General features: G+C 67.3%; 84 protein-coding genes, 1 tRNA gene and 2 pseudogenes (2 of these 87 running past the window's edge). 33 read left to right on the top strand and 54 right to left on the bottom strand.

All coding sequences use genetic code 11. The features are described from left to right. The 3 genes in view from JQX13_RS34590 to JQX13_RS34580 are tightly spaced (at most 19 nt apart) and all read left to right on the top strand, a layout consistent with a single transcriptional unit that may run on beyond the window. A protein-coding gene (locus JQX13_RS34590) for a response regulator (protein ID WP_203403728.1) crosses the window boundary here: on the top strand, positions 1-669 show its 3' portion. It extends 12 nt beyond the left edge of the window; only the last 669 of its 681 coding nucleotides appear in the window; its start codon lies off the left edge, out of view; its stop codon occupies positions 667-669. Positions 670-688: 19 nt separating this feature from the next. Continuing rightward, positions 689-2053, top strand: coding sequence for a sensor histidine kinase (locus JQX13_RS34585; RefSeq protein ID WP_203403727.1), 1365 nt, complete (start codon positions 689-691; stop codon positions 2051-2053). Positions 2054-2065: 12 nt separating this feature from the next. Further along, positions 2066-3010, top strand: coding sequence for a metallophosphoesterase family protein (locus JQX13_RS34580; RefSeq protein ID WP_203403726.1), 945 nt, complete (start codon positions 2066-2068; stop codon positions 3008-3010). Between the two features lie 57 nt (positions 3011-3067). Here JQX13_RS34580 and JQX13_RS34575 read toward each other — a convergent pair whose 3' ends face one another. Continuing rightward, positions 3068-4444 (bottom strand): porin, encoded by a 1377-nt coding sequence (locus JQX13_RS34575; protein ID WP_203403725.1) that lies wholly within the window; start codon positions 4442-4444, stop codon positions 3068-3070. A gap of 228 nt (positions 4445-4672) precedes the next feature. Here JQX13_RS34575 and JQX13_RS34570 point away from each other — a divergent pair, with 228 nt between their 5' ends. From JQX13_RS34570 to JQX13_RS54665, 11 genes are all read left to right on the top strand, one after another. Then, positions 4673-5362: a response regulator gene (locus tag JQX13_RS34570; protein WP_203403724.1), complete on the top strand. Its 690-nt coding sequence runs from the start codon at positions 4673-4675 to the stop codon at positions 5360-5362. Positions 5363-5448: 86 nt separating this feature from the next. Beyond that, complete coding sequence (locus tag JQX13_RS34565) at positions 5449-6270, top strand: phosphate ABC transporter substrate-binding protein (protein ID WP_203403723.1); 822 nt, start codon at positions 5449-5451, stop codon at positions 6268-6270. A gap of 52 nt (positions 6271-6322) precedes the next feature. Next, positions 6323-7342 carry a phosphate ABC transporter permease subunit PstC gene (pstC, locus tag JQX13_RS34560; RefSeq protein WP_203403722.1) on the top strand — a complete coding sequence of 340 codons (1020 nt, stop codon included), beginning with the start codon at positions 6323-6325 and terminating at the stop codon, positions 7340-7342. After that, positions 7339-8250 (top strand): phosphate ABC transporter permease PstA, encoded by a 912-nt coding sequence (pstA, locus tag JQX13_RS34555; protein WP_203403721.1) that lies wholly within the window; start codon positions 7339-7341, stop codon positions 8248-8250. The genes pstC and pstA overlap by 4 nt, the downstream gene beginning before the upstream one ends. Before the next feature lie 45 nt (positions 8251-8295). Then, the gene (gene pstB / locus JQX13_RS34550; RefSeq protein ID WP_203412340.1) at positions 8296-9039 is read left to right on the top strand and encodes a phosphate ABC transporter ATP-binding protein PstB; all 744 of its coding nucleotides are present in this window, start codon (positions 8296-8298) and stop codon (positions 9037-9039) included. 20 nt (positions 9040-9059) lie between these two features. Beyond that, positions 9060-9752, top strand: a complete 693-nt coding sequence (gene phoU / locus JQX13_RS34545; protein WP_203403720.1) for a phosphate signaling complex protein PhoU — start codon at positions 9060-9062, stop codon at positions 9750-9752. A gap of 146 nt (positions 9753-9898) precedes the next feature. After that, positions 9899-11122, top strand: a complete 1224-nt coding sequence (locus tag JQX13_RS34540) for a ceramide glucosyltransferase (RefSeq protein WP_203403719.1) — start codon at positions 9899-9901, stop codon at positions 11120-11122. A gap of 90 nt (positions 11123-11212) precedes the next feature. After that, positions 11213-12046 carry a metallophosphoesterase family protein gene (locus JQX13_RS34535; RefSeq protein ID WP_203403718.1) on the top strand — a complete coding sequence of 278 codons (834 nt, stop codon included), beginning with the start codon at positions 11213-11215 and terminating at the stop codon, positions 12044-12046. Positions 12047-12141: 95 nt separating this feature from the next. Further along, complete coding sequence (locus JQX13_RS34530) at positions 12142-12522, top strand: response regulator (protein ID WP_203403717.1); 381 nt, start codon at positions 12142-12144, stop codon at positions 12520-12522. A gap of 70 nt (positions 12523-12592) precedes the next feature. After that, on the top strand, positions 12593-13873 hold the full coding sequence (locus JQX13_RS34525) for a hemolysin family protein (RefSeq protein ID WP_203412339.1): 1281 nt from the start codon (positions 12593-12595) through the stop codon (positions 13871-13873). Between the two features lie 302 nt (positions 13874-14175). Continuing rightward, a complete protein-coding gene (locus JQX13_RS54665) occupies positions 14176-14340 on the top strand; it encodes a helix-turn-helix domain-containing protein (protein ID WP_343211029.1) in 165 nt (54 codons plus the stop codon). A gap of 1162 nt (positions 14341-15502) precedes the next feature. On the opposite strand, the gene JQX13_RS34515 is transcribed toward JQX13_RS54665, so the two are convergent. From JQX13_RS34515 to JQX13_RS34465, 12 genes are all read right to left on the bottom strand, one after another. Next, entirely contained in the window at positions 15503-17593 is a 2091-nt protein-coding gene (locus JQX13_RS34515) for an AAA family ATPase (protein ID WP_203403715.1), read from the bottom strand. 173 nt (positions 17594-17766) lie between these two features. Then, positions 17767-18162, bottom strand: a complete 396-nt coding sequence (locus JQX13_RS34510) for a hypothetical protein (protein WP_203403714.1) — start codon at positions 18160-18162, stop codon at positions 17767-17769. A gap of 863 nt (positions 18163-19025) precedes the next feature. Then, a complete protein-coding gene (locus JQX13_RS34505) occupies positions 19026-20933 on the bottom strand; it encodes an AAA family ATPase (protein ID WP_203403713.1) in 1908 nt (635 codons plus the stop codon). Between the two features lie 162 nt (positions 20934-21095). Then, positions 21096-21221, bottom strand: a complete 126-nt coding sequence (locus JQX13_RS55635; RefSeq protein ID WP_275424892.1) for a hypothetical protein — start codon at positions 21219-21221, stop codon at positions 21096-21098. Between the two features lie 411 nt (positions 21222-21632). Beyond that, positions 21633-21983, bottom strand: a complete 351-nt coding sequence (locus JQX13_RS34500; protein ID WP_203403712.1) for a hypothetical protein — start codon at positions 21981-21983, stop codon at positions 21633-21635. Then, entirely contained in the window at positions 21973-22428 is a 456-nt protein-coding gene (locus JQX13_RS34495; protein ID WP_203403711.1) for a hypothetical protein, read from the bottom strand. Before JQX13_RS34495 ends, JQX13_RS34500 begins: the two co-directional genes overlap by 11 nt. Next, positions 22425-24284, bottom strand: coding sequence for a dynamin family protein (locus JQX13_RS34490; RefSeq protein WP_203403710.1), 1860 nt, complete (start codon positions 24282-24284; stop codon positions 22425-22427). Before JQX13_RS34490 ends, JQX13_RS34495 begins: the two co-directional genes overlap by 4 nt. Beyond that, complete coding sequence (locus tag JQX13_RS34485; RefSeq protein WP_203403709.1) at positions 24281-26101, bottom strand: dynamin family protein; 1821 nt, start codon at positions 26099-26101, stop codon at positions 24281-24283. The genes JQX13_RS34490 and JQX13_RS34485 overlap by 4 nt, the downstream gene beginning before the upstream one ends. Positions 26102-26106: 5 nt before the next feature. Next, positions 26107-26538 carry a hypothetical protein gene (locus tag JQX13_RS34480; protein WP_203403708.1) on the bottom strand — a complete coding sequence of 144 codons (432 nt, stop codon included), beginning with the start codon at positions 26536-26538 and terminating at the stop codon, positions 26107-26109. Then, on the bottom strand, positions 26535-29072 hold the full coding sequence (locus tag JQX13_RS34475; RefSeq protein ID WP_203403707.1) for a dynamin family protein: 2538 nt from the start codon (positions 29070-29072) through the stop codon (positions 26535-26537). The genes JQX13_RS34480 and JQX13_RS34475 overlap by 4 nt, the downstream gene beginning before the upstream one ends. A gap of 896 nt (positions 29073-29968) precedes the next feature. Then, entirely contained in the window at positions 29969-30223 is a 255-nt protein-coding gene (locus tag JQX13_RS34470) for an amidohydrolase family protein (protein ID WP_203403706.1), read from the bottom strand. A 30-nt stretch (positions 30224-30253) separates the two neighbouring features. Continuing rightward, the gene (locus JQX13_RS34465) at positions 30254-30703 is read right to left on the bottom strand and encodes a helix-turn-helix domain-containing protein (protein WP_203403705.1); all 450 of its coding nucleotides are present in this window, start codon (positions 30701-30703) and stop codon (positions 30254-30256) included. Positions 30704-30895: 192 nt separating this feature from the next. Between JQX13_RS34465 and JQX13_RS34460 the strand changes: the two genes are divergently transcribed. Next, positions 30896-31795, top strand: coding sequence for a protein kinase domain-containing protein (locus JQX13_RS34460; protein WP_203403704.1), 900 nt, complete (start codon positions 30896-30898; stop codon positions 31793-31795). Between the two features lie 2 nt (positions 31796-31797). Continuing rightward, a complete protein-coding gene (locus JQX13_RS34455) occupies positions 31798-32118 on the top strand; it encodes a hypothetical protein (protein ID WP_203403703.1) in 321 nt (106 codons plus the stop codon). Positions 32119-32272: 154 nt separating this feature from the next. On the opposite strand, the gene JQX13_RS34450 is transcribed toward JQX13_RS34455, so the two are convergent. Together JQX13_RS34450 and JQX13_RS34445 are read right to left on the bottom strand one after the other, a co-directional pair. Further along, positions 32273-35242 (bottom strand): helicase-related protein, encoded by a 2970-nt coding sequence (locus JQX13_RS34450; protein WP_239014027.1) that lies wholly within the window; start codon positions 35240-35242, stop codon positions 32273-32275. Beyond that, entirely contained in the window at positions 35229-35369 is a 141-nt protein-coding gene (locus tag JQX13_RS34445; RefSeq protein ID WP_203403702.1) for a hypothetical protein, read from the bottom strand. Before JQX13_RS34445 ends, JQX13_RS34450 begins: the two co-directional genes overlap by 14 nt. A 218-nt stretch (positions 35370-35587) precedes the next feature. Between JQX13_RS34445 and JQX13_RS34440 the strand changes: the two genes are divergently transcribed. Next, on the top strand, positions 35588-36226 hold the full coding sequence (locus tag JQX13_RS34440) for a hypothetical protein (RefSeq protein WP_203403701.1): 639 nt from the start codon (positions 35588-35590) through the stop codon (positions 36224-36226). Positions 36227-36255: 29 nt separating this feature from the next. Here the strand turns inward: JQX13_RS34440 and JQX13_RS34435 are convergent, their stop codons facing one another. The 13 genes and pseudogenes from JQX13_RS34435 to JQX13_RS54660 form a co-directional block, all read right to left on the bottom strand. Continuing rightward, entirely contained in the window at positions 36256-37512 is a 1257-nt protein-coding gene (locus JQX13_RS34435) for an imm11 family protein (RefSeq protein WP_203403700.1), read from the bottom strand. Between the two features lie 15 nt (positions 37513-37527). Beyond that, positions 37528-38868 carry an AHH domain-containing protein gene (locus tag JQX13_RS34430; RefSeq protein ID WP_203403699.1) on the bottom strand — a complete coding sequence of 447 codons (1341 nt, stop codon included), beginning with the start codon at positions 38866-38868 and terminating at the stop codon, positions 37528-37530. 148 nt (positions 38869-39016) lie between these two features. Next, a complete protein-coding gene (locus JQX13_RS34425) occupies positions 39017-39940 on the bottom strand; it encodes a DUF2381 family protein (RefSeq protein WP_203403698.1) in 924 nt (307 codons plus the stop codon). Positions 39941-40050: 110 nt separating this feature from the next. Beyond that, positions 40051-42186 carry a serine/threonine-protein kinase gene (locus JQX13_RS34420; protein ID WP_203403697.1) on the bottom strand — a complete coding sequence of 712 codons (2136 nt, stop codon included), beginning with the start codon at positions 42184-42186 and terminating at the stop codon, positions 40051-40053. Positions 42187-42250: 64 nt separating this feature from the next. Next, positions 42251-42628, bottom strand: a complete 378-nt coding sequence (locus JQX13_RS34415) for a helix-turn-helix domain-containing protein (protein WP_203403696.1) — start codon at positions 42626-42628, stop codon at positions 42251-42253. Positions 42629-42686: 58 nt separating this feature from the next. Beyond that, on the bottom strand, positions 42687-43097 hold the full coding sequence (locus JQX13_RS34410; RefSeq protein WP_203403695.1) for a helix-turn-helix domain-containing protein: 411 nt from the start codon (positions 43095-43097) through the stop codon (positions 42687-42689). A 13-nt stretch (positions 43098-43110) separates the two neighbouring features. Then, a complete protein-coding gene (locus tag JQX13_RS34405; RefSeq protein ID WP_203403694.1) occupies positions 43111-43533 on the bottom strand; it encodes a helix-turn-helix domain-containing protein in 423 nt (140 codons plus the stop codon). 8 nt (positions 43534-43541) lie between these two features. Continuing rightward, on the bottom strand, positions 43542-44726 hold the full coding sequence (locus tag JQX13_RS34400; RefSeq protein WP_203403693.1) for a protein kinase domain-containing protein: 1185 nt from the start codon (positions 44724-44726) through the stop codon (positions 43542-43544). Between the two features lie 48 nt (positions 44727-44774). Then, on the bottom strand, positions 44775-45923 hold the full coding sequence (locus tag JQX13_RS34395; RefSeq protein ID WP_203403692.1) for a protein kinase domain-containing protein: 1149 nt from the start codon (positions 45921-45923) through the stop codon (positions 44775-44777). A gap of 32 nt (positions 45924-45955) precedes the next feature. Further along, positions 45956-46480 carry a hypothetical protein gene (locus JQX13_RS34390; protein WP_203403691.1) on the bottom strand — a complete coding sequence of 175 codons (525 nt, stop codon included), beginning with the start codon at positions 46478-46480 and terminating at the stop codon, positions 45956-45958. Between the two features lie 680 nt (positions 46481-47160). Continuing rightward, positions 47161-47346: a hypothetical protein gene (locus tag JQX13_RS34385; protein ID WP_203403690.1), complete on the bottom strand. Its 186-nt coding sequence runs from the start codon at positions 47344-47346 to the stop codon at positions 47161-47163. A 636-nt stretch (positions 47347-47982) separates the two neighbouring features. Continuing rightward, positions 47983-48207, bottom strand: coding sequence for a hypothetical protein (locus tag JQX13_RS34380; protein WP_203403689.1), 225 nt, complete (start codon positions 48205-48207; stop codon positions 47983-47985). Positions 48208-48876: 669 nt separating this feature from the next. Beyond that, positions 48877-49397: pseudogene (locus JQX13_RS54660) on the bottom strand (ISL3 family transposase). 808 nt (positions 49398-50205) lie between these two features. On the opposite strand from JQX13_RS54660, the gene JQX13_RS54655 reads away from it, so the two are divergent. Genes JQX13_RS54655 through istB form a run of 4 tightly spaced genes read left to right on the top strand, consistent with a single transcriptional unit; the run spans position 50206 to position 52466 of the window. Next, the gene (locus JQX13_RS54655; protein ID WP_239014026.1) at positions 50206-50691 is read left to right on the top strand and encodes a hypothetical protein; all 486 of its coding nucleotides are present in this window, start codon (positions 50206-50208) and stop codon (positions 50689-50691) included. Further along, on the top strand, positions 50580-51536 hold the full coding sequence (istA, locus tag JQX13_RS54650; protein WP_239014025.1) for an IS21 family transposase: 957 nt from the start codon (positions 50580-50582) through the stop codon (positions 51534-51536). Before JQX13_RS54655 ends, istA begins: the two co-directional genes overlap by 112 nt. Beyond that, positions 51533-51718: a hypothetical protein gene (locus JQX13_RS54645; RefSeq protein ID WP_239014024.1), complete on the top strand. Its 186-nt coding sequence runs from the start codon at positions 51533-51535 to the stop codon at positions 51716-51718. Before istA ends, JQX13_RS54645 begins: the two co-directional genes overlap by 4 nt. Then, on the top strand, positions 51699-52466 hold the full coding sequence (istB, locus tag JQX13_RS34360; RefSeq protein WP_203403356.1) for an IS21-like element helper ATPase IstB: 768 nt from the start codon (positions 51699-51701) through the stop codon (positions 52464-52466). The genes JQX13_RS54645 and istB overlap by 20 nt, the downstream gene beginning before the upstream one ends. A gap of 3 nt (positions 52467-52469) precedes the next feature. Here istB and JQX13_RS34355 read toward each other — a convergent pair whose 3' ends face one another. The 3 genes from JQX13_RS34355 to JQX13_RS34345 form a co-directional block, all read right to left on the bottom strand. Then, entirely contained in the window at positions 52470-53216 is a 747-nt protein-coding gene (locus JQX13_RS34355) for a transposase (protein ID WP_203403686.1), read from the bottom strand. Between the two features lie 1095 nt (positions 53217-54311). Then, entirely contained in the window at positions 54312-55094 is a 783-nt protein-coding gene (locus tag JQX13_RS56560; protein WP_203403685.1) for a ParA family protein, read from the bottom strand. Positions 55095-55578: 484 nt separating this feature from the next. After that, positions 55579-55716, bottom strand: a complete 138-nt coding sequence (locus JQX13_RS34345; RefSeq protein WP_203403684.1) for a hypothetical protein — start codon at positions 55714-55716, stop codon at positions 55579-55581. A gap of 809 nt (positions 55717-56525) precedes the next feature. Here JQX13_RS34345 and JQX13_RS34340 point away from each other — a divergent pair. The 6 genes and pseudogenes from JQX13_RS34340 to JQX13_RS56555 all read left to right on the top strand — a co-directional run. Continuing rightward, positions 56526-57017 carry a transposase gene (locus JQX13_RS34340; protein WP_203403352.1) on the top strand — a complete coding sequence of 164 codons (492 nt, stop codon included), beginning with the start codon at positions 56526-56528 and terminating at the stop codon, positions 57015-57017. Next, positions 56957-57475: a transposase gene (locus tag JQX13_RS34335; RefSeq protein WP_203403353.1), complete on the top strand. Its 519-nt coding sequence runs from the start codon at positions 56957-56959 to the stop codon at positions 57473-57475. The genes JQX13_RS34340 and JQX13_RS34335 overlap by 61 nt, the downstream gene beginning before the upstream one ends. After that, positions 57463-57843, top strand: a complete 381-nt coding sequence (locus JQX13_RS34330) for a hypothetical protein (RefSeq protein WP_239013989.1) — start codon at positions 57463-57465, stop codon at positions 57841-57843. The genes JQX13_RS34335 and JQX13_RS34330 overlap by 13 nt, the downstream gene beginning before the upstream one ends. After that, positions 57831-57962, top strand: a complete 132-nt coding sequence (locus JQX13_RS55630; protein WP_275424885.1) for a hypothetical protein — start codon at positions 57831-57833, stop codon at positions 57960-57962. The genes JQX13_RS34330 and JQX13_RS55630 overlap by 13 nt, the downstream gene beginning before the upstream one ends. Before the next feature lie 181 nt (positions 57963-58143). After that, positions 58144-58287, top strand: a complete 144-nt coding sequence (locus tag JQX13_RS34325) for a helix-turn-helix domain-containing protein (RefSeq protein WP_203403683.1) — start codon at positions 58144-58146, stop codon at positions 58285-58287. A gap of 92 nt (positions 58288-58379) precedes the next feature. Further along, positions 58380-59438, top strand: a pseudogene (locus JQX13_RS56555) (tyrosine-type recombinase/integrase); the annotation flags it as partial. Positions 59439-59736: 298 nt separating this feature from the next. On the opposite strand, the gene JQX13_RS34315 reads toward JQX13_RS56555, so the two are convergent. Continuing rightward, positions 59737-59810 (bottom strand) — tRNA-Arg (locus JQX13_RS34315). Positions 59811-60227: 417 nt separating this feature from the next. Then, positions 60228-60986 carry a hypothetical protein gene (locus tag JQX13_RS34310; protein ID WP_203403682.1) on the bottom strand — a complete coding sequence of 253 codons (759 nt, stop codon included), beginning with the start codon at positions 60984-60986 and terminating at the stop codon, positions 60228-60230. 272 nt (positions 60987-61258) lie between these two features. On the opposite strand from JQX13_RS34310, the gene JQX13_RS34305 reads away from it, so the two are divergent. The 3 genes from JQX13_RS34305 (at position 61259) to JQX13_RS34295 (ending at position 67945) form a co-directional block, all read left to right on the top strand. Beyond that, positions 61259-64948 carry an AAA family ATPase gene (locus JQX13_RS34305; RefSeq protein WP_203403681.1) on the top strand — a complete coding sequence of 1230 codons (3690 nt, stop codon included), beginning with the start codon at positions 61259-61261 and terminating at the stop codon, positions 64946-64948. 68 nt (positions 64949-65016) lie between these two features. Then, complete coding sequence (locus JQX13_RS34300; RefSeq protein WP_203403680.1) at positions 65017-66810, top strand: DEAD/DEAH box helicase; 1794 nt, start codon at positions 65017-65019, stop codon at positions 66808-66810. Between the two features lie 565 nt (positions 66811-67375). Then, complete coding sequence (locus tag JQX13_RS34295) at positions 67376-67945, top strand: hypothetical protein (RefSeq protein ID WP_203403679.1); 570 nt, start codon at positions 67376-67378, stop codon at positions 67943-67945. Positions 67946-68533: 588 nt separating this feature from the next. Here JQX13_RS34295 and JQX13_RS34290 read toward each other — a convergent pair. The 16 genes from JQX13_RS34290 to JQX13_RS34215 all read right to left on the bottom strand — a co-directional run bounded on the left by JQX13_RS34290 (position 68534) and on the right by JQX13_RS34215 (position 104547). Continuing rightward, positions 68534-69607 carry a hypothetical protein gene (locus JQX13_RS34290; protein ID WP_203403678.1) on the bottom strand — a complete coding sequence of 358 codons (1074 nt, stop codon included), beginning with the start codon at positions 69605-69607 and terminating at the stop codon, positions 68534-68536. A 114-nt stretch (positions 69608-69721) separates the two neighbouring features. After that, positions 69722-74386 (bottom strand): AAA domain-containing protein, encoded by a 4665-nt coding sequence (locus JQX13_RS34285; RefSeq protein ID WP_203403677.1) that lies wholly within the window; start codon positions 74384-74386, stop codon positions 69722-69724. Positions 74387-75031: 645 nt separating this feature from the next. Then, positions 75032-77161: a DEAD/DEAH box helicase gene (locus JQX13_RS34280; RefSeq protein WP_203403676.1), complete on the bottom strand. Its 2130-nt coding sequence runs from the start codon at positions 77159-77161 to the stop codon at positions 75032-75034. Positions 77162-77164: 3 nt separating this feature from the next. Continuing rightward, a complete protein-coding gene (gene brxD / locus JQX13_RS34275) occupies positions 77165-78511 on the bottom strand; it encodes a BREX system ATP-binding protein BrxD (protein WP_203403675.1) in 1347 nt (448 codons plus the stop codon). After that, positions 78508-81096 (bottom strand): BREX-2 system phosphatase PglZ, encoded by a 2589-nt coding sequence (pglZ, locus tag JQX13_RS34270; RefSeq protein WP_203403674.1) that lies wholly within the window; start codon positions 81094-81096, stop codon positions 78508-78510. The genes brxD and pglZ overlap by 4 nt, the downstream gene beginning before the upstream one ends. Before the next feature lie 3 nt (positions 81097-81099). After that, entirely contained in the window at positions 81100-84726 is a 3627-nt protein-coding gene (locus tag JQX13_RS34265; protein ID WP_203403673.1) for a hypothetical protein, read from the bottom strand. Next, entirely contained in the window at positions 84723-88310 is a 3588-nt protein-coding gene (pglX, locus tag JQX13_RS34260; RefSeq protein ID WP_203403672.1) for a BREX-2 system adenine-specific DNA-methyltransferase PglX, read from the bottom strand. Before pglX ends, JQX13_RS34265 begins: the two co-directional genes overlap by 4 nt. Then, positions 88310-92440, bottom strand: coding sequence for a protein kinase domain-containing protein (locus JQX13_RS34255; protein ID WP_203403671.1), 4131 nt, complete (start codon positions 92438-92440; stop codon positions 88310-88312). The genes pglX and JQX13_RS34255 overlap by 1 nt, the downstream gene beginning before the upstream one ends. 9 nt (positions 92441-92449) lie before the next feature. Further along, positions 92450-93172 carry a hypothetical protein gene (locus JQX13_RS34250; RefSeq protein WP_203403670.1) on the bottom strand — a complete coding sequence of 241 codons (723 nt, stop codon included), beginning with the start codon at positions 93170-93172 and terminating at the stop codon, positions 92450-92452. 517 nt (positions 93173-93689) lie between these two features. Beyond that, positions 93690-95363, bottom strand: a complete 1674-nt coding sequence (locus JQX13_RS34245) for a ThiF family adenylyltransferase (RefSeq protein WP_203403669.1) — start codon at positions 95361-95363, stop codon at positions 93690-93692. 102 nt (positions 95364-95465) lie between these two features. Beyond that, complete coding sequence (locus tag JQX13_RS34240) at positions 95466-96494, bottom strand: nucleotidyltransferase domain-containing protein (protein ID WP_239015411.1); 1029 nt, start codon at positions 96492-96494, stop codon at positions 95466-95468. Next, entirely contained in the window at positions 96491-97432 is a 942-nt protein-coding gene (locus JQX13_RS34235) for an SMODS domain-containing nucleotidyltransferase (RefSeq protein ID WP_203403667.1), read from the bottom strand. Before JQX13_RS34235 ends, JQX13_RS34240 begins: the two co-directional genes overlap by 4 nt. 37 nt (positions 97433-97469) lie before the next feature. Next, positions 97470-99179: an SAVED domain-containing protein gene (locus tag JQX13_RS34230; protein ID WP_203403666.1), complete on the bottom strand. Its 1710-nt coding sequence runs from the start codon at positions 99177-99179 to the stop codon at positions 97470-97472. 57 nt (positions 99180-99236) lie between these two features. Then, the gene (locus JQX13_RS34225; protein WP_203403665.1) at positions 99237-100091 is read right to left on the bottom strand and encodes a serine/threonine-protein kinase; all 855 of its coding nucleotides are present in this window, start codon (positions 100089-100091) and stop codon (positions 99237-99239) included. A 14-nt stretch (positions 100092-100105) separates the two neighbouring features. Next, on the bottom strand, positions 100106-101020 hold the full coding sequence (locus JQX13_RS34220; RefSeq protein WP_203403664.1) for an RNA polymerase sigma factor: 915 nt from the start codon (positions 101018-101020) through the stop codon (positions 100106-100108). Positions 101021-101178: 158 nt separating this feature from the next. Then, positions 101179-104547: a serine/threonine-protein kinase gene (locus tag JQX13_RS34215; protein ID WP_239014023.1), complete on the bottom strand. Its 3369-nt coding sequence runs from the start codon at positions 104545-104547 to the stop codon at positions 101179-101181. A 3006-nt stretch (positions 104548-107553) separates the two neighbouring features. Here JQX13_RS34215 and JQX13_RS34210 point away from each other — a divergent pair. Genes JQX13_RS34210 through JQX13_RS34200 form a run of 3 tightly spaced genes read left to right on the top strand, consistent with a single transcriptional unit; the run spans position 107554 to position 110805 of the window. Continuing rightward, on the top strand, positions 107554-108807 hold the full coding sequence (locus JQX13_RS34210; protein ID WP_203412336.1) for a hypothetical protein: 1254 nt from the start codon (positions 107554-107556) through the stop codon (positions 108805-108807). Then, complete coding sequence (locus JQX13_RS34205; protein WP_203403663.1) at positions 108797-110338, top strand: DUF2380 domain-containing protein; 1542 nt, start codon at positions 108797-108799, stop codon at positions 110336-110338. The genes JQX13_RS34210 and JQX13_RS34205 overlap by 11 nt, the downstream gene beginning before the upstream one ends. Continuing rightward, positions 110335-110805 carry an NUDIX hydrolase gene (locus JQX13_RS34200; RefSeq protein ID WP_203403662.1) on the top strand — a complete coding sequence of 157 codons (471 nt, stop codon included), beginning with the start codon at positions 110335-110337 and terminating at the stop codon, positions 110803-110805. Before JQX13_RS34205 ends, JQX13_RS34200 begins: the two co-directional genes overlap by 4 nt. Positions 110806-110846: 41 nt before the next feature. Here the strand turns inward: JQX13_RS34200 and JQX13_RS34195 are convergent, their stop codons facing one another. The 5 genes from JQX13_RS34195 to JQX13_RS34175 form a co-directional block, all read right to left on the bottom strand. Beyond that, a complete protein-coding gene (locus JQX13_RS34195) occupies positions 110847-111719 on the bottom strand; it encodes a DUF2381 family protein (protein WP_239015410.1) in 873 nt (290 codons plus the stop codon). A 187-nt stretch (positions 111720-111906) separates the two neighbouring features. Beyond that, positions 111907-114081, bottom strand: coding sequence for a serine/threonine protein kinase (locus tag JQX13_RS34190; RefSeq protein ID WP_203403660.1), 2175 nt, complete (start codon positions 114079-114081; stop codon positions 111907-111909). Positions 114082-114227: 146 nt separating this feature from the next. Continuing rightward, on the bottom strand, positions 114228-114620 hold the full coding sequence (locus JQX13_RS34185) for a helix-turn-helix domain-containing protein (protein WP_203403659.1): 393 nt from the start codon (positions 114618-114620) through the stop codon (positions 114228-114230). A 74-nt stretch (positions 114621-114694) separates the two neighbouring features. Next, positions 114695-115069: a helix-turn-helix domain-containing protein gene (locus JQX13_RS34180; protein WP_239015408.1), complete on the bottom strand. Its 375-nt coding sequence runs from the start codon at positions 115067-115069 to the stop codon at positions 114695-114697. Between the two features lie 17 nt (positions 115070-115086). Beyond that, a protein-coding gene (locus JQX13_RS34175; protein ID WP_203403657.1) for a helix-turn-helix domain-containing protein crosses the window boundary here: on the bottom strand, positions 115087-115343 show its 3' portion. It continues 163 nt past the right edge of the window; 257 of the gene's 420 nt are visible here — the last part of the coding sequence; its start codon lies beyond the right edge, outside the window; the stop codon is at positions 115087-115089.

The raw sequence follows: 115343 nt of genomic DNA, 5'->3' as shown, positions 1-115343 counted from the left end.
CTGATCATCGAGGACGAGCAGGACCTGTCCGGACTGGTGGAGTACAACCTCCGGGCGGCGGGATTCGAGGCGGAGGCCGCTGGCACGGGTGCGAGCGGTCTGGCCCGGGCACGCGCCAACGTGCCGGACCTCATTCTATTGGATTTGATGTTGCCGGACCTGGCGGGCAGCGAGGTGCTGCGCCTGCTCAAGAGCGACTCCGAGCTGCGCAAGGTGCCGGTCATCATCGTGAGCGCCAAGGGCCAGGAGTCCGATCGCATCCAGGGCCTGGAGCTGGGCGCGGACGACTACGTGGTGAAGCCCTTCTCGGTGCGCGAGCTGCTGCTGCGGGTCAAGGCGGTGCTGCGGCGCTCGGACGCGGAGGAGGGGCCGGCGGCCCAGCTGTCCGCCGGGGACATCCAGCTGGACACCTCGCGTCACCAGGTGCGGGTGAAGGGCCAGGAGGTGGTGCTCACCGCCCTGGAGTTCCGCCTGCTGCGCACCCTGCTGGAGCGCTCCGATCGCGTGCAGACGCGCGAGGTGCTCCTGTCGGACGTGTGGGGCATCCAGGCGGAGATCCACACGCGCACGGTGGACACGCACATCAAGCGCCTGCGCGAGAAGCTCGGCCCCGCGGGCGACATCATCGAGACGGTCCGCGGCGTGGGCTACAAGCTCAGCCCTCCGTGAGGCGAGGCCCTCCCTTCCCATGAGTCCGCGCCTCTTCCTGATTCCCCTGTTCGCCCCCGCGATCGCCACGCTCATCCTCTTCCTGCTCCTGGGCTGGGAGCGGGACGCGCTCTTCGTCTCACTCGCCACGCTCGCCAGCTCCGCGCTGACACAAGTGGCGGCCCGGGGCGCGCTCAAGCGGCAGCTGCTCACGCTGGCCCGGCAGGTCCGCACCCGCACCGAGGGCGCATCCTCGCCGGGCACGGGTGAGGACGCGCGGGATCGGCTCGAGGAGGTGGTCAACCTCCAGGGCGCCATCGACGCGCTGCACCAGCAGCTCTCCACGCGCAACGCCGGCCTCAACCAGGAGACGCGCACCCTCACCGCCGTGCTGGACGGCATGGCCGAGGGCCTGTGGATCACCGACGCCGAGGGCACCGTGGTGCGCCACAACGACGCGCTGCGCGACATGCTGCAGACGCTCGGGAACATCAACGGCCAACGCCCCCTGGCCCTGCTGCGCAACGACGCGCTCAACGAGGCCGTCACCCGCGCCTGCCGCGAGGGCGCCTCCACCCGCCTCGAGCTGACACTGGAGGGCCTGTTCCCTCGCACGCTCGCCATCCGGGTGACCCCGCTGGGGAGGGATCTGCCCGGCAGCGCCGCCGTCTTCCACGACGTCACCGAGCTGCGCCGCCTGGAGAAGGTGCGCAAGGACTTCGTCGCCAACGTCTCCCACGAGCTGCGCACCCCCATCACCGCCATCCGCGGCTATGCCGAGACGCTCCAGGGCGGTGCCCTCCAGGATCCCAACGTCGCGACCAAGATGGTGGACATCATCCACCGCCAGTCCGAGCGCCTCTCGGAGCTCGTCGAGGATCTGCTCGAGCTGTCCCGGCTGGAGTCTCGCGAGGTGAAGTTGCAGGTGGCGGACGTGCCGCTGGCGGTGGCCGCCACCCGGGCGGCCGAGGTGGTCCGGCACAAGGCCCAGGGCAAGAAGATTACGGTCGAACTGAACATTCCCCAGGGGCTGATCGGCCGAGGGGACGAGCGAGGGCTCGAGCAGGTACTGCTCAACCTGCTGGACAACGCGGTGAAGTACACGCCCGAGGGAGGGCGGGTGACGGTGACGGGCAGCCTGGAGGACGGGCGGTGCGCGGTGCACGTCCGGGATACGGGCGTGGGCATCGAGCCCAAGCACCTGGCCCGCATCTTCGAGCGCTTCTACCGGGTGGACAAGGGCCGGAGCCGGGACATGGGAGGGACGGGCCTGGGCCTGTCCATCGTCAAGCACCTGATGAGCGCCATGGGGGGCGATGTCCGGGTCGAGAGCCAGCCGAACGAGGGCTCCACCTTCTCGATTTTCCTTCCAGCGGCAGTGCCCTCGGCGGCGGCGACGGGTTAGGATGGCGCGACCATGCGGGTCGCCATCCTCGCCGACATTCACGGGAACCTCCCCGCCTGCGAGGCCGTCCTCGAGGACATCGCCCGCGTAGCCCCCGATTACGTCGTCGCCGCCGGCGACCTGGCCCTGCGTGGCGCGCACCCGCGTGAGACGGTGGAGCTGCTCTTCGATCGCTGCGACGCGATCCTCATGGGCAACACCGACTGCTACCTCGCCGGTCACTACCTGGGCGGGGCCTACCGCGAGCGCGACCACTGGAAGACGGAGCTGCTGCAGTGGACGAGGGATCAGCTCGGAGCTCCCTGGCTGCAGAAGCTGGGCGCCCTGCCCTTCTCCGTGCGCTACTCGCCGCGCCGGGGGCAGGACCTGTTCGTCTGCCACGCCAACCCGCGCAACCTCGAGGACTCGCTGGATCCCACGCTGGACGAGAACACCGTCCGCCGCTACTTCCAGAACCTGGACGCGGCTGCGTGTGCCTTCGGCCACCTGCACTTCCCCTACCGTCGCCGCGTGGGCCGGCTGCTGATCGCCGACGTGGCCAGCGCGGGCATCCCCCGTGACGGAGACCTGCGCCCCGCCTACGGCGTCTTCACCTTCACGCCCAAGGGCTGGCGCGTGCAGATCCGCCGCGTGCGCTACCCGGTGCGCAAGGCCACCCAGGCGCTCACCGCGCGCCGCGTGCCCGGCGGACCCCTGCTCATCCACAAGCTCGTCGAGGCGCGCTACCGCCACCACAAGGCGTTGATGGAGGCCGCGCGCCGCCACTCGGGCCTGCCACCTCCCGGCCCGGTGCTGCGCCCGCCGCCGGGCTCCGGCATCCCCCACACGCCCACGCCCCTCGAGCTGCCGATGGTGGTCCCCCCGCTGCTCAAGCAGGCCGTGGGCGACGAGAGCCACTCCGCGCCCTCCGAGGAGACGCCGCCCCCGCTCTCCACCGTGACGGACCTGGACGGCTGACGGCGGCGGCGCGCCACGCGAACCTGGCGCGCCCACCGCCCCTGGCACCGCGCCGCCTCAGAACGAGGTCTGGAGCTGAACGCGGAACTGGTTGTTGCCATCCTCGAAGGCGTCCTCCCAGAGCCGGAAGAAGTCGCCCTGCAGCTTGAAGGCGTGCCCGTGGAAGTAGTAGCTCAGGCCCACGCCGGCCTCGTTCTCGTCGGAGAGGCTGGTGTCGTCGTCCGCGGCCCGGATGATGGAGTAGCGGCCCGAGACCTCGAGGTTGGTGACGGGCAGCAGGTAGCCCGCCTGAACGAACCAGCCATAGCCGTTGCGCGCGGCCTCGGTGGGGACGGGGGTGCCGCCCGGGCCCACCGCATCGCCCGGGTTGCGGGTGCCCTGACGAAGGATGAACTCCGACTGGGCCGAGAACCCCTGCCATTTGAACATCGCATCCGCGGTGAACAGGTTGTAGTCCGTCGTGCCTCCATCCCGGGGCGTGCGCCCGAGGATGCCCCGGGTGGCCCGGGCGTTCTCGACGTGCGCGGCCGCGACGCCGATGGACAGGCCCGGCTTCTCACTGCGCTCCAGGTCCGCCTCGCTGTAGTCCTCGAACGAGCCCAGGGGGAGCACCTCGACACGGGCCAGCGTCATCAGCCCCGGGGCGCTGAGCGCATAGGTGCTGTGTCCGCCTCCGATGTAGGCCCCCACGTAGTAGCGGAACAGATCCAGCCCGAAGAGATCCTCGGAGCGCAGGTCGAGACCGATGTCGCGATCCAGGTTGAACTCGCTGTTCACGATGGAGCGGTCGACGAGCATGAGGTTGCCCGACGAGATGACGCGCTGGCGGTTGAAGGGGACCTTGTACTGGCCCACCACGAGCGTCAGGTCACGCAGGTGGTCGAACTCCATGTACAGGTCGAGCAGCGGCGACAGGGTCGCGACGTTGTCCCGGTTGGTCTGGGGCGGGCTCTGATCTCCGGAGAGATCGGTGAAGCCGAGGTCGCGCGGCGAGAAGGCCAGCTCCATCTTGAACTTGTTGTGCTCGCCGAACATGAAGCCGGAGAAGGCGACACGGGCGCGGCGGAGGAGGAATCCGTGCGTGAACTCACGCGGACCGTCCTCCACGAATTCATCATCGGCCTGGTAGAGGAACTGCCCGCGCAGGCGCGTCACCAGCCGGAAGCGGCCATCCTCGCTGTTGACCTCGAGCCCCTTGCCGGGCCGCCAGCGGACCTTCGCCGCCGGGGTGTCGGCGTCGGGCTTCCGCGCCGGAGCCGCGGGCTGCTCCGCCTGGGGCTCGGACTGCTGCGCCTCGGGAGTCGGGCTCGCGTTGGCGACCATGGGAGCGGCACTGGTCAGCAGGAGCGCCGACAGCGCGCCCCCCCACTTCTTTCGAGCGCTTGATGAGTGTTCCGGCACGTGGGTGTTGGCGTCGGATGCAGGCGTCGTCACAATCATGATCCTTGGGAAGACTCGACTAGGGAAAAGCGCGCCACCCATCACACTCCTGCCACGCGCCCATTGTCACACTTTCGTGACAACGCCAGACCCCGTTCATTTCGCGGAGGGGCCACCACCACCTCGCGTTCCAGCGCACTCCACTCCGGGAACAGATGTCACACAGTTGTCGCGGCTGCGTCACCACAGCGCAAACGGCACGGCCCAGAGTGCGCCGCCGCCATGTCCCATGTCCTTATCGTCGATGACGAGCGAGATCTCGCCGAGCTCATCGATTTCAATCTCCGCGCCGCCGGCTTCTCCACCCGCGTTGCCGCCACGGGCGAGGCAGCGCTCTCCGCTTCCCGCGAGCAGCGTGCGGACCTCGTCCTCCTCGACTTGATGTTGCCGGACATGTCGGGTGTGGAGGTCTGCCGCCAGATGCGTGCCGCCGCCAACACCCGTGACGTGCTCATCGTCATGCTCACCGCGAAGGGCGACGAGGCCGACCGCGTGCGCGGCTTCGAGGTGGGCGCCGACGACTACGTCACCAAACCCTTCAGCGTGCGCGAGCTCGTGCTGCGGCTCAAGGCGATCCTCCGCCGCAGCAGCCCCGGCAAGGACGACTCCGCCCCCGTCAAGCTCGGCCCCCTCACGCTCGACATCGCCGCCCACCGCTTCTATGTGGAAGGCAAGGAGGTGTCCCTCACCGCGCTCGAGTTCCGCCTGCTGGAGCACCTGATGGCCCGCGTGGGCCGCGTGCAGTCCCGCGAGCAGCTCCTCGAGGAGGTGTGGGGCCTGTCCAGCAACCTGGAGACGCGCACCATCGACACCCACGTCATGCGCCTGCGCGACAAGCTCGGCTCCGCGCGTGCCTACCTCGAAACGGTGCGCGGTGTGGGCTACCGCATCGTCGAGCCGAACATGGCCTGAGCGCCACCGTTACACATTTGTCACGCTCCGGCCTTCAAACGGCCACAGACGGTCCCTAGATCCCCGACATCCAAGGAGCTTCATCCATGAAGACGTTCATCGCTTCTCTCGCCGCCGTGCTGCTGCTCGTCCTTCCTGGCGCGGCGCGCGCCGACACCGTCACCGTCAAGGGCTCGGACACCATGGTCATCCTCGTCCAGCGCTGGGCCGAGGAGTTCATGAAGAAGAACCCCAACGTCAAGCTGCAGGTGACGGGCGGCGGCTCGGGCACCGGCCTGTCGGCCCTCATCAACGGCACCACGGACATCGCCATGGCCAGCCGTCCCATGAAGAAGGCGGAGGGGGACCAACTCCGCAAGCGTTTCAAGAACGACGCCACGGAGATCTCCGTGGCCAAGGATGGCGTCACCTTCTACGTCAACGAGAAGAACCCGCTGGACGCCCTCACCCAGGAGCAGCTCAAGGGCATCTACCTGGGCGACATCACCAACTGGAAGGAAGTGGGCGGCCCGGACGCGCCCATCATCGTCTACTCGCGTGAGAACTCCTCGGGCACCTACGTGTTCGTGAAGGACAACCTGCTCGACGGCGAGGACTACGCCGCCAGAGCCCAGACCCTGCCCGGCACCGCCGCGGTGGTGAACGCGGTCTCCAAGGAGAAGAACGGCATCGGCTACGGCGGCGCCGCCTACGCCAAGGGCATCAAGGAGCTGAAGGTCAAGAAGGACAACGAGGCCATCGCCCCCACCGAGGCGAACATCAAGAGCGGCAAGTATCCGCTCGCGCGCGACCTGTACTTCTACCTGCGCAACAAGCCGGACGGCGACGCCAAGGCCTTCATCGACTTCGTGCTGTCCCCCGAGGGACAGGCGGTGGTCACGAAGGTCGGCTACTTCCCGGTGAAGTAACCCCTCGGGGCCGCGCGCGTCACGAGATTGTCACACGAGACGGAGACACAAGATGGATAGACAGGCAGCCATGCAGGGTCAGGGTCTCGTGGAAACGGCAACACCAGTGGCGCCGCGGCTCTCCTCCGTCGCCCGGCGGAGACAGATACGCGAGAAGGTCATCGCCGGATTCATCACGGCGATGGCCTTCACGGGAATCGCCGCGCTGGTGCTCATCCTCGTCTTCGTCGCCAAGGAGGCACTGGCGCTCTTCCTGGAGGAAGAAGCCCGTAAGGAGGCGAGCCTCTCCAAGATGTTCCTGCCGCAGGTGGTCCGCGCGGGCAGGCCGGCGGCCTTCGTGTGGCAGCCGGTGTCCTCGGTGCCGAAGGTGAGCATGATTCCGCTCTTCATCGGCACGCTGAAGACGACGCTGGTGTCCATGGTGGTGGCGGTGCCGGTGGGCGTGGCGGGAGCGCTGTTCGCGGCCGAGTTCGCCCCGCGCAAGCTGCGCGAGGTGCTCAAGCCCACCATCGAGCTGCTGGCGGGCATCCCCTCGGTGGTGCTGGGCTTCTTCGCGCTGATGGTGCTCGCCAGTTTCATGCAGGAGACCTTCGGCCTGGACTCGCGGCTCAACGCGCTGGTGGCGGGCCTGGGCCTGTCGCTGGCCATCGTCCCCGTCATCTTCACCGTGGCCGAGGACGCGCTCACGGCGGTGCCGCGCAGCTACCGCGAGGCGTCGCTGGCGCTGGGCGCCACGCCCTGGGAGACGGCCTGGAAGGTGGTGCTGCCGGCGGCCGCCCCGGGCATCCTCGCCGCATGCGTGCTGGGCTTCGGCCGCGCCATCGGTGAGACGATGATCGTCCTGATGGCCTCGGGCAACGCGGCCATCGTCTCCGCGAGCCTGACGGACTCGGTCCGCTCCATGTCCGCCACCATCGCCGCGGAGATGGGCGAGGTGGTGGTCGGCAGCCCGCACTACTCGCTCCTGTTCTTCATCGGCGTGGAGCTCTTCCTCTTCACCTTCATCCTGAACATGCTGGCGAACGCCTGGACCCGGAAGGTCCTCAAGCGGTTGTCGGGAGCGGGAGCATGAAACACACCATGCGCCGGGCCATGGGCGGAGCGCTCACGTCCCTCACCGGTTTCGCCGCGTTGCTCATCGTGGCCATCCTGGCCATCATCCTCTTCGACGCGGTGCGAGGCGGCGCCGGGCATGTCACCTGGACCTTCCTCTCCGAGCCGCCCTCCGACGGCATGATGGGCGGCGGCATCTTCCCCGCGCTCTACGGGACGGCGGCGCTCACGCTGTTGATGACGGTGGCGGTGATGCCGGTGGGCGTGCTGACGGCGGTGTACCTGCACGAGTACGCGCCCCCGGGCTCGCTGCTGGCCCGCGCGGTGCGGATCGCGGTGGTCAACCTGGCGGGCGTGCCGTCGATCGTCTTCGGGCTCTTCGGCCTGGGCTTCTTCATCCACTTCGTGGGCGGGAGCATGGACCGGCTGCTCGGCTACCAGGAGCTGAACTGGGGCCAGCCGGGCATCCTCTGGGCCTCTCTCACCCTGGCGGTGTTGACGCTGCCGGTGGTCATCGTCTCCACCGAGGAGGCGCTGCGCGCCGTTCCCATGGAGCACCGCACGGCGAGCCTGGCGCTGGGTGCCACCAAGTCCCAGACGCTGGGGCGGGTGGTGCTGCCGGGTGCGCTGCCGGGCATCCTCACCGGGGCCGTGCTGGCGGTGTCCCGCGGCGCGGGCGAGGTGGCCCCCATCCTCTTCACCGGCGCGGCCTACTTCCTCCCCGACCTGCCCGACAAGCTGAACTCCCAGTTCATGCACCTGGGCTACCACACGTACGTCCTGGCCACCCAGTCCCCGGATGTGGAGGCCACGCGCCCCCTGTTGTACGCCACGGTGCTGGTGCTGCTCGCGCTCACCTTCGCCCTCAACCTCGTCGCGGTCCTCATCCGCGCCCGCACCCGCAGGCGCGCCTCCGCGGCCCACTGACACCGAGCCATGTCCCTCTCCCCCGCTGCTCCCTCTCGCATCAAGATGGAAGCGCGCGAGCTCTCCCTTCTCTACGGACCCAAGGTGGCCGTGAAGTCGGTGAGCCTGCCCCTCCCCGAGCACCAGGTGACGGCGCTGATCGGCCCCTCCGGCTGCGGCAAGTCCACCTTCCTGCGCTCGCTCAACCGGATGAACGATCTCATCCCCGGCGCCAGCCACCAGGGCACCGTGCTGCTGGACGGCACCAGCATCCATGATCGCAACGTGGACGTGGTGGACTTGCGCCGCCGCGTGGGCATGGTCTTCCAGAAGTCCAACCCCTTCCCCAAGACGATCTTCGAGAACGTGGCCTACGGCCTGCGCGTGGGCGGGATGAAGGACAAGGCGGAGATCGCCGGGCGCGTGGAGAAGTCGCTCAAGGGCGCGGCGCTCTGGGACGAGGTGAAGGACCGCCTCAATGACAGCGCCCTGGGCCTGTCCGGTGGCCAACAGCAGCGCCTGTGCATCGCGCGCGCCCTCGCCGTGGAGCCCGAGGTGCTCCTCATGGACGAGCCCGCCAGCGCCCTGGATCCCATCGCCACGGCGAAGATCGAGGAGCTCATCCACGAGCTGAAGGACCGCTACACCATCGCCATCGTCACCCACAACATGCAGCAGGCGGCCCGGGTGAGCGACCGGACGGCTTTCTTCTACATGGGCGAATTGGTGGAATGCGGCCCCACGGAGCAGATCTTCACCAACCCACGCGAGAGGCGTACCGAGGACTACGTCACCGGGAAGTTCGGGTAGGCGCCAGGGAGAGCGGGAACATGCCGTCGACGCATACGGACAAGGCATTCGAGGCGGACCTGAGGGATCTGCGCGAGAAGCTGCTCGCGATGGGCGCCAAGGTGGAAGCGAACATCGCGGACAGCGTTCGCGCGCTCACCGAGCGGGACTCCACGTTCGCCGATCGGGTCATCCAGTCGGACAAGGAGGTCAACCGCCTGGAGGTGGAGATCGACGAGACGTGCCGCCGCATCCTCGCGCTGCGCCAGCCGGCCGCCAGCGATCTGCGCCTCATCACCACCGCGCTGAAGATCGTCACCGACCTGGAGCGCATCGGCGACCTGGCGGTGAACATCGCCGAGCGGGTCAAGGACCTCAACGAGGCGCCCCCGCTCAAGCCCTACGTGGACACGCCTCGGCTGGCCGAGCTGGCCCAGCAGCAGGTCAAGCGGGCCCTCGACGCCTTCGTGTCCTCGGACGTGGCCAAGGCGGAGCAGGTGAGCAAGGAGGACGACCACCTGGATGTCCTCTACCTGAAGATCTTCAACGAGCTGCTCGGCTACATGATGGAGGACTCGAAGAACATCCGCCGTGCCACCGCGCTGATGTTCATCGCCAAACACCTCGAGCGGATCGGTGATCACGCCACCAATGTGGCGGAGATGGTCATCTACATGGTGCGGGGCACTGACATCCGCCACCCGCGCAGCCGCAATCTGACGACCGATTCCTGACTCCGGGAGTCGAGTTCACCGCGTCGTTGCCCAGAGTTCTCCCGGGCGACGCGGGACCGTCGCAGTGGAGTCGCGGGGCTTCTCTAACGTCCCAGGTAGGACGCGCGATCACCGCGCCCTTCCTGTTCTGGAGAAAGCCCGCGCTCATGATCCACGCGCTCAGCCACACCCTCCTCGCCGCCGCCTCCTTCGGAGTCCTCGCCCTCGCGTTGCAGCTCTTCTTCGTGCTGCGCTACCGCGGGAGCGCCGCCCGGGCCCCGGCCCCGGTGTCCGGTGACGCCCCGGTGGGTATCTCCATCCTCAAGCCCCTGTGCGGCGTGGATGACGATCTGGAGGCCAACCTGGCCTGGTTCGCCACGCTCGACTACCCGGCCTACGAGGTCATCCTGGGCGTGAAGGACACGCGCGACCCGGCCTACGCGGTGGCGCGCGAGGCGGTGGCCCGCTGGCCGCGCATCATGCGGCTGGAGCTGCAGCACGGAGAGCCCGGCCTCAACCCCAAGGTGAACCAGCTCATCACCCTGGCGGCCGCGGCCCGCTACGGCATCCTCCTCATCAGCGACTCCAACACCCGCGCGGGCGCGGGCTACCTGGAGGAGATCGCCCAGACCTTCGAGGATCCGACGGTGGGCTGCATCTCCCACCCGGTGAGCGGCATCGGCGAGCGGACGCTGGGCTCGCTGATGGACAACCTGTACCAGTGCTCCGCGGCGGGCGCGGGGCAGATCGCCGCCAAGCAGGCCGTCGACCAGGACATCGTGGTGGGCAAGTCCATGGCACTGCGCCGCGAGGACGTGGAGTCGCTGGGTGGCTTCTACTCGGTACGCAATGTGCTGGCGGAGGACTACGTCATCGGCCGGTGGGTGACGCGCAGGCTCGGCAAGCGCTCCGTGGTGGCGCGATCGCCCGTCTACAACGTGTCCCAGAAGAAGAGCGTCTCGGCCTTCTTCAAGCGCTACGCGCGCTGGAGCATCATCCACCACACGTGCGTCCCCACGCCGCTGTACCTGGCGCAGTCGCTGCTCAACCCGCTGCCGTGGGCGCTGCTCGGCGCGCTGCTGGCGCCGTCGGCCCAGGCGCTCGGGGTGGTGGTGGGAGTGATGCTGGCGAAGCTCGCCCATGACATGACGCTCTTCCGCCTGATGCGGCCCGAGCAGGCCATCTCGTGGAAGGCGATGCCGGCGGTGCTGCTCAAGGACGCCCTGCTCTTCCTGGCCTGGGCGAATGGGCTCTTCGCCCGCACCGTGGACTGGCGTGGCAACAAGCTGCGCGTGCTGCCCGGCTCGAAGCTGGTGCCGCCCACGCCCGCCCTGGACAAGCCGATGGCCACCCCCGAGCCCGAGCGCACCGGGGAACTGCTCGCGGGCTGACGGGTTCACCGCGAAGTCACCGGCCCCACCCATAAGGTTCACCCGCGGGCCATGGCCGTGTTTCAGCGGATGGGTATTTCAGCAGTACGTATGCTCATCCGAAAGCTGGCTCACCTGTCGGACCTGCATCTGGACCTCTCCCGCGAGAGCGATGCCACGGCCAATGCCCTGGTGGAAACCCTCCTCGCCGAACGCGTGGACCACGTGGTGGTGACGGGCGACCTCACCCACCAGGGCAGCCGGAGCGAGTACAAGCGCTTCCGGGACATCTTCTCGCCCCTGCTCGACACCGGGCGGCTCACCTTCATCCCCGGCAACCACGATCGCACCGGCGAGGACGCCGGCAGCCAGTGGATGAACGGCCGCAAGGTGCGGGTGGAGCGGCACGAGGGCCTCTACCTGGTGTGCGTGGACTCCACGGGCCCGCACAACCGCAACTACTTCGCCTGCCACGGCGAGCTGACCCCAGCGGTGCTGGACATGGTGGACGAGGCCCTGTGCGCCGCGCCGACGGGCGCGCTCACCGCGGTGCTGCTGCACCACCACGTGCTGCCCCTGCCCGAGGAGAGCTTCCCCGAGCGCCTCGCCACACGCATGGGCTGGCCCCACGCCTCGGAGCTGGCGCTGGGCGCAGAGCTGGTCCGCCGGGTCCAGGGCCGCTGCGATCTCATCCTCCACGGGCACCGGCACGTCCCGCGCGAGTTCAACCTGGGCCCCTGCCAGGGACGCGGGCTGCGCATCTACAACTCGGGCAGCTCCATCGAGCTCGGCCGCTTCCGCCTCTTCCAGCATGCCTCCGGCCGCCTGGTCGGCGAGCCAGAATGGCAGCAGACGGCGCTCCCGCCTGCGCGCAAGCGGTCCGCGCCCAACGTCATGCCCGCCCTCCAGTACCTGGCCAGCCAGCTGTCGATGTCGCTCTTCTGAGCACCCGCCCCCTCCCCTGCCCTCCGGCTGGCCTCGTTCCCCGCGCAAATACCGCATCGCGCCCATCGGTTCGTCTTCACGTACCGGGAGGAGACTTGGGTCGAAGGGCATCCGAAGACGACGGACGCAAGGTTCTGGTCGTCGACGACGACGCGGACTGGCGGGAATTCCTCCGACTGTGCCTCGAGGATCTCGGATACGAAGCCATCGAGGCCGCCAATGGCGAGGAAGCCCTGGAGTCACTGGCGCGGCAACGCTACGGGGTGATGCTCCTGGATCTGAACATGCCGGGCATGAATGGCTTCGAGGTGCTGGAGCGGATGCCCCGTAACGGCAACACCCCCCGGGTGGTGTTCCTGACCGGCGCCGCGGCGCAGGACGTGGGGAGCGCGCTCCGCTCCGGGCCGCACTACTACCTGCCTAAAGGCGCCAGCCGGGATCAGCTCTCGCTGCTGCTCCAATCCTTGGACGCCTGAACGGGCCCATTGGGCTAGAACGATGACCGGAGGGTAGACGGCCATCGCGACGGAACTCGTCATCATCTTGTTGCTGATTCTCGCCAACGGCGTTTTCGCCGGGGCGGAGCTCGCGCTGCTGTCGGTGCGCAAGACGCGCCTGAGGGAGCTGCTCGAGGAAGGCAACCGCTCCGCCCGGGCGGTGCAGGCCCTGCGCGACAACCCCGAGCGGTTCCTGGCCACGGTGCAGATCGGCATCACCGTGGTGGGGGCCTCTGCGGCGGCCTTCGGCGGGGCGTCCATCGCCCAGCGGCTCGAAGGACCCCTCACGCAACTGGGGTTGGACGCTGCGCTCGCCGAGCAGCTGGCCTTCGCGGGAGTGGTGGGCCTGGTGTCATACCTCTCTCTGGTGTTGGGCGAGCTGGTGCCCAAGTCCCTGGCCCTGCGCTTCTCCGAGGGGTACGCGCTGTTCATCGCCCGTCCGCTCCGGGGGATCTCCTGGCTGGTGCAGCCGCTGGTGTGGTTCCTCACCGCCAGCTCCAACCTCATCCTGCGCTTCTTCGGGGACCGGACCAACTTCACCGAGTCGCGCCTGTCACCCGACGAGCTGCAGCAGCTCGTGGAAGAGGCGGCGAAGTCGGGCTCGTTGGATCCGCGGGCAGGGGAGATCGCCTCCCGTGCGTTCGAGCTGGGGAACATTCCCCTGTCGGCGGTGATGGTGCCGCGCAGCCGCATCGTGGCGCTGCGCCGGCACGCGAGCGCCGAGGAGATCAAGCAGGTGCTGCTGGAGCATGGGCACTCGCGGATGCCGGTGTACGAGGGGACGATCGACAACATCGTGGGCTACGTCATCGCGAAGGATCTGCTGGGAGTGGCCTGGGAAGGCTCGCTCATCGTGCTGGAGGACGTGATGCGGCCGCCCTGGTTCGCCTTCGAGTCGATGCGGGCCATCGACGTGCTGAAGGAGCTGCAGCAGAGGCGGATGCAGCTTGGCATCGTGGTGGACGAGCGGGGCGGAGTGGCGGGACTGGTGACGGTGGAGGATCTCGTCGAGGAATTGGTGGGGGAGATCGCCAGCGAGTTCGAGAAGCCCGAGGAGCTCGTCCATCGAGAGAGCCCCACCACGGCGGTGGTGCAGGGCACGGCGGCCATCCGGGACGTGAACCGGGAGCTGGGGCTGGAGTTGGAGGAGGGCCAGGGCTGGTCCACGGTGGGAGGGCTGTGCGCGGCGGAGGCTGGCACCATCCCCGAGAAGGGCACGAAGCTGCCCCTGGAGGACGGGACGGTGCTGGAGGTGCTGGACGCGAGCCCGCGCCGGGTGCGCTCGGTCCGCATCCACCTGCCGCAGCCCCAGAAGGCCTCCGAGGGCTGAGAAGCAGCCGGGCCGGAAAAGGCGAAGGGCCTGGAACCATCGGGGGATTTCCCCAAGGATTCCAGGCCCTTCACGGTGCGCGCGATGCAGGATTCGAACCTGCGGCCTTTGGCTCCGGAGGCTAACCGGGCAATCCTCCAGGCGTTATCAGCCCTTCGCAAACGCTCGTAACTCCTGGGGATTCCGAGGCAGGACCTTTCCAACCGTCCCATCCGGTCGCAGGGTCTACCAAGCCTTTTGCTGCATATTTGCTGCAAGGTGCGGCCCCTGCCTCCGGGACCACGGGAACACGCCTGCTCTCGGTGCGCGAGGTGGCCGAGTTGCTCGCGGTCTCGACGGCCACGGTGTACGCCCTCTGCAAGCGTGGGCAACTCCGGCACGTTCGGGTATCGGGGGCCCTCCGGATTGAGCCGGCCAGCGTCGAGGCATTCATCGCCGCTGGAGGAGCAAGTTCCGAGAAAAGCTGAAGGCCCAGCGAGCAGCCCCGTCCAGCGTAGGTGGGACTTCCCGCTACACCCTGGCGCAGGGGGCCCAGGTGAGGCCCCCTTGCACCCCTACTACGACACGGGACGTAAGCGCGGCCAAGTGGGGCCGCCTGGTTCAAGGCCGCTGACGCGCCGCCAGGGGCGGTGCCCTCCGGGCAGCGTGTTCGCTGGCCAGCTCGCGCACGGCACGCGCACGACGCCCTCCCCCGCTGCAGCGGGGAATGGCTGGGGCCACCCGCCACAGGCGGCTGGAAGAAGACGGATTGAGCCTGGGTAACGCCAGGACGAGCGTGGACGAGGCCGACCCGAACTGCGCATCGAGTCCGCTGTCTAGGTGAGACACCGTCAATGGGATGGAAGCAATCCCTCCTCCTTGGAGGCCCCCCCACACAACGGATGGGCGGAGCGCCAGTGTGCCTGGCGCCGTACAGCAGCCGCTCAGAGTGCCGATGCCTCGGAACGGCGCGGTTGCCAGCCCAGTTCGCGGGTGCCGAGTACCTCCGAGCTGGGGCTGCGGAGGGTCAATCCTCCTCCTCAAAGTTCCCAGGGGCGCCGGAAGGCTCTAGCGGCGGGTTCGGTTCCCGCCGCCTCCACTAAAAGTTCCCCGCCGCTCTGAGCCGAGCCTACTCCCAACGAGGATGCGCGACTCGCCTTGGGGGACCAAATCGGTTCTTGTCGGACCAAATTTGGACCAAATCCGGAGGCGTATAAGAAGGATGGGAGGCCTGTTGAGGGAGTGGGCTGGAGCAGAGAGGTGGAGGAGGGCCGCTGACGGGGGCCGGCCGAGTGGTGCGCCAGGCCGGTGGAGAGGCCGCGCAGTCCCCTTGGGGTACACGCCGGCCCAGGCCGTCCTCCCAGGAGGGGTGCGGCAGGGGACCTGGGCCTCTTGGCCCTCTTGAGCCTCAACACCACGCGGCCTGGGGTGGCCCTCGCGCTGGGGCCAGACGCGCACCTGCCATGGGCAATCCCAGGTGCTCCAAAATCGCGCGCACCCCGCTGTTACCGCGCAGGCTTGTTGATGGAGATGCGAGCACGCTTGTTGATGGTCACGCGGCGAGGGTGGAATCACCGCACTGGGTGATGGAATGGGCCTGTCGGCGAGCCCGCGGGAGTTGAGCGAGAGGGGCTCGCCGACAGGCCGCCACTATGCGAGCGCGGGACTGTGCTGGCGCTCGAGGACCTCGCGGACGATGTCAGAGTCGACGAGCTTGCGCTTGCGGCGTGAGGCCTGGCGCAGGCACAGGGAAGCGAGCCGGTCGAGGTCGCGGTGCGCGCCCTGGCAGGACTCGTGCAACAGGGAGACGGCCTCGCGGGGGAAGAGCTCCCTGTCACAGCCCGCGAGCCGGAGGCGGTGGCGCAGGTAGTCGGCGGAGTCGTCGGGAGTCACTGGCTCCAGCCGCAAACGGGAGTGCAGGCGCGAGAGCAGGGACTTGTGAGTACCGAGGCTCAGCCTGTCTTCCAGCTCGGGCAGGCCGACGAGGACGAGGCTGAGCAGGGCGCGACTGTCCCATTCGTAGTTGAGCAATATGTGCAGGTGGGCCAGCACGTCGGAATGCAGCAGGTGAGCCTCGTCCAGCAGGAAGACGGGGTGGAGGCGGGAGGAGGCGAGCTCCTGGACGTGGCCGGTGACGGCGAAGAAGACGGCCGCCGCGGTGGCCTTGGGAGAGAGACCCAGGGCCAGGCACAGCTGGCGGTAGAAGTCGCGCCGGCCCAGGGTGGCGTTGTGGCAGTAGGTGAGGCGGAAGCGCTCGGTGGGCAGACGCTGGCGCAGCGCGCGCAGCACGCAGGTTTTGCCGACGCCGGGCTCGCCCACCAGCAGCACGTTGTGGCGCTGCTGGAGGGAGTCGACGAGCTCGTCGACGAGCTCCTGCTTGGAGGGCGGCAGCCAGAGGTCGGCGTCGGCGACTTCCTTGGTGAAGGGGGACTGGGTGAGGCCGAAGAGGGAGAGGGAAGGCTCGGACATGAAAGGCTCCTGGGGTGCTGTCAGGGGCGGGGTTGGGGGCGGCGGGCTCGAAGGGCGTGCGCGCCTGCTGGGGCGCGGGAGCGTGAGGCTCGCGGCGGACGGTGCCGTTGAGGCGCCTGTCCAGCGGTTGGAGGGGTAGCGGTGTCCGTCGTGCTCCACCCAGGCCTCGGTGGGCAGGCCCTCCACCAGGTTGTGGCAGACGTACAGCCGGCGGCCGGCGAGGAAGCCCTGGCGCACCTCGAAGAGCTGGCCGTCCAGGTGCACCACGCCGTCGCGAGAAACCAGGCGCCGCTCGCGCACGGTGAGGGCCTGGCGCAGCTGCTCCTCGGACACCAGGAGAGTCTGGCGCGAGCTCCACACCAGGGCTGGGGTGTCACCGAAGAGGGAGGAGTGGGGCGTGCAGTGGTAGTGGCGTGTGAGGAAGGTGTCCAGGCGCCGCTGCACCTGCTCCAGAGAGAGGCCGCGGTCGAGATGGTCCAGCAGCCCCTCGCGCAGGGTGCGCCAGAAGCGCTCCATTTTTCCCCGAGCCTCCGGGTCATAGGGGCGGGCGTGGACGAGGGCGGTGCCCAGGCGGGCGCAGGCGGTGGCCAGGGCCTTGCCCGAGTAGGTGGAGCCGTTGTCGAGGTAGAGGGAGTCGGGGCGCCCCCAGCGGCGAAGGGTCGCGACGAAGAGGGAGAGCATGTCGCTCTCGCGCTCGCTGCACCGTGCCTCCAGGGCCACCACGTAGCGGCTCTTGTCGTCCATGAGGGCGTGGATGCGCAGGGGCCTGCCATCGGGCAGGGCCAGTCCGTGGCACACGTCCCCGTGCCAGAGGGCGCCCGGGTGAGAGGCCTCCCAGCGCAGCCGCTGCGTGGCGCCCGGCGAGCGGCGCAGGGAAACCCTGTCCAGCCCGGCGCTGGCCAGCAGCCTGCGCACGGTGCTTTCGCTCACCGCGCCCTCGCGCAGCCGCCCGCTCTCCACCAGGGTGCGCACAATGAGGCGCACCGAGGCGCTGGGGTGCTCGCGCCGCACGTCCAGCAGCAGTTGGCGCACGGACTCCTCCAGCGCCTGGGCCGCGCCGCAAGCAGCTCGCGGCTGAGGCACCAGGGCTGACAGGCCCCCCTTGCGCCAGCGGTAGTACCAGCGCTCCAGCGTGGGCACGCTGTAGCGGCGCGTCACCTGCGCACCCGGTGGGCGGAAGCTCTGCTGGGACAACTCCCGCAGCGCCGCACGCAGCTGGCCGCGCGAGAGCGGCCGGTGCAGCAGCGTGCCAATCACCTGGCTGCGGAACACCGCGACGGCCTCCCCTGGTTTCTGGGAACGAGCTTCTCCATGGCGTCCTCCTGCCCGCCGGGGACGGCATGTCCCCCAAGCCGGGCTGGCAGGGCGTCGCACGGCGCCGGGTGCCAGGCAGCGCCCCAAACCCGGTGGGCGGTGCTTCCGCCGTGGCAGGGCGTGGTTTTCCATCAGCTCACATGGCTGGCCCCCGCGAAGGCCTGCCAGGCCAGTGGCAGCCCTCGCTGAGCGGGCGGTGCATGGCCACACAGCACCTGCGCGGCCCGGGCCGCCACGGTGCGCGCGGCCCCCTCTACGTGCACCTCGAGCGCCGAGAACAGGCTGCCCGTGGCCACCTGCTCCGCCCACCGCCCCAACGAGCGCCAGCGGCCGGGCATGGCCCCGGTGTGCTTCCAGTCATTCACCAGGCCGCGCACCTGCTCCACGCCCAGGCCGCACAGGCCCCAGAGCGCCAGCGCCAAGGCGATGGCCGCTGCCGAGAAGTGCTTGCGCGCCACCGCCGACGCCGGCAGCACCGTCCATACCGCCCCGCAGCCCTGGCACTGGTAGCGCCGGCACGCCAGCACCTGCGTGCGTGCCGGCTGCCCCGGCCCGGGCGGCCCCGCTGCTGGCGCTGCACCAGTCCGTGCCCGTGGATGCGCACTCGCCCGCCCTCGTACGCCGGCTGTCCACACCGCCCGCACGTGCGCGGCCGGGCCTCTTCCACCGAGGGCGGCCAGGACTTGACCTCACCTCGGAAACGAACGATTCCTTCCTCGCTCCGTGCTCCTTCTCCCAAGTCGTGGTGCGGAGCCCGGCCCGTGACGTGTGCAAGACGTCACGGGCCACTTCTTCTCCTGCGCTCTCAGCTCGCCGGTGGCCCCATGCCCTTGGGCTCCGCCCTCCCCGCGACGTGCTCTACGAGTGCTGGCCTGGCCTGACACGGACCCGCGGGGGCGGGTCTCCAGGGACGACCCTCCCTCTCCCCACCTCTTCGCCGGGTTTTCTGATGGAATCCTGGCCACGCCCGGGGGCCTCTCCATCATTCTGCCTGCTCACCCGGGCCCACTTCTCCCTCATCCAGCGTGCTCGGCAACAACCCCCGCGCGCTTGCTTCACGTACGCCAACACACTCCGCCTGCCTCCTCATCTCACGCAGGCGAACACGTCGAAGTCGAACGTCTTCCTCAGAAGTTCCGCCCAGTCCACTCGCGGCGTCCTCTCCTTCTGCGGCTCCTTCCTGGCCGCCGCCTCAAGTGCCACGCTCGTCTCCCCCGCTCCTGCTGCTTGGGGGAGCGGCACCGGCTCATCGAGCGCACCAAGGCCGGCCTGGAGCACGCCCGGGCCCAGATCAAGCGCTTGGGGCGGCCACCGGCCTCGCCGGTCCGAACCGCGGTCCGGGCAACTGCCCCTGGCTCCCAGGGTCTCACCGGGTGTAAGCGGTTTCCCGTCACCCGCCCCCAAAAGAAGGGTTGATTCTCCTCACCGCGGGGCGAGTGTAGGACGGCCAAGTCTGGCCGAACTCATCAAGCTCGCGCGCCGAGCACACGACCGTGAGCCAGCTGCCTTCCGTGTGGCGCTTGAGGCGCGTCAGCCCGGCGTAGACCAAGGCGAGGGCCTTCGGGTCGGCGGCGGCGTCGACGTAGATGACGAGCAGCCGCGTCTCCCAGCCCTTGAAGCTGTGCAGCGTCGTGGCCTTCACGCTGGCGTCGCCCATGAAAAAGCCCATCTTTTGGCGCCGCTGCTCGATGTTGTCGGCGGAGAAGGTGTTGAGCGTGCGAATCCTGAATCGGTCTTCCAGCAACTGAGACACTTTAGCTCCGACGCTCGTGGCCTCGCTCAGCAGCGTGATGTCGGCATTGGCTAGGCCGTTGCGGCCCGTCAACCTCATCAGCGCGCGGAGTTCGTCGGCGCAGACGCTCGTGGCATCGGCCTCGTCGCACTGCACCCATCGCAGGGTGCAAGGATACAGATTGAGGTCGCCCTGCTCGGGCTCGGGCAGCTGCGCGGTCTCGGCCGGCAGGAATCGCTGCGCGAAGTCGCGTGCCATCTCCAGCGCCGTGGGCGGCAGCCGATAGCTGACATCGAGCTGAGCCCACCCGCCTCGGAACCCTGCGCCCTGCATGACCTCGTCGGTCCAAGCCTTGGCCGTACCGTAGACGTCCTGCGTTGCGTCGGCCACCAGCATCATTTCGCCGCCGGGCATGAGAGCCTTGCGCAGCGCGCTCCACCAGTGCGGGCGGAGGTCCTGACCCTCGTCGACGAGGATCGCGTCATACTTCGCGGCCCCGGGCTGCTCGACGGCTTCGCTGGCCAGCGCCGGGATCTCGTCGTCGAGCAGGACCTGCCGCTGCCCCCGGGACGATTCGACCGCCCCCCGCACGAGATGGTGGTACCGGGCATCCCACCCGGCCTCGTAGCACACGTGTTTGCACCAATAGTGGAAGTGCATGAGGCGAACGTTGTTCATGCGCTGCGGCGAGTCGATACCGCGGACCATCAGGTCGCGCAGGTAGTGCCACAGCGTGATGTTGAAGGTGACCACGAGCACCTGCTTGCCTTCGTTCATCAGCCGTGCGGCCCGAGCGGCGAGCACCAGCGATTTACCCGAGCCGGCGGGCCCTTTGATGCGTCGGTAGCCAGACTCGGTGCGCGTTTCCGCCAGCGGGCGCTGACGGCGATCAAGCATCAACGGCTCGCGCTGCGTCGACGAGAAGTCCGGCTCTACGAGCCAGCCACGCAAGTCATCGGCCAAGGCGTTGGTCATCAACCGGGAGTGCGCGCGCTGCGATTCGGGGAAGATGCGCCGCAGGTCGGCGGCGGCGACCGCTTCCGTCCCACTGATAGGCTCGTAGCACGCGTAGACTTCCCCGTCGCGGAAGGGTGCAAGCAGTCGCTCGACGCGCGAGCCTGCGGCAAACGGGAATATGACGCCCGCGGTGATCGCCCCCCAGCCGTCGTGCCGGTCCGGGCGCGAGTTGTAGCCGAGCCGAGGGCAGTACAGCTCGTAGAGCTCCCGCCGGTATAGTTGGACCTTTGGAATCGGGTTGTCTGCCTGGATGCAGAACGCCTTGCCATCGCGCTCGGCCCACAGCGTCTCGACCTCGTTGCGATCCTTCTTCAAGAAATAGCGCATCGCGTCGAGGTTCCAGTCCTTGACCTCGAAAACGGCGATGCCCACCTGCGGGTTGAGCAGCACGAAGTCCGGGCGCAACCCGTTGAGATGGGGCTGGACGTAAATCTCCCACCCCGGCGACAGGCAGTGATCGAAGACCGAGAGCACGGCCTTCTCGCCCGCCGTCAGCGGCTGGCGAAGCCGGTTATGCGCATCGAGCGGCGGGTGGATAATCCTTTTCACGCTGAGAGTTATCCATACCACGTAATCCTCCGCACTCCTTGTGCTGGCCGGGTGATTTTCGGCGGAGGGACGCCTCGCGAACGCCAGTCGGCGGGAACTCCCGAGGCAAACGTTCAGGGGGATCAGCAAAGAGCATAGGTGCGAACATCTCCCGCAGTGGAGCTATGCACCCAGAACCGGTTTGAACCGCTCCTCCAGCTTCCTCGTGGCCATGTACGCGCGGACCCAAAGGACTGCGAGCACCGGGCAGAGCAGCAGCAGGACCGTAATAATGATGGCGCTGACCATGGCCCCCTCCGTGGGGCGCTTGCCCCACCTTCAAGTCAGGCTGGTAAGTCTACGAGAACGTCGGGTCTCCGGGTGGACTCGCCCGGACAGATGGACGCCCCATTTACAGAGGGAAAACAGGGGTGTTGCTCTGGTCCCGAGTGGGGGCGGCTCCGCCCTTAGCGGCTTCGATTCCCGCCACCTCCATCCACCTTGAGGGCTAGAGGTCGAAGAGCCAGCGGGCGTCGGTGCCGGTGTAGCCGTGAGCCGAGGCCGAGTGCAGTAGGAAGGACTGAATGTCCTGCGCAGCAGCTCTGCCTGGTTCAATCGCGGCGTCCTCGCCCTCATCAGTTCCTTCCTGGCCGCTGCCTCGAGCGGGACCAGGGCGCCGAAATCCTCACCGTGGCCTGACCCGGACCCGCGCTCCCCGGGTCATTCCCCCTTCCGGAGGGAGGACCGCGGGTTCGCCAGTTGGCGCTTGAGGGACTTGAGCCGGGCGAGCTCGTCATGGAAGACGCGGTCCACCAGGGGCATCAGGCGGGCCTCCACTCCGGCGCGTTCCGCTGGCGGTAGGCGTTGGATTTCGGCGAGGACCTGATCGCGGCCCCGCTGTGCTTCGAGCACGGCGAGATTCGTGGCCATGATGGCCTCTTGTGCCCTGGCATACCGCTCCAACGCTGCCTGCTGTCTGGCACTTTGGAGCTGCTCGAACGCGCGAGTCTCCTCCCGCTCCCGGATGAGCGCCGCGACGAGCCTCATCAGTTGGCTGAACTCACTTCCCATGCGTCTTGTCACTGATGGCCAGCTCGACGAGCCGCGGCAGCTGGTCCACCAATGCCTTGCGCGAGTCGTTGTCCAGGTCAGGGATCCTCTGCAAGGCCTGGCTCGTGGCGGAGATGATCTCCACCACCGCCTGTGCCCGTGTCCGGACGCCCTGACGCACCTCGGCGAGCCGGTCGATCTCCGCACGCATCTTTTCCACGACGTGGCGCGTCTTCGCCTCGATGCGCTCGACGTCGGCCCGGCCCTGCTCCCGGATACGGTGGATGGCCACCAGCTCCCTGGCGACGGCCCCGAGGTCCTCGACGAAGCGCAGGCCCGTGTCGAGCACCTGGTCCATCTGCTTCTCGGTCAGGCGGGTCCCGGATGAGGCGGAGCCAGCCTCCGCGCGCGGGAGGACTTCGACCCTGGGCCGATTGGGGAGATCGAGGATGTCGTCACTCATCATGGCTCCTGCGAGAGGTACGGGTTGAAATGGGCGCGAAGCTCCTTCACGCGCGTGAGCAAGGCCTCTAGCTTCTCACGTTCTCCCGGGCGAGCGCTCTCGGCCTCCGCGATGGCACGCTCGCTGTCGCGGATGAGGCTGTCGTAGATGGTATCGACGCCCCCCACGTTGGCTTCGTGGATCTGGGGAAGCTGTGATTCGTGAACGTCCTTGACGACCTCCTCGCGCCACGACTCCAGGGTCTTCCCCATGCGCTCCTTGACCTCGCCCTTCCACCGGTTCGCGTCGACGACGAAGGTGATGACCTCGATGAGGATGTTCACCGCGACATTGATGCGCTGCAGCACGCGTTTGGTGAACAGCTTGCCAATCTGACGGTAGACCTCGCGGCCGAAGGTCTTGCCGAAGAGGTTGCCGACCCTCGACACCAGCATCTTGACCACGTTCCCGGCACCGGCCGCGGCCCCCCCGATGCCCCCCACGCCACGCAACAACCCGTGGACGGCGGACCCCCCCAGCCGCTGCAAGAGGTTCCTCACGAGGTTCTCCGTCAGCCTCCCCACTGTGTCGTTCTCGAGCCGGACCGTGCGTTGGATCTCCATGACCGCGGTGTTGGCGATCTGCTTCAACTCCTCATCGAGACGCTCCAGTTCCTCCTGGATCTGCGTCTCCAGCGCACGTCCCGCCTGACGGACCTCGAAGGGAAGGGCATGCGCGCTCAGCCACTCGACGCAGTCCTCTTTTCCCAGCCACTTCCCCGAGGCGTCGACGTCCCGCTCCAGCCGCTCCCGCATCTGCGTGGCGTGCCACTCGATGCTGGAAGGGAGTGCCACCCCGAGCCGCTCCGTCGAGCGGGACACGGCCTCGAGGGAACGCCTCCGGGCCTCCTGGAGGAGTGCGATCTGCTCCAGGATGAGTCGGAGCTCTTCGTCGCCGCCCCGGAGCAAGGCGACCCGCTGCTCGAGGTTCGCCACTCCCTCTTCCCACAGGCGCAGGAGCAGCCCGGCGATGTGGCGCCGGACGGCCTCCAGCCGCCGGGGTTCACGGGCCATGGTGCAGATGCGCGACCACAGCACCTCCGTGTCCGGCAGGGCCGGCGTCTGTCTCGCCACTCCCGTGGAGGGATGGGGCGCCGTGGTGGACTCGATGATGAGTGTCTCGGGCTCGTAGCGGAGGCAATCGGCGGCGTTGCGCACGATCTCCCGCACGCGCTTGTCGTTGGCGGTGGTGCCTGGAGGCGCGCGGTTGACGACCAGCACGACCGGGAGCTCCGGATCCTCCTCCCTCGCCTGGTGCACCAGTTCGAGCAGCTCCTGGTCCGACTGGCCGAAGCCAGTCCGGTAGCCCGCGACGAAGACGATGAGGTCGCTCTGCGGGAGGAACTGCCGCAGGACCTCCTCGTGCTCCACGACGATGGAGTTGAAGCCCGGCGTGTCGAAGACGTGCAGGCCCGCCGCCTCGGGCCGCGAGGGGGGGAAGCGCACCTGGAGCCGCAGGAGGTCCGCCGGGGGCGCTTCACACAGCTCCAGGAACCGCTCCCGCTCGAGTTCCTCCTGGGTCGCATCCCGGAAGATGGAGAAGTAGCGGTCCTTGGACGTGTCCAGGCCCACTAGATGGGTGACCGTGGCGGTGGTGGGCCGCGCGAAGGCGGGGAGCAGGGGGCGTCCGATGAAGGAGTTGATGAGGGTGGACTTTCCGGTGCTCGTCTCGCCCACCACCGTGACGAAGCACTGGGGGGCACGCAGCCGCTGGTGCAGGAGCGTGCCTGCCGCCGAGAGCTCCTCCTCCTGGGCGTCGCGAAGGATGGCGACGAGCTCCTCCGCCACTCCCGCCAGGTGCTGCTCCGGTGAAGAGCTCATGACCGCACCTCCGGGAATTGGGCGAGGTATTTCTCGAGGGCGGAGCAGTCCGCGGCCACGCGCCCATGCTGCCGTGCACGCTCGTCCTTCTCGGTACGAAGGTCGGCGAACACCTGCTCCCGGTCGGCGTCGAAGCGCTGCCTCTGCTCCTGCATCCACTGGTTCAAGAAGGTCTCCACGTGGTCAGAGAAGCCCCGCACCTGCGCGAGCGTGTCCCTGGAGGCCTCGGCGATGAACCGGTCGATGGCGGCGAAGACCTCCGGCTCCACGTTGCTCGCGCGACTTTCGGTCGCGGCCTTGCGCGCCTTGCCACCCGCCCAGCTTCCGAAGAAGAAACCGAGGGCGCCCCCGATGATTGTACCCACGGCGACTCCGACCGGCCCGCCTGCGGCCCCGATCTTGGCCCCCAGCGCGGCTCCCCCCAACGCCGAGAGCGCGCCGCCCCCCTGGGGCAGGACGTTCTCGTACCGGGTCCGCTCCTCCTGGTCGACCGTGAACCGCCCGCTGAACTTCTGGCCCCTCCACGCGTGGAGGCCCGCGAACCGCTCGCCGAGCTTGTCCTGTAGCACCAGCAGGTGGGTTTGGACCTTCTCGAAGAGCTCGTCGGCCTGGACCGACTGCTCATCCTGGAGGGCACGCACGAGCCGGTGGCCATCGACGATGCCAGCACGCAGTTTGGTGCGCATGTTGTTGCGCAGCTCCGCCGCCGCGTTGCGCGACCAGGTGGAGATGTCCTGACGGATGGTGGCCAGTGTCTCCTCCATGTCCCCCCGCGCCTCCGACAAGCGCGCCTTGAGCTGGGTGAAATAGACGTCGAACTGCTCCTGCTGCTGCTTCATCCGGGCCTCCACTGTGGCCCGGTCACCCGAGAGGGACTTGAGCCGCTCGTGCGCCATCTCGAGGGCGTAGGCCATATCGGCCCGGAGCGTGGCACCGATGTCGGCGCGGATGCGCTCGGGCCAAGTGTGCGCGGTCCGGGCGAGCACATCGAGAAGTGGGGGCAGTCCCGCCGCGTCGAGCAGCGCCGCGTCCTGCTTCAGACTGCCCTCGAGGGCCCGATACGCGTTGACGAGATGGATGGACGGCATGGGCACGGCCAGCCGGTTGCGCTCGATGATGCCCTGGAGGACCTTCTGGTTGTGCTCGCGCCCATCCGCGGCCTCCTCGGCGGGCTCGTCCGTCCACCAGTTCTGCACGAAGAACGCAGTGGGGAGGCGGGCCCACCAGGTGGTCACGAACAGCGACTCGGACCGCGTGATGGGCGGGGTGGTGCGCAGCATGAAGAGCACTCCGGCCGACTCCTCCAGGTAGCGGCGGGTGGTCTCGAGGTTGGCGGCGGTGAGGCTACCTACGCCGGGAAGGTCGACCAGCACGAGGCCGGATTCGAGCAGTGGCCGGTCGGACTCCAAGACGACCTTGGAGACGCCGAGCTGATTTCCCGGGTTGTTGCCATTGTGGACGAATCGCCCGAGCGACTCCTCGTCGGCCGGTACGCGCTCGGTCCTTCCGTCCTGGAAGTGGATCACGGCCTCCATGGCGGGCTCGCGCGCATGGCGGATTTCCACGGGCACGCAGGTGGTCTCGTCCGCGTCGATCGGCAGGACCGGCCGGCCAAAGGCAATGGCGTTGAGGAAGGTGCTCTTCCCCGTCCCCTGGATTCCCGCGACGGGAACGACGAACCGGCGCAGCCCCAGACGGTCACGAAAGAGCGCATACCGTTGGGCCGCTTCACCGGCCTTGCCACCACCGTACTGGTCGACGAGCCGGGCCAACTCGCCGTCCGCGAGCAACGACTCGAGGGTGTTCCGTGCGTTCATGCCAATCATCCGAAGAGCCTCCGGTACCAGGGGCGGTCGAGACGCCGCAGCTGGGCATTCTGTTCTTCCAGTAGCTTCCTCTGGGCATCCAACAGCTTCCGCTGGGCCTCCAGCAGCTTCTTCTGCTCCTCGAGCAGCCCGGTCTGTGCCTCCACCCGCTGCGTGAGGGTGTCGAACCGCTCGAGCAACCTCGAGGGGTCGATCTCCTCGCGCAGGCGCCGCTCCAGGGTCTGCAGCCGTTCCTCGTGCGCCTGGCTGGCTCGATCGAAATGCTTCCGGGAGAGCATGCTCCCGAGCTCACTTCGCAGCTCCGAGGCCCAGGGGGGTTCGGCCTGGGCCGCCACCTGGAGCGACTCGGAGAGCCTGTGCACCACCTGCTCGGTCTCCCGGTCCACCTCGAGTCGGACTGTCTCCAGCATGCTTTTCGCGGTATTCATGGCGTTGCTCGGGGATTGCTCGAAGGGGTCATTGCCTCTCGCCAGGCGCGCAGGACGGGGGCGGCCTCGAACCCGGCCGGAAGATCGTGGTCCCGCAGCCCGGCGAGCCACTCCTGCTCGTCCGCCAACGTGCGGAGCAGCTCGCCCTCCAGGAACAACCGATCGGCGAGGTACGAGAGGGCCACAGAGTCGTGGTTGGCGAGCACCCCGTCCACGGGCACCGGAAAGCTCTCCGCGAAGCCGCGGAGCTCGAGGAGCGCCTCCGCCAGCGTCTGCGCGTGGAGAACGCCCTGGAGCGATTGCGGAACGAGGACGAGGCCCTGGGTCTGGCCGAAGCTCCGCACCAGCGGCGAGCGGCGGAGCATTCTTTGCGCGGCACCCGGCTGCTCGATATCGATGAGGAGGAACGTCGTCGCAGGTTTCCTCAAGAAGGAGGCGGTCGCCTGTTGAAGCTCCGCCTCGGGTGTCCGGCCCTCGGCATGGACGCATAGGAGCGCCTCCTCCAACAGGGGTTGACGAGGCCGGGTCTCCAGGAGGACCCCGGAAAAGTCCTCGGGGACGGGGGGCAGGAGGTCGTACCAGAAGCGTTGGACGAAGCGGCCCAGGACGTCCGGATCCCACGCCCAGAGCAGCACCCGGTGCCGCACCTCGGGCCGCCGATCGCCGATGCGAGCCAGGCAGTGCTCTCGAGCGGCCAGGAAACGCCGGCGGGAGAGGTGGCGCGCGAGCTGGAGGACCGCCAGGACGTGAGGCGCGGTCTCGTACACGACGGCCGTCTCCTCGACCCCGTTGCCGCCCACCACGTTCGCGGGCGGAGCCGGCCGTGCCTTGCGGACCTCTTCCTCAAGGCGCTCACAGAGGGGCACGAGGGCCTCCGCCGCCTGGTGGCGCTCCTCATTCTTCGCGGCGGAGCGCTGGAGTTGCTCGAGTGCCCGCTGCCGTCGCTCCAACTCCTGCTGGAGACCGTGCTGCTGAGCCAGGATGGACTGTCGGAGACGGGTGGCGTTGTTCTCGAGCCAACCCACCTCCTTCTGTGTGAACTCGGCCAGCCTCGCTCGGAGGGTGGCGACTTCGACGATCGTCGAGTAGCGGGTCTCGATGTTGTACCCGGAGTCGGAGCCGAAGAAGCGCGCCACCATGGGCAGGAAGCCCTTCTTCTTCTCGCGTACGGTCATGGACCGCGTTTCGGTGGGAACGTGGAGGGTCCGGCGTGAAGCGCCCTGGGGGGCCTTGAGGAGATAATCATCCGGCCGGAGGTTGAGCTCCTGGGCAAGCTCTCGCAGGGCCTTGCTCGCTTCGTCGAGGGCCGCGATGACGGAATCCGCCGTCCTCACATGCCAGGCATCCACTTGTTGCGCCAGCTCCTCCGCGCTGGAGACGTCCTCCTCGGAGAGAGAGGCCGCCTGCCGCTCGAACCGGGAGGCGGCTTTGCGCGTGTCCTCTCGCAGGGTTTCCAGCTTCCGGTGGAAGACCTTCCCGAGTGCGTCGAGACGCTGCCTGGCCGCGGAGATGGCCGCCTGCTCGTCGCTGGCGTAGGTCCGCCCGGGCGCGAGCGCTCCGGTGGTGCTCTCGCGCCGGATGATGCGCTGGAGGTGCCTCGCGAGTTGCTCGCAGCGCCCGATGACGAGGGCCGGCTCGAGCGCCCGAAGGTGCTGTCCGATGGCGCCGACAAGGTCCGGAATGTTCGAGGCGCCCATGTTGCCCCGGAGGGACTCGAACGCGGAGACCTGGAGGATGGGGACAGCGGCGCCGCCCGGCTCGCCCAGGGCCGTCCTCACCAGCCGCCGGAGCCGCTGGAGGTGGTCTCCGGCGACCTCGGCCCGGCTGCGCTGGACGACGCCGCCCGGCCCCAGCTTGGGCTCGATGGCATCGATCATGTTCTGCACGAGGACCAGGGGCTTGCCCTCGCTGGAGATGCGCTCCAGGTAGCCGGCGACAGCACCGTCACTGCTCGCCTTCGCCGTGGTGAGGAACACCACCATGTCGACCGTCGGGAGGAACTCGACCAGCGTCAGCCGCTCGTGCGCATCGGTGGCGTCCAGGCCCGGTGTATCCACCAGCGCGACGTCCTCGCCGAGCAGGAAGGTTGGCGAGAAGACCTCGATCTCCTTGATGCCCTGCTCGTTGTCCGGGTTGGTCTTCTCATCGCAGACGAAGGAAAGCCTCGGTCCGAGGTCCTCCGTGACACGCTCGGTCCTGCCATCCTGGTAGTGGATGAGGGCGTGATGCTCCGGGCCGCGGCGACAGACGACGAGTGTGTTGGAGCTGGGACGCACCGCGGAGGGCAGGAGCCTCTGGCCGAGCAGCGCGTTCACCAGGGTGGACTTCCCGGAACTGGTGATGCCGATCAGCCCGACCCGCCAGGCGCGTGTGCGCCACGCCTGCCGGCGTGTCTCCATCCAGGTGAGGTCTTCGAGGAAGTGCTCCCGGAGCTCGCCGGTGCGAGCCAGGACGTGCTCGGCGCTCTCAAGGAGATCGAGCAACGCGGGCGCGTCATGCGAATTCAGCAGCTTCGTGCGACTGGTGTTCTTCATGTCCACCCCGACAGACGACGCTCCATGTCTCCGAGGAGCGTCGGGCTCTGTCACCCCCTCTTTCCAGCGCCCGGCTGCGTGCCGCACGTGCGGTGGAAGTATAGGCGGAGAGAGGCCGGTTGTGTTCCGGCCCCGGGCTGAGCTGACGCCGCGGGGAAGTACACCCACACCGGCGTATGAAAAGGATGGGAGGCCTGTGGAGGGAGTGGGCTGGTGCGGAGAGGCCGAGGAGGGCCGCTGACGGGGCCGGACGCGTTGTGCGCTAGGCTGGTGGAGAGGCCGCGCAGTCCCCTTGGGGGGTTCCGGCGAAAGAGGTGTCGGGCAACCACGAATCTCCGACGCCTCTCTGTCGGCCGGTGCACTCACGCATGGGGCCACGCTGGTGGGGACGTTCGGCTACATGCCCATCGAGCAGTTCGGGGGAACCGCCAGCCCGGCGAGCGATCTCTTCGCCCTGGGGCCACCGTGCTCCACGTACTCACCGGGCGGCACCCCGCCGAGCTGATGACCGAGGGATACACGCTGCGCGTCGGAGGCAACCTCCCGGTGTCCCCGCGCTTCCGGCGCTATCTCAAGAGGCTCGTCGCGCGCGATCGCTCCGGGCGCTTCGGCACCGCCCAGGAGGCGCTGGCGGCACTCGACGCGCTCGAGACGGCGGGACCGTCGTCAGGAGAAACGGCCCTGGTGGGCCGGGCGGAGTCCTCGGTCCACGGCCTCATTCCGAAACCCGAGAGACTGCACGTCGAGGACACAAGCGAGTCTTCCTACCGCCCAGACTGCGGGTTCGATTTCCGCCGCCGGATGGGTGGCCTGCTGGGTGATTCGAGCCGTGCCGCCATCCTGCTGGCGCTCAGGGGGAGCGCGGTCTGCTCGGCATCTCGTGGTGAATCGCCGTCTCACCACTCCTGGCGGAAGACGACCTTCCCCTGCCTCTGCACCAAGCGGACGTTGGCGAGCGCCTCGATGCCCCGGGACGGGTCACCGTCAATGACCACCACGTCCGCGTCTAAGCCCGGGGCGAGCCGGCCTGTCCTCGCTTCCTGGCCGAACTGTGTCGCGGGGCTCGTCGTCAGGCTCGCCAGGATGTCCCGCGCAGAGAGCCTTGCCCGCTGCATCAGGACGTACTCGCGTCGTAGGTCGTCGTCGGTCATGTATCCCACGTCCGTGCCGAAAACCGCGGCCTACTGGGCCTTGGGCTTGGGCCCTGGCGCAGGCTCCGGGGCCGGCTTCGCGTCGTCTCCGACCACCGCCGCCACCGCGAACATCACCAGTCCCACGAAGCCCGCCAGCGCGAGCAGCTCTCCCCAGCCTGAAGAGGCCTTGGGCTGCCTGTTCACTGCCGCTGCGGCCTGCTGCGCGCGCTGCATCGCGTCCAGGACCCGGGCGTTCAGTTGCTGGACGTCGAGCCCGAACACCTGGGCAATCAGGCTGAAGTGGTAGGCATCCGGCTGCTTCCCGCTCTCGATCTTCGACAGCATCGACTGGGAGATGCCCAGCCGATGGGCCAGCTCGGCCTGGGTCATGTTCCCGTGCTGCTTCCGGAGCTGGGCAATCACCTGACCCAGGACCAGGCCGTAGGCCTCGCCTTCCTTGGAGTCCGGCCCGCCAGAGGCTTTGTGCGCGCGCGTCATAACCCCTCTTTCATAAACCGCCGACCGGGGCGCTTCCAGGTCAAAGGAGTTGGCTTGGGTAATTTGGAATAAAATTCCTATGTCAGCTTGCCATCCCAGATTCGTGGGTTAGTTAAAGGAGCCCTCGTATGCCGGTCTGGTGGGTTACTCCGCCAGCAACCCCCCGGCATGAAGGGCCTGGGACAAAAACCCATGAAAATTCAAGGACGTATCACGGTGCTGCAGGAACTCACGGGCGGTGGCCTGGGGAAGCTCCTGAAGTGCCGGGACGAGGCGGGGCAGTTGTTCGTCGTCAAGGCTCCGAAGGACGCCTCGCCGGAGAACCAGCAGCTCATCGATGACGAGGTCCGGCGGTTCCAGCGGCACCAGGGGCGCTACGTCGTGCGGTACTTCGAGCCCGTCCTGGTGGACGGGCGCCGGGGCTTCGCGATGGAGCTGATGGACGGGGATCTCACGCCCCTGGTCCGGCAGCGGCTGCCCGTGGAGCGGGTGTTGGGCTACCTGTTCACGGTGGTCCAGGGGCTGGAGGAGGTCCACGGCTCCGCGCCGGGCGCGTTCCACGGCGACCTGAAGACGGGGAACATCCTGCACAAGGACGGGGTCGCGAAGCTCGCGGACTTCGGCCTCGCCCGGGGCGGCGTGGGGCAGACGGCCATGTTCGGCAAGCACAACGGAGGAACGCCGGGCTACATGCCTCCAGAGGGGGTGGCGTCCCAGTTCGGGGACATCTACTCCCTGGGGGCGGTGGCCTTCGCGCTCCTCGTGGGCCGCGAGCCCCAGGCCCGTGAGCTCTTGCGGATCCACATTCCGGGAGCGCCCGACTTGGAACAGCTCATCAACCAGATGCTTTCGACCCAGCCGGGCCTGCGGCCCAGCATCAGCCAGATCCGGGTGCGGCTCGAAGCGCTGCGGGGCCGGGCGCCGGCCCTGGCGCCGGTGCGGCACTTCCTCCCGAAGCGCAACGCGCTCCGGACCCCGCCCGCTCCGCCTCCGGCCCCGGTTCAGCCGTCGTCCGGTTCCGGTGTGGGCATCGCGGTTGCCCTGGCGGCGGTCGTGGGCTTCGGATTCCTCCTGGTGGCGAGCAAGGACTGACCATGGCCGAATCGCGTGCGCATCAGAGGGCGAAGTTCCGCTCTGCGGGCTTCGGTGGCCAGGTCGAAGTCCCGCTGCCCAGCGGCAGGCGGCTGGACGCCCTGTCGTGGAACGGCGTCTGGGGAACGGAGGTGGAGACGTCCGGCTCCTTCTCGCGACTCCAGCTCGCGGTGGAGCGGCTCCTGGAGAGCGGGGCCCGGCAGCGGGTGCTCAAGGTGCCCGAGCGCCACATGCGGCTCGCGGCCGTCGTGCTCCGCCGCATGGGCGTTTCCGCCTGGGTGCGGAACATGCATGGATCGGAGGAGTTCTTCGTCGGTGTCTGAGCCGGTGGCACGTTCTGGAGCGCTCTCTTCGGGAGCTTCCGGCGGCGGGGTCGATTCCCGCCGCCGCCACTGGATGTCGCAAGGCCCTGGCCGCCATCAGGCGAGCCGGGGCTTTCCCCTGCCAGCGTGTACGGCAGCGCACTGAACGGGCCGTCTACCCTGCTGCCCGCTTGCTCAACGCAGGCGTGCGATTGGCCGTGCTCCCCTTGTCGCTCGGCACTGCCGCAGGCCCCAGCTCCACGCGAAGTGCCTCCGCGAATGCCGTTGGAAGCGGCTGCGTGGGCTCGTCGGCCAGACCGTATTCATCGATTCGGGGCGATGCCCCCAAGAGGAATTCCAGCCATTTCTCCCGGAGCCGGACCGTCCTTTCGAGGCGCTCGTCGATCGTGTTGGCAATCAACGGGAGGTGCACGTCGAGCGTGGTCTCGGGGTTCCGCTCCCGCATCCGCTGAACGAGCGAGCCCAGGCGGTCCACACGGCCTACGCGCTGCTCCAGCTGCGCGGGGTTCCAGGCGAGATCATGGTGGACGACACGCCGGCAGTGGTGATGGAGATCGAGCCCCTCCTGCATCACCTCGTTCGCCACCAGCACCATGGGAAAGAGCGGCGTGTTGAAGGCCTCGCGAAGCCGTTCGCGGCTCTCGCCCTCCACGGTGTGGCGCACGATGGCGCCAGCACGGACAGCGTCATCGAGGACCTCTTTGCGGCGCTCTTCATCCAGGCGGCTGATGTACGTGAGAAACCGTCTCAGCAGATCGCACCAGGGGCGGCCGGCAGGGCTCGTCCAGAACCGATCGACCACTGGCAGCAGCGCGCGCGACTCCACCGACTCCACGTCCACGCCTTGCGCCTTCGCGAACTCGAGCAGGTCCGGGAGGAAGGACACGTTGCGCGCGACGAGATAGCTCGCGAGCCGCTCCACCGTCCGCACACGAAGTTCTGGAGGGACTTCGAAGAGGGGGCCCTGGAGATAGGCCCAGAGGTGCTCGCGACGCAGCACGAGCGCCACATCGGCCGCGGCGATTGACCAGGACGGTGTCCGGTCGCCCTGGGCAAAGTCCTCCACGTCATCGGCCACCAGATCGTACCCGAAGGGGACGAAGCGCTCGTCGGTGAGGTGCTCGAGCGCCTTGGAGTCCACGCCTCCATCCAGAGAACCCTCGCGGATGAGGAGCGCCACCGCCTGCTCGACGCAGCGCTTGAGCAAGGACCAGTCGATGCGCTCGGCTTGCGTCTTCGTGACCTTCTGGCGCCGCAGAATGGCGTTGGCTCGCTCGACGACCTCCTCCAGGCGCTCCAGCCCCAAGTCGCACCCATTGAGCAGCGTCGCGAGGTAGCGCTCTCTCATGGCGAGGTAGAGCGCGTCCTGAGCGCGGTTGAAGCGATCGCGCAAGCGGGAGTGGTGCCCATCCACCCGCTTACCCTCCACCTCATGCTCGAAGATGTCCTCGTGCCGGGCGGAAGGGAACACCCGGCGCCAGCGCCCGAGGAGGATCTCCTCCCATTGGGCCTCGATCTGCCGCTTCAGCTCATGAAGGGTCTCGACCCGCGCACAGAAAATCAGCGTCTTCTCATCGCGCTCGGCGGCTGCCAGCGCATCGCGCACGACGTGGTCCACCTTCGGGTGCCCCCCCCGCTCGCCGCACAACCCGCCGACCACCTCCTGGAGCAGGCTCCGGTACGACTCCGCGTCTCCACCGAGAGGCGCCCGGGTCTCGTCCGCGAGCAGCGCCCCCTCGCGCGCGGCGCCATAGGACGAGACCATGTTGATCTGCACGGCGGCCTTGTGCGTGCGGCTCTTCTCGCGAAACATCGCGGCGATGAAGCGCTCGTAGAGAATGAACGGCACGCCCGCTCCCCCCTTGGGCCGCAGGCGTGTGCGGTGGCTGAGCCGGTACACCCTCTTGTCTTCCCGGAGGCTGCGAATCATCCAGCGCCGGAAGCCGGGCTCGATGCGCTCGCGCTTGAGCGTGAGGAGGCGCCGAGCCCCCGCGACGATCGGCCGCAAGGCGGGATCCTGCGGGGCGGTGAGCAGCTCGGGATCCTGTGCGAACCAGGCGCCGAAGTCCGCGGCGACCGCCCCATCCACCCGCGCCCAGACCCGCTCCAACTCGTCATAGGCGCGCGTGTAGTCAGCGACGTCGGCGAGCAGTTGCTTGGCCTGCTCCATCAGGTCCGCGGGCGCGGAGGTAGCCAGGGCGAACAGCGCGAGCACCTGCTCCAGCTCACCGACCGTCAACTGGAACGGCGTCGCTGTCAGGAAGAGCGCTTTGGCGAACCGCCCTTCAAAGACCGTCCGCACTCCGGTCGCTCTCACCGAGTCCGCGTTCTTCAGCTTGTGCGCCTCATCGACGACCAGGAGGTCGAACTCCGGGATGAGGCGCCCGGCCAGGCGGAAGCGGAGATCCGCCAGCGCATAATCCACGGCGCCCTGCGAGGCGAACCCGTCATAGTTAGGCTGCTCCCACAGGGCGTCGAGTGAATAATCGCCCAGCCCCTTGTGCAGTCGGAGTGCCTCCCGGACATGGGGCTGAACCGTCTTCCAATCGAAGGTGTCGAGGAACCAAGCCTCCTCCACCCTAACGCGAGCCGTAACGCCGTCTCGATACCGGCGGAAAATCGCGGCAATCTGGTTGCCGGCAAGCTCGCGCGCAGTGGCCCAGAGCGAGAGCAGGTACGCCTGATCCGAGAGCGCACGGCCTCCCGCGAAGACGTTCACCGGCGCGATGACGACCTGCGTGGCCCGTGCTTTGTCGACGAGCTCCGCCAGGGTGCGCGCGGCCTCGAAACGCCCGGCGAAGCCTGGGTACATGGGCCTGCTGGAGTCGCAGAAGGCGCGCAGCTCCTTTGTCCACTTCGTGTTGAGGTCAGGGCCCGGGGTCAGGATGAGCGCACGGGCTTCTGGGCGGCCGTGGAGCCGTGCGGCCAACACGCCCAGCGCTTCATATGTCTTGCCCATCCCCACCTCGTCCGCCAGCACGACCCCCGGCTGATGATCGAGGAGTTCGAGGGCGCGCAGGACGGTATCCTCTTGGCGCTCGATGTCCCGGGCCGGGACGGTGGCGCCCGCCCGGGCATCCAGGTGGAGGAAGCTCCGCAGCCAGGCCCGGTCACGTGCCGACATGACGCCCTCCCACTCCGTAGAAACGCAGCACCGCGCCGAGCCAGGGGTGCGAGCCATCCGGTGGGGCCAGTTGATCCAGATCGGTGCGAAGGCCCGTTACCAGCTCATCGAGCAGCTGGCGCTTCATCTCGCGGTCTGCTCCGTCTGGGAGCTCCACCCGTTGAAGCTCCCGCAGTAACTCGCAGCCGTACATCCACACCTCGTCATCCGAGACCTCCTCACGGGAAATACCTCGGAGCTGTTGCCATACCGCACGGGCCCCTGTGGAACCCAGGAGCCGGTGGCGGAACGCGGCCACCGTGGGGGCCGTTGAGAGGTCCTCGCGGAGCCCCCACCACGCCTTGAATGAGCTCGTTCCTGTTGGGGGGACGCGCGTGGGTCGTGGACCACGTCATCCACACGGCTCGTGAGGTGCACGTGCGAGCCGCCCCCGCGGGCAAGAAGCCCACCTGGGGTGGATTCATGCCGAGGTTTCTCGGACGAGAGGTCTGCCAGCGCATCCGCTCCCTGCTGGAGGGAGAGGAGGAGCTGCCCTATCTCGACGAGAGCGCCACCCGCGAGCTGAGGACGCTGCGAGAGGATCTCGGTCCACTGCTCCGGCGCGCCAGTCTTCCGATCCAGGTGGACTCGGAGGGCAGCGCGCTCTGGTGGAACTTCGCCGGAGGTCGCATCAACCACACGTTCAAGTACGCCCTCGAGGCGACGCAGGGCTGGAAGGTCGTCCCCGACAACTTCTTCCTGAAGATCTCCGGTGAGGTGGTGACTCACCTGGCAATCGAGGCGGCGCTGAGTGCTCTGGCCCAGCCGAGCTTCTGGAGTGCTCCCGGGCGAATGCAATCCATTCGTGCCCGGATTCCCCCGTACCGGCTGAGCAAGTTCCAAGATGCCCTCCCCCCGTCAGCCGAGGCGGAGATGCTCGGGGCGTTCTTCCTGGATGTGCCCGGGGCTTGTGAGCTCTTGGGAAGCGCACGGCTCACACACTGACCACGTCTTGATGGAGCGCCATGTGCCAGCTACACCGCTGCTCGCCGACCGGCGCGCGAGAGGTGCTCCTCCCCGTTCTCCGCGAAGCGCCGCGCCAGCCCGGCGGCGCCCTCCGGGCCACGCTTCAATGCATACTCCAGCTCGGCGGGCAGCAGGGCCTTGACGGTGACGAGCCGCACGTCGCCGAACGGCGAGGAAAACAGCCGGGGCAGCGAGCGCGACTCCTGGCCGAGCAGCACCCCCACCCGCCCCTCAGCGGTCACCAAAGAGGCGGGCATGCCCTTCCCCGCCACGTCCAGCACGACGAGGCCCACCTTGGCCCTCTCCCGCACGTGCTCATGGGCCACCACCTCTTTTGAGACTCGCTCCAGCAGCATGTAGGGCCAGCTTCCCTCGATGGCCTCGAGGGGCAGTTCCGTCGGCTCCGTCTCGAGGGCGAGCTCCAAACCGAAGCCGACGGATGGCTCCAGACGGGCGATGAAGGGGTCCGAGAGGCCCTCAGAGACAAGGAGGAGGCGCCCTGCCTCCCGATGGAGGATGGCCCAGTCCTGCCGGTGGCCCGGCCATTCGTAGCAGATCCCCCTGGGGGCAACAGCCAGCTCGTCCAGCCTGCCGAGCGACTTCCACGCTGCGCGTCGGGCGGCCGGGGGGGGATCCAGAAGCTCGTTACACCTGCGCTTGTAGGCGCGCTCCTCGTCGCTGATGGGGCTGGGGCCGGTGACTTCCGTGAACTCCAGACCCGTAGTCCCAGTGCGCTCCAAGGCATCCTTTACGTCTTCCGCGACAAGAAGGGCTCTGGGAAATCCGCTGGGTCGGAACACCTTGGCATCACCCACCTTGGAGGGGTCGATGCGCATGCCGTAAACGGCCCGGTACTGCCCAAGCTTGTCGGGGCGGTCATCTTCGGGCGTCCAATACAGCACCTCTTCTGAAGTCTCGTCGTCGATGCACTTCACCTGGCGTGCGACGTTGACGAGGAAGTAGGGCTCGGGCCGCGTATCCACCTCGGCGGAGTAGAGCTGGACGTCGTCAGGGGCCAATTCAGCGAGAGTGCTGGCGACCTTTTCGGTGACCACGGGAAAATCCCCCGAGTCCGCCAGCGAAAAATCCAGTGGGCTGCCCGGGTGGAGGATGGGAACCCGGAGGCGACCGTCGAAACGAATGGGCGTCTCGTTGAGGTACAGCCGCGCTCCCACCGGCTGTCCCTGAGCATCGAGCGTGTCATGGAGCACCCAACGTTCCGGGCTGCTCATGTCCTCCCTCAGTCTGAAGTACCTCTTCGTCATATCGCTCTCCTAACCTCACTGGGTCCGGGTGACGAGCTTGTTGAGTCTGGAACCTACCTTTCCAAGTTCCGAGGCCAGCTTATGCAGTTCCCGGGTCAGAGCCTCCCGACACTGCGCCGTGGTCTCACACCATTTGACGGCATCCTCAAGCCGCTCAAAGACCTCCTCATGGTACTCCTTGGGATGAGGCCCCCTGTGGCCCGGGATGCGGACCTTGTTGGCTGGGTCCTGCATGGACATGCCGGCCTTGTCGAAGAATTCCTTGAGCTTCGGCGTCCACGGCCCACCGCTTGCCGGTGACTTCTTGTTCTCCACGGTGGCGATGTGATGGATGTCGCCCTCCTCCTGCATATAGAGGACAGCAGCCGAACTGGCGGGAAGCGTGAGAACGAGCCGTCCTCCCCTCACGGACACCGACGTCGCATCGGCCGCCGCAGTGGGCAGGTGAACTCGGCCCGAGGAAGCGGCGTTCTGCATCGCCTGGGGGAAACCCGGCAGCCCGCTGCCCGTCATGGCCTCCTTGCCCTTGGCCCCTGCCTTCCACGTCGCCAGGAGGATGAGCACGCGCATGGTATTGGGCCCGAGCACCCGAGCGTAGCGCTCGCTCGCGCCGCGCAACTCCTGGAACGTGCTGGCATCCTCCGCCACGTCCCAGAGGTCCTTCGTGGCGGAAATCAAGTCCCACAGCTCCATGCCCAGGTAGCCCCAAAGAAAGAGCGTCATCGCCAGGGCGAGACCTTTTGAGATGGGCTCCGGCGCCATGAGGACCACGAGGTACAAGGAGAGGCCGGTGAGCAGAGCCGTCATGGCGTGCGCGGAGAAGTCGCGCAGCACGCCCGTGGCGGCCTCCAGCGCCGGGGTGAGGGCCAGGCTGAGGGCCAGCATGAATCTGTCGGGGTGGCTGAGGCGGGTGTCGTGCGGGCCGTCCCCCAGCAACCAGAAGCAGTCCCCCGGCGAGCCGCGCCGCTCGCACAGACGCGCGTAGCCCCCCTCCACGCTGGAGTCCCCCGCTCCCCCCGCTGGCCAGGAGGCCAGCACCAGGCGGCCGGACAGCGGCCTGGAAGGGCGGGCGGCCACCCTCAGAGGCGCCTCCAAGACGAACTGGGTAAAGGCCTCGCGCAACTGCATGTCCGACACCTGCACGGGCGCGAAGTCGCTGCGGGGCGTGAGGGTGACGGATTCCTGGGGTGCCGGTGGGGGCGTGAGCGGGTTGTAGCGGTAGCCCGTCGCAACGAGGCCGCCGTGGGGGGTGCCCGTGGCACACGCGAACTGAAAGAGGATGAGGAGGGCCCAGGCGCGACAGCAGAAGCCTAGACGCGAACCCGTAGGGCGAGCGCCAGGAAGACGGGTGGACACAGCGCACCTCCGGAAGCGACGCGACCCAAAGCCGTCGCTCCGGAATTACACGGAAATACGGGTGCGCCCGTCAAGCCACCGGGTTGGCTGAGGGTGGGAGGATGCAGCAGGTAATCGGCCAGGGGCAGACGCCACGCGCGAGACGGCGCTACGGGAACGTCACGTTCTCCAGGATGATGGAGCGCCCGTCCGCGTCCCACAACGTCAGGGTGTACGGCCCCTGGACCTCGTTCGTCGTGGCCTCGAACTCCACCATGACGCGGCCAGGGGCGCCCGGGAGAATGGACACCGGCGTGTCCTCTGGAAGCGGCGTCAATTCCTCGCCTCTGGCCCCGCGCAGCAGGGCGCCTGCGAGCGTCCAGGGCTTCATCCCCGGATTCTTCAAGCCCAGTTCCACCGCGACTCGGCCCTTTTCCTCATTCCCGGCGCGGGAGGACCACGCCCGTTCCAGTATCAGCGCAGCGCGCGGCCTCGTCTTGACGTATTCGCGGATGTTCTTGACGGCGACACCGAGCCTCTCGTCCAGAAGGCCCGCCGCGCGCAGGCCCCGGAGTCCACCCGGCCCGCGCTGCCCGGCCCGGAGGCGCTCCTTCTCCTCCTCGCAGCGCTGCGCCTTCGCGTCCGCATCCCGCGCCTTCTGCTTGTAGAAGTCCACCGGGAGCGTTTTTCGGATGACGTCCACCTGCCGTGCGACTCGCGCGGGGTGCACCACCAGCAAAAACGTGAGGCTCGCCGGGGCCGCTCCATCCGCGAAGTAGAACGTCACCCGCTGCGGTTCCATGTCGCGCATGGCCTCCGAGGGGACGACCATGAATGAGTCGGCCGCCTCCACCACCCGCCGGAAGTGCTCGCGCCCATCCAGTTCCACGCGCGAGAGCTTCGCGTCGAAGAGGAAGTTGCTGGTGAGGTCCGGGGTGACACACAGCGCCGGTATCCTGCCCGGAGCGTCCGCGTCCACTTCCAGGCGGATGTCACCCGCTTCGCACGGGGGCAGCGGTGGACGCTCGGCGGCGTCAGCGGTCGAGGTGAGCAGGGCCAGGGACAGAAGGCCAGCGGAGGACGCGAGGGGCACGGGGGGTCAACCTCTCCGGGGGCGTGGAGCCGCCCCATGTCAGGCGTGGCCTCTACCACAGCTCGCCAGTGGGGGGCCCGAGCCACCAGGCGGCCGAGCGCCCGGGCGTCCTAATGGAATCGGCTCACCACATACACGCTGACTCGGGCGTGAACCTTGACGGCGTCCGAGCCGGCATCGGCCTTGATGGGCTCGCCGGCCCCACCTGGTGCTGCGATCTCCATGCACACGGGGTACACCTTCCCTTGAGGCGTCTGCGCCCGGGTGAACCGGCCGTAGAGGCGCTCCTTGCCGAGGAAGAACCTCCCGGTGAGCACGGTCCCCTCGTCCAGATTGCCGTACTGAAAGGGCAAGGTGACGGCTGCGTCGCCCGCGCGCACCGTGACGCGCTCCCCTGCTGTGCCCGGTGGGATGTCGGCGGCAACGCTGTCACTGAGGCCGAGGCTCAGCTCCTCCTTCATGGTCGCCAAGGCGCCGGCCGGGCAATCCTCGGGCCCGGGCGTGGCGCGCACCTGGGGACCGGAGCAGGCGACAAGCACCCAGCCGCAGCTCGCGGCGAGGCACTGCCACTTCTTGCAGCGCCCGCCCTGGGACTGAGGTGCGGGCGCGGGTAGCTCCTGGGGCGGCAAACGGGACTCCTGCTTGCGAAGAGGCATGGCGGTGGCGAGCGCGGGGGTGGTGGCCACGAGTGGCGCCGCGCCCCCTTCAGCTTCAGCCGTTTCCGGGGAAACCGCCAATTCGGTGCCGGGGCATGCGCGGGGCGTGGGGCACTCGGGCCGCCACCCTTCAGGTAGGTATGCCGCCGCGCGAGGTGTCGCGGTGGACACCGGAGCGGGTAGCGTCACGGGCGCCGTGCGCGGCCGGACGACGAAGGCCGCGGCACTGGCCAACGCCACCACCGCCAGGAAAACCACCACCTGGGCTACGGGCTTCATCGCCAGCAGGCCCACACGGGTGGGCACAACGCGTGAGGAGCCCTGCCGTAAAGGGCTGGGGGGCAATGGCGCGGGCCCGGGAGCGGGGCGGGCGCCGTCGGCCACTGGAGGCGGCAGCGCGCCGTTTCGGGGCGCGGCAGGCACGTCCGCGAGCAGTGCCGCGAGGGCCTCCGGAGAAGGCGCGGGCTCCGCGGCCACATGCCCCCGGGCGGGCAGCTCGGCGGCGGGGAGCGGTGCCGGGGCGTCCACCACGGGCGTGCGCTGCTTCTCCCCTTCCGGCGCCGGCTTCTGCCCGGCCTTGCGTCCACGCCGGGGGCGCAGCACGTTCCACTGGAGCACCTCCAGCGCCTCCACGTCGCGCGGCGCCTTGTCGGGGTCCTGCGCGGTGGGGGCCCTGTCGGGAGCATCCGGATCCAGCAGCGGCAAGTCCCACGGGCCGTCCGGCTCGGCCGAAGCCAGGGCCGCCTCCAGCGCGCGGCACAGCCCGGCGCAATCGGCGAAGCGCCCGGAGCGCTCCTTCGCCAACATGCGCATGCACAAGGCACTGAGCGCCTCGGGCACGCGCGGGTTCAGCTCGCGCGGAGTCTTGGGGGTGGTGTGGAGAATCCTGTCATTCAACCCGCCCAGGCGCCGGGTGCCGAAAGGCAGCAAGTCCGTCAGCAGCCAGTAGAGCGTGACGGCCATGGCCCACAGGTCGTCCCCCTCGTCGGGCCTGTAGTGCGTGCCCTTGTTGGCGGGCTCCATGTCGTAGCGGATGGCCTCGGGGCTGCGGTACTCGCACGTGCCGGGAGGCAGGGTGTCGCGCGTCACGGTGGGCTCGCCGGCCAGCCACCCCACCCCGAAGTCCACGAGGATGGGCCGCGCGTCCGAGTCGCGGAGGAGGATGTTGTCGCGCTTCAAGTCGCGGTGGAAGACGCCCTGCGCGTGTACCGCCGCCAGCGCGCGGAGCACCTCGAGGAGGACACGGGCCATTTCACGCGCGGAGGGGTTCTCGTCCAGGGCCCAGTCCTCCAGGGTCCTGCCCTCCACGAAGTCCATGACGAAGTAGAGGTAACCATGCAAGGGCACGGGCCACCTGTCGTAGGCGTGGAAGCCGACGACGTTGGGGTGGGCCAGGTGGCGCAGGATATTGATTTCCCGCTGCCCCCACTTCTCCAGCGCACGAGCCCGGAGGAGCTTGAGCGCGAAGAAGAGCCCGGCACGCTCCACCTTGTAGACGACGCCGAAGCCGCCCTCGCCCAGCACTCTGACGACGCGGTACTCCCCCACCCTGTCGCCTTCCTTGGGGGGATTGAAGGGCGGGACTTTCATGCGTTGAGGCAACCTCCAGGGCGCGGACGCTAGCACGGGCGCTCAGACACCCTGCCCGCCCGTCTCACTCCTCTTCGGGAGCGTTCTCGATGGACCTAAGAATGCGGTTGAGGAGCTTCACCTTGCCGGGGGACCAGCCGCGCAGCATGCGCACCGTCTGCCGCAGCTCCGGGGACAGGCTCCCCTCGGGCGTGGGGGCGTCCACCGAAGGCGCGACCTCCGCGGGCGTGAGCGCGAGCAGCACGTCAGCGGAGAGGCCAAGCACCACGGCGAGGCGGCGCAGCGTGGGGACGGCGGGCATCATGTGGCCGCGTTCGATGCGGCCGTAGACGTTGGGAGCCAGGTCGGCCTGGCGCGCCACCTGGGCCTGGGTAAGGCCCAGCCGCTCGCGGGCGAGGCGGGCCACCTCGCCAAGGGACTTCGAGAGCATTTCGTATTCCATGAGGTTCCTCTACCAAGGCGGTGAGTGCTCCGAGCGGGACGGAATGGACCGGGGCCGCCTACTCTCCTGACTCCGTGTGGGTTGCCGCTCGTCCGGCGTCCGGGCCACCTTCGGACAGCAGCATGGCGCGAGCCATGCCGCCAAGCGCGGCCCGTTGGCGTGGGCCGAGACGGCGCGCGATGCGCAGCAAGTCGCGGACGGCAGCCCGCTCCACCGTGGGGCGCTGGGGCGCGAACCAAGGGGGCGGCGTCGGCGAGGAGAAGCCGAGGAGCGCGTTCGCATCCAGCTTCAGCACGCGGCAGAGCCGAAGCACGGTGGGGATGCTCGGCATCATGCCGCCGCGCTCGATGCGTCCGTAGACGCCCACCGCCATGTCGAGGCGCTGAGCAACCTGGGCCTGGGTGAGGCCCAGCCGGAGGCGGGCAGCTCGGGCCGTCTTTCCGAGGAATCTCTTCGCGATTGCGTCCATGGGAGCGAGTCCGTCACTGCGCGGGCTGCCTGACGTCGTGTGAGGCCGGTGCGGCCGAGGCAGGCAGCATCGCGCTGGCCGCGCTGCTCAGGGCGGTGAGCTGGCGCGGCTTCAACTGACGCACCGTGCGCAGCAGGCGCCGCATGGCGGGGGGCTCGTCCTCGGCGGGGGCCTCCAGCGTGAGCCATTCGGGCGGCTGTGAGGCGGAAAACCCCAGCAGCGGGTTGGCATCCACGGCCAGCGCACGGCACAGCCGCAGCAGTGTGGGGAGGCTCGGGAGCATGTTGCCGCGCTCCAGGCGTCCGTACACCTCTGTCGCCAGTCCAATCCGCTCAGCGGCTTCCGCCTGCGTCAACCCGGCCTTCTGTCGCGCCTCGCGAGCCACCCTTCCAAGGTGGCGTGCGAGCCCGGCCGGTGTCTTGGGTTGTTGGGCCATGGTGCGCCTCAGTCGTCGAGCCCGTCGGAGTCTTCGAAAGTCATGTCCGGGGGCAACGGGAGGGCGCCTCGCTCGACAACGGAGTAGGCGCCCAGCCGGTCCAGGTTCGAGGCCTGGTCGAAGAGGGTGTTCGCCTCCGCCTTCGCCTCCTTCGCGCCGAAGGGCTTCTGCTGCTCCGGGCGGCTGAGGAAGGCGCGCAGTTCATCGCGCATCTGCCCCGCCGTCTGGTAGCGCTCGTCCGGGTTGGGACGCAGCGCCCTGGAGAGAATCCGCTGCAATGGCTCGGGCAGCTCCTCGGCGGCACGTTGCACCTCTTCCGGTCCGAAGTGCAGCACGCGGTTGGCGAGTGTCTCCAGGGGTAGCAGCGAGGAGCGCTCACCGCGCACCTCTGGCGGGAAGCGTTGCTCGACGTCCAGCCAGAGGGTGTCAGGCGGGTCCAGCGGGTAGCGGGCGAGCAGCATTTCCAGCAGAACGAGTCCCAGGGAGAAGACGTCGGCCCGTCCATCCAGCTTCTTCGGGGTGAGGGGGTCCGTCTGGCTCGCCTCGGGCTTGCAGAAGCCGAGGAGGATTTCCGGGGCGATGTAGGCCGGGTCTCCCCGGAGCAGGTCCGGAGGCGTGCGGATGCGGCCGAGCAACTCCGAGTAGGCGGCGCCAAAGTTGGTGAGCTGTATGCGGCCGTCGTCGCCCACGCGAATGCGCATGGGGCCCACGGCCCGGTGCACGAGGTGGAGGGGACGGCCCTCTTCGTCCGCAGCACGGTGCGCGTAGTCGAGCGCGTCCGCCACCTCGGCGGCGACGTAGGCCGCGAAGTCGTATGTGAGCTTCCGGCTCACGGATACCGCGGCGTCCATGAGGGAGAGCAGGAAGCGGCCATGCCCGATGTCCATGACGACGTAGGCCACCTCATTGTGCACGGCGGAGCCGAGCACCGGGGCGATGTTGCGGTGGCGCAGGAACTTGGAGAGCCGCACCTCCTCCATGGCGCGCGTGCGAGCCTCACGCCCGTGCTCCAGGAGAACAGGCTTGAGGACAACCAGCTTGAAGGGCCCACCCGTGGCGAGCTGGCGCGTGGAGAGCAGCAGGGTGTCGTAGTCGGGGTGCGAGACCAGAGGACGCTGAATGGAATAGAGGTAGCCACCCGCCTCGAAGGTGAGTTGAGACGGGGGCCCGCCAGAATCCGACGGTTGGGACATGCGTGGCTCCAAATAAGGAGAGGTGGTGAGGGTGGTGAGAAAGCTGCATCAGTGGAGGTTGTCGGGGACTGCACCTGGCTGGGGCGCGGGGCGGCCGAGGTCAGCGGCTTCCATGAGGACTCCGGCCGCCTCCTGCGCCAACTCATGGGCGCCATAGGGGGGCTTCACGTCCATCAGGTAGCAGGTGAGCGCGTTGTGCATTTCGCCGGGGCTGGGACGCTCGGCGGGTTCCTCGTGAAGAGCCCTGGAGAGAAGCTGCCGCAGCGGCTCGGGTACTTCATCCGCGGCCCGCAGCACCTCCATGGGTCCGAAGTGCAGCACGCGGTTGGCCAGCGTCTCGAGCTTGACCAGCGCGGGCGCCTCGTTGTGCACGCTGGGAGGAAAGCGGGCCTTGAGGTCTCGCCACAGTAACTCCCGCGCGTTGCGCGCGTAGCAGGCCAGCAGCAACTCCAGCAGCACGAGGCCCAGGGAGAAGACGTCTGCCCGGCCATCGAGCGAGGGGGGAGTGAGCGGATCAGCCCCGCCCCCCTCGTTCTCGAAGAAGCCGCGCAGCAACTCCGGCGCGGCATAAGCCGCGTCCGCGCGAAGGACCTGCCCCGGCGCGTGGAGCCTGTCGAGCAGCTTCGAGTAGGCCACCCCGAAATGGGTGAGCTGAATGCGGCCGGTGACGCCCACGCGAATCCACATGGGGCCCACGGCGCGGTGGACGACGTGGAGCGGCTGCTCCTCCTCGTCCTTCTTGCGGTGCGCGTATTCGAGCACGTCGGCCAACTCGACGCCCACGTAGGCCACGAAGGCGGGAGACAGGCGGCGTCCCAGCGACAAGGCCGCCTCCATGAGGGCCAGGAGGGAGCAGCCCCGCAGGTGCTCCATGAGGATGTAGGGCGTCTTCTCGTCGAAGACGGCGCCCCAAACGCCAGCGGCATTCGGGTGGCGGATGAAGCCGGCACGCCGCACCTGCTCGATGCACCGCTGCAAGGCCGCGGGCCCGTACTCCTCGGTGAGCGCCGTGAGCTCAACGAGCTGGGACTGGCCCACGTCCGGAGACAGGCCCGGCAGGAGGAGTTGGCGTGTTGCGAGAAGCGGACTCCTGTAGTCAGGGTGCGAGGACACGGGGCCGTGGACCTCATAGCGATAGTGGCCCCACTGGAAGCCGAAGCGAGAGACGGGGCGGGGAGACTCCGGCACGTCCGACACGGGGTGACTCCTGCGGGCGAGCGTGCGATGACCTACCGGGGAGCGGCTGCCGGTAAGCGGATTTCGACGGACTGCCACTTCTGCTTGTGCTCCCCCGGCTTGTAGAAGGTGCCCACCTCGTAGATTCCGGCGCGGTAGGCGCCGTCGCTCGGCACCACGGGCCCCACGCACTGCAACTCCTTCCCGCTGAGTGCGTCCGCGAGGTAGCCGTCCGGCCGAAGCACGGCGAGGGACTGGAACTCCTGGATGCGGCGCCCCAGCTCGGCCCGGGGCATGGGCTCATTCTTGAGGGCCACGTCCAGCAGCAGCACGTCCGCGACGAGCCACGGGGCGTATTCCGAGTGCTTGGGCTGGAAGAGGTGGGAATACAGCCGGAGCTGCCGGGCCTGCTCGGGCGACAAGTCCCGTCCCTTGGGCAGGACGTCGAGAGGGAGCCCCGCCTTCAGGAGAAGGACACCGAACTCGTCCAGGTCCGCGAGCACATCACGGGTGTTGGCGAACGCCTGGGGCTGTGTGTTGCTGGCGCAGGCCAGCGGGCACAGCAGCAAGGCCAACACGGCGAGCTGTCCCGGGAGCATCCGGGTGGATGAAGAGGCAAGACGAGTCCCTCTCCGAGGCGAGTGGGTTTCGCTCGGCATGACGGCACCTCCAAATACGCTGTGGGTTTCGTGTGGGAAACACCCAAACGGGTAGCACAGCCCATGGACGAAAGGAAGCCCTATCCAACCGCACAGGTCATAACTCCGACCCAACCCGCCAGAGCGGCAGAAGCACCTTTTCGGGCGTTGCGCGCCAGCCCCGGCGAAATGTGGATGGATAAGTGAGTCGGCACAACCTTACTTCTGTGGTTGTGCGCGGGCGCAGCCTGCCGGGATAGCAGGAGAGGCCTGTCCGAGGAGCCTGGAGAGCGAGGCTTCGCGCTCCTGCCCGCACCGGACGGTCAACGTCCGTACCGTTTGCGACGCCGTAACCGAAGCGCTCCTAACGCCCATGGATTTTCCAGGGGCGCGTCGGTGGATGGCCCAGCCATTCCCCGCGCCAGCGGGGAGGGGCGTCGTGCGCGTGCCGTGCGGGGCTGGCCGGCTCAAGGCTGCCCGAAGGGCACCGCCGGAGGCGGCGCGTAGCGGCCTTGAACCGGACGGGCCCGCATGGCCGCGTTGCGTGTCCGGTGTGCAAGGAGCTTGCAGCCCTGCTCCGAGCGCATCGGATTACTGCGGCTGGCGGCTCCTCTCGGCGATCACGCCTTGTCGAATCCGCCCAGGTGGAGCTTGCCGATCACCATCTCGTCACCATTGTCGAAGCCGACAACAGGGGTCCGCTCCGGTGAGCCAGCGAGTAGGAGTCTCCTGTCGAGCTTCTGCGCAAGCGTCCGCACGCTCACGGCCGCAAATGCAAGGTCGAGCGGGTAGGCAGCGTCATTCATCAAGGCCCCCTCCGAAATGCGCGCGTCGGCCCATGGTGATCACCAGGATCGGAGCATCGTGATCGGCGAGATCGGCGCATCGTGATCACCGGGATTCGCCATCGTGCTCAGCGGGCCAATGGGTCCGAGGAATACGCTGGAGGTCAGGTGGTTCGCCCACGGGGCCCGTCTGTCACCACCGACCAGAAAGGGGGCCACTTCCACCGGAATCATCGGGGACCAGGGGACCACCTCGTTCGGCCGGAAACTGGCCAGGTCATCGCGCTGCACTGAGGCTGACGGTCGGGAGTAGGTGAGAAGGGGGGCCTGGGTGCCACCAAGCCCTCCAGCGCAGCGGGTGGATCTGCTTCGTCTCGGCGTGGGACGTTGCCGCATGGGTCGTCCGCCGTCCAGTTCTCGGTAGCCCCCTCCTGCCGGAGACGGGTGGAGTCCCTGCTGCCAAGGACATGTCCCAGGTGCGGTGCGGACTTCCTCCTGTGTTGCCGCTGCGACGCACGCTACCGCTATTGCACGCAGGCGTGCTCGAGCGCCGCCCGCCAGGAGAGCATCCGCGCGGCGCGTCACCGTCACAGGCACTCTCCCGAGGGCAAGGCTGACCATCGGAACAGGGAGCGGGAGCGGCGCGCTCGTCGACGATCAGCATTCCGCCGGTGCCAAGCTGTCGGCCAACATCAGGTTGGGCAGGTCCGGCTGCTTCTCGTAGGCCTCGCGCAACGGCATGCGCAGCTGCGCCCAGATGATGCAGCCCACCTGCCAGATGCCCGTCATCTCCGGCACAGCTCTCGCCGCGTGCGGCGCCATGAGGCTCACGCGCGCCGGTGTCACGCTGGCCGTGACGGGCCACGTCCAACAGGCGGCCACGACACGCCACTTTCATCCCCCTGAAACCTCGCCGACTCGGTTTCACAACCCGGTCCGGCCCAATGGCGGAGCCTCGGCTGGCACAGGGCCAGACGTCTTCTTTACTGCCAGATGGCTACTCAAGCGGCCAACAGGGGGACAGAGAGGGTTTTTTCAGCCAGCACAGATAGCCATCTGGCAGAGTTGCTCGGGCGATTTCCCGAGCAACTCCAGGCGGATACCGGCCCCAAACGGTTCCGCCGATTGAGCGCCCTGTGAGGAACCACTCAAGGCTCCCCAGGGCGCGATAGCCGTCGCCGTGTTTTCCGAAACACGCGCGGCGGCTATCCTTAACGATTTCGGGCGCTTCGGCGCCGAAATCGGTTCCGCACGTCAGCGCTGCGGAATTGGGTCTTCGGTACGTCGAGTGGGCAGGGTCGAGGAACCGAGGCCGTGCGCACGGGGAGGACTTGGGGTTCAAGGGTGTGCGGAGCCGCGCGATGGCCATGGGACGCAAGTCCCCGCGAGAGTTCGAGGCATGAATGAGACAGGGGCACGACCTGGGGTGCCAGAAAGCCGCGGCTGTGCATGACAGGGCGCCTGGCTCCGCTGCCCTGCTGGCCGGGTTGCAGTCGAATCTGTCGGCGCTCCGGAGCTCGGTCCCCAGCTGCCTGCTTCTACTGCGAGGGGCTACGCCGCTACTGGCAGGGGCGGAGTGAACTCCATGCCTCCGCAGCACAGCAGTATCATCGCCCTGAATGCCTTGGGATTGCGGAAGCCATAGGCGCGACGGATGAGGGCTCGAATCTTGTTGTTGATTCCCTCCACCACTCCGTTGCTCAGCCCCGTCTCGACATAGGCGAGAATGCCGTCCTTGTGCCGCTGGACTGTCTTCGCCAGCTTCGCGAAGGGGCGAGCCTGGAGTGGCTGGCCCACTGACACCACTTGTCCAGGTGCTCCGAGGCCCGCTTGGGCTGCACGTAGTCCATGCCCCGTGCCAGGCTCTCCTTGAGCAGATAGGCCCGGTAGAGCGTCTGGTTCGTCTTCTTCAACTCGCTGAGCTTCTCTCCCTGGCGCACCGTCAGGTTCCACGGATTCTTCAGCAGCGCCCAACGGCTGTGCTTGAGCGCCTTGCCCTCCTGGCTCCCCGCCTGCTCCCGCACCTGCTGCCGGCGCACCGTGTCCAGCGCTTCGTTCGCCAGCTTCTGCACGTGGAAGCGGTCGAACACCTTGCGCACGTGTGGAGCCCGGTTGCCCACCGCCTTGTGTTGATGGTCACCAGGAAGCGCGGGTTCCTGGTCATGTGTCGCCGGGGGTTGCCTGACTTCAAGACTACTCCCAGCGATGGGTTCAGCCGAGAAGTTGAGGGGGGGTGAGTGCGTCGGTGAAGTCCACGACCGCGCGCGCCCAGAAAGACGGAAGGCCCACCAGAGGCAACTGGAGGGCCGTCCTGGAGGCGCGCCCTGGTGTGCGAGTCGGGCGGGCCGATGAGCAAGAGGTAGCGCACTCCGGGGCGCGGCGCCAGAAGCAGGCGCGTGCGAGGAGCCCCCGTTGGAGGCGCTGCGCTTCGTGGTGTGCGGCCGGCCCGAGTGTCGGCAGGTGTTCTTCCTCTGCTCCGCGTGCGACCGTGGCCAGCGCTACTGCGGGCCGCCGTGCAGTCGAAGGGCGCGAGCGGAGTCAATGCGCGCTGCTGGTGCGCGCTACCAGCGCACCCGGGACGGACGGCACGCGCATGCCGCGCGGCAGGCGGCCTGGCGGGAGCGGCGGCGAGAGAAAGTGACGCATCAGTCTCCCGCCGCCGTGGCGCCGACAGCCAGTGTGCCTGTCGCGCCAGCCCCGGCCGCCACGCAGGTGGCCGCGGAGCCGAGCGCAGCGAGGCCACCGCCGTATGCACCGCCACCATCCATCCCCGCCTGCACCTCGTGCGGGCGTCAGAGTCCCTTCCTGCGCCACACCACGCTTGCGCGCACCCACGTGGGCCGGCGCTTCAGGGCTGCCCGTCCGCCGTGAGGTGGGCCCATGATTTCCCCCGAGCTCGCCGCCCGCATCCGCCGACTGCACTTCGCCGAGCACTGGAAGGTGGGCACCATCTGCTCCGAGCTGGGCGTGCACCACGACACCGTCCGGCGCGCCCTGACGCTCGAGCGCGTCAGCGGCACGGGGGTGAAGTCCGTCAGGCCCACGCTGCTGGATGCCTACAAGGACTTCATCCAAGCCACCCTGGAGGCCCACCCACGCCTCACCGCCATGCGCCTCTTCCACATGGTGAAGGCGCGCGGCTACGTGGGTGGCCCGCTCCAGGTGCGCCGTTACGTGCGCACGGTGCGTCCCACCTCTCGCGCCGAGGCCTTCCTGCGCCGCAGCACGCTTCCGGGCGAGGAGGCCCAGGTGGATTGGGGCACTTCGGCACGCTGCCCGTGGGTAACACGCGCCGCCCTCTGTGCTGCTTCGTCCTGGTGCTGGGCCACAGCCGCGCCCTCTACGCGCGCTTCTTCCTCGACATGACGCTGGAGAGCTTCCTCAAAGGCCACGTGCTGGCCTTCCAGGCGCTGGGGGGCGTGCCGCGCGCGCTGCTGTACGACAACTTGAAGTCCGTGGTGCTCGAGCGCGCCGGCGACGCCATCCGCTTCCACCCGCGCCTGCTGGAATTGGCCGGCCACTACCACTTCGCCCCCAAGCCCTGTGCCCCCTACCGCGGCAACGAGAAGGGCAAGGTGGAACGCACCATCCGCTACCTGCGCGACTCCTTCTTCGCCGCGCGCACCTTCAGCGGCGTGGATGACCTCAACGCGCAAGCGGCGCGGTGGGCGGCCGAGGTGGCCCACGCGCGCCACTTGCCCGGCGACGTCACCGGGCGCACCGTCGCCACGGCCCTCGAGGAGGAACGCCCGCGGCTGCTGCCCCTGCCCGCACACCCGTTTCCCACGGACGTGGTGCGCCCCGTCGCCTCTGGCAAGACGCCCTACGTGCGCTTTGACTCCAACGACTACTCCATTCCACACACCCTGGTGAAGAAGCCCCTCACCCTGGTGGCCTCCGAGACACGCGTACGCGTGCTGGACGGCTCCGAGGAGGTGGCCTCCCACCCGCGCTCCTTCGAGAAGGGCCGCACTCTGGAGCAGCCCGGCCACCTCGCCGCCCTCGCCGACGCCAAGGCCCGCGCGCACGAGCTGCGCGGCCGAGACTTGCTGCGCGCCTCCTGCCCGCAGGCAGAGGGCTTCCTCGCGGCCCTCGCCCAGCGCGACCTCTCGCTGTCACACCACACTGCTCAATTGCTGAAGTTACTGGAGCTCCACGGCGCACGCGCCCTGGATGAGGCCCTCGCCGAGGCCCTGCGCAAGGGGCGGTGAGCGCCCCCGCCGTGGCCCACCTCCTGGACCAGCGCGCTCGCCGCCAGCGTCAACCTCCACCACTCAGCGTGGTGCTGCCGGATGACCCGCGCATCGCCGCCTCACGTACCCGCCCCCACTCCCTCGCCGACTACGACCGCCTCCTCGACAAGGACTCCACCGATGACGACTCCGCTCGCTGACCGCCTCGCCTCCCTCGGGCTGCACGCCACCTCCCAGGGCCTCGCCGACCTCATCGCCCGCGCCACGAAGGCCAGGTGGGGCGCCACCGAGCTGCTGGAGCACCTCGCCGACGAGGAGCACAAGGAGCGCGGCCGCAGAAGTCTCGAGCGGCGCCTGTCTCGCAGCCGCCTTGGCCGCTTCAAGCCCATGGCGGACTACGACTGGGGATGGCCCAAGAAGATTGACCGCGAGGCCATCGAGTCCGCCTTGCGCCTGGATTTCCTGGAGCGCACGCGCAACGTCGTCATAGTGGCCCCTCAGGGACTGGGCAAGACGATGATTGCGCAGAACATCGCCCACCAGGCCGTCCTCAAGGGGCACTCCGCTCTCTTCGTCACCGCCTCCCAGTTGCTGCTCGACCTGGGCGCTCAGGACACCAGCCGCGCACTGGACCGCCGCCTGCGCCACTACACCAGCCGCACGAGCCTGCTCGTCATCGACGAGATGGGCTACCTCGCCTACGACGCGCGCAACGCGGACCTCCTCTTTCAAGTCGTGGCGCGCAGGTATGAACAACGCTCGTTGGTGATGACCACGAATCTGGCGTTTTCGGACTGGCCGACCATCTTTCCCAACGCCGCGTGTGCCACCGCTCTGATTGACCGCGTCATCCACCACGCGGACGTCCTCGCTATTGAAGGCGAGAGCTACCGCCGCCGCGAGGCCGAGGAGGCCGCGACGACCAGGAAGGCGAAGTCCAAGCGCTGAGCCTCACCTCGGACCGGGAGGCCGGACCCCGGGCACACCTCCGGCTTCCCGGTCCAAATTTCCGCGCTTCCTCGTGAACGCCAACACCTTGCTGAAGGCCGCCGACAGGTCCATCGTCGCGTGCGTCAACTCCTTCGTCCTCTCCTCTCCCAGCTCGTCGAAGAAGCCGTTGAGCGTCTCTTCGTTCTTCCCCTCCGCCACCCAGACGACTCGCGAGCGCAGGTGGTCCACCACCAGACTCACGTACTGGTGCCCGGCGCGCCAGCCCAGCTCGTCCACCCCAATGACTTGCAGCCCCTCCAGGCGCCCAGGCGACAGGCGCTCCTCCACCAGCCGCTCGATGATGGTGCCCACCGTGCGCCAGTTGATGCCCAGCAACCGGCAGATGGACGACTTGTCCAGACGTTGCGCCTGCCAGGCCACCAGCTCCTCGAAGCCGTGCGTGAAGCTCGAGCCGTGCGCCGCCCACGCCACCCGCTCCACCCTCACTCCATGCTCCCGGCAGCGCACCCGGCGCGGGGCGTACCGCAGCCAGAAGATGGTTTCTCCCAGCGCCAGGTGCCGCCACAGTCGCCCAGGTTTCGTGTCGTAGCCTGGGGCGGGCCGGCCGCACACTCCACAGCGCGGCTTGCGCTGGCGGGGGCGCACCTGCACCACCAGTCCCCCGGGCCCCATCTGTACCCCGCGCACGCTCATCCCCTGGATGCGCAGCACGCGCCCCATCACCTCCCCCACACTCGGCCCCGCCACTCCCCGCCTCCCCGCCAGCACTCGCAGGGGCGGCACGCACTGCAACTCCGCGACCAGGGCTCTTGCGAGAGTGACAGCCACCTCTCCGCACTGCCCCTCTCCTGTCTCTCACCGGAGACCCTCCGTCCACCGACGAGCGCCCATCTCAGCTACAGAAGATCCGCGGAATTTAGGGTGTTTGCGGGCATTTGCGGCCCATTCCTGGCGTCATTTCCGGAATGCGATGGGCCGCACTGCGCCTCGAAAACATCCCAAACAGGGCCCAGGCCTCCCCACGGCTGGGCCCCGTTACGCGAGCGGCAGACGGCCCTCCTGGGGCGTCTGCTACCGGCGAACACGCCCGCCTGCGCAAGGAGCCGCCCGGTGCGCCTCCGCGCCATCCGAGCAGCTCGACCGGCGTCGGCGGGCGTTCCAGGCCGTCCGCGCCAGCGGTCAGCCCTTGGCGCTCATGCGCCCCGCGGGCGGCCCACGCCGCCCGCCCTGTGGCACCCTTTCAGCGTGCCACCCTTGCCGTCCGCTCCAGCGGTCGGCGCCTGGCGCTCACGCGCCTGGCGGGCGTTCACGTCGCCCGCCTACCCCGTGGCACCTCCGAGTGCCACCCCCCGCCGACCGCACCGGCGGTCGGCCCCCAGCGCTCATGCGCTTGGCGGGCTGCTCACGCCGCCCGCCTCAATTCATGGCACCCTCCTGGAGTGCCCCTTCCATCAGGCGGCGGCCGAGGCAAACAACGCCGCCAGCACTGCGAGGAGCTGCGCCTTGGCCGCCTCCTTCTCAGGCCCGGCGAGCTCAGCGAGCCGGGCCTTGTCCACGACCAACTGAGTGCCCGTGTCGTGGAACGCGACGCCCGCCGGCAGTCGCTTGTCCTGCCGCGCCCTCCCCTGCGCGGTGGACTCCCCTTCCCCTCCCTCTGTCCCGGCCTCCTTCTCCTTGCCGGGCTCCCTCCCTTGAAGCGTGCCACGTACTGCTCGGCGGCCCGCAGGCTCATGCCTTCGGAGAGCACCTTGACGATAGCCGCCTGCGTCTCGGCCTCGGCCTTCTTCGGCCGCTTCTTCTTCGCGAGGAAACGGTGGAGCCGGAGCAGCGCCAGGGCAATCGTCATTTCCTCGATGACACGCTTGACCATGACGGGCTTCTCCACCTCCCTCCGTGCCTCCCCCTCCCCTTCCCACTCCTTGCGGACAACGGGCTTGTTGTCGCCATCCAGCTTCGGCACGCGGATGCCCTGCGTGAAGGCCCACTTGATGACGTCAGGCGCCTCCGCGATGGCGATGCACCGCTTGATGTGGTCCTCCCCCTTCCCCATCGTCTTGGCAATGTCCGCGACGCTCTGATCCTTTGCGTGAGGCGCTGAAGACCCCGGATGCTGTCGTGAAAATCCATGGTCATCGGCACATTCCCAATGTCGGCCTGGACGGGCGCGATGATGTTGGGGGCAGCCAGTAGCGCCATGATGAGGAGCCGGTTCAGGGTGGGCTGTGTGTCGATGATGACGTAGTTGTACTCCGTCTCGACGCGCACCAAGGACTCCGCAAGCAGTCGCCCCCCGCCCTCTGCCGCGCCCAGGTCCTTCTTGGACAAGTCACCAGCGAGGTAGGCGAGCCGTTTGGTGGCAGGTAGGAGGTCCAGGTCGGCGAGGAGATGGTTACGCTGGGGCGCGAAGGGCTTCCCCAGGAGCAGATCCGTAATGCTGTAGATTTGCTCCCTCTCCTCGCGCACGGCCACAGCAAGCCCTAAGAAAACCGACGCGCCAGCCGAGGGGTCCATGTCCAGCAGCAGGACCTTCCGGCCCCGCTGCGCGAGGCCCACGGCCAGGTTGATGGAGGTGGTTGATTTGGCAACGCCGCCCTTGTTGTTGGCGACACAGATTCTATTAGCCATTACGGGCCTTTCGATAGATCTGGGCGAGTTAGAATGCAAGTCTTATACGGCTGAACCGATGCTGGGTCAAACGCCGCGAGAGCCTGGACGTGCAAGCCCCGTGATGCATGAGCGGGAGGCCCGGCGGCTGCCACAGGACAAGACATCCTCGTCAACCGCGTGCAGCAGTCGTTCCGTGCGCCTCCTCCGCAGTGCGCAGTGACCCAGTAGAGCATCTGCCGGAGTCGTACCTTACAAAGCCCGAAACCAGCGGCTCGCGCCCGCCTTCCGTCAGAAGCGGAGCCGCGAGCTTTCACACCGTCGCGGGGTGAATTGGCCAACCACGGCGCGCGAAAGGAGGCTACCCGTCTACCCCAAAGACAGGCAGGCATTCCCCTGCTCGTCCGTTGAGCGGAGGTAAAGAAAGGACTAAAGCGCTTCGCATGCAGTGGCCCACATGCACGCAGGTTCAACCCATGGACGGGCAAGTCCAGGGCCTATCCTCTCAATGCCAGCCGCTCCGGGGAGGGTCGGCGACCACATGGCGCCTGCGTTCTTCAGCATGTCGTAACATGCTCACGCCTGCAAGATGGCAGCGCGGCACGATGCCCTGCCCGTTCTTGTCTGCCTGCTCCTCGGTCATGCCCTGCTCCACGGAGAGGGTCCTGAGGCGCACTGCGGCGCGACGCCATTCGCCGGGTAGAGTCTGCTCCCACCTGGGTATCGAAGTGGCCCAAGGCGATGAGCCCTTGCGCTCGCGCTACAGATCGCGGAGGTGCGGGCAGAACTCGGGACTTCGCTCGTCGCGAAGGACAATCCGCCGTGGTGCTCCGACGCACCGAGAACCTATAGCGAGGGGGCGTTGTCCCCCGCACGAACCGAGGCGACGCTTGTTGCCCGTGCTCTCGCCTGTCGCCCGGCTGCTGTGGAAGTGTCGATTGCTACCGAGGAACCAGGTGCATCGGGATCCATCATCTACGCTGGGAGACAGCGCGGAGGAGCCGCCGTTATCAGCAAGCCGAACTGCTAGAGAGACCGAATCGAGCTGTGGGTTGCACGCAGAGCACTATGCGTCCCAAGAGTCGCGGGAAGCAGCTCAATCGCGTCTGGGCAGTCGGCAGTCAGCACGCTAAGGCCCGGTCTCCCAACAAGGGCAGACCGCACACAGAAGAACACACAACCACTACCGGGAGAGCGAAAGAGAGAGGGGTAGTCCCGTGGAGAATTCAAGATGTCTGACTCGAACAATTGCGCAACACCGCCTGCGGGAGGGAGACGCCCTCCCGTGGGAAAGCCGTCACAGGTGGACCTGGACCGCCTCTGGACAGTGAACCCGCCTTATTCACGAGAGGTGCAGGAGGATGACCGGAAAAGGAGGGTGACGCGCCTGACCTCCCGAGTGGTAGAGGGGTGTTGTTCAGACATCCACCACCACAAGGCAGGAGGCGCGTCATGGGTGAAATCCTCAACGACTTCGGGCTGGAGTTCAACGGCTCCGTGAAGCTGGAGGCGAGGGCGGAGCGGTTGACGTCGGAGGCAGGTGCGGTGCTGCTGAGGGAGGTGGACGAGCGGTTGGGGCTGACGCGCTGGCTGGGGGAGATGTTGACGGACACGCGAGACGAGAAGCGGATAACCCACTCGCTGAGGGAGTTGGTGCGCACGGACCTTCTGCTGTTGGGGCAAGGGTGGAGAGACCACGACGACGCGGACGCGCTCAGGAGGGACGCGGCGTTGAGGTTGGCGGTGTCGGACAGCAAGAGCAGCGTGCCGCTGAGGGGGAAAGAGGGGGGAGCGGAGGGGTTGGCCTCACAGCCCACCTTGTCGCGGCTGACGGCCATGTTGGCGCGAGAGGAAAACCGGAAGGTGCTGCACGAGGCGCTGGTGTGGCAGACGGGGCGGAGGCTGAGGCGCAGCAGCCCAAGGGCCAGAAGCTCAAGCAGGTGACGGTGGACGTGGACGGGTTGCCGGTGGAGGTGCATGGGCACCAGGAGGGCAGCGCGTACAACGGGCACTACGGAGTACGCATGTACCACCCGATTGTCGCCAGTCTGGCCGAGACGGGAGACCTGCTGGACGTGAGGTTGCGCGAGGGAAACGTGCACAGCGCCAATGGAGCGCTGGAATTCATCGACGAGTTGCTGGGGCGAGTGGAGAAGGAGGTGTGTGAGGTGGCGGCGGTGCGCTTCGACGCGGGCTTTCCCGAGGAGAAGCTGCTGGCGAAGCTGGAGGAGCGAGGCACGCCCTACGTGGCGCGCGTGCGCAACACCAGCGTGTTGCAGCGGGAGGCGGCGCTGCCGCGCTTCATGAATTCGGGAGTGCCGCAGGGGAGCCGGGCACCCACCTGTACGAATGGGAGTACCAGGCGCAGGGCTGGAGCCGTGCGCGGCGCGTGGTGTTGGTAGTGCTGGAGAGGAAGGACGAGCTCTTCCCGCACGCCTTCTGGCTGGTGACGAGCTGGAGCAAGGAGCAGATGCCGGCCGAGGCGCTGCTGGAGCACTACCGCCAACGCGGCACGGCGGAGGGCCACTTCGGAGAGCTCATGGACGTGCTGGCCCCGGCGCTCTCCTCGGCCAGACGGCCCAAGTCCAAGTACCGGGGGCAGCCGCCCGTCCAGCGCGCGGTGTCCATCGACGCCTTCGCCAACAACGAGGTACGCCTGTTGCTCAATGCCCTGGCCTACAACCTGGTGCACGCCGCGCGCGTGCTGATGGAGCAGGCCACGGGCGAGGGCTGGGGCTGCTCCGTGTGCGCGAGCGGGTGCTCAAAGTAGCCGCGCGGGTGCTGTTACACGCCAGAAGAGTGGTGCTGGTCATTGGCCGGGAGTCGGCCAGCCTCTGGCAGAAGCTGTGGACGAAGCTGGGCTCGCTGAGCACAGCGCACATCACGTAGCTGCCTGGAGTCAATTGCAGCTCACGTGTCGCACTCTCCCCACTCCCCTCTCCATCTCCTCCTGCTTGCTACCCGCTGCCCCGGGGCGGGCTTCCTCTGCCTTGTGCCCGATAACTCAACCCAACGCGCTCGACCTCAGCCTTCATGCATGTCTTGAGCCAGTCGTCGCGAATATGGTGGGGTGAAGGACGTTTCAACCTATCTGCAGGTGAGCACGTCGTGGGTCTACCAACGCTCTGCCTCGGGCGAGCTCCCGAGCCTCAAAATTGGTGGCCTTCTACGGTTCGATCCAAGCGCCATTCGCAACTGGACAGGGATCTCCTGACTCGTTACGAGTGTTGCTGTTGGCGGGACGCCCGGTGATGCCCGCAAGGCATTGCTGGCGTTCCGCCCGTTGTTTTGGAGTGAGGAACACCTATGGCAAGTGTCTATGAAAAAGCCGGCAAGTGGTACATGCGCTACAAGGACCACACCGGGCGCTGGCGCGACAAGGTGACGCAGGCGCGCACCAAGACGGAAGCGCGGCGGATTGCGGACGATCTGGAGCGGAAGGCCGAGCGCCAGCGGCTCGGCCTCGAGGAGCGTCCGCCTGAGGATGGAGGCGGTTCGCTTGGCGAGTTGCTGCGCTGGTGGCTCGATACCTACTCGGCGGAGTCCCCGTCGCACCGCAGCAACGTCAGCCACATCGAGCGGCACCTGCTCGGATCCAGTCTCGCCGCCGTCCCGCTGACCGCTCTTTCAGCGAGCCGTATTGAGCTGTTCCTTCAGGAAAAGAGCCGCGAGCTGTCCCCGCAGACGGTGAACCACCTGCGCGGCTACATCAGCCGGGCATTCAACGAGGCGCGCAAGGTCGGCCGCTACACTGGGGCCAACCCGGTGGCGACCGTCGCGAAGCGCAAGGTGCCACGGCGCCCCGGCGATTACCTCCGGCTGGAGGAAGTGCTGCGGCTCTTCACGGCCCTCGCGGACCGATGGTGCCCCCTGTTCGCCACGGCGCTCTACACGGGCCTGCGCAAGGGAGAGTTGCTGGCCATGCGAAAGACGGACGTGGACCTACGTGCCCGCCTGCTCACCGTCCAGCGCTCATGGGAGCGCGACACCACGAAGGGTGGGCACGCGGACGTGCTCCCCATCTCGGCCGAGCTGCTCCCCTTCTTGGAGGAAGCCATCCGACGCTCCCCGTCCGAGCTGGTCTTCCCGTCCGAGGACGGCACCATGATGCGGCGGGACGTGGCCTTGGAGAGTGTGCTCCGACGGGCCCTGGGGCGGGCGGGAATCGTGACCGGCTGGCGCCATGTCTGCCGCCGGAAAGGCTGCGGCCATGCCGAAGTGGCCGCGGATGACGGGGACAGGAAGTGCCCCACTTGCGGCATGAGTCTCTGGCCCAAGCCCCAGGTGCGACCCATCCGGTTCCACGACCTGCGGCATACGACCGCCACCCTGCTCCTCCAGGCAGGCGTCCCGCTGGCCAGCGTGCAGAAGCTCCTCCGACACCGGGACCCGCGCATCACGGTGGAGGTCTACGGCCACCTCACTCCGGACTACCTCCGAACGGAAGTGGACACCCTCTCCTTCGGTCTGAGGCTTGGCTCTGCTCGGGAAGACTCAGGCAGGCTGGCTGCGGCCAGCGCGGAGGGGACTTCTGCTGCATCCGTGCTGCAAGCTCCCGCCTCCGAACCGTTTGCTGCATCCTTGCTGCAAGGCCCGGCCGGAAAAGGCGAAGGGCCTGGAACCATCGGGGGATTTCCCCAAGGATTCCAGGCCCTTAACCCTACGCGCGATGCAGGATTCGAACCTGCGGCCTTTGGCTCCGGAGGCCAACGCTCTATCCAGCTGAGCTAATCGCGCAGGCAGCGACAGCGGGTGGGTAAGTAACCGACTTCGCCCGATGACGCAAGCACGCTTTCTTCGAACAGCGCCCGGACCGCCCATCCTCCCGTAGAGAGAGGCTCCAGTGTTGGCTACCCACCTGACTGCTCCCCAGAGGAGTGGAATGCACGAGCCGGGGATCGAACCCTGGGCAGGGCGGGAGGAAACCTCAAGCAGGACGCGCCCTTACCCGCTACCGCCTTGATTTTCCTCGGGATCGTTATCCCGTCTCGTGCCGTGCCGTACCCCCTTATTCCCTCTGAATCCGCGCTGGAGGGGCACATTGGGGGCACATGCCGGAGGCCCTGTTTCAGCATCGGCGATGACGGGATGCCGCAGCTGGTGCACACCCGCATACAACCCGAGGCAAGCCTATTCGCCGGACGATGTGAGTCGCTATCTGACCCAATCAGCTAGTGGTTCGAGCACGCGCACCCAGAAGTCGGTGCCACTCCACGCGGGGCCGGCTCCGACGGGTGGCTCGGAGCAGTACGGTATCGCGCAAGAGACGAAGACGTTGATCCACGTCCAAGGCTCCTCGGTCGTGGCTCGTGCAAGCCGCTCTCCGAGTTCGCGGAGCGACGTCACCTTACCGATACCCGGGAGTTTGTCGGGACGCGGGCGCTCCTCAACGAGCTTGAGACCTCCACCCTTGCTCACGACGAAGCGATGATGCCCGAACGTCTCGTGCACCTTCGGCTCGTCGAGCGGAAAGCTCGGCTCGATCGTGAGCTCGGCAGGCTCGCCAGACCGGCTCGCCACCTCATCGAGCGCAGTCGCCATCCGTCCAGAACGAAGATCCTCGACAAAGCCGAACCAGGCCCAGTCCGGTGTCATCCCAAAGTACCTGCCCTTCCCTCCGCCGTATCCCATCGCGTTCTCCGGAGCGATGCCCTTTTCGATGTGGATGCCTGCACGCATGACTCCGCGCCCAGCGGGACGATCGAAGAAGAACTTGCCTAGCGAGTACGCGGGCCAGTTGCCCCATTTCACGCTCGTGCGCTGGAATAGCCACCAGACAGTCCGGTCAGGCTTGTCCCGATCGTAGGGGTGCGCCGCCAGTGTGCCAAAGCGTTGCTTGAACCCCGCCGAGCAGATCACCGCGCTCTCAAGATCGTCGGCCAGGAACATTCGCGTCCACGCTTTACCGCTCATGACCCCTCCCCTTCGACAGGCAGTCACGGGCTCCCTCAAGGTCGCAGCCCGCATTTCTTCGGCTCTACCGTGGACATCCTCGCCTTTTCTCAAGTGTCCGCCAAATCGGGCGGGCCCAGAACAGCGTGTGGCTGTGGTGCAACGGACGGTGAGGATGGCTACGACGGCCAGCACGTCATCACCGAATTCTTCGGCAGAGTGCCCCGCAACGCGCACTTCCCGACGTACAATCGGGCGCGCAGTGAATCGACCGCGCAGGAGGGGAAACCGAAATGTTCCATCTCACCGTCCGTGTCGCATGGCACGACTCTCGTTGGAACGGTCGCGTCTGCCAAGAGCCGTCTTGCAACTCCTTCTGCACCGTGCTGGACCGGGTCCGCGAGGAGCGTGACGACAAAAAAGAGCAAGCGCTCGCCGGACGCGAGTGGAATGGGCTCACTCAGGATGAGCTGCCCCCCTGCCGCGCGGAATCCGGCGCATTCATGAGCCCATTTGAGTGGACGCGGCGTTTCGAGCATCCGTACGTGGGAATCAAAAAAGCGGCAGAGACACACGGCCACCTCAAACCTACGCCGGTGAAGGTCCCGCCGTTTGCCACCTTCGCGGTGCCCTTCGCCTGGATGCTCCGCGATGGACAGGACGCAATCGATCAGAAGCTTGCACGCCCCCTCCCGCCGGATGAGGACTCTCCGTTCGCGAGCGCATGGGTGTTCGGTCGTGCCCGGCAGCAGGCGCTCCTCGATTTGTTCTTCGGCCGCTTGGTCCCGGAGCGCTCCCTGAGCTTCTTCTACTCCAAGGGGGGCCATCCACTCGGGGATAACATCTCGCGTCTGGTGGTTGGAGTGGGCCGCATTACCTCGATCGCTCCGGCCAAGGCGTACGACGTCGAGAAAGGCAAGCCCACATACCTCATGTGGGATCGGCAGATCCGGCACTCAATCCGCCCTGATGGGGAGGACGGATTCCTCCTGCCCTATCATGAGTACCTGGAGCCCACGGGGAACGCGGCCGAGGACGAGCGCCGCCTGGAGTTGCTCCGGGAGATCGCGGTTCCCGCCGATCCCGCGCACATTCGGGTCTTTTCCTACGCCGCCGAATTGGCTCCACCGGACATCGCACTCTCCACGCTCGTCCGGTGCCTTGAGTCGGTGCGCCAAATCCGTGCCCACGGTATCGCCAAGGGCCCCTGGGAGCGCCGCGAGGAGTGGCTGAACGCGCAGATCGCACTGGCCTGGAAGGACCGCGGTGCATTCCCTGGCCTTGGGCCCGTGCTCGAGGCGCTCGGAATGCGGCTCGGGACCGCGCTGTCGCTAGAACTCCTGTCCTCCGGACAGCTCAAATCCGACGAGAACCCCTGGCCACTGGTAGATTCCATCCTCCGGGGCAAGAAGAAGCCACCCCAGGCCGCGTACGCCGCCGACCTTGAGGCGGTGCGCAAATCGTGGGCGAACCTGCCTGACGAGCGCAGGGCCCTGCTGATGCTGCTCTCCAGATTCGCCCTCACTCCGATTCAAGCGAAGCGGTGGTTTGACCCAGATGAGCGCAGGAAGGGCACCACCTCCCAGGTCACGGACCTTGAGATCCTGGAGAACCCCTACCGCATGAGTGAGGTTGATCTTGGCGATCGGAACGACTCGCCTATCTCGGTGGGTATGATCGACCGCGGTCTACTGCCGGACAGCACCATCGCAGCGAGGCACCCCGTCCCGGCCCCCTCTACTGTCAGCTCGCCAAACGATCCCCGACGCCTCCGGGCTGCCCTGGTAGCCACACTGCGCAGGGCCGCTGACGATGGCGATGCATTGCTGAGCGTCACAGAAGCGATCCAGAGGGCCGCCAAGCTCGACCTCGCTCATCCGTGCGAGATCGGCAGCGATTGGCCCTCCACAAACCAGGCGGTGCTGGAAGGGGTGATTGAGCAGGTGGACGTCACCACAGAGCGCGTTGGCGGGAGCAAGACTCCTGCCATCCAACTCACCCCGCTGGAAGAGCGCGAGGCGAAGCTGCGGTCCATTCTCTCCAAACGTGCCCAGAAGCCAGTCGCGCCCATCAAGGCAGACTGGAAGAAGCTCCTTGTCCAGGCGATTACTGAGGCCGGCGGCAAATTCGACCCTAAAAATGAGCGACATGCCGAGGCTCTCACCGAACAGGCCATCGCCCTGGAGCGGGTTACCTCGCGTCGGCTCACTGCTCTGGTGGGACGTGCCGGTACCGGCAAGACATCGGTGCTCGGTGCGCTCATGTTGTGCCAAGCCATCGCGAAGGACGGAATCCTCCTGCTCGCCCCCACTGGGAAGGCACGCGTCCGCCTGGGGAAGGCTACCAATGCAGAGGCCATGACGGTGGCCCAGTTTCTCTACCGCCTGAAGCGTTACGACGGCAAGCGCCAGCGGCCCCTGTTCACTGGCGAGGAGAAGTACCGCAAGGAGAAGACGGTCGTCATCGACGAATCCTCCATGCTCACGATGGATGACCTCTTGGCCGTCCTCGATGCGCTCGACTTGGCGCATGTGCAACGAATCATCCTGGTAGGAGACCCCAACCAGCTGCCGCCCATCGGCGTAGGTCGCCCCTTCGCCGATCTCGTGTCATTCCTCGAGACAGCCCCCGCAGCAGGCGAGGAAGAACTGGTACTGTCAGGTGCCCTGGCTCGCCTTACTCTAGAGGTCCGGACTGCCATGGCGGGAAACACCGCGTCGGACACGCTGCGACTCGCCTCGTGGTTCACTCGCGAACGCCAAGCCATCGATGCGGACCGAGTGCTCAGCGACCTGGAACTCGGCTCCCAGTTCAATGATTTGGAGATCGTGTTCTGGAAAAATGCCGAGGATCTTCACGCCAAGATTCTTGAGGCGTTCCGCCGCCACCTCGGATTGAGCAACAGCAACGACGTGGCGGGCTTCGACACGTCATTGGGTTTGGACGAGCGAGGCTGGGTCCCCTTCGATGCACCAGAAGGCTCTGAGCGCTGGCAGATCCTCTCCCCCGTCAGAATGCATCCGCATGGCGTGCACGACCTCAACCGCTGGGTGCAGCGGCACTTCCGGGCGCGAGAACTCGAAGCAGCGACAAACCCGTGGGTCACCAGCCTGGGCGATGAGAGCATCGTCGTAAAGGACAAGGTCATTCAGACGGTCAACCAGCGACGAAACGGCTACGACGGGGAAAATTCAGAGGAGTTCTACTTGGCCAACGGCGAGGTGGGTTTGATGGCAACCGGCAAGGGGGGCTATCTCAACGCCGTGTTTGCCGGACGCCCGGGGCTGCGGTTCGGCTACAGCAGCCGAGACTTCCCTGGAGGGACTGGTCCGCTCGAACTGGCCTACGCACTCACCGTTCACAAGGCGCAGGGCAGCGAGTTCCGGAAGGTGTTCGTCGTTCTCCCCAAGAGCTGCCGGCTGCTCTCACGCGAGTTGCTCTATACAGCGCTGACTCGCTCTCGTGAGCAGTTGGTACTGCTGGTGGAGGGAGGCGACGCGTCCATCTTGTTCGATCTGACGCGGCCGGAGCGCTCAGAAACCGCCCGCCGGAACACCAACCTCTTCACAGGGGTGGTACGCGCGGGCGAAACCGAGGTTCCTTACGCGGAGAACCTGATCCACCGGACCCAGAAAGGTCACCTTGTGCGGAGCAAGTCGGAACTGGTGATCGCCAATCTTCTGTTCCAACTCGACATTCCCTACGAATACGAGCGCGTCTGCGAGGGCACGGCTGAGCCGGGCCGGCTGCGACCGGACTTCTCGTTTGTCACGCCGGACGGAGACCTCGTACTCTGGGAGCACCTGGGGATGATGGATCGCACCGACTACCGCCGCGGTTGGGAGTGGAAACGAGGCTGGTACCAGCGCAATGGGTTCATGGTCGGGAAGACGTTGTTCACGTCTCAGGAGGACGCACGCGGCGGGCTCGATTCTGCGGCGCTGGAGAAGACGGCCTTGGCCATCAAGACGCTCCTTGAATAGCACCACACATCGAAGGCCAGCGGCCGCGAAGCAAACCTCACCGCATTTGGAGCCTGGAGGGCTGTAGAATGGAAGCTGAGGAGCGAGACAGAGTGGAGCGGGTGCTCTCGCGCATCCCGCGCGAGGACTGGGAGAAGTTCCTGGCCAGCGCGAACGGGAACGCACTCCGGAACCAACTAGACGCGGTCCGGGCGGCGCTCCGCCAAGCGGGTCACCTATCGCCCGGATTGCCACCCCGACCCATCGCGGAGGTCATCGACCTGCTGGGGCACAGGCTGCTGGGCGACGACACCACTGGGGAATGGCTGCGGTGGAAGATCCTGGAGACATTGCCAGAGACGCAATGGCAGAGGCTCGCGGACGCCTACCCGGACATGGCTGGAAAGGGCGCCACGGCATTCCACGGCAACATGAGCCAGGGCGCTACCGGCTCGCGCGTGCTGGCCGGGTACTGGCGCCAGGGCACAAAGTGGGCGCGAACCTTCTGCGACGTCACGGGGCTTCCGGAGGTCCTAGCACAGGCAAGAAAGGCCCCCTTTTCCAAGGACGAGGAAATCCTCCCGGTCGAGCCGTTGACGCCCCTGCACCCGTTCCAGGTGGAAGTCTACAAGTCCCTGCGAAAACTCATCCTTGATGGCCAGGGAAAGGCGGCAATGATGTCGCTCCCCACCGGTGCGGGAAAGACACGCGTCACCGTCGAGGCGATCTGCGACCACTTCGCGCTCGAAACAAACGCGCGCAGGAATCGGAACATCGTGCTCTGGATCTCGCAAAGTGACGAACTCCAACAACAAGCGTGGGAGTGCTTCCGCCAAGTCTGGCAGGTTCCCCCGCACCGCGCTGGCGAAACCATCCGGCGCAACGCCCCTCTCCGAATCGTGCGACTCTGGGGAGGAAGGGATCCCGATGAGATCGAACTCAGCGAGGAGCCAACTGTCCTTATCGCCGGTATCGACCAACTCGCTACCTGGGCACGGGACAAGCCGGAGTTCTTCGAGCGCATCCCCACACGTCGGATAGCATGCGTCGTTGTGGACGAGGCGCACTCGCTCATCACTCATGAGCACCGCGAGGTGCTGCTCGCGCTCGGGCTGAGGGCTAAACATGAGTGGCGCACCCTGCAGGGCGCGCCACCGGTCATTGGACTTTCCGCGACCCCCTGGCGCACCCGGGGCGAAGAAACCGCGACTCTCCGAAAGTACTTCCAGGCCCGGCTCGTCCGCCCGGATTCCCTGGGCAGCAACCCGATAACCGCGCTGCAAAAGATGGGGATCCTGGCCAAGGTCAAACCGGTACCCTTGCGAATCGAGGGAACCCGCCCAATGTCGGAGGACCAGCGCCAGCAGTACGAACGATTCAAGGAACTGCCGCTCGACTACCTGGAGCAGCTCGGTTTTGAACCCGAGCGCAACGCGCGTATCATCAAGGCACTGAGCCGGCTACCAACGCGGAGCCAAGTGTTGGTGTTCGCCTGCTCCGTAGCGCACGCGAACCTACTCACGGTAGCCCTCAACCGGGCTTTCGGTGACGAGAGCGCAGCCGTGGTGACGGGGCAGACGCCGCGCACGGAGCGAGCCTCGGTTATCGAGCGATTCCGGGACGGAAGCCTGCGATTCCTCTGCAATGTCGGCGTGCTGACGACGGGGTTTGACGCACCAAAGGCGGACGTGGTCTGCGTGACGCGTCCGACTACGAGCGCTATTCGTTATGAGCAGATGGTCGGACGCGGTCTGCGGGGCCCCAAGAACGGAGGAACCGACTGGTGCACCGTACTCGACGTCCAGGATGAGGGGCTCCCGGATGACGTGAAGAGCTATGCGCGCGTCCTGGCGTTATGGGAGAAGCGCTCGACCCAGTCGTGAGCGTAGCACGGGCTCATGTGCAAAATTTTGGGTACTCGCGGCGGAAGAGGGCCTTGCGATCCTCCGCCGCGGTGACGTCCGGATACCAGCCTGGATGGATGGCAGACACTTCAACGTGGCGGTCCCATCCACCGCGAGTACCGTAAAATACCTTGGTGCATCCAGGAATCGGGCAGGGGAATTGAGCTACCTGAAGATTTGCCGTCGCCGGAATCGCCTGTGGCGAGCGTGCGCGGGACTTCGGGTACATACTGTTACCGAGCACGCTGGATGAGGGAGAAGTGGGCCCGGATGAGCACGCAGAATGATGGAGAGGCCCCCGGGCGGGGCCAGGATTCCATCAGCAAGCATGGCGAGGGAAGAGCCCCAAGGTTGCCCGTGCCTGTCCGCCCCTGCTGGTCCGTGTCAACGCCCAGGAGCAGGGATAGAGCGGGCGCGAGAGGAGGGCGGAGCAGCATGGCAACGAGCAGGGGTGGGTTGGCGGTGGACAGACCCGCCGCCCACACCCGGGCTCCGCGACAAGACGAACATGGAGCAGAAGACAGAAACCGGGGGAGTCCTCCGCATGAGAGGGCAGAGCGGTGTGTCGCCGTCCACCACCGACGAGGCCCGCCCGCGCACGTGTCCGCGGTGCGGCCAGCCGGCTTTCGAAGGGGGCGAGGTGTGGATACACGGGCATGGCGTGGTACAGCGGCAGCAGCGAGGGCCCGAGGCTCCCGGAAAGGTGGCGGTGAAGCGGGAGGTGGCCTGTCGTCGCTACCGCTGCAAGGCGTGTACGGCCGTGCTGACGGTGGTGCCTGCGTCCGTGCTGGCCCGCAAGCACTTCTCGGGAGCGGCCATGGCGCTGGCGCTGGCGCTCTGGGGCCTGTGCGGCTGGAGCGCGGCCCAGGTACGCGCCGTGGTGGGTGGACAGCTGCCAGCGGAGGGAAAGCCCCGAGGATGGCGGACGCTGGCGCGCTGGGCCCGGCAGGTGGCGGATGGGAAGCTGTGGGCCTCGCTGGATTCGCGGGCCAAGGGTGCACCCAGGCAGGTGGCGGCACGTGCCGCCCAGGCCTTATGCGGCCGGGCACCGCCCTGGGCACGCGCAGCCGGGTTGCCCCACCAGGCGTTCGCCGGGGCTTGCCATGTGAGCTGATGGGAACCCAGGCGCCAGCAGCGGCTCCGAACCGCCCACCGGGTTGGGGGTAGCCACTGCGCATACGGCGCTCGAATCCGGCCTGTCGACGCACGCCCACACCCCTGGGCCCGCGTCGGACAGCGAGGCTGGAGGGGACAGGTCTGCCCCGCGACAGGCCTGGCTGCGTACTCCGGCCAGCTCCAGCACTTGTTGCCGCGGGGCCGAGCGCCGATGCCTCCGCTGCCGCCCTCCGCTCCTTCGGCCTCCATCCAGGTTGCCGGAAGGCTGCTCCTCCCGTCGCGTGGAGCGGACTTGCGGCAACCGGGCAATGAACCCACCTGACTCCGTGCTGGTGCTCGACTGCTCCGGAATCGACCTCGCGCGGTGCACGCAGTCGCTGCCTCCCGCGCTCGGGACATTCAGCACTCCGGATGGCCTGGATGGGCTGTGCGAGCGACGCCCGATTCCCCTCGCCCTATCCCGTGCCCTCCCTCATGAGGGTCGGCCGCCTTCCCTTCGCAACCCCTGGGCCGCCCCTCCCCGAACCCCTCCCCATCTCCCAGTGTGGCGATAGAGCCACCAAGGAGAGTCCATCAGCAAGCGTGCTCACATCCCCATCAACAAGCCTGCGCGGTAACACATACGTGACGAGGGACTCTCGACACAGGGTCCTGCAAAGTTCCTCTCAGGTAATGCGAGGTTAATGCCGCCGGTGCATAGGATGCCGCCTTCCGCTTCCGGATCTTCCAACGCGGGTTGAGACAGTGGGGTGCCGTCAAGAGCACACCTCAGCAGGGCGGCCGCTGTGATAAGCGCGTCGAAGGAATCCTCGCTTACCGCAGCGCTCTCAACGTCCTCCGGCGTGAGCACAACCTGCTCATCGCGCACCCATTTGCTATCAAGCAACTCACGCAACGCGGCGCGCCGGCAGCCCTCATCATTCTTCGCAATTTTCAACCGCGCGCGCTCCTCAGGAGGGGATGACGAAAGCGCAACGGAATAGGCAGCACGCGGGTACATCTCCGCGAGCACTATGCGGTGGGCATTCAGCAGTGTGTCGAGCTTTCCCTCGAAGGGCCACAATGCGAAGTCACGCGACCCAGCGAGCACATCCACCAACTCGCGCCAGAATTCGATGGCCGCTGACCCCACTGAACCGGGGATACCGGAGGTGACGAAGACAGGCTTGGCACATGCTTGGCGCTCAATGCTCCGTAGCAGCAAGACTCCATAGCGGGTCGCCTCTGCCTCGAATGCCTTGAGAGACCCCTTACCTGCAGGCACGGCGAAGAAAGGGCGGTCCACCCGCCATGTAGAGGCGGTATTGCTGCTCTCAAGGAAACCCCGATGACGACATGCAAGTGGCAACCAATCTACGAAGGTCTTGATACTGGTCCAGGGTGCATACCGTTTCGCTGCGTGAAAATAGGAGAGTGGAACACCAAGCGGAACATCGAAGGCAAGGACCACGGAACTCTTCGGAGCGAATTCGCGTGCACAGGCCAGTGCCTCTCGCACAGACCAGGGAGTTCCTGCAGCGGAGAGGAAGGGGCTACGCCCAGCGAAACGAATACGCCGCGTGCGCGTGTCCGTCAGGAACACTGCGCGCTTGTCGAACTCCTTACCCCAATCACAGCAGATGTATACACGCGGAGGCTCCGTCCCCAGTATTTCCGTCATTTCGCTCACACCTCCCTTCGAAAGCAGTGCTCGCCCGAGGTCACAGTTCAGCTCACGTAACCGCATCTACATCTGCCCGTGCAGTCTCTCGCAAGAGGCGACCTTGTCAGTTGATTAGAGCAGCCGGCCGCGCAGCCGGTCCCGGAACTCCTTCCATGGAAAGCTCTTCCGGCATGTCGAAGCCTCCGAGCAACCAAGAACCGGAAGCCCTGTCGGCCCTCTCTCCACCTTCATGGGTGCAAGGCACGAGCACTTGGCAGCAAGCTGCTTGAGCGCTTCCGTAAGAATTTCCACCGACACGCCCTCGCTCTTGAGGCAGCTACGGACGTTACACTTGAGGAACGGCCCCTTGTCGCCCACCCACAGGCGCCGCCCACCGCCGCAGGCCGGGCAAGTGAAGCTGTTCTCAGAGAGGAGCGCAGCCACCGTATCGGGCAGCGGATCCTTGGGAGACCGGGCTCGGACCGGATGCTTTACCTGCTCTGCAGGGGCCGGACGGGGGACGGCGAGCACTGGGCTTGTCATCGGGCGCGAATCTGTCTCCGCAACCGGGGCCGCATGGACACTGAGAGCCGGTTTGAAGCCTTCAGCAACGGTCGCGGCCGGTGCATCCGCCGGAGAGGTGGCCTTCTGTCCCACCACGCGTCCAGCAGCCCCTCGCGCCGCGCGAGCAGATGCGCCGGGGCCACCTGAACCAGCGGGACTCCTGCCGACACGAGGCAAGGCGCTCTCATCGTCTGACTTTCTCTGCTCCGCAGAGCGCAAGCTGGCCTCCTGCTCCCACTCACGCTGAAGTGCCTCGGCTCTCTGCACGAGACTTGCGTGGAGCGCCATTGACGCTGGCTCCTCGGACGCATTCCTTTCTCCTCCCTCTGGAGAGATGCCAAGCTCCCGCAGTCGGGCGAAGACAGGCTGCATTGCCGCTTCCGGATTGCGGAAGAAGGAACTGCCACGGAGCCGAACAAAGCGCCAGCCGAGCCGCTCGAGAATGGCCTGCCGCGCCATGTCCTCTGGCAGCTTCTCCAGTGGGTGGTAACGATCCCCGTCGCACTCGACAGCCAGCCTGCGACCGCCCCCCTCGACAACCAAATCGATGCGGTAATGTCCCACCGCCCATTGAGGCGTCACGCGGTACCCCGCGCGCACGAGTCTCGCTAGCACCTCCTGCTCGAAAGGCGACTCCGTCTTCGCCTCCGCTCGCTGAATAGCCTGGCCCAGGCCCCACGGATTGGCGCAATGATCAAGGAGTCGTCGGCGGAGGTCATCCGGCTTGAGGTCCACACCGGCGTTCAGGGAGTACACCACCCAGAGTTGGTCGCGAGCACGGCTGACAGCGACATTGAATCGCTGTTTGAAATCCTGAGTAGCACGCAGGGTGAGAGGCCCTCCCTGAGGGCTATCCACCATGGAAAGGAACATCACATCGCGCTCGTCCCCTTGGAATTGCGCCGCGTTGCCACAGAGAATGCGCCGGCGTTCGTATTCTGTGGGGTGCAGGTGCTCGCGCAGCAACTGTTCCACCTCGAGTGCCTGCTCCTCACCCACGAGCGAGATGACGCCGAAGGTCCTGCCCGAGTACTCCGAGCGCTCCACCGCAGCGACGATAAGGGAGGCCACCGCGAGCGCCTCCTGCCGGTTGACCTTCGCCTCGGCCCGACCCGACACCCGGTGTGTCAGGAGCGCTGGCTTGAGGGTAGCGTCTGCGGCCTCCCGCAGCGGCTTGATACGGCCCTCGTACGATAGCTGGTTACTGAACTCGATGATGTCTGGCACGCAACGGAAGTGCTCGGTGAGGCACACCATGCCGCCGAAGGACTGACGGGCAAGGTCGTACACGGACATCCGGCCGTCATAGAGCATGGCATTGGGAATGCCCGCCAGATGCTCGTCGATGAGGTGCTGGACTACATCCAAATTCTGGCCAACAGCGGAGGGGCTGACCTGCTCGTGATCACCGACGACAACTGCGTAGTCGGCCATGTACAACGCGACCAGCGCCATCACATCACTCTGGCTCGCCTCATCGATGATGACGACGTCGAACCGCGTGGACGCGTCGAAGTTCTCCACCACCTGAGTGAGCGGCATCACCCATACGGGAACCGCCTCGCGGCACTTGTTCATCTGACGCGCGGCCTCTGCCTTCAGCAGCGGGGCGCGCTTACCAGTGCCCTTTCCTATGCGGCGCACCAGGTCGAGCCAACCCACCAGCGCCTGCTGCTGCCGCACGGTGGTGCGGCGCACCTGCGCAGCCCAGGCGCGCCGCTCGATGAGTTCTGCGGTGGTACGCCGAAGCTCATTGGACTTCGACTCGATCTGTTCCTGAAGCGTGGGGAGCTGCACGCGGCCGCGGCGCTCCAGCTCGTCATGTAACTGGCGCCAGCACCATGCGTCCACGGGGGAGCTCGGTGGAGCATCGTTCCCATTGATGCCACGTCGCTCCCGAACAGCAGCGGCCCACCCGGGAGCAACAGCCTCTAGTCGGCCGAGAAGCTCCCGGCGACGCTCAAGGGTTCGCCGCCGGCCATGCACATCCACGAACCGAGCGTACGTCTCTGCGTAGCCCTGCGCATCGCCAGCCTCCAGCGCTCGGTGCAAGGCTCGGACAAGGGTAGAGGGAGCCGCAGCTCCACCCCAGGTGGCGACTTTGCGCGCTGCCGCATCCAGGCGGGTGTTGATTCGTGTCTGCTCGACTGCCCAGGCACGCGATTGCACTACCCTCGTGACGACTCCAACGACGGTATCGCGCAGCCGCAGGAGAGAGCCGTGGGGACCCAGGTTGACCTGAGCCTCGTCGAGCAGCACGCGCCAGCGCAGCCCGCGCTGCTCGAGTTCCATCTCAAGAGGCCCCCACACGGAGCTCGCCCACGCAAGGCCACGGCGAATCTCACCGCAGTACTGCATCGCGGAATCCTCGGGCGCCTCCCCGAGTTGTGCGGACGCCGGTGCTCCGAGCACCCCCATCTGCCGGTCCCAGCGGCCGGCAAGTGCCTGGCGAAGCTCCTTGACGCGCAGGAGCGAGCCAAGAGCCCGGAAGTGTTCCAGCTGTCGTGGCACACCCGTGGCCACTCGGCTGCCTCGGATGAAGCGCTTCCACGCACCGCGGGTGAGAAGGGAGAACGCGCTGAGCGTTCCCCCGCTCTCCAAGTGGTGCTGAATTTCGCCCACCACCCGGAGTTGCTCCTCAAGCGAGAGGTCGCCAACGACATTCGGGGCGTGATCCAAGAGCAACTCTCGTGCGTTGACAGCCTCCGTTCGCACCCGCTCCACCAGTGCGACGAGGGAATGCCAGGGTGCGGCTTCCGTCTCCCCGGCCACTCCAGCAGAGATCACGGCGAGCTTCCACGCCTCCGCGTCGGCGAGCGGCGCCATCGCACGTCGGCAGCGATCCGCGAGTGCATCAAGGTCAACAGGGTCGTCCGCATGAGGTCTGGTTGCCCACAGCTCAGCCCGGAAGCCGAGCTCTTTCGCACCGAGTACCCGTCGGCGCTGGAGCAGAGCTTCGAATTCCTGAGGTGCCAGCAAGTCCCCCGGCTCGGGTAGACTGCACGCAAGCTCCCCCTCATGTTCGGCGGATACCGCCGTGTTGGTGAGGTAGAGTTCGCGCACCTCTCCATCCAGGAGAGGGAGAGCCGCTCCGAGCTTCACAGGCCCGGGAAGCCAGCAGTGTGCGTCCTCTTCCGCCGCCACATGGCGTGCGGCCTGCGAGGGTGGCCACGCCTTCCCCGCGACCACCACGTCCCTGTACTCGTCAGCCTGAGCGTCTAGAAGATCGGCACGAGCACATCGCAATTCCTCGAGAAGTTGTTGCCGGCGCCTTGCGAGAAGGGCCGCCTCTGCATCGAGGCGCGCGACGTCACTCGAGGACAGGCGCTCCGCGATGCCAGCGACCGCTCCCTCCAACTGCTTGCGACTCTCAAGGTCACTCTCCAAGACGCTCACGCACAGCGGCCGAAGCTCTGGAACTACCTTATCCCTCAGCACCTTGAGCGCCTTGGTGGTGTGACTCGTCACCAACACGCTCTTACCCTGCGCAAGCAGGTGGCCCACCAGATTGGCAATCGTGTGCGTCTTGCCAGTACCGGGTGGCCCCTGGACAAGGACACAACCGTGGCGCTCAAGTCGCTGTGCGATCTGCACCTGTTCGGGGTTGGCGGGCTTGCTCAGCAGCACGTCCAGGGGTTCACCGTGTGCTTCGGTATGCTGCTCGTCTGGACCTGCCGAGACTGAGCCAACCTCCGAGCCCACAATGCGCAGCAGGGCAACCGGCACGTCCTCGCGCGTCGAAGTGTCCTCAAGGATCCCTTCCAGGATGCGGGCAAAGCCCAGGCTGCGCGTGCGTAGGAAGAGAACGGGATCGCGCCCTACCTCCGGGGGGTCCGCGTCTGGCTTGGGAGGACCATCCTCGCGAAACTGAGCCTGCGCGGACAGCTGGACCACCAAGCGTCGTAGAAAACCGGAGGTATCAGCCCCTCCGAGAGGTCCATAGCCGCCCTCGGCGAGCTCGGTGCGGCAGCGCGCCAACATCTTCCCGACCATCTCCTCCATGGTGCGAAAAAGTTCGCTGTAGAGATCCACCTCACGCCCACTATCGGTGACGGTGAACTCCGGGATGGACGGGTTGAATTCGAGCTGCACTCGCTGGAGGAGAATGGGATGGAACACGCCCCCATCCGGCCGTCGCCAACTCAGGATGCCGTCACCAAGGACAAGCTCAAGCCGCTCGCCCTCGCGCTCAAGGCGGCCATGTAGCGCGTAGAGCTGCTCGAAAAGGCGCATCGCATCCAGCGCTGGTCGCTCGTTTCGAGCCCAAGCATCCCGTAGTGGCTGCCACTCAGAGAGGGCTCGCGACCGCGCAGGCTCATCCGCAAAGCCGACCACCTGAGACTTTCCCTCTACGCCGGCCTCGTTGCGCGACGCCCTCACCTCCACAGACTTGAAGGCGTCCTTCCAGCTGCTGAGGAGCCAGTCATCAAGGACCGCTGGAGGGGCTGGAGGAGGAGTGAGTACGGGACGCCGGACCTGGAGAATGAACTCCCCATCGCTAGGGCCCGAATCCTCCGCTCCGTCGTTCAGAGGCCCCACAGGCCGGGAGAACCGAACGGACGGGTGCGCAGGCAGGGCGTTCAGCCTGAAATGCCAGAGCTGCTCGCGCAGCAGACGCGGCGCCGGGTTCCGATGCTGATTGAGGGCTTGAAGGTAGCGGTAGACGCGCGCGACGCGGTCACGTGCGACGCGCAGTTCATCCGATGACGACATTTGAGTTCGCTCGCAGAGGACCCGCCCGGGCCACTATTCCCCTGCCCGGGATGGTGGCTCATTCTGCTCCCTCGGAACCAGTCCTGACAACATTGGGCATCCCTGACAATTACCCTGCCGAGCATGGCCCCTCCGAGGCAGTCCGGACGCAGTGTGGCAGGTTGTTCACGTCCCGCAGACGCTGCCGCCACTCACTCGCGGGACACGGTGGTTGGCGATGAAGGCCCGCGTCCCCTCCACGTCGTACAGCCGCTCGACCAGCAGCTTCGCTTCGAGCCGAGGTGACAGGCAGCGCTGGAACTTCGACAGGTTCCCCCTCACCTCCTCACCCGCCTGGGAGAACGCCCTCTCGTTCCAGTTCACCTGTGGGAGGGATGCAATGGCCTGACCCGCCCAGGAGAGGCCCGCGTCCTTCACCTTGAGTGACAGGTTCCCCGGCGTCCACCGCCGTCCCGTCTCTTGCTCCAGGGCCGCGGCCAACAGTCGGTTGATGGCTCCGCCCGCGAAGGTATGCCACTGCACTCCCTCGCTCGTTTCCTCCAGGGGCGCTTCCCCCTCCCCCACCAAACCCGCATAGGTCTGCTGGAGCGCCTCGAGCTCAGCCCGCGCCGTCTTGCCCAGCACCCCGAGGGGCACCTCCTCGGACAGCGTGCGCTTCATCTCCTGGCACAGCGCCCAGGACAGGTTCTTGGGCGGACCCAGCCAACTCGGCACCCTCCCCTTGTCCGCGGGCTGGACCTGACAGACCCCCTTCTCCCAGTCCACGTGCACCACCAGCCACGGCCTCCCGCCCAGCCGGAAGCACAGCGGCCCGTGTCCGTCCTCCTGGCTCCGCGCGAACGTGGCCTGCAACGTGCCGATCTCCGTCGAGCCGTGCAGCACCCGCAGCAGCGGCGGCGAGGAGAAGACGGCGTACAGCTCGAAGAAGTTCTTGCGGCCGTAGACCCGCTCCCCCTCAAGCCCCAGGGACAGAAGTCCCTCTGCTTCGTGGAGGATGCGCCGCTCCAGCATGGTGTCCACCAGCTCGCGGACGTCCTCCTCTGGGAGCCCTCGGAACGGACTCGCCGCGGCAACCCAGGGCAACACCTGGTGCCGGGAGACGCCTCCCTCCTGGAGCGTCAGGGCCAGCACCTGATGGGCGAGCACGTGCGAGGCCCGCTCGGGGGGACGTACATCCTCCACCCACCCGCGCTCGACAAGCCGCACCAGAGCGGTCGCCTGGAGCAGGGTCTCGGGGGATTGGCACAGGAAGGTGCAGTTCGAACGCGTCCCCTCGCGCCGCCCCGTCCGACCCACTCGCTGGAGGAAGCTCGCCACGGATGCTGGCGCATCCACCTGGAGCACTTGGTCCAGGTCTCCCACGTCGATGCCCAGCTCCATCGTCGAAGTGCAAACGATGGCCGTGTTGCGCCCCCTCTCGAATTGCTCCTCGGCCTGCTGGCGGTCGGCGCGGCTCACCGCGCTGTGGTGGACGAAGACCTCCACCCCCCGGCCCGCCATGGCCGCGGCGACCCGCTCGGCCTCGCTGCGGCTCTCGACGAACACGAGACTCTTCTTCCCCTGCCCGAGCCGCGCCGCCTCCGCGGCCACGTCCGCCGTGTTCTCGAAAAAGTCGAGGTGCAGGTCCCGCTCGCCCGGCGGCCGGGGCGGATCCACCCGTCGGTAGGGGCGCTGGCTCGAACCAACGAGCCACTGACCGATGGCATCCGGGTTTCCCACCGTGGCGGACAGCCCGATGCGCTGGATGTCCCGCCCGCAGAAGTTCACCAGGCGCTCCAGGACGCTGAGCAGGTGCGCGCCCCGGTCATCTCCAGCGAAGGCGTGCACCTCGTCGATGATGACGGCCGACAGCCCCCGGAAGAGCGACCGCGCATCCGTCTTCTGGCTGATGAGCATCACTTCGAGTGACTCGGGGGTGATCATCAGTACGTGGGCTGGCTCCCGCAGGAACCGGGCCCGGGCGGTACCCGCGACATCCCCGTGCCACTTGAAGGCGTCCAGGCCCACCATGCGCGCGTAGCGCTGCACCCGAGACTCCTGGTTGTTGAGCAGGGCTCGGATGGGGCACACGTAGAGCGCAGCCACGGGAGGCAGATCCTCCGCCAGGATGCGCGACAGCACGGGGAAGAGACTCGCCTCCGTCTTGCCCCCAGCCGTGGGCGCCAGCACCACCGCGTTGCACCCATCGAGGATGGCATCGGCGGCCAGTTCCTGCACGGGCCGGAGGCTACGCCAGCCCAGCTCGTTCACGATGGCGTGGCGGAGCTGCGGGTGGAGACGATGGAAGGCGCTCATGCCCTACCCTTCCAGCCGGCGCGCCGGGCGTGGCGCGGGCGTCTCTTCAGTCTCCTCCACCGCAGGCGTGCCCCGCCGCGCCGAAAGCTCCTCGGGGCGTAGGCTGGCCTCGTCCATCTCCAGCCGGTAGTGCTGGTGGGGCGAGTAGTCGGGAAACTGATCCACCCGGTCGAGCACGTCCACCAGCTCGCGCAGGAAGAGCCGCGGGGCCACGGTCACCTTGCCTCCGAAGCCCTCGGTGACGCGCTCCACCAGCGCGGACAGGAAGCGCTCGTCCACCGTTGCCTGCACGCGCCCGGGCTCGCGCGAGGGGAAGAGGGCTCGCACCTTCCGGCCCACCTCCAGCAAGCGCCCCGCGTCAAAGGGCGGCAGGCGCACCTGGGGGGCCCGTAGGTTGTCGAAGCGTGGCTCCGCGTCGAAGCGGGTGAAGACGCGCTGGTAGAGGGGCGCGAGGGCCTTGAGCCCCTTGGGTCCCTCGAAGAGCTCGGGCGTGCCCGTCACCACCAGGTACAGGCCCGGCAGCTCGCCATTCATCAGCATGTCCACGAGCTGCCGGAGGGCGTTGAGCGCCTTCTCCCGGGTGGGTCCAGGCATGCGCTGCAACGTCTCCACCTCGTCCAGCACCACCACCAGCCCCGCGTGGCGCGACTGGCGCAACAGGAGCAACAGCCCCCTCAGGAAGGCCAGGGCTGCCTGCCCGTCCACGGCCCCCTTCACCCCGGCCCGAGAGGTGACACTGCGGTCCACATGGGGCTGGCCTCCCAGCCACCCGAGCAGCTGCTGCGCCACGCCCATCTCCCCCTCCGCCTGCGCTCGGGCATAAGCCCTCAGCACCTGTGCGAAAGCCGGGTTGCGCGCACTCAGCTCGGCCAACTTGTCCTCCAGCCGCTCCTCCACCGCCGCCGCGAAGGCCGGGTCGTCCTCGGACAGCCCCTTGAGGCGCGTCACCTCCTCGCCCACCTCGAAGAGCCACCCGTCCACCACCGCGCGGAAGGCCCCCACCCCCTCGGCCGGCGTGTACAGCCGCTCCACCAGCCGGCGGTACACTGTCTCCAGGTGATGCAGCGGCGTGTCGTTGATGGAGATCTGCACCTCCGCGGTGGCGAACCCCTTCTCCCGAGCCTTCGCGCACAGCAGGCGCGTGACGAACGTCTTGCCGCTGCCGTACTCGCCGCGCACCCACTTGGCGCGGCCGCTGCCCGCCCCACGCGCCACATCCTCCAGTTCCTCGTCCACCACACGCATGAGGGCATCCACCCCCGTGGCGAAGTGGTGCAGGCCGCGGTTGGGCACGGCCCCTGTGCGCAGGGCCGCCACGATGTCGCGAGCTTCGACCTCCGTCACCGTCATGGACGCTCCGCTCCCGGCTGGGGAATGTGATGGTACTGCACGTCACCGGTGGGAAGCGTCTCCGTCTTGAAGAACGTCACGCCCACCCGGTGCAGCTTGCGGTTGAGCTGGGTCATGAAGCCGGCCACGCGCCCGGGCTGCTTGCCAATGCGCGGCGCCAGGTCCGTGCTCCGGGCGCTCCCGTTCTGGGCGAGCACCACGAGGGCCGCGCGCTCAGCCGCATCGAGCAGCTCGAGCACGTTCCCGGCCAATCCCAATGTCGAGGCCCCGGCCGCCACGGCCGCCACGGTGGCGCGCGCGTCGAACAGGTCCCCCTGCAGCCGAGAGGTCGCGGTGGCCACGGCCGGCTTCGGCTGCGGCGCCGGGCGGGGCTCCGGACGAGCCACCACCTCCGCCACCTGAGGCCGCGTCCGCCCGAGCCACCAGGCCGGCTCGTCCGCTGCCACGCCCTGCCGGCCGAGCCACGCCAGCGGCACCACCATCTCCTCCAGGCTGCACCCTCCATGGAAACCCACCTGCGGCGAGCCCAGGTGCACTCCCATCTTCCACGCGAATGCCTTCCGCCCGGGCGTGCCGCCCAGCCCCTCGAGCTCCAGTGCGATGAAACCCTCCGGGGGCGTGGCCCCATCCGGAAGCTCACTCCACCGGGCCGAGGCGCCAGCGCCCGCGTGCAGCTCGCGCGTCCAAAAGGGCGTATGCCCGTGGTCCGCGGTCAGCAGGATACGACGCCCGGCGGAGAGGGCCGCCTTGAGGCTGGGGATGAAGCCGGCGATGTCCGCCGCGCGCACCCGGAAGGCCGCCCCCGTGTTGGCCGAGCCGATCTGGTCGTCCACCGCGTTGAAGACGGCGGCTACCACTTCCAGCGAGGCGTCTCCCAGAGCAGCCCGGAGCGCCTGGGCCCCATCCGCCAGGTCTCCCTTGAGGAACAGGCGCCGGGAGCGGGCCCCCAGTGCCTCGTTCTGACGGAAGCGGGCCGGGTCCGTGACACGCTCCTCCTGCTCGCGCCACAGCAGCTCGGCACGGAAGGGGTCTCTCGGAATCTCCCCAAGGAAAAGCGCTCCCCGGGCGTGGCTCGTCACCGTAGGCAGCGGGGCGAGCGCGGGCATGCCGTGCGCTCGTTCGAGGCGCGCCGACTCCAACTCGACGAGTCCGATGGGCTCCAGCGGCTCCTGGGCCAGCTCGTCCAGCAGCTCGAGGAAGACGGGGTAGCTGCAGCCGTCCAGCACCACCACGTACAGCGGCGTCTGCTGAGCCCGGGCCGCCACCTCGCCCCACATGCGGTGCAGAGGCACCACACCCGGTGCATGCAGGGCGCGCACGTAACCACCCGCCAGCAGACGCGCGAAGGCCAGGTTCTCCTCATCCCGCCTCGCGCGGTACTGCGACAGCACAGCCTGGGCCTCCTTCTGGAGCTCGGCCGTATTGGCGAGAGCACGGCGCAGGCGTAGGGCGGCCCAGTCCGCGAAGGCTCCGCTCTCCTGGTAGCGCCGGACGCGCGTAGCCACATCCTCCTCCACGGAAGGAGGCTCCTCGAGGTAGCGGCTCAGGCGCGCCATCTCCTCCAACACCCGCAGCTCGCCCTCTTTGTGCCGGGTGGCCCGGTGCGTCCGCAGCTCGTCCACCTCCGCACCAGGAATGGGCTCGCCGCGGGCGGCCTGCTCCGCCAACCTGCGCAACCGCACCTCCAGTCCCAGGGGGAGCAACCGGCTCTTTTCCAGCACCTTCGGCGTGAGGTGGCTCCGGCCAAGGCTCTCCGCCTTGCTGAGGAACGCGCCCGCCTGGTCACCCAATTCCTCCAGGGCATCCTGGGCCAGGCCCTTCACCGTCGCCCGGAAGGACTCGGGGGTGAGCTGCACCGTGGAGTGCGAATCCACGCCCTGGAGCAACCCCCAGACGCTGGGGGGCATCTCCTCCGGAATCTCCAGCAACGCCCCATGCACCACCAGCGCGCTCAACCGGTTCCGCGGCTCCTCCAGGGCCCAGGCCAGCACGCGCCCCTCGCCCCCATGAAGCGTGGGAAGGGTGCGCCGCAGCAGGCTCATCACCGCAGGCTCCCCACGGGGAAGTTCGCGCAGCCAGTTGGCGAGCAACCGCCCCGCCTTCACACTCCGGATGCGCGCGTCCACGCACGCATCCAGCAGCAACTCGTCCAGCATCCGCCGGTCGATGACCGTCGGCAGCGTGCGCCCGCGCATGGCGTCGCGCAGCTCGTTCACATACCGAAGGGCCAGCTCCTTGGTCTCCGCGTCCGCCCCTACCACCGGCGTGCGGAGTGCCAACGTCAGGACATCGTTCACGTCCACCGAGTGGACGCGCTTCCCCCGGGAACGGCGCAAGAGGTCCGCCGGAAGATTCCGCGCCAGCTTCTCCCCCAGCAACGCGATGAAGGGCTCCCCCCCGGCGCGGAGGATGAGGCGGCGCAGCCCCAGCTCTGAGCCGGGCCGGCAGACCGTGTAGCTGTAACGCGGGAAGTCCAGCCGCTCCGGGACGCCACTCAGGAACTCACCATCGAGCGCCAGGACATAGCCCCGCTCGGCCGGGCCACCGGCCAGTTCGATGATCTTGCGCAGCAGGGCCTCGTGCACCGGCTATTTCCTCCGTACCACGACGTCGATCTCCACCACGCCCGGCTCCAGCTTCGCCAGCCGCGTCTGCAACGAGGCCCAGAGAGAATCGAGCTCGGCCCGCTCCCCGAGCCGCACCCGTACGCCCTCCAGCACCACCTCCCGCATGGGGCCCGGAGCCGATCCGAAGTCCGACGACACCTGCTGCTGCGAACTCGAGACGCTCTGGATGGGCGTAGCGCTCCCCGAAGCACCGCCAGAAGGCGTCACCACCTCGCGAGTCTGAGCCGAGGCCAGTGCATCCAGGATGCGCGAGAGATGCGCATCCGCCTCCCGGTTCCACGCCTCCACGGCCTCTTTGCGCAAGGGTTTCGCCAGCTCGCTCGCACCAAGGAGCTCGCCCAGGCTCCGCAGGCAGGCGCGCGCCGACACCTCGTGTTGCGGCACCTTGCCCGCCACCGTCTCCAGCTTGGAGCGAAGGCTGTCGCTCAGGCTCTCGAGCGCCCGCTGCATCTCCTCCGCACGCTGCACCACCACACGTGCAGCATCCCCTTTCTCCCTGGCCCACGCCTGGAGCAGCGCCTCGAGCTGGGCATGCGGCTCCATGCCGGGCGTCACCAGCGGCTTGAGGCGGAGAATGGCCTCGTCCACCTCCACCACGCGCGGGCTGCCCCCCACCCCGAGATGAACCAGCCGCTCGCGCACGCCCAAGAGGGCCCCGCGGCGCCGCTCTCCCTCCTGGCGTAGTGTGTTGACCAGCTTGTCCTGCTCTCCCAGCGTCCGCTGACCAGGGCGCTGCAGTTCGAACAGGGACTTCGCGAGATCCAGCGTCTGGCCCCAGACGGCCACGGACAGCAGCGGCGCGCGCACCAGCTTCAGGTTGGCGCGCACCGACGACTCCACCCGCGGCTCCCAGGGGCTCCCCTGCGCTCCCTCCAGCACGCGATAGCCATACGCCCGCGCGAAGAAGGCCAGGAAGAAACACCGCACCGACGGAGGCAGACCGAAGTTCTCCTCCAGCCGCTGGTCCACCGCGCCCCACATGAGCGTCTCCGAGGTGGCCGCCTCCAGCACTCCCTTGATGTAGCGCGTGTCGCGCCGCAGGGTGCCCCGCGTCTGCCCCAGCTCCACCAGTTCCAGCGGCCCGCCCAGGTTCTTGAGCACCTTGCCCTGTTGCTCGTTGAACGGCAGGGGAGCACCCGACTCGTGCGCCTGCACCATCCAGTCGCAGAGTACCTGCAAGTCATCCACCCGCGGCTCGGAAAGGAAGGTGGGGTGCTGCGGGTAGCGCCGGGCCAGGAGGGCAGCGCCGAGCTGCTCGAGATTCTCCGCTAGCTCTGGCCTCGTCAGCTCCGTGGACACGTCCGCCGCGAGGGCCTCGACCTGACCGTGGTCCTTGTAGGCAATCTTCAGCGTCTCCTGGAAAGAGCGCAGCAGGTTGGACTCGTGCGTGCGCGCGCGATCCAACACGCTCTGACGGTCCGTGAGCGAGAGATTGGCGAGCAGATCCTCCTGCCCCTCGGAGGTGAGCAGGAAGCGCACTGCAGCCAGGTCCTTGAGTACCCCCATTTCCAGAGGCGTGAGGTGACGCGGCAGCCAGCACACCGTCCAGGCCGTCCCGCTGCGCCGGGTGACGTCCCGGGCGCGCTGCCGGTCCTCCTCTACCGTATGACCGGCCTCGTCCCAGGGATGGTCCACGAGGATACGGAACTCGTCCCCCGGGCCCGGCTGGAAGGCGGCGTGCGGCTGCAGACGAACGTTGCACAGCTTCAGCGAGCCGCGCCGCTGCGTGCCCCGCCACTTCACTTTGAAGTCACCCTCCTGGCCTTCGGACAGCTCCCGGAAGCCGGACGTCTTCGACAGGCCGAGCACCTCGGTGAAGACGGAGAAGAAGGTGGCATAGCGCGTGTGCTCGCCGCCGGTGCGACCCCGCGCCCGCTCCAGCAGCTCGCCGAAGTTGGCGCCCCGCAGCACCACCGATACCACCGCCTCCACCCCTGAACCCGACAGCTGCAACGCCCCCACGCGCCGGCTGAGCTGGAGCAGATCCTCCGCCACCATCGCCATGCGGCTGCGATCCGTCTCCCCCGTTACCTCCGAATCGTTGAGCAGCACGAGCTTGCGCACCGTGAGACCCGGGCCCTTCAGGCGCGGAGACGCCTCGGCCAGAAGCACCGTCTTGACGATCTCCTCCAGCACCCGGCGGCGTCGCTCGTCGAAGGTGCCGCCCGACTCCTGGGCGTCGCGCAGCAGCGCGTCCATGGCCGGGCGGAAGCTCTCGTAGAAGAGACGGTGGATGGCCTTCAGGTCGTCCGCGCCCTTGCCCGCCTCCACCCCGCTGGGCGGGAAGAGCGCATCGAAGGCCCGCCCCACCGGCAGCAGCTTGCCCAGCTCCAGCGTGGGGTTGTGTAGCACCAGCAGCTCATAGAGCAGCCGCAGCGCGGTGCGCTCTCGCTGCAGGAGGCTCGACACGTCGATGAGCATCTCGATGAGCGCGGGATGGAATGGGTAGACGTCCTTGAGGTAGTCGACGTCTGCACCCTGGAGCACCACGGGGAGCACCTTCTTCTGCGTCTCGGAGAGCTGCTGCACCGCGGCCCGTACCGCCTCCGGCTTGCGCGGCTTGAGGATGCGCTCGCGGCAAATGTGCCGCAGCTCCACGTCCTGGAGCATCGTCTCCTCGAAGCGCTTGGTGTGGTGGCGCAGGTGCTCGTGCAGCTCGTGGTCGTACGTCAGGTCCGGGAAGAACTCCTGGATGTTGCGCTGCCGGGCGATGAAGGCAAACACCGGCACCGCCCGCTTCCCCCCGGAGTGGTCCACCATGACCGTGAGCTGGTTGATGGCGGCCTTGAACTCGGTGACCGCCTTGTCGCTCAGCCACAGGAGGAACTCGTCCACCAGGAAGACGACGCCGCCGAACCCGTGCTGCTTCGCGTGGGCCGTCAGCCGGCGCAGCCCCTCGCCCCAGTTGGAGTCCACCCCGGCGCTCGCCGCGTCCCGGCCCTTGAACTGGAGCAGAGCACGAGCCAGGGACTCGCGCTCCTCGGGCGTGCCGGTGGCCAGCGCCTCGAAGTCCTCCTGCGAGCCCACCACCCCCGCGTCCTCCAGGTGGCGCCAGAAGGCAGCCCCGTAGCGCTCGGCCTCCAGGCGGGCCTCATCGAGCACGCCCTGCACGTGGAGGAACTCGAAGGCGGGCTTGCCGTGCCGCGCTAGGGCCCGGTTGAACGCCTCGTAGATGGCCCGGTCGAAGGTGCTGCCGCCCGCCTCCGACAGCATGTGCAACCGCACCGTGAGCAGCTTCGCGTCGCGCACCCACGCGCGGTGCTGCCCCTCCAACTCGCGAACCAGCGCGTCCTGCTTGCCCCAGGCGAGCGGCTCGTCCTCCAGCAGCATGCCCAGCATGGAGAGGAAGTGGCTCTTGCCGGAGCCGAACGAGCCGTGGATGAAGCGGCCGAGCGGCTCGCCCCGCGCGAGCGCATGGCGCATGCCCTCGAAGATGACGGGGAGCGACTGACGCACCGCGGGGGTGAAGACGTACTCGTCCACCAGCCGACGCTTCTCCTCCTGGCCTGGCACGTCGAGCCGGACCACGAATCCAAGCGCCGTGAGGTCCTCGCGGCTGGGCAGGTTGTAGGCTTCGGAGATGTTCACGCAGTCCTCCTGCGAGTTCTCGGGTTACGTGGGCGGGAGGCAGGGAAGCGCTCGGCCCACTCCGCCAGCATCTTCTCGGTGACGCCGTCCTTGCCGACGAGGCTCTTCACCACGGCGTCGAACTCGGCGGCCGCATCTTTGGATTCCCAGGCCACGTACGGCACGAGGAACTGCGCGCCGTACAGCAGGCCGTACCGATCGGCCACCGGAATGCCACTGCCCTCTGACTCCTCATCCAACTCAATGAGCACTTTGGCCCGCTGCCGCGGCGTCCAGCCGGCCCAGCCGTACAGCAACTCGGCACCGTCACGACCGGGCACCTCGGTGAACACGATGAAGCGTTCCTGGGGAACGTCAAGCGCTCCGCGCAGGGACCAGTATTCGGGACGGAGATAGTCGGCGGAGACGTACTTGGGAGGCACTGGAGGCGTCACCCTCTCCCCAGCGTCCTCGCGACGCTGCATCTCCCAAGTCGTTTCCCAAGCGGAGCGTTTGTCGAGACCCGAGGGCTTGAAAATGTGTTGCTTATTATTGGGAACGCTGTCTGCGCGCAGGCGCTCGGCGAGCAGAGCCTCCAAGTCGAACTGGGCGCTGTCGGCGAGACACTCAGCGGCGGAGAGCACCCCCGCGTCCGCTTGCAGGGCCGCAACGAGTTGCCTCAGGGTGAATGGAGCCATGCGCTCCCGGACCCATGCCTCCATCCGATCCGAGAGATAGATTTCGAGCGCCTGCCGCTCCTCGTCGACATGGTCCGGGCGATACCAGCGTCGCTTGAAGACCGGCTGCTCGATCAGGGCGAGCTTGCGGTTGGCCGCGGTACGCGCCAAGCGCTCCTCGATGACACGCCGCTCGAGCTCATCCCCGATGGCGTTCACAGAAGACACCGGCTCCCAGCCATGGCGCTCGAACCAGGAGGTGGGCGTCTCATCCGGCTCACCCCCCGAGGCGAGGACAGCCCGGCGCTCGGCATCTTGCCGTGCAAGCACAAGTTCGAACGGGCGCTGACCGGGAACGAGCGCCGGCACCTCCTCGGGGCCGCGCACTTCAATGTCTGGCTCAAGGCCGTAGAGGCGATAGCAGAGCCAATCGAGTTCCTCCTGGAGACCCACCATCCGAAACAGGCGGGGCAGATCCCGATCCCGGCGCGACTGGAGTGCAGCGCGCAGTTTCTCGACCCCCTCACCCGCATGGCGCTCAACGCAAACCTCCGCACCATCCTCGACCCGCTCACGCGCCAGGGAATCCAAAGCGGCGGCGAATGCCTCAAGTTGCGGGTGCCGTGGCGACGCGACCGGAAAGGACTTCAACTTGGTCCCATCGCGCTGGTAACGCTCCTCCCAGCGCTCACCCGTGACCCGCCCGCCATCCCCCATCTTGTCCCCGCCCTTGGGTTGGTACACCTGCTTCATCCAGAACTCGGCACTGGACGAATTGAGTTGGGCGAGCAGCGCTAGGTGCTCGGCCTCCGAGGCATGCGCGGGCAGCTTGATGATGGGCGCCGTCTGTTTGAAGACCTTCCCCCCACGGTCGAGGACGAAGTGGTTGTGAGCAGCCACTTCCGCGAACGCGATAGACAACGGCGTCCGTAGTTTATCTGCGGTCAGTCGTCCGTACTCGAACCACTTAAGACCACCCTCCACCTTCGTCTTACCGCCAAACAAAATATTATTGCTCAGATTGGTTCGATAATTCCAAAGAGCAACGAGGTCTCTAGCTGCATCACTCCAAGGACGAAAATCCTCATCATACGGGAACAGAGCAATCTCTGTTGTTCCAACACCCCAGTCCCGAATGACATCCCCCGTCACCATCGCACGCAGCCCCGCCGCCGAAACACCAGTGCGGGCCCACGCTCGCGCCGTACGAATGTAGACTTCATCTTCCAACGTAAAGGAAGTAATGCCGATACTGTCAGCAATCTTCCCCAAACGCGCAGTTGAAACAATCTCAAGCGACTCCTTCAACTCCGCTGCCCCACCACCACCTATGCTCCACGGGTGTTCGTTAAGCGTGGCACGAGGCACATCTGCTACCGACACAAACTCAGATCTGTCACCAGGGGTTTGATGCTCATCTACGATGCTCGTCCACACCTTGCCCCGCGTTGGATCAGAGGGGGTACCTGGCTCACCGCGCTTGCCCATAACCACACGCACAAAATCGCGATGTGGCCTCCGGTGTCGGCCAAAGATTAGCACGGTAGGTGTACCATGCCCTGGAATGTATGCTCCCGATGTGTCCACCACTTTGAAGAGATCTTCACGCGGTAGAACCTTTTCAATGAGCGCCTTGCCAAACTCCCTTTTCATGAAGGAGTTAGCTGTAATCATTCCCACCCAGCCACCTGGCAAGGAGAGCTGAAACATCCGCTCGGTAAAGGGCGCTCCCAGCGAGTACTTACCTGCCGCAGAAACGTAACGGCGCTCCTTTCCCTTCTTCTCCCGGTGGTACTCGCGCTTTCCTGCGTCTTTCTCCGTGATGTAGGGCGGATTGCCCACCACCACCTCAAAGCCAGCCTTGAGATGGGGCCGCAGGCGGGCCTTTACCTCGGGCCGGGTGAGCATGGCGTACGGCTTCTTCTCCGTCTCTCCAGTAAAAAGATCGATCTGCTCAGGCTCTGGTTCGCATTCCACCTGTTCCAGGGCATCTGCCCAGTACACCTGCGGGTGGTAGTCGCTCGCGGCTTTGAGATCCTTCTCTCCCGAGAGTTCAAGGGCAGTCATGACGAGCCGCGCACGAGCAAGACCGCACGCATAGTCGTTGAGGTCAATGCCCACTACCCGCCCCAGGCAGTCCGCCACGACTTCGGGCATAGGGCGCTTGGGGTGCTTCTCGTGCATCCCCGTCACCAAGCGCTTGAAGGCCGCGAGCAGGAAATGCCCCGAGCCGCACGCCGGATCCAACACCCTCACCTTCTCTACTCCCCACTCGGCGATGGCCGGGGTGAGCGTCTCGTCCAAGATGAAGTCGAGCACGAAGTCCGGCGTCTGCAGCAGCGCGTACCGCTCCTTCACCACCGGATCGAGGTCTTGGTACAGGTCCCCCATCAGCCGCCCGTCGAAGTGCTCGCCATCGAAGCGAAAGATGAGTTCGCTGGTGTCCGTGTTGCGTCGCCTCCAGAAGTTCAGCAACTCCTGAGAGTTTGCATCCGAGGGACGGGCCACTTCCGCTGGCTGGGGCGAGAACAGTTCGGGCAAGCCACTGCGCGGGCTGGCTAGGTCCCGGAACACCCACGTGAGATACGCCGTGGGCCCCAACTTGGGCGCGAGATAGTGGAAGAGCTTCTCCGACTCCAATTCCTGCACCTTGGGATCCGGGTCCACCAGACGCCGCAAGCTCAGCAGTCCCCGATCCTCCAGCACGCGGACGTACACCGTCTTGAGCACCCACAGCACCGCGGCGCGCCGAGACAGCACGTCGGTCCAGACGATGAAGTCCTCCCCCACCTTCTCGTCCCGATGAAGGGCCCGAGCACGATCCTGCGCGGGTCCGGGGCTGCGTACCTGCGCTTTGATGTCCTCGGCGATGCGCCCGGTCAGCTTCGCCAGTGCCTCCGTGAGCTCTTTCCGCTTCTCCAACTCCATCAGTCCCTCGCCTCCGCGTCCAGCGGTGCATCCACGGGAAGTACCTGCAGATTGAGAACGGGCGTCTTCTCGTTGAAGAGCGGCTGCCGCTCGCTCACCACGCCGGGAATGACCAACACCCAGAAGCCCAGATCGCGCTCCGTCACGCGGTCGTACAGCCGCCGCGGCACGTCCTTCTCCACGCCGCACACGCCGAGGATGCCGGTGTCCCCGAGCACCACCACCTTCCCCGGGCGGCCGTGCTCGGCAAGCAGCGCGTCCAGCAGCGCCTCCGCCTCCTTCTTCAGCTTCGGCCGCTGCGCAAGGAAGCGCTCGGCCCGCTCGAAGGCGCCGAAGTCGGGCTCCATCCGCTGGAGCAACTCCTTCTCGAAGCTGACGAGGACGGCATTCTCGCCGAGGGTGCGCTTGAGGCTGTCGGCCACCTCGACGTGGCACGCTGGCGGCGCGACGACGAGCCGGTAACCGCGCCCCTTCGCCGCCTCGCGCAGCCGCTCCGCTACCACCTCACTGTAGGTGCGCTGCGAGACGAGGAAGTCCGAGGGCAGCGGGTCCTTCGTGGGGGACTTCTCCGGCTCCACGCGAACGCTGGCGGGCACCACCTCGTCACCTACCACCCGGTAGTCAGGCAGCACCTGCGCCAGCACTTCGGGCAGAGCCTCGCGCGTTGGGGGGTTCCAGCCGTGCTCGCCGAAGGTGACCTCCATCTGCCGGTACAGCTCGTCCACCTTCAGCGGCAGCCGGGCGCGGCGCAGCACGTGGCGCAGCACCTGCGAGCCCTCCAGGGGAGACTGGAACAGCTCCCCGTCCGCGGTCAGCCGCAGTGAGGGCACCAGGTACACGGCCAGCCGCAGGAAGTCACCCAGGTACTCGGGCAGCACCCCGCGCAAGGTGCGACGGGCCGCGCCCGGCTCGGTGGGCTCGCCATCGTCCCACCCGGCCAGCCGCAGCGCCGTCTCGACGAAGGAACGGAGCGTCTTCTCCTCCAGCGGTGCAAGGAAGAGGACCTCTTGCTCGGGCTCCTCGGGCAACGGCATGCGGTGCAGCCGCGTCTCGTGCATCCGCTGGATGAGCCGCACCAGCCCCGCAGTCTCCAGCCGAGGCGAGGGCACCCATGCCTCGTGCAGCCGCTCCACCAACTCGTCCAGCTTCATCACGCCCGCGGCCGCGTCCAACTCCGCATGGAGGCTCTCGCGCAGTTCCTCCAGCGCCTCGCGGTCCACCTTGACGAGAGCGTTGTTGAGGGTGCGGCTCACCTCGGGCTGAGACAGCTCGAGCTGCTCGGCGACGTCCTGTTGGCGCTGCGCGGGCGGTCCGTGGAACCCGAAGGTGGCGGCCAGCACAGCCTCCTCGCGCCCCTCCAGACGCCGGCGGGCCTCTGCCCACACCTTTTCCACGGAGGGGCGGCGCGGGCCCTCGCTCCCCGGCCCCACGCGCCGGTTCACATACAGCTCCAGCGCCTCCACCACCTGCGCCAGCTTCCCGGAACCCACGCCGGACACGGCGGTGAGGTCCTCGCGAGTGGCCCCAGCCAGTCGGCCCACGGAGCGGAAGCCAGCGGACACCAGCGCGCCCTCCAAAGGCGAGGGGAGCTGGAGGACGGACAGCTCGGCCTCGTCTCCTTCCGCCTCGGGAAGCAGGACGCGGCGCACGCTCTGCTGTGCGGAGGGCTGGATGCCGCGGCTCAGCAGCTCCTCGCGGAAGGCGAGCACCTCCTCGCGCCGCTTCTTGCCGAGCCCGCTGATGGTCGAAAGCTGCTGGGGTTGCAACGCCACCAGCTCGCCCTTGGTCCGAACTCCCGCCCGGGCAAGCACGGCCACTGCGGTGCCGGACAGCCGGCTCGCCCCCAGCGGGGCCTCCGGCTCGTTGGAGGCATCCACTGACAGCAAGGGCAGACCCGAGCGGGGGGAGCGCTCACGTTCGCCCAGTGCCTCGCGGAAGAACTCGCGCATCTCGCGCGCCGAGGCGAAGCGCTGCCGGCGCTCCGGGCTCAGCGCCTTCTGGAAGAAGCGGGCGAGGCCGGGCGAATCGAAGTCGTCCGGTTCGATGTGGGGCAGCTCGTCCGGCGAGGGCACGCGCCCGTCGAAGGGGTGGCGGCCCGTGAAGAGCTGGTGGAGGACGAGCGCGGCGGCGTAGCGGTCGGCCGCGGCATCCCACGCCTTGAGGGTGGGATCCCTCCAGAGGACGGAGCCCACGAGGATGTCGTCCGGCTGGTGGCCGGCGAGCGAGAAGTCGATGACGGTGAGCCCCGCTTCACCCACCACGAGGTTGTCCGGCTTGAGGTCCTTGTGGGTGATGCCGCGGGATTCCAGGTACTCGAGGGCGGCGAAGAGGTCCTCGGCGAAGCGTCGCTGCGAGTCGCGGTCCGGGCTGGGGTGCGCGGCAAGCCACTTCGAGAGGGACGCACCCTTGACTCGGTCCATCACCAGGGTGCGGCGCCCCGGCACCAGCGCGTTGCTCGGGTCCTTCACCCGGACGATGTTCTTGTGGTCGAGCTGCTCCAGGACGCGCCACTCGGCCATGAGCGCCTCCTCGGCCTCGGCGGTGTTGCGCGCCACCTTGAGGGCCCGCATCTGCCCGCTCACCAGGTGCAGGGCGGCGTAGACGGTGGCCAGCCCCCCCTCTCCGAGCTTATTCTTGATTTCGTAGTCCGCGCCAAGACGATAGTCCTCGGGCAGGTCGTCCGGGTCCACCTGAGGGCTCTCGGGCCGACGACCCGCGCGGCGCGAGGGGTCCACGGCGGCGGCCACGGCCTCGCGAGCCTCCTTCAGCGAGGAGAAGCGGTCCGCCGGGCGCAGTGAGAGCATGCGCCCCACCGCCTCGTCGAGCGAGCGCGGCACCAGGGCGTTGTGCATGGCCACGCTGAGCACCGGTCCGCCCCGGCGGATGCGCTCCGCGGTGGACTCGAAGAGGGCACGGCCGGTGAGAAACCAGCCCAGCAGGAAGCCCAGCCCCCACTGGTCCGAGTGCACCGTGGCGTTGGTGAAGCTCTGCGTCACCTCGGGTGCGGCAAAGCGCATGCGCTCGTCCTGCAGAGAGGTGATGTGCACGGTGCGACCGCTCTGGAGCTGCTTGGCGAGATCGAATCCCGTCAGGCGCACCTGGGCGTCGGGGGCCTTGTCCTCCAACAGCACCACCTCGGGCCGCAGCAGCCGGTGCACCACGCCCTGGCCATGGGCATGAGCCACGGCGTCGGCCACCTCGTCCCACAGGTGCGCCAGCGCCTTGAGCCCCTCGCGCCCGGAGAGTTGCTTGCGGTGGTGGGCGAGCCAGGTGGGCAGCGTCACGCCCTGGAAATCTTCGAGCGGCAGGCAGAGCCTGCCCGCGTCATCCTCGAAGAAGGGCTCGGCGCGGAGGATGGCGCGGTGCTGTCCTACCCGGTGGAGGACCTGGGCCTCCCAGCGCATCCGCTCCACCAGGTGGTTGCGCTCGGCGTCGGTGGCCAGGGGCGAGAGGGCATAGACGCGCAGAACGGCCCGGGTCTGGGCCAGCTCGTTGAGCGCCATGTGGTCCACCCAGCGCTCGGTGGCTTCGAGCGTGGATTCAATCCGCCAGCCGCGGATGCGCGTCGTGGGGCGCTGGGCCGGATCCTGTTGGGAGAGGAGCGTGTGGACGGTGCGCCGGGTATGCTCATCCACCTCGGGGGAGACGCCGCGAGGGCAGCGGTCGTGGAAGCCGCGCTCGTCCTGAAGCGCCTCGAGGAGGGTGTGGCGCGTGTGGATGCGACCGCGGCTGGCGGGGCCCTCCACCTGGACGGCCGAGGCGTGAGAGAGGAAGACGAAGTGCTCCACCCAACGGCGCGCGGCCTCGGCGGAGAGGCGCTTGAGCTCGTTGGCGAGCACCTGGGTGGTGTGCCGGTTCTTCTTCAGCGGGCTACGGATGGGGCCCTGGGGGACGTCCCAGTCGTGGTCCGTGCCGCGCACCACGCCGCGGTACGCCTTGAGCTCCACGACATAGAGGCCATGAGGGGCCACCACCACCACGTCCAGCTCGTGCACCACGCCGGTGCGCTCCACGAGCCAGGCGTTGGAATAGACGGTGTAGTCCTCCGGCAGACCCTCGACGATGAGCCGGATGGCCTGACGTTCGGCCTCATGGGCGGGTTCGCCCAGCGAATGGTGTTGAGCGGGCATGGGGGCGGCTCAAACGAGGACGATTTCCGTCGTGGTGGAGGAGAACCAGGGCCGGAGTTCCTCCTTGCTGAAGCGGCCGCCCTTGTCCGGCGACAGCCCGAGGACGAAGTCCGGCGTGGGCAGACGCTGGCGAACCTGCTCGAGCGTGGGGTCCTCCAGGATGGGGAGCACCCCACCCACCCCCAGCTCCAGCGCCACCAGGCCGGCCAGGAGCCGCTCCTGCCAGCTCGCACAGGCCACGGTGAAGACGTCCTGGAAGTAGACGCCCTCCAGGGTGCTACAGACGTGGTGGGCGATGAGTCCGCCGCTACCCGGCAGCTCCAGCACCTTGTGGTGGGCCCGGATGCCGCTCGGCAGTTTCGAACGGGCGAAGCGGTAGGTGATGCCAAGCCGCTGAGCCTGGGCCTGGAGGTAGTCGGCCCCGGCGCCGGCCACAGACGCCTCGGTCAGCCCCGCGAGGAGCGCCTCCACCTGGGAATCCGACAGGGCCGCCAGGGGCTCCGAATCGCCGAGGAGGCCCGCCGCATCGAAGGCCGCGGGGTGCGTCACAGCCCCGTCCTCGAGCAGCAGGGAGGCGAGCGCCGCACTCCCCAGGCGGCCGCGAAAGCGCTCCCAGGAGATGCGCTGCGGCTCGAGCAGCCGCTTGTTCCTCCGCCCGACCACCTCCTCACGGGCGAGGGCGTGGAGGGTCGCCTCCGTGAAGAGCTGGGCCATCTGTGAACGCTCAGTCATGTTCCCCCGGGCTCGAGATGGGACAGCAAGGGAGAGACGGTCCCACTCCGGCGCCGCATGCGGAGTCTGACCGCTCCAGGGGACGTTCTTCAAAGGATTTCGTGTGGCGCTATACACCACCCGCTGGGTAGGACATGCCGTGAAGAACCCCCTCTGGGAGTGGAGCCCAGCAAGCGAGCCTCAGCGGCTCCCTCTGAATCAGCGTCCTCGCGACTGGCGGTAAGGTGTCTCGCCGCCACTTCCTGGCATACCCGTGGAGGAAGGATGAGCCGCAAGAAAGCAAGGTTCCTCACGCCCGAGCAGTATGGACGCCATGTCGCGGCCTGGCGGTGTGCCGAGATCCTCCAGCTATAAGAGGGAGAGAGTGGACCCATTGAGCTCCGCCAGGAGGACTCCCGCTACGCACCGTGCGAACCACCATCATGGCACCCGGTGGAGCCCGCTCCATCCTGGAGCACCTGGGACTGACCATGCGGCCTGTGAAGGTGGCTCCAGCGCAGGAGCCACCGCAGCTCGGTCAAGACCTCTTCAAACGGTTCACTTGCAGAGCAGCCAATTCTTTCTCCTCCTCCGAGGCCAGGGGAAGTTCATCCCCAACCCCACATACGGGGCATGCGCGATCTCGTGGGATGCGCTCCACCCTCGCCTGAAGCGGACCATCGACTGCCCATCCTCCGTGATTGGACCAGATCAGGTGGTCCCCGTGAGCCTTCGGATAATCGAGCCCACCATCGATCCGCTCTCCGAGAGACTGCAACGTCATCCGCGCGGTGAGCAGCGCGACTTGCTCAACGTCCATTCCGAGCCCGGGGAGTCCTGGTTGCTGATAGGCGGGGACGCCCATGTCAACGCGGTCGAAGCGAGGAAATCGGCCGGGCTCCGCGTGTTGAGCGTTCAGCACACACTGATAGCAGGGCGTTACCCCCGGCAGGACCCTGAATACCCGCCCGTGCTCCGCGCGTCCCAATACGGCGGCGAAGATCCCGGGGCATGCGCGGGTCACACACAGATGGTTGACCACGCTCTCCGCCTCGGTCGTGGCGGTGGCGCAGACGACGATGCCCAGCGGGTTATGTGTCACCTCGATGAGGTGCTGCGTCGGGTCCTTGCCCCAGCCGACAGGATCCAACGAGAGCGCTGCTTGCACCTGGACCACTTCCGCGGCGGGGTTGATCCGACGGATCGCTCTGCTCACGACCTCCACCTTGGGCAAACAGATCTCGTCCACGCCGCCCACATGCCGCGCCACGTTCTCTGGGTCGAGGAACTCCGGGTCGAGGAGCACGAACCTCCCCACGCCGGCCTTCGCAAGCGCGACCGCTACACTGCTGCCAAGGCTGCCTACCCCAACGATCGCGACCTGCGCGCTCTGGAGCCCCCTGCTGCCCCCCAGGCGATCGTCAACGCGCCGGAATATGCGCTCCTCGAGGTTCTCTTCGAAGGGTTTTACATAGATCAACCTCTCTTCAGGGTTCGTGTCCGGAGAGGTTCCGGTCCTCATGACGACGAATCTCAACCCATCGTTCAACACCAGCAGGATCAATGCCTGCTCCATGAACAACTGTCGTGCTAGTTCGTTCGGGAGCTGCTGCCGAATCCACCCTTCGAGCCTGTGCCGCGACGAAGGGAGCTGATCCACGGTCTTGTTGATCCTGCACCACAAGCCCTGCAGCGGATGGTTCAACCCCAGCGCGGCGACCCACGGCGCCTCCAGGTCGGCCTCAAGAGGTCTGGTGATGAGCGGCGAGGGCGAGGTTCCATCCACGCTCATCACGCGCAGGAGTCGCCCGTCCTCCCTACCAAGTGCCATCAACATTCCCCATCCGCCCCCCTGACGCAGCGCCGCCGCGATGCTCAGCGGCACGGAGACCCGGATGGAGTGCATCGTCAGGGGAATGTCCTCGATTCGAGGGAACTCGCCGCGAGCCTCCTGCTCCAGGTACGTCACGAGCCGATCGAGTGCCTCTGCCGCTGTGTACTCTGGTCGCCATCCCCGTCGAGGGTCATGCGCGAACAAACACAGACTCAGATCCTGGAACGTGTACCCATGGGCGCGATGGTCGATCACTTCTGCGCCATCGGCCGACAACTCCCAGGTAACAGGCGGGCGCAAGGGAAACTCCGGCGGCCATACGAGCCGGTATCGCCGAGATCCGACTGCGGTATCGACCGTGCCTTCGGCGAAGGTCACCGGACGATCCTCAATCCGTAGGATGTTGGGGTGCCGTTGGTGGAGAACACGCAGTTCCTCCAACCACCGCCGCCGGTCACTGTCGGGGAATGGCACTGTCGTCTACCCGAACCTGGAGCCGTGACCATCCGGCGCGGACGGCAAGGATGCTGAAACGCCGGTGACGATTGAGCGCCCCTCCTTTCCCTTCTCCGGGTAGGGATCCCCAAAAATCCCATACAGGAGGTAATGGGCCCGCTCCGTGTGGCCAGCCTGCGCGAGATCCCGCGCCTCCTTCAGCGTCGCGGCCGCCTGGCTCAACCGTGTCTTCGCGGCGGTCTTCTCCGCGTCGGTCATGCCCTGGTTGATGTGTGGCCCCAGCGCCGCCGGATCCGGCGTGTCGAGGAGCACGCGAGAAGCCAGGCCCTCGAAAGTCTGGATGAGGCCATCGAGCCGGTTATCGGGCTTCGCCACGAGCACATCCCAGATCATCACCTCGATGTGGAACGACCGCAGTCGCGCCCCGTCCGGCTGTCGCCGGTTCCAGTGCTTCACCGCCTTGGTGAGGGGCTTTAGCTCATTGCCCGCGGCCTCGTTGGCCTCCACCGACAAGCGTTCGTGGATACGTGGGTTGGAACGGATCCAGGTCTTCGCCTGAAGGTCCGGGATCCAGAAGATCTCGCTGTTGCCCTTGTCGAGGAACGCAGGGACGACATCGTAGGCGATTCCCGTGATGGAGAAGGAAATGTTCACCGAGCGGTTCTGGGGATCGGCGGTCTTGCCCGAGTACTGATCCTCGAGCGCTTCTCGCACCGTTTTGAGTGCATCCATCGGGCTGCTGATGGCCGGGTCGAGCACGGGCGTGCGCTTCAACACGCAGAACAGGTCGATGTCCTTGAGCGGACGGATGGCCGTGCTCCGCGCGTAGGAACCGGTGAGGAATGGGTAATGGTCGGGCTCGATCTCCAGCCGGCTGGCGAGTCCATCGCGCAGGAACTTGTGCTGGTCGCTGGCTGCCGTCCTCTCGGCGGTGGTGAGCTCGAGTGCGGAAATGAAGTCATGAACTGCTTGTCGAACCTGCATGGTGTCCTCCTGAGAGAGTAGATGCCGTTGGCGCGAAGATCGCGCGCACGGGAGCGCCCCGAGGGTCACCAACCCAGCTCTCGCAGGTGGCTTCCAAACGCCTGCTCGATCTTGCGCTCTGCTTCATTCCATGTCCTGGCTTGCTCCGCTTGGAGGATCCGTTTCCGGCTGGCCGCGGCCCGGCGGAGGAAACACTCGCGACCTTGCCTCGTGACGCTGGCCGCCACGTTCATGCCCTCGGCCGTATCCGGCACCACACAATTCCCGAAGCGGAGTGACATGCCACGATCACCTCCCCAGGAGTATTCACACGGGCCACCGCCGATGTAGCAAACGAAATCGAAGAACTGAACGAGGCCGGTCTGAAGAGAGCGTAGCCTGGCTGAAGCGAACAGCCTCGCAGCAATCGTCTCGACACAGAACGACTTGAAACGCAGCTCCTCGGGCGCGCCCCGATTCCAGGTCTTGAGCAGCTTCACCAACGGCTTGAATAATTCTCCCTGCCTCTGGTTGATCTCCGTCGCCAGCGCACCGTGTATTTTGGGCGCGGAGCGGATCCACCCATCATTTTCGGCGTCCGGGATGAGGAGCCGCTCGCTGCCTCTTCCGTCCGCGCTGAGCGCGGGGACCACGTCCACATTCAGATGCCACATCTGGAGCCGAATGGATCGACGTTGAACCCGGAGCTCCGTCTCCGGATACCGCCACTGCAATGCCCGTTTGAAGGTCTGAAGCACCGCGCCAGGGTCAGGGAAAGCGCCGACACTCGGCGTCTTCCAATGGCCAGGATCCACGACGAAGATGATGTCCACGTCATCGAGCGGACGAATGGCGGTTGCCCGTGGGTAGCTACCGCTCAGGAAATGATCCCGGATGATCGACTCCATGTTTCCGGTCACCAGGATGTCCCGGAGGTAGCGGTGGCTGCGCTGCGCGCCCTCCGTCTCCTCCTGCGAAGGCTCGACGCTGCTAAGTATCCTGCGCAGTAAATCGGTCAGATCCCGCATGTGAGTATCACCGTTACGCAAGGTCCTCGCATCCCGGTCAAACCCACGGGGTCAGCACCGCGCGCTCCTCCTCCGCCACGTATTCCATCCTCGTGCGAAGCAAGCGCTGATCGAACGTCCGCACGACGTCCACGAGGGCCGCGGGATCGAACGCGGGTCGTCGCTGCAATCGCATCAGACGTTTTCCCCAGACCACGAACATTTCGGTATCGGGAAGCGCCTCGACGACGACCTTGTCGTGCACGTTGTCAAAGCTTCCTCGGAGAGGGGCCAACTCGACAATCAGACGCTCTCCAAGCACCTTCCAGATGTCCGTATCGGGGCGAAGCGTCCTGGCGCGTGCGAGCTGGAGCGCCCAGATGAGGTAGCGCCGCAAACGCCGCTCCAGCAATTCTCCCATGCGATCGCCGCTCTCCATACGATCGAAGGTCTCGATGCCCCGCAGGCTCACGTCGATCTCTTCGGCGAGAACCCTTCCAGGCTCGCGCTGGAGTTGTGGGCCCCCCTCTCGCATCCGCCAGCGCGCCAGCGTGCCGATCGCCAGGGTGTCCGCCCAATAATCCACCTCCTCCAAGGCGAAGCCCCCGCGTCCGACGCCACGGTAGTTCTGGGAGGTCAGATCCTGGTCGAAGTGGAAGAGCTCATGCAGCAGATACTGCAAGGCCAGGAGCTCCCGGTGGTGCTCGTCCAGCTGGCGCATGCCTTCGAGCAGCCCGCGCCCGAAAGTCAGCCGCCGCTGTCCGACGCTCAAGCGCGTCTCATCCCCCTCTGGTTCATCGGCGATCTCCAGTTGGTGGAGACGCGCCAGGAGTTTCTCTCCCTCGGACGGAGCAAGGAACGGCGGGAGATCCTCACGCTTGAGGGTGTTCTTCAATGTCCGGACGCCCGCCAACACCGCCAGCAGGACCTTCTGACGCGCCTGCTCCTGCTTCGGTCCACGGCGCAACTCCACCCGCGATACGGGCTTCCATGGCAAGGTGAACGCCAGCTCGTATCCGGGCGGTGCATAGCTGGCCACCCACGCCCTCCCCATCGCCCTCGGGTTGAAGGCCCGACCCGCCATGAACGCGAGCGACGCCGGTCCCGAGACGAAGAGCGCCAGGCCCGAGTGATTGGGATACGTGCGCCGGGTGGCGGCCAGCACCTGCGCCAGCTCCTCCGCGATCACGGGTGCATGGGCGGCATCCACTGGCGTGCTGGTGCTGTTCCGGCATTCGACCACGCCGGCGATCCCATTCCCCTGCGCCCTCAAGAAGTCACGTACGGCGTCGCGCGGCAGCATGGCTTGGGTTGAGATGAAGACCCCCACTAGGCCGTTTGCCTCCGAAGGCACATCACTCAGCCCGACCACCGTGTCGAAGTAGCGAACCCCACTCGGGCGCTTGTCATCCAGCCTCAGGACATCCCACGTGGTGTCCTTTCGAACGTTGAGGAACGTCTGGGGTTTCGCCCACGCAGAAAGCTCAGCCCCCAGGAGAACGAAGAGCGGCAACGGCGCCAGGCCCACAACGAAGAACTCCACGGGCGTGGAGGATGAGTCCCGGAGCGCGAGCGCCTCGCCCGCCAGCCGGGATACGGCGTTCGCGAGCGCGATCCAGTCCACAGGGCTGGACGTTGGTCGCTTTCCTTTCGGCCCCTGGGTAGCGAAGGTGCTCAGGCGCAGGAATTTCAGCTCCCTCCGTGCCGGAGGAAGAAGGGGCAGGATGTCGTCGTCCGCGACGGGAGCATCCACATCGAGGCAAAGCACGGCATGTATCGTGTTCATGTCATCCAGGCTGAAGTGTGGAGACCCGAGGAGTCCGGGCTACATGAGAGGTGTGTCCGCCAGCCGCCGAGCGACCTCGCGCATTGCCGGTCGCTCCAGCGGTTTCTTGCGCAGCATTCCCGCAATCAGGTCGCGAGTAGCCTGGGGAGCCAGGCCCTCCAGCAGCTCGAGTGGGGGCTTCTCCAAGAGGTGCAGGTACATCAGATCTTTCTGCTGCTCGGCGACGAATGGCAGCCTGCCCGCCAACATCTGGAACAGGAGAATGCCAAGCGCGTACACATCCGCGGGGCCACCCACGGTCTTGGATTGCACCCACTGCTCCGGGGCCATGTAGTCCCACGTTCCGAGGAGGGCACGCTTGGCCGTCGAAATGGCAGAGGCCGCGAGCCCCTTTTCCCCTTCATGGCCCTCCTCGCGCGGGATCTTGGCCAGTCCGAGATCCGCGAGCTTGACCTCGATGATCGCGAGGTTATCGGTGGCCACCAGGATGTTGGCCGGCTTCAGGTCGCGGTGGAAGATCCGGGAGTCATGCAGGAACGTAAGCGCGGCGCCGAGCTGCGCGGCGACACGGGTGGCGGCCTGGACCGGGAGCTGGCCTCCGGCGCGCTTGAGTAGTCGATGCAGATCTCCGGGAAGCCACTCCAAGACGAGGAAGGGCTGTCCTGTAGGTAGAACTCCCGAAGTGACGGCCTGGACCAGGTGCTCGTGACGCAGCTGCTGGAGCGCCTGCGCTTCATTGAGGAAGCGCCCTCCCACCTCCTCGTCCGAGCAGAGGCTGGGGGAGAGTATCTTCACCGCCACGGCTTGCCCGGTGACCGCGTGGTACCCCTGATACACATCGCACGTGGCTCCGGACGCCACCCGGTGGGCAAGGACGTATTCTCCAACACGCATCGCCACGCTCCTCGTCATGTCTTCTTCGTCCGTTGACCCGCCCGCGCCGCCGGGGGGGGCTTCGGACGCAGATCGCGGATGCGACCCAGCAACTCCAGCTTCGCCCGCAACTCGTCGGCGCAGTCCGGGTAGGCCGCGATGAAAGCATCCGGGTCCACCTTCTCCCCGGCATCGCGCTTCTGCAGGTACGTCAGCAGCGCTGCCCACGTCGCGTCCGAGGTGGCGCCGGCAGCGCCCTCCTGCATTCGAGCCCTCAAGGTCCGCAGGCCCCGCAGGAGCAACCCCGCCACCGACGCTTGCGTCTTCCCCATCCGGCGCGCCACATCCGCGACCGGGAGCTCGTCCAGGTGACAGAGCTTGATGGCCTCCTGCTGCGCCTCGGGGAGCTCATAGAGGTAGATGAGGAGCTGGCGCCATGCTTCCCGCTCGAAAATGACCTGGTTCGGACTCTTCCCGTGGGAAGGGGTTGCCTCGGCCTCAACGCTGTCCAGCGGCACGGTGCTGCCTGCGGAGCGCTTCTTCCGCCGCGCTCCCCGGACCAACTGCACGGCCTGGTTGGCGAGGATGCGCTTGAGCCACGCCAGCAGCTCGGCCTCCGTCGTTCCACTGAACGAGGAGAACTTGTCGAACGCGCGCAGCGCCGTGTCCTGCGCGATGTCCGAGGCACGCGCTCCACCCGGTGGCGGCTGAGGAGCGCTCCGCGCGGCCCAGTTCACCAACTTGCGTTGGTAGCGCCGGAAGAGCTCCTCCAGCGCGGCCTTGTCCCCCCCGCGGGCTCGGCGGATCAACTCCTCTACAGCCACCTTCGACAACGCATTGCGGCTCATCCCCAGGCGACCCTTCCACAGCGCCCTTCGCGCGGGCAACCGCGGTGCACGCGATGTTTCCTCGCGAGCAATCAGGTGGGCGTCGATCATGTCCGTGTTCATCCGTTGGGATTCCGGCTCCATTCCCTAGGACGCCATTCGCGGACGGATCGCGCGCGGGGTCGGACTTTTTTTTCGCGAGCGCCAGCTCAACGACACGCCAGGGGCTTGAACGGGGTAGCCCCAGGGCTCCAGCGCACAAAGTCCCCTATGAACTCACATCACTGGCCGGTTCCTTGAGGGACGGGGGACCCAGGGCAGACGAGCCGGTCAAACCGGTGGTCCTCGCCATCCATCCCGACGAATGCTCTGACCAACCCACAGCGTTCGTCGTGCAGTGACCGGGCCTGCGCAGCCGCTCCCCGGTCACTCAGCAACGCCTCGTGCTCCCACAGAGTCTGGGCCAGGACGAGGCCATAGCGCTTGTTGGTTCGCTCGCCGCGGACGAGCCCCCGCCCCAGCTCCTCCGCCGCACGATATCGGTCGTCCGCCTGAGGCCCACCACGAGCCGCCTCCACCGAGGCCGACCCGAGGTAAGCGCGAGCGAGGATCCACCGGAAGAACTCGTTTCCCGCCTCCACTTCGTTCAGCCTGCGAGCAATACCGAGCGCGCGCTCGAGATCGGCCGCGGCCGCCGGGAGTCTTCTCTCACGATGGAACGCCTCCGCGCGCCAGCACAGCGCCTCGGCGAGGAGTGCTTGCTCGTAAGCATCACCACTCCGGGCATTCTCTTCGAACAGAGCGACGGCTCGAGCGAACCACTCGACAGCTCCGGCAGCTCCGAACGCCAGGTCGAGCTCTCCTTGCTCCGAATAGCTCGTCGCCAGGGTCCGCCGATAGTCATCATCGACGTGGTCCGTCGGCCGATCCAGGAATGCGAGCGCACCAGCGAAGTGGCCGCGCGCCTCGTCGAGCCGGCCCCGGGCCAGCGCGATCTTCCCAAACTTGGAGTGGTTCAGCGCCCGGAGAAGCTTGAGTTCCTCATCCTCCGGTCGAGCGTCCAGCCCCCTCTGGATCTCCACAGCCGCGGCATCCAGGAAGCCTTCGGCCCGAGCGAGCGATTCGTTCTGGAAGGCGAAGTCCCCGCGTCGATGCTTCGTCGCGATGATTGCCTCGCGAACCTCGGGGATTTGACGGTCTGCGCGCGGGAGAGACGCCAGGTTCTCGTCGATCTTGTGCAGCATGGCCCGCCGCACCTCGAGCGTATGAGCGACCCTGCCGAGCTTCCAGTCGGCGTCGGAGACGAACTGGTGCGTGGCGAGGACGATGCGCTGGAGATTCTCCTGAGCTCGCCGCCACTCGCGGTATGCGCTGAGCGCGCTGAAGGAGATGGCCAGCACCGCGGCCATCGCCGCGAGCGCCAGTCCCCACCTGAGCCGGACACGACGGAGCTCAAGACTTCGCGCGGCGGTGAGGTAGCGGGAGGCACGCTCGCTCACCCTGCGGCCCGGGGGACCGCTTCGCGAAGATAGACCCGCCGCATCCCCGTAGTGCGCGAGCAACGAGCCGGAAGGCAACCCTTCCATCGGACACCCGGCGTGCTCCCACGATTGCGCGGCGATCTCCAGCTCCGCCTGCCGCTCGAGCAAGACGCGCTCGCTCCCGATCCAATCCGCGAGTGATGGAACCTGCAGCAGGAGCGACTCGTGTATCAAGTCCACACGCTGCTCCGCGGGCTCATCTCCGGCAGAGAGCACGATGAGCCGAAGCCCCTCCTCCGCGTCGTCCCGAGTCCCGGTCCGCATGCCGGAGAGCCTCATCAAGACCTCCAGCGACAACGCGTCTCCCCCGCCGGCCTCGAGCACCTCCCGCCGGGTGCGGGGCCGCCGCGTGTCTGGGACACCGCGGCCGACCTGCACGAGGTCCAGGAGAATCCACTTCGCGCGTTCGCGTCCTTGGGAGCCGAGCCCGTCGAGCAACCGTTCCGCCTGCTGCGCCAGGGCTCCGCCGACTCCGCCGAGCTGTTCGTATCGCTCATGGGTCAGCCGGCCGCCGCTGCGCAGAGACCACAACGCGCGGAGAGCCTGGCCAAGCAGCAGGAGCTGACTTCCTTCGCTCCTCGCGTCGCGAACCATACGCAGCGACAGTCCCTCGGAGAGCCGCAGCCCGACGCGCTGGGCCATTCCCTCGATGACCTGCGTCAGCGCCTCCTCCTCCATCGGTCGGAGGTGATAGCGCGCAGACTGGTTGAGCCGCGCCGCCATCCGCGGCATCTGCTCCAGCCGGTGGATGAAGTCGCTCCGAATCGTCGTGAGCAACCGCAGGGGTGAATCAGGCGCGGCGAGTGCTGTCTCCACCCACCCGTCAATCTCTGAACAATCCGCGCCCCCCAGCGTAACGAGCTCCTCCATCTGCTCGATCACCAGCAGGAAACGACCCTGCGGAGGCGTGTGCGCCCTCACCATCTCCGAGAGCGCACAAACATCCGCGCGCAGCGCGCGCTCCAACTCCCGAGCCGAGAAGGTGAAGTCGCTTCCGGCGAGCGCATCACGCACGGCCACGGCAAGTTGATGCACCGGATCGTACGACGGGCGAAGGACCGCAACCCTCCAGGCGGGAGCGAGCTGCGAGGCGCGCTCCTTCAAGCGCGGAAGGACGCCAGCCTGTACCAACGACGATTTCCCTACGCCGCTCGGTCCCTCGACCTGCACCCATCGGCGCTCGCCGGACCGCGCCTCATCCAGAAGGTTCAGGACGGTGGAGATCTCTGTCTTACGGCCGAAGAACAGCTCGGCATGTGCTTCGGTGAAGGGCGCGAGCCCTGGCACCGGACACTCATCCCGCTCGTTCTGCCAGGGTCGCCGTCCGAGCATATCCCGGCAGCGGAGCATCGTCGGACGGGACGCTGGCTCCTTGGCCAGCATGGAGGCGACTAATGCGGACAGCGCGCCCGGAACGGCCGTAGCCAGCTCGCGCAACGGCGGCGGCTCAGCACGGATGTGCATCGAAATCAGATCGACCGCGTCGTCAGAGACGAACGGCGGCCGACCGGCGAGGAGTTCGAAGAGCAGCACCCCCAGGGCGTAGACGTCCGCGCCGCCATCCACCTCCGCGGCGTTCCGGCACTGCTCAGGGGCCATGTACATGGCCGTGCCCAGGAAAACGGGCGCCGCGGTGTGCACCTGCGTGTCGCCCCGGGCATTCGCCTCCGGTGGCACCTTCGCAATGCCGAAATCCAGCAGTTTGATGCGGTACCCCGGTGGGACCTCGGCATCGGGGCACAGGAACACGTTCTCCGGCTTCAGGTCCCGGTGAACGATGCCCTTGGCGTGGATGTCGGCCATCACTGCGGCGATCTGTTGGCACAGCGAAAGCGCGGCTTCGCTCGGCGCGGGCCCCTGCTGGTCCCGCATCCACTCGCGCAGCGACAGCCCCTCAAGGTGCTCCATTGCAAGGAAGGCCGTGCCATCCTCCGTGCGGTCGCAATGGAGGATGCGGACCACGCCCGGGTGCTGAAATTGCGCGAGGGCCCGCGCCTCCTGGACGAACCGAGCCACGAGTTGCGGATCAGCGACCGCAGCCGGAGACAGGAGCTTGAGGGCAACCACCTGGTTCATGCGCTCGTGGAGCGCGGTGAAGACCTCGCCCATCCCGCCTCTGCCCAGCGGCCGCACCAACCTGTATGGACCGATGTGATCGCCAGCTTGCCTCATGCGCGCACGCCAATCATGACTCGAAACGCAGGTCGACATCTCCTGTTCCCCGGAGTCACGTCGAGGAGATTCCGCGTCCCCCAAGCGGAAGCGGAGGAGGCGAGCGTGGCGCCTGATGCAGCGGCGAGGCAGGAGTCGAAGATGGAGACAGCAAACGGGTGCTTCGGAACTAAAAAAGTCCCCAAGTCTCAGGGACTTGGAGGCTTCTTCAGAGTGCCCATGGAGGGATTCGAACCCGATCAATGCGGTGGAAAAGCCCCAAGCAGGACGCGCCTTTACCCTCCACCGCCTTATTTTCCCCGGGTTTTCATCCCGCCCTATCCCGGCCCCCTGGTTCCCCCTGAATCCACGCTGGAGGGGCACACTGGGGGCAACATGGCGGCGGTTCGTCATGGTGGAAGCCAGCAGACTGGCAACGCCCGACTTCCCAGGGTCCGCTCTAGCGGCGTCTCGGCGGACGGACTGGCTTAATCCCCAGGCGAGTCCGTCCGTCTGCCCTGAACGTGGAGCTCGCTCAGGGCATGCGGACACATCTACCTATCCTCTCCCCGCTGAATGTCGATGCATCCCTGAACCGTCCGGACATAGCCGTGAACGTCCGTGAACGTCCGTGGCAGGGTGCGGATGCATCCGGGTCCAGGGCTGGCACCCCTACCGCGCGTGCTTTCGGGGGAGACGCAGGGAGCCCCGCGCGGGGTAACTGAGAGACTGGGTGCTTCAAACATCTCCTAAGACGTCTCACTGCACAGTCAGCGGCCGACGCAGGATTTTCGCGACTTCCTCCCTCATAGTCGGCAGAGCGGTGGACCCTGGGTTCCACAGCGATGCATGACTCGACCGTCCCCCTCCTGCTTCCGCGCCCCTCCCCCGGGAGGGGCTTGTACCGGGTGGAAAACCACCCGGACCCGTTACACCACTAGGAGGAGGAGTCGACAGCAAGAGCAACAGTCGACAGCAAGCGCAACGCGCGAGCCTAGATAGACCGTCGGGGCTTGGTAGCCCCTCCGAATAACACAAGCTTCAGAAGTTGGGAATGTGGTTTGAAGTCCACAACCTAAAAGGTTGTACCCTGTTGTCGGTGCGCATTTCGCCACGCACAGAGGTGGTTTGATGGGGTCATTGACGTGGCAGGTTGTGTGGATGGGCCTGCGGGCGTCGCTGGCTGGGAAGCCTTCGGGGCATCCCGGATGGGTTCGGGGATACCATCCCGGATACCATCCCGGATGGGTTCGGGGATACCATCCCGGATACCATCCCGGATGGGTTCGGGAACCGTTGCTGAAACACACCTGCGTTGCGTCGTTACGTCACGCGTGACGCCATGTGACGACGGATGGATGAGCAGCGTCGGCAGATGTCGACCGACATCGGCAGAGTCGACCAAGGCCCCCGTGTCAGGCGACAGGAAGATTGAACCCGTCGGCGACAGTAACTCTGACCCCCACCCCACCTGCGGTGAGGCCCCTGGCCTCACGCAGTCAGCCCACCGCCCCGCGACGAGGACGCTGTCCAAGGGGCGCGTAGCGACTCGCGAAAGCGAGCCTGACCTGGACAGCACCGCAGGCTCGGGGCACGCGAGGTAGGGAGCTGCGCGCTGGACCAAGGGGGTCAACGTTAGTGGCGCGAGGGGGTTCGTTTCTGCTGTCGCTCTACACTCCGGACACCATCACGGAAGGGTTCTGCCTTGACCCCATCGAACGACCGATAGCGCGCGAACCAGCGACACCAGTACGAGCTCGAGGACAGAGCCCAGCGCCTCACTACCGCGATAGAGAACTCGTCCCACCACGAAGGCCGCCTCGTCCGGACTTAGAGCACCGATCAGTCGGGAACTTCAGTGCTATCGGCCCAGGAACGGAACCAGGTTGGGCCAGCGACCGGTGACAAAACCTACGGGCAACGGCCTGTAGCCACATCACCTACATCCATCTTGGGCCGCAGCAGCACGGTCCAAACGGACTTTGCCCAGGGTTGAGGCGGTTCGTCCGCCCATCCACTCCTGAGCCAAAGCCCCTGAGCGATAAAATCCCCCGGTTACCCAGTAGCAAAACCTCGCTTCGGACGCGGGTACCCGGTGAAAAATCCTGAAATCCGCGCAGCAGCATCCGAGCAGGCGTCCATACCCCCATGGGTCCCGTGATGAGGCCAGCGCGCCACCGACCTGAACGAACGCAGCCTGACACTGCGGTCCCTGGTCCGGCATCGCATCCCTGCCGGATGCTGCGGAGGGCGTGCTCCGCCCCCTGGCTGCGACGGGGTGACGGCGCGCAGGAGCGCGTTGCCAGAATCGGCGATGTAGAGCACCCCGCCGATCCCACGTCACCGAGATGAACAGCAAGACGGTGAGCGACTTCAGGGAACTCTTCAACGACGCGCAGTCGGAGCTCATCACCTCGATGGCCAAGTTCGAGGGCCAGCTCGACGCCCAGCAGAGCGAGACACGGGCACTCGGCGAGGAGCTGCGTGAGGCGATGGAGGACCTAAGCGCGCCGGCAGGACGCGGTAGAGCAATTTCTCCACGGGAAGGATCGGGGAGAGATCTTCGCGGAGCCCGGGCGTCAATGCCCCACCGAGACTCCGCGCAGGCAGGAGGAGACGGACAAGAAGCCCCCTCAACGGCAAGCGCAAGGGCAACGGGAGTACCGCCCCCGAGACGCGCGCCCCCTGACGCGCTTCCCCGCCCTCTCGCAGAGTCTCGAAGGGCATGCACCCGCCTTCTACCTGCATCAGGGGTTCATCGATCTACCCCAGGTAACCCGTACGGTTGGGTTACGGACCCTACGATGGGGGGCACCTTTTGCCCGCGCTGTCCAGACTGTCCGGGTTTGTCGGAGCGCCCACTAGGATGGGAGTCATCCATCGGAGGCGCTGATGACGTCCACGCTGCTGGTGCTACTGCTCCTCGCTCAGGCGGAAGGGCCCGACAACCCGCCCGATGGAGCAATGGAGCCACCGCTGTCGGCTTCTTCGGCTGGACGGTGGCGATACCTGGCACGCCTGGAGGTGACGACACTGGCGCTGCTGCCGCGTGCAGGTGTGAGCGAGGAGGGATTCGCGCAAGTGGAGCCTACTCTGCTCCTGGACGGCGGCGAGGAGTTCGGCGTCAACCTGGGCGCCCCCGTGCGTCTGCGCCTCTGGGGCGGCGGTGAGGGCGCGAGCCTCGTGCGCCGGGAGGACTGGGACAGCCTCTCGGACTGGGGGCAACTCGTGCGCGGCCTCAAGCTGGGCTCGGACAACGCGCCCGTGGCGCTATGGGTGGGCGGACTGGAGTCCTACAGCCTCCTCTCGGCGCACCTCGTCCGTCGCTATTCCAACCAATCCAACCCCGACTACCACCCGGCGGGCGGCTTCCTCACCGGCACGCTGGGACCCCTCTACGCGGAGGCTTTCGCCTCGGATGTGCTGGGCGCGCGGTTGATGGGCGCGGAAGTCGCGTTGGACGTGCAGCACCTCCTCTTCGGCCGGCCCAAGGAGCGCGGGCGCTACACGCTGGCGCTGTCCGCCGTGCACGACTGGGGCAGAGCCGGGGGACAGGCTCCCCCGGTGACGCTGGCGCACGTGGATGGGACGGCGGTGGTGGTGGTGCGCCCAGGCTTCGAGGCGCACGTGCTCGCTGGCTGGGGCGGACGGCCGGGAGAAAGCGGTGCGTGGGGCGCGGTGGTGGGGGCAGGCGCGGATGCAGTGACACCCACACTCGACATGACGGTGCGGCTGGAGGTGCGTAGGCAGCACGGGGGCTTCCGCCAAGGCTACTTCGGACCGGACTACGAACTAGCACGCTTCCGGGTCGCGGGCCCTGACGGCGTGCCGCTGGCCGAGGCGTCCTTTCCGGACGGCTTCTCCGTGTACGGCGAGGCGGTGGTGGGCTGGGATGCCGTGCGCTACGGCGGCCTACAACGGCACTTGCAGCTTTCGCTGGGCGCCGAGGCATTCACCTGGGGCCGCTTCGACGTGGACGGGCGCGTGGCGGTGCAGCTCTTCGGCCGCAGCCTCGAGGTGGCGGTAAAGGGCCTGGCGATGGGCATGGGGCAGCCGGGGGCGCGCTACATGGGCGGAGCTGAGGTGCGCTGGCGTCTCTTCGGGGGGCACCTATACGCGCTGGGCACGGGCGGCACGCTGCTGTTTCCGGAAGGCGTAGGCGAGCTGCGCCCGGGGGCCTTCGCCTCCATGGGCCTGGGGGTGGACAATGCACGCTGACTTGCCAGGGGCGAGGGGGACGGGGCTGCTGCTCACCCTGGCCCTCCTGTCCAACGCCTGTGCGTCGTTGACGCCTCCGCCCGACCGGGGGATGAACCTGCGCTACACCCCGCGCGAGGCCACGGGGCCCGTGGTGGCCGGAGAGCTGGGCGAGGAGTTACCGCTCGCCCTCGCCTCTCGGCCACCCTCCCCTCCTGGGCCCGAGGCACCGGAGCGGCTGCACCGTCGCCGGAGCGTCCGGGAGGCGGTGACGGCGGCGGGCCCTGGCGCTGCCAAGGGGACTGTGTGGCAGAGCGCCCTCGCGGCCCACCTGGCCTTTCGCACTGGCGTGGGTGAGGTGTCCAACTCCACCCGCCGCATTTCCGGCGAGCTTTCCAGACTCAAGGCCAGTGGCCGGGGCATTGCCAGCGGAAACGGTATCTTCCTCCGCTACGTTGACTACGGCGCCCAGCAACTGCGGTGGATTGACGCCGAGCTTGCCGCCGCCGCTGAGCTGGCCACCGACACCTCGGAGGTGCAGGACCCGGACATGCAGCTCGCCCTGCTGCGCCTCGCCGGCCCACGGCTGGAGGCCGCCATGCTGGGCTCCACCCTGCTGGCCGTATGGGTTGACTTCCTCAACCTCACCGACGCCTCGCTCTCCCGGCACCTCTATAGCGTGGAGACGCTGTACGTGAAGATGGAGCGCTGGCAGAAGATGATGGAGCACGCCATGACGGCGCTCTCGTCCCTGGAGCCAGAGCAGGTGGAGGTCGCCGCGGACGACATGCCCGCCCTGGTAGGCCACCTCACGGGCGAGTTTGCCGCACTCCTCGAGGCCATACACAAGGGGGCGAAAGTCCTCGAAACGGCGCTGGTGCTGAAGGAGTCCATGGAGGCACTCACCATGCTGTCGGCGCTGAGGTTTTCGCTCCCCGCCATGCGCCCGGCCGCTCCCGCCATGCTCGGCGTGGGCCTCATGGTGGGCCCCAACGGCGTGATGATGGGGACGCGGATTGTCGTGTCCGCCGAGTGGGTGGAGATGATGCGCCAGTTGGTGCGGGCGGGCGTCCTCTCTCTGCCTGCCGTCAGTGCCGCTGTGCGGATTCAGGCCGGCCAGGTAATGATGGCGCAGGCGCACGGCGAGCTGCCGCGGGGCGTGCGCGAGGCGCTGGGCGATGCGCCCGAAGTGAGGGCTATGCGCGTGACGGGCAAAGCGGGGGCCGGCATGGCCAGGCCCCCACGTCACCACGTCATGCCGAAGGAGTTCCGCGAGTGGTTCGAGAAGCGCGGCTTCACCGGCAAGATGAGCATCGAGCGCTTCTGCGTCACGCTCCAGCAGGCTCACCACCAGGCAATACACGGTGGTGGGAACTGGAAGCTGGGACGCGCATGGCCCGGTGAATGGAACCGGATGATCATGAAGGTGCTGCGCGACGCAGAGGTTGAATCCGGCCGGATGTTGACGCGGAACACGATCCTGGAGATCGTCGCAAGGCAAATGAAGGAGTACAGAATTCCAATGAACTTCCTCCGCTGTGGTGGGAAATGAGCGACGGACGTGCTTGGGAGGGCAACGTGAAAGCGCGCCTATATGAGCGGGTCCGCGAGCGAGGTTACGACTCGCTCACCGCCTTCGCCGAGGCGCGCCCCACCGCTTCGCTGGTGGAACTGGCGGACGAGCTTGGCCCTGATGACATTGCGGCAGTGCAGGTGTTCAGCGGATTGGTTGCCGAGGCTGAGCGAAGCCGCAAGGTCACGCGTTTGGTGCGGGGGCAGCTCGTGCGCGAACTGGCTGAAGCACTCCCCAACGGCTGGCCGGCCGTGCTGGACGACGCAAACCGCCTCAAGGTTGCCGTGGCGCTCGCCCATTGGGGTGCCTACACCCCAGAAACACATGAACAGCACGTCGAGCGGGCCAAGGCAGCGCTTCGCGCCACACCACCGCCGCCCGGCTGGCGCCCGCTCGGCCCTGACGACGAGCTACTGCGCTCGCTCCTGCCCGACGAGGAAGTCTAGACCCAAGCCTTGGTCGAGCCGGGCCACTGCGGTGGCAGCACCTACTCGGGGAACGTCACGTTGCCGAGGGTCACGGTGCGCTGGCGATCCGCATCCCACAGGATGAGGGTGTACGTCCCCCGGGCCTCTTTCTCCGTGGCCAGCATCTCCACTACGACGCGACCTCGCTCGCTCTCCTGTGCGTATCCCGGCGCGGCCGGAAGGATGGCGCCCGGCTGCCAGAGCAACAGCGGCTTGAACGCCTCGCCCTTGGGCCCACGGAGTACCGCGCCCGCCGCCGTCCAGGGCTCCTTTCCCGGGTTCCTGAGATACACCTCCACCGCCACCCGCTCCTTCGCGCGGTAGCTGTAGACACGGTCCTTGAAGAGGGCATTCCCCTCCTTCCCGGTGGCGTTGTCGGTCAAGTCCTTGCCGTCAACACCGCGGCCAAGGTTCACCAGTCCGGACGCGATGGCGCCGCTCAATCCATCCGGCACACCGCGCTCGGCGCGCAGTTGCCGCACCTCCGCACGACACTGCTGGACCTCAGCCTCGGCCTCCTTGGCGACTTGCTGAAAGTGCGCCACGGGGCGCGTCTGGCGCAGCACCTTCACTTCCTGCATGCCGAGCCCGGGATGGACCACGAGCACGAAGGTGGCGCACGCGGGCGCGGCACCATCCGCGAAGCACACCTCCACTTCAATCCGCTTCCCGGCGACCAGGTTCTCGCGGGGAACCAGCGTGAGCGTCTGTTGCCCCAAGGCCCAATCCTCGAACCATCCCCGCTCCTGAATGTTCAGGGAGTCCTGCCGGAGCGACGAGTCGAAGCGGAAGGTGATGGGCAGGCTCGGGCCGATACACACCACCGGCGCCTGTCCCTTGGTGGGCATGGCAGCCAGCTCGATGCGAGGGCTCGTCGCCTCGCACTCGTCCACACTGGGGGCGGCGGAAACGGCCGAGGGGGTGGAAAGGAGGGCCAGCGCCAGGAGGCCGACAGGGGACGCAACGAGCACGGGAGGTCAACCTTGATGGGGGCGAGCAAGCGCCAGGAAGAGACCGGCCTCTACCACACCTCCGCCCTCCAGGCGCCCGACCTCCCAGCCGCCGAGCCCATGCCCGACGCTACTCGAAGCGATCCACCGCCCTGACGTCTTGGCTGGAGGAGACGACGGCGGAGTCGGGCCCGCCGTCCGGCTTCATTTCCACGCCAAGCTCACCCGCCCGGCTCCGCAGTTCCAAGCAGACGGGGTACGTCTGTCCACCCTTCGATTGGGCCTGCTTGGCCTGGGTGAAGCGGCCGAAGACACGGCCCTCCGCGAAGATGAGCCGTCCGGAGAGGACGGTGCCCGGCCTCAGCTCTCCCAAGTCATCCACAATTGTAAACGTGCTGAATTCCGTCACGGAGACGGGCTTGGTGTCGCCGACAACAGGGAAGTGGCCAGGGGCTTCTTGCCCAATACGGATGTGCAGCTTCTCCATGGCGTCCAGGGCACCCGAGGGGCAAGCCTCGGGCTTCGGAGCCGGGCGCACCGGGGGCGAGCCCGCGCAGCCGCCGAGCACGGCACAGCAGGCCGCAGTGACGCACTTCACCCCCAAACGGGCACGCCGGGCCTGGGGCTGGGGCTTCTCGGGGGTGTTCACGCTGAAGTCTTCCTTGCGAAGCATGGCGGTGGTGAATTCCAGCGCGGGGGTAGGAGGCAGAAAAATTGCCGCGCTCCGACCAGCTTGCGGTGGGTCCCACGAAACCGCCAATTCCCGGGCCAAGTAGGCGTGTAGAGTCGGATTGTTGCTGGAAGACGTAAAGGGTTCTGGAGCCGGTTGATTCTGCGCCGTGCCCTCTGACCGAGAGGAGGGAAAGGCGGCGAGCACCGCGCCCACGCTGACCCCAGCCGCCACCGCCATCAACACCAGCACCAACGCCACCCGGCGAAGGCCGTCCAGGGTCACGGCGCGCACGGGCAGGCTGCCCATGAAGGTGGGAAAGGCCCGCGAGACCGCGAGCCTCAACGGTCCACGTCTGGGAGCAGCCTCGCACGTGGGTCCTGCATCCCCCATCCGAGAGGCGACGACACCTGGCCCGGGAGCCGCGGAGTCCTGCACCGCCGGCAGCGGCGGAGCCTCCATCTCCCCCTCGGGGAGCGGCACGCCTTCCCAGGCATGGGCGGGGAACATGGCCGCCATACGCGCCGCCAGGGCCTCGGCCACCGGCGCGGGGCTTGGAGGCACCGCGGGCTGCACAGGCGGGGCAACCACAGGGGTACGGCTCTCCTCGGCGCTCGGCTTCTTCCGTCCCCGTCGCGGCGGTGCGAAGCACCTGCGCACCGCGAGCTCCTCCTCGTCCCAGGGCACCTGCGCCGGAATCTCGTCCGTCGTCGTCTCCTCGGGCGCATCCGGGTCGCCCAGCGCCACGTCCCAGCTCGCGTCGCCCTGGGCCGCGGCCACTGCCGACTCGAGCGCCGCACACAACGCCGTCATGTCTGGGAATCGCGCAGCCAGGTCTTTCTCCAACATGCGCATGCACACGTCGCTCAGCACCCTGGGGACACGCGGGTTGCACTCGTGCGGGGCCTTGGGGGTGAGGCTGAGGATCGCCCTCACCATGAGGGGGTTGCGCCGGGTGCCAAAAGGCAGCCGGTTGGTGAGCAGCCAGTAGAAGGTGACGCCCAGCGCCCACAGTTCGTCCGACACGCGGGACTTGTACGTGACGGGCTCGCCCACGTTCTCCCCGAGGAAGCGCCACGCTTCCGGACTCACGTACTCCGGCGTGCCCGGTGGTAACAGGCCGAAGCCGGGCAGCGTGGTGGCCTCGGTCGCGTTTCCAATGCCGAAGTCCACCAGCACGGGCGCCCCATTGCGAGAGCGGATGAGGATGTTGTCGCGCTTCACGTCTCGGTGCAGGACGTTCTTGCGGTGCACTGCTCCGAGGGTGCGGGCCAGCGTCAGAATGAGGCCCGCGCACTGACGAGCACAGGGATTTTCCGTGTTGGCGTACTGCTCCAGCGTCACGCCCTCTACCCATTCCAATTCAATGTAGAAGTAGCCGAACTCCGGGTCCGGCCACCGACCGTACCCCAGCACACGGACGATGTTGGGGTGCTTGAATTTCTGGAGGAGTGACACCTCGGTGAGGCCCCACTCGTCCAGCTCGCGGGCACGGAAGAATTTGAGAACGAAGAAGCGACCCGCGCACTCGGCCTTGAAGACGAGTCCCTGACCACCGTCGCCCAGTTTTTCCAGGAGGCGGTAGTTGCCAACAATGTCCCCGGACTCGGGCTGCTTGAAGGGCGGGAGTTGCATGGGATGAGTCAACCTCCGGAGTTGGGAGGATAGCACGACTCGGGCCGTGCGCATTCGGCCGGAGCCAGGGGCGGCGCACACCGGAACCCCTCCAAAGTCCGGGTGCAGCTCGGCCCCTGGCTCCAACCCAATCCTGGCGCGCCCGCTCACTCGTCGTCGGTCGCGTTCTCCAGCACCTTCAACACCCGAATCAGCCGCTTCACCTTCGCGGGGCTCCATCCGCGCAGCATGCTCACGAGCTGCAACAGTTCCGGTGACAGGTTGCCCTCGGGGGCGGGCGCATCGACGGAGGCAGCCACGTCGGCGGAGCTCAATGCGAGCAGCGCGTCCGCGGAGATGCCGAGGGTGCGCGCGAGCTTCCGCAACGTGGGGACGGCGGGCATCATGCCGCCGCGTTCAATGCGGCCATAGACATTGGCGGCGAGTCCGGTCTGCCGCGCTACTTGAGCCTGAGTGAGCCCCAGCCGCTCGCGTGCCGCTCGGGCCACTTCTCCCAACGACTGCTGGAGCTGCTCGGGCTGTAGCTGTTCGAGTTCCATGGTTCGCATCTATCTGAGTCCTCCGCGCGGCATGCTGCACGCCGAGTAGCTCGCGTCCTTCATCGCTTCATTTGTCATTGGGTGCTGCCCGAATCCGCCGTGAGCAGGGCATGGGCTACGCCCCGCAGTGCTCTGAGCTGTCGAGGTCTCATCCGGCGTGCCGTTCGGAGTAGTTCGTGGACAGCCGGCCTGTCCTTCGAGCGCGGCAACGTGAACCACGCGGGCGGAGTCGGAGAAGAGAACCCCAGTAGCGTATTGGCATCCACTTCGAGCGCTCGGCACAGCCGCTGCACCGTGGGCAGGCTGGGCATCATCGCGCCTCTCTCAATGCGACCGTAGACCGCCGTGGCCAGCTCCGCGCTCTGGGCGACCTGGGCCTGGGAGAGGCCCTTGCGCAGGCGGGCTGCCCGAGCCGCATTCCCAAGGTACTTCTTCAACGCCGAATCCATGTCCATCGGCCATGTCCTCAAGAGGCGCGTTTCGTCTTGTGCGGGGCCCGTGTGCCCGGGGAGGGCAGCAGGGCACTGGCTACGTGGCTCAGAGCGGTGAGTTGGCGCGGCCTCAATTTGCGCACCGTACGAAGAAGACGACGCATCGCAGGCGGTTCGCCGTCACCAGGAAGCTCGAGGGTGAGCCACGCGGGAGGATTCGAGGACGAGAAGCCCAGCAGCCGGTTCGCATCCACGGCCAGCGCGCGGCACAACCTCATGAACGTGGGGAGAC

It is taken from the genome of Archangium violaceum (assembly GCF_016859125.1).
GTDB classification, from domain to species: Bacteria; Myxococcota; Myxococcia; order Myxococcales; family Myxococcaceae; genus Archangium; species Archangium violaceum_A.
The sequence above is the reverse complement of the archived record's forward strand: the minus strand, read 5'-3'. Positions and strand labels throughout refer to the sequence as shown.

Excerpts from the sequence above, each read along its gene's own strand:
- JQX13_RS34585 (WP_203403727.1), top strand. The coding sequence starts at position 689 with ATGAGTCCGCGCCTCTTCCTGATTCCCCTGTTCGCCCCCGCGATCGCC.
- JQX13_RS34580 (WP_203403726.1), top strand. The coding sequence starts at position 2,066 with ATGCGGGTCGCCATCCTCGCCGACATTCACGGGAACCTCCCCGCCTGC.
- JQX13_RS34570 (WP_203403724.1), top strand. The coding sequence starts at position 4,673 with ATGTCCCATGTCCTTATCGTCGATGACGAGCGAGATCTCGCCGAGCTC.
- JQX13_RS34565 (WP_203403723.1), top strand. The coding sequence starts at position 5,449 with ATGAAGACGTTCATCGCTTCTCTCGCCGCCGTGCTGCTGCTCGTCCTT.
- pstC (WP_203403722.1), top strand. The coding sequence starts at position 6,323 with ATGGATAGACAGGCAGCCATGCAGGGTCAGGGTCTCGTGGAAACGGCA.
- pstA (WP_203403721.1), top strand. The coding sequence starts at position 7,339 with ATGAAACACACCATGCGCCGGGCCATGGGCGGAGCGCTCACGTCCCTC.
- pstB (WP_203412340.1), top strand. The coding sequence starts at position 8,296 with ATGGAAGCGCGCGAGCTCTCCCTTCTCTACGGACCCAAGGTGGCCGTG.
- phoU (WP_203403720.1), top strand. The coding sequence starts at position 9,060 with ATGCCGTCGACGCATACGGACAAGGCATTCGAGGCGGACCTGAGGGAT.
- JQX13_RS34540 (WP_203403719.1), top strand. The coding sequence starts at position 9,899 with ATGATCCACGCGCTCAGCCACACCCTCCTCGCCGCCGCCTCCTTCGGA.
- JQX13_RS34535 (WP_203403718.1), top strand. The coding sequence starts at position 11,213 with ATGCTCATCCGAAAGCTGGCTCACCTGTCGGACCTGCATCTGGACCTC.
- JQX13_RS55635 (WP_275424892.1), bottom strand. The coding sequence starts at position 21,221 with ATGGTCAGCGCCATCATTATTACGGTCCTGCTGCTGCTCTGCCCGGTG.
- JQX13_RS34500 (WP_203403712.1), bottom strand. The coding sequence starts at position 21,983 with ATGGGAAGTGAGTTCAGCCAACTGATGAGGCTCGTCGCGGCGCTCATC.
- JQX13_RS34495 (WP_203403711.1), bottom strand. The coding sequence starts at position 22,428 with ATGATGAGTGACGACATCCTCGATCTCCCCAATCGGCCCAGGGTCGAA.
- JQX13_RS34490 (WP_203403710.1), bottom strand. The coding sequence starts at position 24,284 with ATGAGCTCTTCACCGGAGCAGCACCTGGCGGGAGTGGCGGAGGAGCTC.
- JQX13_RS34485 (WP_203403709.1), bottom strand. The coding sequence starts at position 26,101 with ATGAACGCACGGAACACCCTCGAGTCGTTGCTCGCGGACGGCGAGTTG.
- JQX13_RS34480 (WP_203403708.1), bottom strand. The coding sequence starts at position 26,538 with ATGAATACCGCGAAAAGCATGCTGGAGACAGTCCGACTCGAGGTGGAC.
- JQX13_RS34475 (WP_203403707.1), bottom strand. The coding sequence starts at position 29,072 with ATGAAGAACACCAGTCGCACGAAGCTGCTGAATTCGCATGACGCGCCC.
- JQX13_RS34470 (WP_203403706.1), bottom strand. The coding sequence starts at position 30,223 with ATGACCGACGACGACCTACGACGCGAGTACGTCCTGATGCAGCGGGCA.
- JQX13_RS34465 (WP_203403705.1), bottom strand. The coding sequence starts at position 30,703 with ATGACGCGCGCGCACAAAGCCTCTGGCGGGCCGGACTCCAAGGAAGGC.
- JQX13_RS34460 (WP_203403704.1), top strand. The coding sequence starts at position 30,896 with ATGAAAATTCAAGGACGTATCACGGTGCTGCAGGAACTCACGGGCGGT.
- JQX13_RS34455 (WP_203403703.1), top strand. The coding sequence starts at position 31,798 with ATGGCCGAATCGCGTGCGCATCAGAGGGCGAAGTTCCGCTCTGCGGGC.
- JQX13_RS34450 (WP_239014027.1), bottom strand. The coding sequence starts at position 35,242 with ATGTCGGCACGTGACCGGGCCTGGCTGCGGAGCTTCCTCCACCTGGAT.
- JQX13_RS34445 (WP_203403702.1), bottom strand. The coding sequence starts at position 35,369 with ATGAAGCGCCAGCTGCTCGATGAGCTGGTAACGGGCCTTCGCACCGAT.
- JQX13_RS34440 (WP_203403701.1), top strand. The coding sequence starts at position 35,588 with ATGAGCTCGTTCCTGTTGGGGGGACGCGCGTGGGTCGTGGACCACGTC.
- JQX13_RS34435 (WP_203403700.1), bottom strand. The coding sequence starts at position 37,512 with ATGACGAAGAGGTACTTCAGACTGAGGGAGGACATGAGCAGCCCGGAA.
- JQX13_RS34420 (WP_203403697.1), bottom strand. The coding sequence starts at position 42,186 with ATGAAAGTCCCGCCCTTCAATCCCCCCAAGGAAGGCGACAGGGTGGGG.
- JQX13_RS34415 (WP_203403696.1), bottom strand. The coding sequence starts at position 42,628 with ATGGAATACGAAATGCTCTCGAAGTCCCTTGGCGAGGTGGCCCGCCTC.
- JQX13_RS34410 (WP_203403695.1), bottom strand. The coding sequence starts at position 43,097 with ATGGACGCAATCGCGAAGAGATTCCTCGGAAAGACGGCCCGAGCTGCC.
- JQX13_RS34405 (WP_203403694.1), bottom strand. The coding sequence starts at position 43,533 with ATGGCCCAACAACCCAAGACACCGGCCGGGCTCGCACGCCACCTTGGA.
- JQX13_RS34400 (WP_203403693.1), bottom strand. The coding sequence starts at position 44,726 with ATGTCCCAACCGTCGGATTCTGGCGGGCCCCCGTCTCAACTCACCTTC.
- JQX13_RS34385 (WP_203403690.1), bottom strand. The coding sequence starts at position 47,346 with ATGAATGACGCTGCCTACCCGCTCGACCTTGCATTTGCGGCCGTGAGC.
- JQX13_RS54655 (WP_239014026.1), top strand. The coding sequence starts at position 50,206 with ATGATTTCCCCCGAGCTCGCCGCCCGCATCCGCCGACTGCACTTCGCC.
- istB (WP_203403356.1), top strand. The coding sequence starts at position 51,699 with ATGACGACTCCGCTCGCTGACCGCCTCGCCTCCCTCGGGCTGCACGCC.
- JQX13_RS56560 (WP_203403685.1), bottom strand. The coding sequence starts at position 55,094 with ATGGCTAATAGAATCTGTGTCGCCAACAACAAGGGCGGCGTTGCCAAA.
- JQX13_RS34345 (WP_203403684.1), bottom strand. The coding sequence starts at position 55,716 with ATGACCGAGGAGCAGGCAGACAAGAACGGGCAGGGCATCGTGCCGCGC.
- JQX13_RS34340 (WP_203403352.1), top strand. The coding sequence starts at position 56,526 with ATGGGTGAAATCCTCAACGACTTCGGGCTGGAGTTCAACGGCTCCGTG.
- JQX13_RS34310 (WP_203403682.1), bottom strand. The coding sequence starts at position 60,986 with ATGAGCGGTAAAGCGTGGACGCGAATGTTCCTGGCCGACGATCTTGAG.
- JQX13_RS34305 (WP_203403681.1), top strand. The coding sequence starts at position 61,259 with ATGTTCCATCTCACCGTCCGTGTCGCATGGCACGACTCTCGTTGGAAC.
- JQX13_RS34300 (WP_203403680.1), top strand. The coding sequence starts at position 65,017 with ATGGAAGCTGAGGAGCGAGACAGAGTGGAGCGGGTGCTCTCGCGCATC.
- JQX13_RS34295 (WP_203403679.1), top strand. The coding sequence starts at position 67,376 with ATGAGAGGGCAGAGCGGTGTGTCGCCGTCCACCACCGACGAGGCCCGC.
- JQX13_RS34290 (WP_203403678.1), bottom strand. The coding sequence starts at position 69,607 with ATGACGGAAATACTGGGGACGGAGCCTCCGCGTGTATACATCTGCTGT.
- JQX13_RS34285 (WP_203403677.1), bottom strand. The coding sequence starts at position 74,386 with ATGCGCCTTTTCGAGCAGCTCTACGCGCTACATGGCCGCCTTGAGCGC.
- JQX13_RS34280 (WP_203403676.1), bottom strand. The coding sequence starts at position 77,161 with ATGAGCGCCTTCCATCGTCTCCACCCGCAGCTCCGCCACGCCATCGTG.
- brxD (WP_203403675.1), bottom strand. The coding sequence starts at position 78,511 with ATGACGGTGACGGAGGTCGAAGCTCGCGACATCGTGGCGGCCCTGCGC.
- pglX (WP_203403672.1), bottom strand. The coding sequence starts at position 88,310 with ATGGAGTTGGAGAAGCGGAAAGAGCTCACGGAGGCACTGGCGAAGCTG.
- JQX13_RS34255 (WP_203403671.1), bottom strand. The coding sequence starts at position 92,440 with ATGCCCGCTCAACACCATTCGCTGGGCGAACCCGCCCATGAGGCCGAA.
- JQX13_RS34250 (WP_203403670.1), bottom strand. The coding sequence starts at position 93,172 with ATGACTGAGCGTTCACAGATGGCCCAGCTCTTCACGGAGGCGACCCTC.
- JQX13_RS34235 (WP_203403667.1), bottom strand. The coding sequence starts at position 97,432 with ATGCGGGATCTGACCGATTTACTGCGCAGGATACTTAGCAGCGTCGAG.
- JQX13_RS34225 (WP_203403665.1), bottom strand. The coding sequence starts at position 100,091 with ATGCGTGTTGGAGAATACGTCCTTGCCCACCGGGTGGCGTCCGGAGCC.
- JQX13_RS34220 (WP_203403664.1), bottom strand. The coding sequence starts at position 101,020 with ATGAACACGGACATGATCGACGCCCACCTGATTGCTCGCGAGGAAACA.
- JQX13_RS34215 (WP_239014023.1), bottom strand. The coding sequence starts at position 104,547 with ATGGGCGAGGTCTTCACCGCGCTCCACGAGCGCATGAACCAGGTGGTT.
- JQX13_RS34210 (WP_203412336.1), top strand. The coding sequence starts at position 107,554 with ATGGAGCCACCGCTGTCGGCTTCTTCGGCTGGACGGTGGCGATACCTG.
- JQX13_RS34205 (WP_203403663.1), top strand. The coding sequence starts at position 108,797 with ATGCACGCTGACTTGCCAGGGGCGAGGGGGACGGGGCTGCTGCTCACC.
- JQX13_RS34200 (WP_203403662.1), top strand. The coding sequence starts at position 110,335 with ATGAGCGACGGACGTGCTTGGGAGGGCAACGTGAAAGCGCGCCTATAT.
- JQX13_RS34190 (WP_203403660.1), bottom strand. The coding sequence starts at position 114,081 with ATGCAACTCCCGCCCTTCAAGCAGCCCGAGTCCGGGGACATTGTTGGC.
- JQX13_RS34185 (WP_203403659.1), bottom strand. The coding sequence starts at position 114,620 with ATGGAACTCGAACAGCTACAGCCCGAGCAGCTCCAGCAGTCGTTGGGA.
- JQX13_RS34180 (WP_239015408.1), bottom strand. The coding sequence starts at position 115,069 with ATGGATTCGGCGTTGAAGAAGTACCTTGGGAATGCGGCTCGGGCAGCC.